This is a genomic window from Enterococcus sp. NPDC086594 (assembly GCF_044746145.1).
Taxonomy (GTDB): domain Bacteria; phylum Bacillota; class Bacilli; order Lactobacillales; family Enterococcaceae; genus Enterococcus_D; species Enterococcus_D entomosocium.
Map to the genome: position 1 here is coordinate 230,346 of NZ_JBIVBP010000002.1, position 115,343 is coordinate 345,688.

The 115,343-nt window shown below is 43.2% G+C and carries 97 protein-coding genes, 1 tRNA gene, 2 pseudogenes, 3 riboswitches and 1 other annotated feature (3 of these 104 running past the window's edge); of the genes and pseudogenes, 78 read left to right on the forward strand and 22 right to left on the reverse strand.

Annotated elements, in window-relative coordinates:
- Positions 1 to 67: the 5' end (the start) of an energy-coupling factor transporter transmembrane component T gene (locus ACIPK1_RS05525; RefSeq protein WP_086372801.1), read on the reverse strand. Its footprint begins 614 nt before the window's first position; the window shows 67 of its 681 coding nt (coding positions 1–67); the start codon lies at positions 65 to 67; its stop codon lies beyond the left edge, outside the window.
- A protein-coding gene (locus ACIPK1_RS05530; RefSeq protein ID WP_400450167.1) for an ABC transporter ATP-binding protein crosses the window boundary here: on the reverse strand, positions 1 to 1,406 show its 5' portion. Its footprint begins 7 nt before the window's first position; 1,406 of the gene's 1,413 nt are visible here — the first part of the coding sequence; it begins with the start codon at positions 1,404 to 1,406; its stop codon lies off the left edge, out of view. The genes ACIPK1_RS05525 and ACIPK1_RS05530 overlap by 74 nt, the downstream gene beginning before the upstream one ends.
- Complete coding sequence (locus tag ACIPK1_RS05535) at positions 1,403 to 2,005, reverse strand: ECF transporter S component (protein WP_005236560.1); 603 nt, start codon at positions 2,003 to 2,005, stop codon at positions 1,403 to 1,405. Before ACIPK1_RS05535 ends, ACIPK1_RS05530 begins: the two co-directional genes overlap by 4 nt.
- Positions 1,998 to 2,621: a YkoF family thiamine/hydroxymethylpyrimidine-binding protein gene (locus ACIPK1_RS05540; RefSeq protein ID WP_005236559.1), complete on the reverse strand. Its 624-nt coding sequence runs from the start codon at positions 2,619 to 2,621 to the stop codon at positions 1,998 to 2,000. Before ACIPK1_RS05540 ends, ACIPK1_RS05535 begins: the two co-directional genes overlap by 8 nt.
- A gap of 94 nt (positions 2,622 to 2,715) precedes the next feature.
- Positions 2,716 to 2,815: riboswitch (TPP riboswitch) on the reverse strand.
- Between the two features lie 323 nt (positions 2,816 to 3,138).
- Between ACIPK1_RS05540 and ACIPK1_RS05545 the strand changes: the two genes are divergently transcribed.
- Both ACIPK1_RS05545 and ACIPK1_RS05550 read left to right on the forward strand, forming a co-directional pair.
- On the forward strand, positions 3,139 to 4,683 hold the full coding sequence (locus tag ACIPK1_RS05545) for a metal ABC transporter solute-binding protein, Zn/Mn family (protein ID WP_400450170.1): 1,545 nt from the start codon (positions 3,139 to 3,141) through the stop codon (positions 4,681 to 4,683).
- Between the two features lie 65 nt (positions 4,684 to 4,748).
- Entirely contained in the window at positions 4,749 to 5,759 is a 1,011-nt protein-coding gene (locus tag ACIPK1_RS05550) for a plasmid pRiA4b ORF-3 family protein (RefSeq protein WP_008381564.1), read from the forward strand.
- A 93-nt stretch (positions 5,760 to 5,852) separates the two neighbouring features.
- Here ACIPK1_RS05550 and ACIPK1_RS05555 read toward each other — a convergent pair whose 3' ends face one another.
- Entirely contained in the window at positions 5,853 to 6,968 is a 1,116-nt protein-coding gene (locus ACIPK1_RS05555; RefSeq protein ID WP_400450172.1) for an NAD(P)/FAD-dependent oxidoreductase, read from the reverse strand.
- A 118-nt stretch (positions 6,969 to 7,086) separates the two neighbouring features.
- On the opposite strand from ACIPK1_RS05555, the gene recQ reads away from it, so the two are divergent.
- From recQ to ACIPK1_RS05630, 15 genes are all read left to right on the forward strand, one after another.
- Positions 7,087 to 8,853, forward strand: a complete 1,767-nt coding sequence (gene recQ, locus ACIPK1_RS05560) for a DNA helicase RecQ (protein ID WP_005236551.1) — start codon at positions 7,087 to 7,089, stop codon at positions 8,851 to 8,853.
- Positions 8,854 to 8,909: 56 nt separating this feature from the next.
- Positions 8,910 to 9,329, forward strand: a complete 420-nt coding sequence (locus ACIPK1_RS05565) for a GNAT family N-acetyltransferase (protein ID WP_005236549.1) — start codon at positions 8,910 to 8,912, stop codon at positions 9,327 to 9,329.
- Between the two features lie 57 nt (positions 9,330 to 9,386).
- A complete protein-coding gene (locus tag ACIPK1_RS05570; protein ID WP_400450174.1) occupies positions 9,387 to 10,127 on the forward strand; it encodes a MurR/RpiR family transcriptional regulator in 741 nt (246 codons plus the stop codon).
- Between the two features lie 545 nt (positions 10,128 to 10,672).
- Entirely contained in the window at positions 10,673 to 11,038 is a 366-nt protein-coding gene (locus tag ACIPK1_RS05575; protein WP_008381556.1) for a hypothetical protein, read from the forward strand.
- Positions 11,039 to 11,083: 45 nt separating this feature from the next.
- The gene (locus ACIPK1_RS05580) at positions 11,084 to 13,432 is read left to right on the forward strand and encodes a WxL domain-containing protein (protein ID WP_400450176.1); all 2,349 of its coding nucleotides are present in this window, start codon (positions 11,084 to 11,086) and stop codon (positions 13,430 to 13,432) included.
- Positions 13,433 to 13,735: 303 nt separating this feature from the next.
- Positions 13,736 to 15,880, forward strand: coding sequence for a glycoside hydrolase family 3 N-terminal domain-containing protein (locus ACIPK1_RS05585; protein WP_400450177.1), 2,145 nt, complete (start codon positions 13,736 to 13,738; stop codon positions 15,878 to 15,880).
- A 223-nt stretch (positions 15,881 to 16,103) separates the two neighbouring features.
- Positions 16,104 to 17,105, forward strand: coding sequence for a LacI family DNA-binding transcriptional regulator (locus ACIPK1_RS05590; protein WP_008381553.1), 1,002 nt, complete (start codon positions 16,104 to 16,106; stop codon positions 17,103 to 17,105).
- Between the two features lie 13 nt (positions 17,106 to 17,118).
- Positions 17,119 to 18,036 (forward strand): ROK family protein, encoded by a 918-nt coding sequence (locus tag ACIPK1_RS05595; RefSeq protein ID WP_400450179.1) that lies wholly within the window; start codon positions 17,119 to 17,121, stop codon positions 18,034 to 18,036.
- 57 nt (positions 18,037 to 18,093) lie between these two features.
- Positions 18,094 to 19,041: a sugar ABC transporter permease gene (locus tag ACIPK1_RS05600; protein ID WP_005236531.1), complete on the forward strand. Its 948-nt coding sequence runs from the start codon at positions 18,094 to 18,096 to the stop codon at positions 19,039 to 19,041.
- A gap of 12 nt (positions 19,042 to 19,053) precedes the next feature.
- Entirely contained in the window at positions 19,054 to 19,929 is an 876-nt protein-coding gene (locus tag ACIPK1_RS05605; protein WP_400450180.1) for a carbohydrate ABC transporter permease, read from the forward strand.
- Between the two features lie 18 nt (positions 19,930 to 19,947).
- Positions 19,948 to 21,591, forward strand: coding sequence for a hypothetical protein (locus ACIPK1_RS05610; RefSeq protein ID WP_005236527.1), 1,644 nt, complete (start codon positions 19,948 to 19,950; stop codon positions 21,589 to 21,591).
- 15 nt (positions 21,592 to 21,606) lie between these two features.
- Complete coding sequence (locus ACIPK1_RS05615) at positions 21,607 to 22,185, forward strand: hypothetical protein (RefSeq protein ID WP_005236526.1); 579 nt, start codon at positions 21,607 to 21,609, stop codon at positions 22,183 to 22,185.
- 164 nt (positions 22,186 to 22,349) lie between these two features.
- On the forward strand, positions 22,350 to 23,978 hold the full coding sequence (locus ACIPK1_RS05620) for a PTS transporter subunit EIIC (RefSeq protein WP_008381549.1): 1,629 nt from the start codon (positions 22,350 to 22,352) through the stop codon (positions 23,976 to 23,978).
- The gene (locus ACIPK1_RS05625) at positions 23,978 to 25,309 is read left to right on the forward strand and encodes a 6-phospho-alpha-glucosidase (RefSeq protein ID WP_034878889.1); all 1,332 of its coding nucleotides are present in this window, start codon (positions 23,978 to 23,980) and stop codon (positions 25,307 to 25,309) included. The genes ACIPK1_RS05620 and ACIPK1_RS05625 overlap by 1 nt, the downstream gene beginning before the upstream one ends.
- Before the next feature lie 220 nt (positions 25,310 to 25,529).
- The gene (locus ACIPK1_RS05630; protein ID WP_400450183.1) at positions 25,530 to 26,903 is read left to right on the forward strand and encodes a gluconokinase; all 1,374 of its coding nucleotides are present in this window, start codon (positions 25,530 to 25,532) and stop codon (positions 26,901 to 26,903) included.
- An 18-nt stretch (positions 26,904 to 26,921) separates the two neighbouring features.
- On the opposite strand, the gene ACIPK1_RS05635 is transcribed toward ACIPK1_RS05630, so the two are convergent.
- A complete protein-coding gene (locus ACIPK1_RS05635; RefSeq protein WP_008381545.1) occupies positions 26,922 to 27,662 on the reverse strand; it encodes a MurR/RpiR family transcriptional regulator in 741 nt (246 codons plus the stop codon).
- A 150-nt stretch (positions 27,663 to 27,812) separates the two neighbouring features.
- Between ACIPK1_RS05635 and ACIPK1_RS05640 the strand changes: the two genes are divergently transcribed.
- The 5 genes from ACIPK1_RS05640 to ACIPK1_RS05660 all read left to right on the forward strand — a co-directional run bounded on the left by ACIPK1_RS05640 (position 27,813) and on the right by ACIPK1_RS05660 (position 32,007).
- Positions 27,813 to 28,565: an IclR family transcriptional regulator gene (locus ACIPK1_RS05640; RefSeq protein ID WP_016613298.1), complete on the forward strand. Its 753-nt coding sequence runs from the start codon at positions 27,813 to 27,815 to the stop codon at positions 28,563 to 28,565.
- 110 nt (positions 28,566 to 28,675) lie between these two features.
- Positions 28,676 to 29,323, forward strand: coding sequence for a bifunctional 4-hydroxy-2-oxoglutarate aldolase/2-dehydro-3-deoxy-phosphogluconate aldolase (locus ACIPK1_RS05645; protein WP_008381543.1), 648 nt, complete (start codon positions 28,676 to 28,678; stop codon positions 29,321 to 29,323).
- 1 nt (position 29,324) lies between these two features.
- Positions 29,325 to 30,323: a PfkB family carbohydrate kinase gene (locus tag ACIPK1_RS05650; protein WP_400450185.1), complete on the forward strand. Its 999-nt coding sequence runs from the start codon at positions 29,325 to 29,327 to the stop codon at positions 30,321 to 30,323.
- A gap of 12 nt (positions 30,324 to 30,335) precedes the next feature.
- A complete protein-coding gene (kduI, locus tag ACIPK1_RS05655) occupies positions 30,336 to 31,178 on the forward strand; it encodes a 5-dehydro-4-deoxy-D-glucuronate isomerase (RefSeq protein WP_005229915.1) in 843 nt (280 codons plus the stop codon).
- A 22-nt stretch (positions 31,179 to 31,200) separates the two neighbouring features.
- Entirely contained in the window at positions 31,201 to 32,007 is an 807-nt protein-coding gene (locus ACIPK1_RS05660) for a gluconate 5-dehydrogenase (RefSeq protein ID WP_005229917.1), read from the forward strand.
- A gap of 258 nt (positions 32,008 to 32,265) precedes the next feature.
- On the opposite strand, the gene ACIPK1_RS05665 is transcribed toward ACIPK1_RS05660, so the two are convergent.
- From ACIPK1_RS05665 to ACIPK1_RS05685, 5 genes are all read right to left on the reverse strand, one after another.
- Positions 32,266 to 32,937 (reverse strand): rhamnogalacturonan acetylesterase, encoded by a 672-nt coding sequence (locus ACIPK1_RS05665; RefSeq protein WP_016621185.1) that lies wholly within the window; start codon positions 32,935 to 32,937, stop codon positions 32,266 to 32,268.
- A complete protein-coding gene (gene uxaC, locus ACIPK1_RS05670) occupies positions 32,912 to 34,336 on the reverse strand; it encodes a glucuronate isomerase (protein ID WP_400450188.1) in 1,425 nt (474 codons plus the stop codon). The genes ACIPK1_RS05665 and uxaC overlap by 26 nt, the downstream gene beginning before the upstream one ends.
- 20 nt (positions 34,337 to 34,356) lie before the next feature.
- The gene (locus ACIPK1_RS05675) at positions 34,357 to 35,868 is read right to left on the reverse strand and encodes a UxaA family hydrolase (protein WP_400450190.1); all 1,512 of its coding nucleotides are present in this window, start codon (positions 35,866 to 35,868) and stop codon (positions 34,357 to 34,359) included.
- 12 nt (positions 35,869 to 35,880) lie between these two features.
- Entirely contained in the window at positions 35,881 to 37,284 is a 1,404-nt protein-coding gene (locus ACIPK1_RS05680; protein WP_400450191.1) for a tagaturonate reductase, read from the reverse strand.
- Between the two features lie 72 nt (positions 37,285 to 37,356).
- Positions 37,357 to 38,337 (reverse strand): LacI family DNA-binding transcriptional regulator, encoded by a 981-nt coding sequence (locus tag ACIPK1_RS05685; RefSeq protein WP_400450192.1) that lies wholly within the window; start codon positions 38,335 to 38,337, stop codon positions 37,357 to 37,359.
- Between the two features lie 162 nt (positions 38,338 to 38,499).
- Here ACIPK1_RS05685 and ACIPK1_RS05690 point away from each other — a divergent pair, with 162 nt between their 5' ends.
- Positions 38,500 to 40,713 (forward strand): helix-turn-helix domain-containing protein, encoded by a 2,214-nt coding sequence (locus ACIPK1_RS05690; protein ID WP_400450194.1) that lies wholly within the window; start codon positions 38,500 to 38,502, stop codon positions 40,711 to 40,713.
- Positions 40,714 to 40,775: 62 nt separating this feature from the next.
- Here the strand turns inward: ACIPK1_RS05690 and ACIPK1_RS05695 are convergent, their stop codons facing one another.
- On the reverse strand, positions 40,776 to 41,663 hold the full coding sequence (locus tag ACIPK1_RS05695; protein WP_008381527.1) for a carbohydrate ABC transporter permease: 888 nt from the start codon (positions 41,661 to 41,663) through the stop codon (positions 40,776 to 40,778).
- A gap of 259 nt (positions 41,664 to 41,922) precedes the next feature.
- Here ACIPK1_RS05695 and ACIPK1_RS05700 point away from each other — a divergent pair, with 259 nt between their 5' ends.
- The 12 genes and pseudogenes from ACIPK1_RS05700 (at position 41,923) to ACIPK1_RS05755 (ending at position 53,792) form a co-directional block, all read left to right on the forward strand.
- Positions 41,923 to 42,891: a sugar ABC transporter permease gene (locus tag ACIPK1_RS05700; protein ID WP_008381525.1), complete on the forward strand. Its 969-nt coding sequence runs from the start codon at positions 41,923 to 41,925 to the stop codon at positions 42,889 to 42,891.
- A gap of 15 nt (positions 42,892 to 42,906) precedes the next feature.
- Entirely contained in the window at positions 42,907 to 43,584 is a 678-nt protein-coding gene (locus ACIPK1_RS05705) for a YesL family protein (RefSeq protein ID WP_005236490.1), read from the forward strand.
- A gap of 166 nt (positions 43,585 to 43,750) precedes the next feature.
- A complete protein-coding gene (locus ACIPK1_RS05710) occupies positions 43,751 to 44,872 on the forward strand; it encodes a glycoside hydrolase family 105 protein (protein ID WP_400450196.1) in 1,122 nt (373 codons plus the stop codon).
- Positions 44,869 to 46,185 (forward strand): annotated as a pseudogene (locus ACIPK1_RS05715) (glycoside hydrolase family 28 protein). Before ACIPK1_RS05710 ends, ACIPK1_RS05715 begins: the two are co-directional and overlap by 4 nt.
- Positions 46,182 to 47,072 carry a dienelactone hydrolase family protein gene (locus ACIPK1_RS05720; protein WP_400450198.1) on the forward strand — a complete coding sequence of 297 codons (891 nt, stop codon included), beginning with the start codon at positions 46,182 to 46,184 and terminating at the stop codon, positions 47,070 to 47,072. The pseudogene ACIPK1_RS05715 and the gene ACIPK1_RS05720 overlap by 4 nt, the downstream one beginning before the upstream one ends.
- A complete protein-coding gene (locus ACIPK1_RS05725; RefSeq protein WP_400450199.1) occupies positions 47,033 to 47,950 on the forward strand; it encodes a pectinesterase family protein in 918 nt (305 codons plus the stop codon). The genes ACIPK1_RS05720 and ACIPK1_RS05725 overlap by 40 nt, the downstream gene beginning before the upstream one ends.
- Positions 47,947 to 48,393 carry a DUF4064 domain-containing protein gene (locus ACIPK1_RS05730; protein ID WP_086338125.1) on the forward strand — a complete coding sequence of 149 codons (447 nt, stop codon included), beginning with the start codon at positions 47,947 to 47,949 and terminating at the stop codon, positions 48,391 to 48,393. Before ACIPK1_RS05725 ends, ACIPK1_RS05730 begins: the two co-directional genes overlap by 4 nt.
- Positions 48,390 to 49,982: pseudogene (locus tag ACIPK1_RS05735) on the forward strand (glycoside hydrolase family 43 protein). The gene ACIPK1_RS05730 and the pseudogene ACIPK1_RS05735 overlap by 4 nt, the downstream one beginning before the upstream one ends.
- Positions 49,983 to 49,985: 3 nt before the next feature.
- On the forward strand, positions 49,986 to 51,479 hold the full coding sequence (locus ACIPK1_RS05740) for an extracellular solute-binding protein (protein ID WP_086317253.1): 1,494 nt from the start codon (positions 49,986 to 49,988) through the stop codon (positions 51,477 to 51,479).
- Between the two features lie 149 nt (positions 51,480 to 51,628).
- Positions 51,629 to 52,462 (forward strand): sugar phosphate isomerase/epimerase family protein, encoded by an 834-nt coding sequence (locus ACIPK1_RS05745; protein WP_400450201.1) that lies wholly within the window; start codon positions 51,629 to 51,631, stop codon positions 52,460 to 52,462.
- Positions 52,463 to 52,627: 165 nt separating this feature from the next.
- Positions 52,628 to 53,500, forward strand: coding sequence for a VOC family protein (locus ACIPK1_RS05750; protein WP_400450203.1), 873 nt, complete (start codon positions 52,628 to 52,630; stop codon positions 53,498 to 53,500).
- Positions 53,501 to 53,564: 64 nt separating this feature from the next.
- Positions 53,565 to 53,792 (forward strand): hypothetical protein, encoded by a 228-nt coding sequence (locus ACIPK1_RS05755; RefSeq protein WP_005229963.1) that lies wholly within the window; start codon positions 53,565 to 53,567, stop codon positions 53,790 to 53,792.
- 92 nt (positions 53,793 to 53,884) lie between these two features.
- Here ACIPK1_RS05755 and ACIPK1_RS05760 read toward each other — a convergent pair whose 3' ends face one another.
- From ACIPK1_RS05760 to ACIPK1_RS05770, 3 genes are all read right to left on the reverse strand, one after another.
- Positions 53,885 to 55,156, reverse strand: a complete 1,272-nt coding sequence (locus tag ACIPK1_RS05760) for a hypothetical protein (RefSeq protein ID WP_400450205.1) — start codon at positions 55,154 to 55,156, stop codon at positions 53,885 to 53,887.
- Between the two features lie 199 nt (positions 55,157 to 55,355).
- Complete coding sequence (locus tag ACIPK1_RS05765) at positions 55,356 to 56,591, reverse strand: Ltp family lipoprotein (protein ID WP_400450207.1); 1,236 nt, start codon at positions 56,589 to 56,591, stop codon at positions 55,356 to 55,358.
- Between the two features lie 404 nt (positions 56,592 to 56,995).
- Positions 56,996 to 57,078 (reverse strand) — tRNA-Leu (locus ACIPK1_RS05770).
- A gap of 196 nt (positions 57,079 to 57,274) precedes the next feature.
- Here ACIPK1_RS05770 and ACIPK1_RS05775 point away from each other — a divergent pair.
- The 4 genes from ACIPK1_RS05775 (at position 57,275) to ACIPK1_RS05790 (ending at position 61,869) form a co-directional block, all read left to right on the forward strand.
- The gene (locus ACIPK1_RS05775; RefSeq protein WP_016621170.1) at positions 57,275 to 58,387 is read left to right on the forward strand and encodes a hypothetical protein; all 1,113 of its coding nucleotides are present in this window, start codon (positions 57,275 to 57,277) and stop codon (positions 58,385 to 58,387) included.
- Positions 58,384 to 59,598, forward strand: a complete 1,215-nt coding sequence (locus ACIPK1_RS05780) for an ABC transporter permease subunit (RefSeq protein ID WP_005236453.1) — start codon at positions 58,384 to 58,386, stop codon at positions 59,596 to 59,598. Before ACIPK1_RS05775 ends, ACIPK1_RS05780 begins: the two co-directional genes overlap by 4 nt.
- Positions 59,599 to 59,608: 10 nt before the next feature.
- Positions 59,609 to 60,484, forward strand: a complete 876-nt coding sequence (locus tag ACIPK1_RS05785; RefSeq protein WP_194187991.1) for an ABC transporter ATP-binding protein — start codon at positions 59,609 to 59,611, stop codon at positions 60,482 to 60,484.
- Positions 60,485 to 60,651: 167 nt separating this feature from the next.
- The gene (locus ACIPK1_RS05790; protein ID WP_016621168.1) at positions 60,652 to 61,869 is read left to right on the forward strand and encodes a pyridoxal phosphate-dependent aminotransferase; all 1,218 of its coding nucleotides are present in this window, start codon (positions 60,652 to 60,654) and stop codon (positions 61,867 to 61,869) included.
- 55 nt (positions 61,870 to 61,924) lie between these two features.
- On the opposite strand, the gene ACIPK1_RS05795 is transcribed toward ACIPK1_RS05790, so the two are convergent.
- The gene (locus tag ACIPK1_RS05795) at positions 61,925 to 62,104 is read right to left on the reverse strand and encodes a hypothetical protein (protein ID WP_005236448.1); all 180 of its coding nucleotides are present in this window, start codon (positions 62,102 to 62,104) and stop codon (positions 61,925 to 61,927) included.
- Positions 62,105 to 62,264: 160 nt separating this feature from the next.
- Here ACIPK1_RS05795 and ACIPK1_RS05800 point away from each other — a divergent pair, with 160 nt between their 5' ends.
- From ACIPK1_RS05800 to ACIPK1_RS05820, 5 genes are all read left to right on the forward strand, one after another.
- A complete protein-coding gene (locus tag ACIPK1_RS05800) occupies positions 62,265 to 63,110 on the forward strand; it encodes a helix-turn-helix transcriptional regulator (RefSeq protein WP_008381491.1) in 846 nt (281 codons plus the stop codon).
- Between the two features lie 68 nt (positions 63,111 to 63,178).
- Positions 63,179 to 64,324 (forward strand): N-acetylglucosamine-6-phosphate deacetylase, encoded by a 1,146-nt coding sequence (nagA, locus tag ACIPK1_RS05805; protein ID WP_005236444.1) that lies wholly within the window; start codon positions 63,179 to 63,181, stop codon positions 64,322 to 64,324.
- A 122-nt stretch (positions 64,325 to 64,446) separates the two neighbouring features.
- Positions 64,447 to 65,286, forward strand: coding sequence for an SDR family oxidoreductase (locus ACIPK1_RS05810; RefSeq protein ID WP_400450211.1), 840 nt, complete (start codon positions 64,447 to 64,449; stop codon positions 65,284 to 65,286).
- Between the two features lie 160 nt (positions 65,287 to 65,446).
- Positions 65,447 to 66,148, forward strand: a complete 702-nt coding sequence (locus tag ACIPK1_RS05815) for an ABC transporter ATP-binding protein (protein ID WP_008381485.1) — start codon at positions 65,447 to 65,449, stop codon at positions 66,146 to 66,148.
- Positions 66,149 to 69,571: an FtsX-like permease family protein gene (locus ACIPK1_RS05820; protein WP_400450212.1), complete on the forward strand. Its 3,423-nt coding sequence runs from the start codon at positions 66,149 to 66,151 to the stop codon at positions 69,569 to 69,571.
- Between the two features lie 44 nt (positions 69,572 to 69,615).
- Here ACIPK1_RS05820 and ACIPK1_RS05825 read toward each other — a convergent pair whose 3' ends face one another.
- The gene (locus ACIPK1_RS05825) at positions 69,616 to 70,215 is read right to left on the reverse strand and encodes an aromatic acid exporter family protein (protein WP_005231932.1); all 600 of its coding nucleotides are present in this window, start codon (positions 70,213 to 70,215) and stop codon (positions 69,616 to 69,618) included.
- 98 nt (positions 70,216 to 70,313) lie between these two features.
- On the opposite strand from ACIPK1_RS05825, the gene ACIPK1_RS05830 reads away from it, so the two are divergent.
- Positions 70,314 to 71,276: an aromatic acid exporter family protein gene (locus ACIPK1_RS05830; RefSeq protein WP_086332307.1), complete on the forward strand. Its 963-nt coding sequence runs from the start codon at positions 70,314 to 70,316 to the stop codon at positions 71,274 to 71,276.
- A 32-nt stretch (positions 71,277 to 71,308) separates the two neighbouring features.
- Here ACIPK1_RS05830 and ACIPK1_RS05835 read toward each other — a convergent pair whose 3' ends face one another.
- A complete protein-coding gene (locus ACIPK1_RS05835) occupies positions 71,309 to 72,265 on the reverse strand; it encodes a Gfo/Idh/MocA family protein (protein WP_016613320.1) in 957 nt (318 codons plus the stop codon).
- A 123-nt stretch (positions 72,266 to 72,388) separates the two neighbouring features.
- Between ACIPK1_RS05835 and ACIPK1_RS05840 the strand changes: the two genes are divergently transcribed.
- The 9 genes from ACIPK1_RS05840 to purB all read left to right on the forward strand — a co-directional run bounded on the left by ACIPK1_RS05840 (position 72,389) and on the right by purB (position 80,621).
- On the forward strand, positions 72,389 to 72,892 hold the full coding sequence (locus ACIPK1_RS05840; protein WP_061054010.1) for a hypothetical protein: 504 nt from the start codon (positions 72,389 to 72,391) through the stop codon (positions 72,890 to 72,892).
- 32 nt (positions 72,893 to 72,924) lie between these two features.
- On the forward strand, positions 72,925 to 73,935 hold the full coding sequence (locus ACIPK1_RS05845) for a M15 family metallopeptidase (protein ID WP_400450291.1): 1,011 nt from the start codon (positions 72,925 to 72,927) through the stop codon (positions 73,933 to 73,935).
- A complete protein-coding gene (locus tag ACIPK1_RS05850) occupies positions 73,932 to 74,537 on the forward strand; it encodes a glycoside hydrolase family 73 protein (protein ID WP_005236425.1) in 606 nt (201 codons plus the stop codon). The genes ACIPK1_RS05845 and ACIPK1_RS05850 overlap by 4 nt, the downstream gene beginning before the upstream one ends.
- Positions 74,538 to 74,557: 20 nt before the next feature.
- Positions 74,558 to 75,235 carry a hydrolase gene (locus tag ACIPK1_RS05855; protein WP_008381475.1) on the forward strand — a complete coding sequence of 226 codons (678 nt, stop codon included), beginning with the start codon at positions 74,558 to 74,560 and terminating at the stop codon, positions 75,233 to 75,235.
- 82 nt (positions 75,236 to 75,317) lie between these two features.
- Positions 75,318 to 75,415: riboswitch (purine riboswitch) on the forward strand.
- A 77-nt stretch (positions 75,416 to 75,492) separates the two neighbouring features.
- Positions 75,493 to 76,074 (forward strand): xanthine phosphoribosyltransferase, encoded by a 582-nt coding sequence (locus ACIPK1_RS05860; RefSeq protein WP_016613323.1) that lies wholly within the window; start codon positions 75,493 to 75,495, stop codon positions 76,072 to 76,074.
- Positions 76,074 to 77,378 (forward strand): nucleobase:cation symporter-2 family protein, encoded by a 1,305-nt coding sequence (locus ACIPK1_RS05865; protein ID WP_400450218.1) that lies wholly within the window; start codon positions 76,074 to 76,076, stop codon positions 77,376 to 77,378. The genes ACIPK1_RS05860 and ACIPK1_RS05865 overlap by 1 nt, the downstream gene beginning before the upstream one ends.
- A gap of 331 nt (positions 77,379 to 77,709) precedes the next feature.
- Complete coding sequence (gene purE, locus ACIPK1_RS05870; protein ID WP_139960191.1) at positions 77,710 to 78,198, forward strand: 5-(carboxyamino)imidazole ribonucleotide mutase; 489 nt, start codon at positions 77,710 to 77,712, stop codon at positions 78,196 to 78,198.
- Positions 78,191 to 79,309 (forward strand): 5-(carboxyamino)imidazole ribonucleotide synthase, encoded by a 1,119-nt coding sequence (gene purK, locus ACIPK1_RS05875; RefSeq protein ID WP_172634721.1) that lies wholly within the window; start codon positions 78,191 to 78,193, stop codon positions 79,307 to 79,309. The genes purE and purK overlap by 8 nt, the downstream gene beginning before the upstream one ends.
- Before the next feature lie 13 nt (positions 79,310 to 79,322).
- A complete protein-coding gene (purB, locus tag ACIPK1_RS05880) occupies positions 79,323 to 80,621 on the forward strand; it encodes an adenylosuccinate lyase (RefSeq protein ID WP_275626160.1) in 1,299 nt (432 codons plus the stop codon).
- Between the two features lie 45 nt (positions 80,622 to 80,666).
- On the opposite strand, the gene ACIPK1_RS05885 is transcribed toward purB, so the two are convergent.
- From ACIPK1_RS05885 to ACIPK1_RS05895, 3 genes are all read right to left on the reverse strand, one after another.
- Positions 80,667 to 82,715, reverse strand: coding sequence for a penicillin-binding transpeptidase domain-containing protein (locus ACIPK1_RS05885; RefSeq protein ID WP_400450221.1), 2,049 nt, complete (start codon positions 82,713 to 82,715; stop codon positions 80,667 to 80,669).
- 1 nt (position 82,716) lies between these two features.
- On the reverse strand, positions 82,717 to 83,322 hold the full coding sequence (locus ACIPK1_RS05890; protein ID WP_005236410.1) for a DUF1054 domain-containing protein: 606 nt from the start codon (positions 83,320 to 83,322) through the stop codon (positions 82,717 to 82,719).
- Positions 83,323 to 83,423: 101 nt separating this feature from the next.
- A complete protein-coding gene (locus tag ACIPK1_RS05895) occupies positions 83,424 to 83,858 on the reverse strand; it encodes a hypothetical protein (RefSeq protein ID WP_005236409.1) in 435 nt (144 codons plus the stop codon).
- Positions 83,859 to 84,072: 214 nt separating this feature from the next.
- On the opposite strand from ACIPK1_RS05895, the gene purC reads away from it, so the two are divergent.
- The 19 genes from purC to ACIPK1_RS05990 all read left to right on the forward strand — a co-directional run bounded on the left by purC (position 84,073) and on the right by ACIPK1_RS05990 (position 109,441).
- Positions 84,073 to 84,798 carry a phosphoribosylaminoimidazolesuccinocarboxamide synthase gene (purC, locus tag ACIPK1_RS05900; protein WP_005236408.1) on the forward strand — a complete coding sequence of 242 codons (726 nt, stop codon included), beginning with the start codon at positions 84,073 to 84,075 and terminating at the stop codon, positions 84,796 to 84,798.
- On the forward strand, positions 84,789 to 85,061 hold the full coding sequence (gene purS, locus ACIPK1_RS05905; protein WP_005230018.1) for a phosphoribosylformylglycinamidine synthase subunit PurS: 273 nt from the start codon (positions 84,789 to 84,791) through the stop codon (positions 85,059 to 85,061). The genes purC and purS overlap by 10 nt, the downstream gene beginning before the upstream one ends.
- A complete protein-coding gene (gene purQ, locus ACIPK1_RS05910) occupies positions 85,058 to 85,735 on the forward strand; it encodes a phosphoribosylformylglycinamidine synthase subunit PurQ (RefSeq protein WP_005236399.1) in 678 nt (225 codons plus the stop codon). The genes purS and purQ overlap by 4 nt, the downstream gene beginning before the upstream one ends.
- The gene (gene purL, locus ACIPK1_RS05915) at positions 85,728 to 87,956 is read left to right on the forward strand and encodes a phosphoribosylformylglycinamidine synthase subunit PurL (RefSeq protein ID WP_005236395.1); all 2,229 of its coding nucleotides are present in this window, start codon (positions 85,728 to 85,730) and stop codon (positions 87,954 to 87,956) included. The genes purQ and purL overlap by 8 nt, the downstream gene beginning before the upstream one ends.
- On the forward strand, positions 87,941 to 89,365 hold the full coding sequence (purF, locus tag ACIPK1_RS05920; protein ID WP_005236394.1) for an amidophosphoribosyltransferase: 1,425 nt from the start codon (positions 87,941 to 87,943) through the stop codon (positions 89,363 to 89,365). The genes purL and purF overlap by 16 nt, the downstream gene beginning before the upstream one ends.
- Before the next feature lie 115 nt (positions 89,366 to 89,480).
- Positions 89,481 to 90,527: a phosphoribosylformylglycinamidine cyclo-ligase gene (gene purM, locus ACIPK1_RS05925; protein ID WP_005236392.1), complete on the forward strand. Its 1,047-nt coding sequence runs from the start codon at positions 89,481 to 89,483 to the stop codon at positions 90,525 to 90,527.
- Positions 90,524 to 91,108 (forward strand): phosphoribosylglycinamide formyltransferase, encoded by a 585-nt coding sequence (purN, locus tag ACIPK1_RS05930; RefSeq protein WP_008381461.1) that lies wholly within the window; start codon positions 90,524 to 90,526, stop codon positions 91,106 to 91,108. Before purM ends, purN begins: the two co-directional genes overlap by 4 nt.
- A complete protein-coding gene (gene purH, locus ACIPK1_RS05935; protein WP_008381459.1) occupies positions 91,101 to 92,636 on the forward strand; it encodes a bifunctional phosphoribosylaminoimidazolecarboxamide formyltransferase/IMP cyclohydrolase in 1,536 nt (511 codons plus the stop codon). The genes purN and purH overlap by 8 nt, the downstream gene beginning before the upstream one ends.
- A gap of 16 nt (positions 92,637 to 92,652) precedes the next feature.
- Positions 92,653 to 93,909: a phosphoribosylamine--glycine ligase gene (gene purD / locus ACIPK1_RS05940; RefSeq protein WP_244733540.1), complete on the forward strand. Its 1,257-nt coding sequence runs from the start codon at positions 92,653 to 92,655 to the stop codon at positions 93,907 to 93,909.
- Positions 93,910 to 94,108: 199 nt separating this feature from the next.
- The gene (locus ACIPK1_RS05945) at positions 94,109 to 95,023 is read left to right on the forward strand and encodes an aldo/keto reductase family oxidoreductase (protein ID WP_008381441.1); all 915 of its coding nucleotides are present in this window, start codon (positions 94,109 to 94,111) and stop codon (positions 95,021 to 95,023) included.
- A 210-nt stretch (positions 95,024 to 95,233) separates the two neighbouring features.
- A complete protein-coding gene (gene guaC / locus ACIPK1_RS05950) occupies positions 95,234 to 96,211 on the forward strand; it encodes a GMP reductase (RefSeq protein ID WP_080555199.1) in 978 nt (325 codons plus the stop codon).
- A gap of 122 nt (positions 96,212 to 96,333) precedes the next feature.
- Positions 96,334 to 97,434 (forward strand): non-hydrolyzing UDP-N-acetylglucosamine 2-epimerase, encoded by a 1,101-nt coding sequence (gene wecB, locus ACIPK1_RS05955; protein ID WP_400450225.1) that lies wholly within the window; start codon positions 96,334 to 96,336, stop codon positions 97,432 to 97,434.
- Between the two features lie 398 nt (positions 97,435 to 97,832).
- Positions 97,833 to 98,004: riboswitch (M-box (ykoK) riboswitch) on the forward strand.
- Positions 98,005 to 98,191: 187 nt separating this feature from the next.
- A complete protein-coding gene (gene mgtA / locus ACIPK1_RS05960) occupies positions 98,192 to 100,783 on the forward strand; it encodes a magnesium-translocating P-type ATPase (protein ID WP_005236382.1) in 2,592 nt (863 codons plus the stop codon).
- Between the two features lie 434 nt (positions 100,784 to 101,217).
- A complete protein-coding gene (gene pdhA, locus ACIPK1_RS05965) occupies positions 101,218 to 102,327 on the forward strand; it encodes a pyruvate dehydrogenase (acetyl-transferring) E1 component subunit alpha (protein WP_005231936.1) in 1,110 nt (369 codons plus the stop codon).
- 2 nt (positions 102,328 to 102,329) lie between these two features.
- Positions 102,330 to 103,307 carry an alpha-ketoacid dehydrogenase subunit beta gene (locus tag ACIPK1_RS05970; protein WP_005230047.1) on the forward strand — a complete coding sequence of 326 codons (978 nt, stop codon included), beginning with the start codon at positions 102,330 to 102,332 and terminating at the stop codon, positions 103,305 to 103,307.
- A 25-nt stretch (positions 103,308 to 103,332) separates the two neighbouring features.
- A complete protein-coding gene (locus ACIPK1_RS05975; protein WP_005236379.1) occupies positions 103,333 to 104,979 on the forward strand; it encodes a dihydrolipoyllysine-residue acetyltransferase in 1,647 nt (548 codons plus the stop codon).
- 7 nt (positions 104,980 to 104,986) lie between these two features.
- A complete protein-coding gene (gene lpdA, locus ACIPK1_RS05980; protein ID WP_005230052.1) occupies positions 104,987 to 106,393 on the forward strand; it encodes a dihydrolipoyl dehydrogenase in 1,407 nt (468 codons plus the stop codon).
- A gap of 110 nt (positions 106,394 to 106,503) precedes the next feature.
- Positions 106,504 to 106,757: a binding site (T-box leader), on the forward strand.
- Positions 106,758 to 106,807: 50 nt separating this feature from the next.
- The gene (locus tag ACIPK1_RS05985) at positions 106,808 to 108,079 is read left to right on the forward strand and encodes an O-acetylhomoserine aminocarboxypropyltransferase/cysteine synthase family protein (RefSeq protein ID WP_400450228.1); all 1,272 of its coding nucleotides are present in this window, start codon (positions 106,808 to 106,810) and stop codon (positions 108,077 to 108,079) included.
- Positions 108,080 to 108,241: 162 nt separating this feature from the next.
- Positions 108,242 to 109,441: an MFS transporter gene (locus ACIPK1_RS05990; RefSeq protein ID WP_400450229.1), complete on the forward strand. Its 1,200-nt coding sequence runs from the start codon at positions 108,242 to 108,244 to the stop codon at positions 109,439 to 109,441.
- Positions 109,442 to 109,513: 72 nt separating this feature from the next.
- Here the strand turns inward: ACIPK1_RS05990 and ACIPK1_RS05995 are convergent, their stop codons facing one another.
- Positions 109,514 to 110,038: a type 1 glutamine amidotransferase domain-containing protein gene (locus tag ACIPK1_RS05995; RefSeq protein ID WP_005236373.1), complete on the reverse strand. Its 525-nt coding sequence runs from the start codon at positions 110,036 to 110,038 to the stop codon at positions 109,514 to 109,516.
- A gap of 188 nt (positions 110,039 to 110,226) precedes the next feature.
- On the opposite strand from ACIPK1_RS05995, the gene ACIPK1_RS06000 reads away from it, so the two are divergent.
- From ACIPK1_RS06000 to rlmD, 5 genes are all read left to right on the forward strand, one after another.
- A complete protein-coding gene (locus tag ACIPK1_RS06000) occupies positions 110,227 to 111,132 on the forward strand; it encodes a hypothetical protein (protein WP_005236371.1) in 906 nt (301 codons plus the stop codon).
- A gap of 207 nt (positions 111,133 to 111,339) precedes the next feature.
- Entirely contained in the window at positions 111,340 to 111,612 is a 273-nt protein-coding gene (locus tag ACIPK1_RS06005) for a UPF0223 family protein (RefSeq protein WP_008381425.1), read from the forward strand.
- Between the two features lie 8 nt (positions 111,613 to 111,620).
- Entirely contained in the window at positions 111,621 to 112,388 is a 768-nt protein-coding gene (locus tag ACIPK1_RS06010) for an inositol monophosphatase family protein (protein ID WP_400450232.1), read from the forward strand.
- Positions 112,389 to 112,518: 130 nt separating this feature from the next.
- The gene (gene typA, locus ACIPK1_RS06015) at positions 112,519 to 114,348 is read left to right on the forward strand and encodes a translational GTPase TypA (protein ID WP_005236363.1); all 1,830 of its coding nucleotides are present in this window, start codon (positions 112,519 to 112,521) and stop codon (positions 114,346 to 114,348) included.
- 244 nt (positions 114,349 to 114,592) lie between these two features.
- A protein-coding gene (gene rlmD / locus ACIPK1_RS06020; protein ID WP_008381419.1) for a 23S rRNA (uracil(1939)-C(5))-methyltransferase RlmD crosses the window boundary here: on the forward strand, positions 114,593 to 115,343 show its 5' portion. 617 nt of this gene lie beyond the right edge of the window; the window shows 751 of its 1,368 coding nt (coding positions 1–751); the start codon lies at positions 114,593 to 114,595; its stop codon lies off the right edge, out of view.

The window sequence follows — 115,343 nt, forward strand, 5'->3', positions numbered from 1 at the left end:
GAAAAGAAACCACTAAGGCGAGTCCTAAAATGGCGAATAACTTGACTGTGGGATTGAGTGTACGCATCTGCGACCTCCTTTTGATAGCAATTGAAATCAATGATTTGCGAGCAAAACTGTTGCAACAATAAGACATCGTGACTAACGATCAAAACTAACGTGCCAGTGGTTGCTTTAGCAGCTAATAGTTCCATGATCTGCCAAGCTTGTGTGACATCTTGACCATATGTCGGCTCGTCTACTAGCAGTAGGTCGACCGGGCGCTGCAGTAAGGAGGCAACAGCCAAGCGCCGTTGCTGTCCTTGACTCAGTAGAAAAGGCGACAGGGCACTCTTGTTTTGCAGACGCAATTTTTCGAGTAGTTTGTCGCTCTCGGTCGGGGCGCTTCCTTGGCTAAGCTCTTGCGCAACGGTAGCTGCCAAAAATTGGTCTTGCGGATTTTGCATGATCCAACTGATGGAGCGAAAAGGTGACGGATACTTCTTGATTGGTTTACCTGCCAAAAGAATATCCCCTTTATAGGCCTGCTGCTGTAAAATAGCTTTTAAAAACGAAGACTTGCCGCTGCCGCTACGTCCAGTGATTCCAATCAGTGAGCCCTTATCAAAGGCAAGATCTGGGAAAACAATTTCATGGTTTCGGATGGGTAATCGGAAATTTTGAAATGAAAGCCGTTTTTCGTTAGAAGTCGATTTAATGTTCACAAGCGGCAGCGACTTGCGTAGGTGCTGATCAAGTTGGCGGAGCGCTGCTTGATTGATCGTTCTGAATTCCTCTTCAATCAGCAGCCACTCATCGACCCAGTTAGCGGTCTCTTTGATTTGATGATCGATCAATAAAATACCAAGAGCATTTTTGTGTTGGATTTGCTGCAGTTTTCGTATGACTTTTTGACTTGTGTCCGAATCCAAATTGGCAAAGGGTTCGTCCAAAAGCAAGTAACGACTTTTTAATATCAGACAACAAGCCAATGCGGCTAGCTGTTTTTCACCACCAGACAAGGTCGTGAAAGGTTGATCAGCAAGGTGGGTAATCTCGCAAAATGCCAAAGCTTCAGCCACTTTGTTTGGCATGTCTTTTTGGGGAATACATTGATTCTCTAAACAGAAAAGCAACTCTTCTCGAGGTGTTGCCATGCAAAATTGCATATCAGGATTTTGAAACAATAAGCTGACGGACGTGCTTCTTTCCCGGATGGAAAGCTGGTTCATCGTTTGGCCGTCAATCGTATACGTCCCTCCATCAAACCCCTTCTCATTTAGTCCCGCTAAGAGATGGAAAAGGGTGCTTTTTCCTGTTCCTGAAGCACCATAAATCCCTTTTGTTTCACCAGGGGCCAAAGACAGAGTCAATTCAAGTCGCTTTTGATCCACCAAAAAACTGCCGTTTTTTACCGACAGGCTCATGCGGTTTTCCGTTTGACGATGACCGTTTGATCTTCAGCAATGGGGTAACTGTTGAGGACCCCCATCCGTGTCAAGTGGTCACAGACGATCTTCACTAAAAAGGCTGAAAAGAATAACGAAGAAAGCAAGCGAATAAGAAAGATCGCCAACAGCAACTGCCATTGTAGGTTAATGAAATTTGACCGAATGATTCCCCAAAGAAAACTCGTGATCGTGGCGCCCACGGCTCCAGTAACTAAAGGGAACCACCCGTAGCGTCGGTAGCGGCCTAATGCAAAGCCGGCTTCTGTTCCGATCCCCTGTACAAAACCGCTAATAAAAATGATAGGTCCATAAAAATTTCCCATAAACACTTCTAAAAGAGCCGCAATCATTTCAGTGATCGTAGCTGCTCCCGGCTTACGTAGCACATATCCGGCAAAAGCTGCCGCCATGAACCAAACACCAAAGATAAACTCATTGGCTAAGACAGATAAACCAAAGGGCGTTAGAAGCGTACCTAACAACAATCCGAAATGGACAGCCCCAAGATAGATCACGCCAAAAATCAACGAAGCAATTCCTACCATGATGACATCTTTCAAAGCCCACTTAGTCATGTGGCATCGCCTCCTTTTTTGAAGGGCTATTGACCGAAACAGTCGCTTCCAGAACATAGTGGGGGAGATGGTCATGGGCATAAGCTAATGCGGCTTCAAAATAAGCAAAGAGTTGGCTTGCTGATCCGGTCAGCATCGTCACATAGTGAGCGGAACGAGGGCTCAAGCCATGAGTCTCTGCCAGTTGGACGATCGTGGCGATTTCTTCCATATAATGATTTTCGCCAAATACGTAAAACGAATATTTGCAATCAACCAAAAAGTCACCATTCGCTAGGTTCTTTCCTTTATTGGGTTGCGCCTGTTCACCATTCAAGAATGTGTCACCCGCAGTGTCTCCGGGACAGCCTTTGGAAAAAGTAAACTCACCCACGAGGTGTGTCTTTGATTCGTAGGCGTTGATAAATAGCGCCTCTGCTGCGTCTATCACACTAGGCGCTTCCCCTCGAAAAAGGGTACTGAACAGATCGGTCTGCTGCCAAACAGCGCTCGTATTCGTTTTTTCGATACTTGTTAAAATTTGTTGCGCGAAATGGTCTTTCATTGGGTACAAGCTAACTCGGCACCCCGTGATATCGATCCCATCTGCCGCACAGGCGATTGGTTCATTTGTCATTTTTCTCTTCTCCTCTCGATGGTTTTTCTGTCTACAAAAAAAGCGTTCCTCCTTTTTCTATCCACACGTAGACAGAAAAAATGGGAACGCGAAAAATCATGCGCTGCCACTTCCCTACGTTGGTACTAACCAAATCAGGTTCTAAGGGACCAGACATACGTCTATCTCAGCATAAAGCGCCCCTAGTGGATAATCTTGTATTCAATTACCCCTCGAGTGTAGCACAGGAGGCGACAAAGGACAATAGATAGCAATTTTCGTCATTTGCCAATTGTTGCCGAATCAACCGATCCATTCAGTAAGTTAATAATGATATCAGCAGTGGTACATATGAAAGTTTTTACATATAAAAAAACATCTTGAAAAGCTGTTGACAAGGAGTAAATAGTTGTGTAAAGTAGAAAACCGATGGTAAAACGTAAACGTTACGTTTTGTTTTTGTAAATCGTAATTGATTTATCAGTGTTTTGCCGAGGAAAAGGAAATATGGAAAAATAAAAAGGAGTGTATTTTGAAAATGAAGAAGTTTTTTAAAATAACGATGTTATCAACAGTAGCCCTAGCTTTGGCGGCCTGTGGACAAGGAGGCTCTGATGCAACTGAACAATCAGGCAACGCTGCTTCTGATAATGAACAAATCCAGGTCATGGCTACGTTTTATCCGATGTATGATTTTGCTCGTCAAGTTGTAGGGGATGAAGGGGAGGTTGAATTATTGATGCCCGCAGGCACTGATTCCCACGATTATGAACCTTCTGCAAAGGATATGGCAAAGATCCAAGATGCGGATGTTTTCGTCTACAACAACGAGAACATGGAAATGTGGGTTCCTTCGATTGAAGCCACGTTAAATGACGGGGATGTGACAGTGGTTAAAGCCACAGAAGGAATGGTCCTGTTACCCGGTGACGATGACCACGACCACGATCACGATCATGACCACGACGATGATGGTCATTCTCATGAATTAGATCCCCATGTCTGGTTAGCCCCAAGCTTAGCCATGAAACAAGTAGAGGCGATTCGTGACCAGCTGAGTGAGGCTTATCCGGCGAAAGCGACAGCCTTTGCTGAAAATGCTGCAAATTATTTAGCACAGTTACAAGATCTTCATGAATCGTATGAAGAAGCATTTAGCAATCCGGCGCAAAATCATTTTGTAACGCAGCACGCCGCTTTTGGTTATTTAGCTTTAGAATACGGATTGACTCAAGTTCCGATCTCCGGTCTTTCACCAAGTGAAGAGCCTTCCGCTTCACGGATCGCAGAACTAAAAGAGTTCGTTCAAGAAACAGGCATTCAGACGATCTATTTTGAAGAAAATGCCAAAGACAGCATTGCCCGGACGTTAGCGTCAGAAGCAGGAGTCGAACTGGCTGTTTTGAATCCATTAGAAGGCTTGACCCAAGAGCAGATGGATAACGGGGAAGACTACATTTCAATTATGGAGCAAAACCGCGATGCCTTGAGAAAAACCACCGATGTAGCAAATGACAAAGAAATGGCTGAAGCCGAAAAAGAAAAAACAGTTTATAACGGCTACTTTGAGGATGCCGATGTACAAGACCGTCCTTTATCTGACTGGGCAGGAGACTGGCAATCCGTTTACCCATTTTTACAAGACGGAACATTGGATCAAGTGTTTGATTATAAAGCAAAAATGGACAAGAAAATGACGGCTGACGAATACAAAGAGTATTATACGACAGGGTATCAAACGGATGTTGCTCAGATCAAGATCACAGACAATACAATGACATTTATTTTTGATGATGGTACAGAGAAAGAAGCTAAGTATGTGTATACTGGCAAAGAGGTTTTGAACTACTCAGCTGGTAATCGTGGCGTACGCTTCTTATTTGAAAGCACCGATGAAGATGCGGCGTTCAAATATATCCAATTTAGCGACCATATGATCGCACCAGGTGCTTCACATCATTTCCATATCTACTTTGGCAACGAGAGTCATGAAGCGTTACTAGAGGAAATGGAGCATTGGCCGACCTATTACCCAACGGGGATGAGCGGATTAGAAATTGCACAGGAAATGCTCTCCCATTAAAAAAAAGATTGACAATCCTCGCTCTTTTCGTCAAAGTAAACTTGATAGGAAGGAGCGAGATTTTTTTGGAAAAAACATTGAAGAAATTAGCGAAAGTGATTGACCGGATGATGGATCACGTTGATTTGTATGGCGGACCCAGTGTGGTTAGTGACGACGATCTTGAGCATTACTTAGATCCTGTTTTTTACTTGATCTTTTGCGCGGAAACAGATGGCGGCATGACCAAACTAAAAGACAAAGTCTTTGTTGAATGGGTATATACTGAAATGCTGCCTCAAGAAGTACCGTACAGTCTAAATTTTCTTCCGTTTGCCAAAACAGCCATTGAAGACTTTTATTACTGCATGTATAAAGAAAAGCATATTACCAAATCGCAATACCTAGAAATTGCCTTTGTATTGGCTGAAAAACAACCTATCTTTTTCGCTCGGATGTCCAAACCACAGTTTTGGTCAGCTGAAAAGAAAGAAGCGATGTTAGCAATGATTAAAGACACCGATCCCGAAGAACATGATCTATTGCCCGTTGATGACCCACGGATTGCTGCAATCTCGCCAAAAATCGTCCCATTTCCAACAAAACATACGGCCTTTGATGACGCAGCAGATACGCCGGTTGCCTATCAGGTCCGTATTGATTTAGAAGGATACCGTCCGCCAATTTGGCGTCGTTTGATTATTCCTGCAGGGCTGACCTATGAACAGCTACATATTTTGATCCAGATTGCCTTTGAGTGGATGAATCAACATTTGTATTTGTTTATTGCCGGCTCGAAATCGATCGGCTTAGGCAATTCCGTTCCAACGGATGCGTCCGCTATTGACCAAGATTTTCAGTATTGTAAGTCCATGACCTATATTTATGATATGGGGGCAGATTGGACACATAAGATCAAGATTGAAAAAGTGTTGACAGCAGAGGATCATCCGAATCCGGTCGTCCCGGTTTGTATCAAAGCTGTGGGCGATGTCCCGATCGAAGATGCCTTTGATGATGATATCCGTGAACCACTGGATCGTGAGATCATCAATGAAGTTTTACTCGATTATTGGGAAACAGGAGAATATGTTTAACTAGTAGTTAGGAAATTGTCCGTAATTTTACAAGAATCAAACAGCACAACCACCAGACCGTAACGGTTCTGGTGGTTTTTTAGTGGTCTCCTATCAAAGGCACTTTTTGATATACTCTATCATCGGTTTGGTGTAGCACGAGAAGTCTGTTGGTTGCGCATGTACCTCATTGATCCGATTTGCTAGAAGATAACCGATGTAAGGTCCCGTCGTTAAACCGGAAGAACCTAGCCCGCTGGCGGCGAACAGATTCGTTTCATCAGGCACTTCCCCAAAGAAAGGCGCAAAATCAGAGGTATAAGCGCGTGTGCCGACTCGCATAGTCATTGGGGCAGCAAAGAGTGCTTCGGGGTCTTCAAGAAAAGCACCGATTCCTGTCATCAATTGCTGTTGGGCTGCTTCAGTAGGTGTCAAATCCCAACCAGCATCATTTTCATGAGTAGCGCCAAATAAAATTTGACCATTAGAGAAGGGAATCAAGTCGCCTTCGCCTTCTAGCATGGCGACCGGCCAACTGTTTGTCGGCAGGTTGGTGGCAAAAGAGAGCAACTGGCCTTTTTGCGGACGGATATCAACCTGATACCCTAAAGGTGATAACAAGTCTAGTAATCCCGGTCCAGCTGTCAGGCAAAGAATCTCGGTTTCAAGAAAGTGATCCTTGGTTTTGATTTGCCAATGGTTGTCGGTTCTGACGATCTCAGCTTTTTCTTCAATAAAAGTCACTTGCTGCTGCTGAGCGTTTGCTTTTAAGTGGGCAAGATAAGCCTGACCATCTAAGCGGCCACCGCCTGTGATTCGTAAAGAGGGCATTTCTTTTAGTAATGGCAATACCTCTTTGGTTTGTGAGCCCGTCAGTAAGTCGATTTCGCCGATTCCTGGTGCCTCCTTACGTCGATTTTCAGCTAATTCTGCCAATTCTTGAAGCGCCTTTTCTGGTCGCACTACTAAAGTGCCACATGGGGCATAGATGGATTCATCTAAAGCAAAATCCCGTACCAATTTCGGGAAGAAAGCGGCTCCGTCTTGTGCTAACTGGTACCATTTTTTATTGCGGCGTTTGGATAACCAAGGGGAAATGATGCCAGCGCTGGCAGATGTTGCTTGACCGATGAGGGAATCAATGACAGTCACGTCAAATTTGGTTTTATCAAGATAATTGGCGAGGGTCAAACCGATGATCCCACCGCCGATAATCATAACTTTTTTCATAGTAGAAGACTCCTTTGTTTGATTTCATTGAAAAGCGAATAAAAAGCGAAAGTTCTCTTAATGCCGTTTTCTTTGCGTACTTAATTGCGTATAATAAGGAAATGGAAAAGAGGGTATTATGCAAACTATTCAAACAGTCTTAAAAGAACATTTTGGCTATTCACAGTTTCGTGAAGGTCAAGAGACGATTATTCAATCTATTTTAACACAACAAAATGTTTTGGGAATCATGCCCACAGGTGGAGGGAAATCCATTTGTTATCAATTGCCAGCGCTCTTGCTGGATGGAGTGACCTTGGTCATCTCCCCTTTGATTTCATTAATGAAAGACCAAGTAGATAGCCTCGTTGATATGGGGATCCCAGCAGCGTATATCAATTCTTCCTTGACAGGAGCACAGATCAATCAACGCTTGCAAGAAGCACGCCAAGGGCGAATCAAACTGCTGTATGTTTCGCCAGAACGCTTAGACTCAGAATCTTTCCGCTACTCATTGCGGCAGATGCCGATCGCTTTATTGGCCGTTGATGAAGCCCACTGTATTTCCCAATGGGGACATGATTTTCGCCCGAGCTATCTGCGACTCGCCGAAACGATCGAAAACTGGGAGCAGAAGCCAACGATCGTTGCCCTTACCGCGACAGCTACACCCAAAGTTGCTGAAGACATCGAAAACTTACTTTCAATTCCGGCAGAAAATCAAGTCAAAACCGGGTTTGCTCGGGAAAATTTGGCTTTTCAAGTCGTCAAGGATCAAAAAGATACCTACATCACAACGTATTTGAAAATGAACCAAGGACAATCAGGTATCATTTACGCCAGTACCCGCAAGGAAGTGGAACGGATCTATCACCTGTTGAAACATGAACGCGTGTCCGTCGGGTATTACCATGGCGGACTTTCAGAAGAAGAGCGCTCATTTTTCCAAGAAGAATTTCTTTATGACCGCCTGCAAGTGATGGTAGCGACCAATGCATTCGGGATGGGAATCAACAAAAGCAATGTCCGTTTCGTGATCCATGCCCAGATACCTGGAAATTTGGAGTCTTATTATCAGGAAGCCGGGCGTGCCGGACGAGACGGCGAACCCAGTGATGCGATCTTACTTTATGCTCCACAAGACATGCAGATTCAGCAATTCTTTATCGATCAATCCGAATCAGATATTCTTTATCGCCAAAACGAATACTTGAAATTGCGGGAGATGAGCCAATACGGACATACCCAACTGTGCTTACAGCGCTATATTTTGCGTTATTTTGGAGAAGATGGACCCGATTGCGGTCGTTGCAGCAATTGCCTTGATGAAAGAGAACAAGTGGATATCACAGTGGATACACAAAAAGTGTTGTCATGTGTGAAACGAATGGGCGAACGCTTCGGGAAAGCCTTGGTGGGGAAAGTGCTAACGGGCTCTGGCGACCAAAAAGTCAAACAGTGGGGCTTTGAAAAGTTACCAACTTATGGATTAATGAAAGATTGGTCTCAAAAGGAAGTCAATCAGCTGATCGATTATTTAACAGCATCAGGGTATCTTTTGCCGTCAGAAGGGCAATACCCTTTGTTAAGTGTGACCAATGCGGGGATTGATGTGTTGCTTGGAAAAGCAAAAGTTTATAGAAAACAAACCAAAGTCAAACAGTTAGTGGTTGATGATGAACTGTTCGATCAACTGCGCACCTTACGATTGAATCTCGCACAAGAACAAAATTTGCCGCCGTATGTCGTTTTTTCTGATAAAACACTGCGAGAATTGGCGGAAGTTCAGCCAAAAACGCCGATCGATTTTTTACAGATCAAAGGGGTTGGCCAAAACAAATTGGATAAGTATGGCGATGCCTTTTTAGCATTGCTTTCTGAATACGAAAAGACGGAAAGTGATTAAAAAAGACCATTTTCTCTACGATAAGACAAAAAACAGCAGGAAGGGACGAAAAATCAGTGATTACGATTCGACCGGCAATAGCTGCAGATCAAGCGTTTTGGTTTTCTTTGGATACTCACTTACCAAAGGAAGTCTTCGCCAAAAAGATAATGGAAAAAACTGCTTATGTGATAGTTGCAGACGAACAGCCAGTAGGGTTACTGCGCTACAATTTTTTCTGGGACACGATTCCTTTTTGTACCATGTTAGTGATCGCAGAAGCGCATCAAGGCAAGGGACTTGGGAAACGGTTGGTTACTTATTGGGAACAACAGCAAAAAGCAGCCGGCCATGCTCTTTGTTTGACTTCCACGCAAGTCGACGAGCAGGCACAGCATTTCTATCGCAACCTTGGTTACCAAGATGCCGGTGGGTTACTTTTGACAAGTCCTGGATTTGAACAGCCGATGGAATTATTTCTTATCAAACAGTTGTGATGTTTTTGCTAGCTTGTGGTACATTGATAGGAGAATGAGAAAATAGGAGCGTTTACTATGTCTTTTTTTAGAAAAATCGATTTCAATGAGTTATCAGAGACCGATCGTGCGATTTATCATTATATGTCGAGCCAAAGTGATAAGATTCCCTATATGCGGGTCCGTGAGATCGCGCTTGAATCCCACACCTCAGCTTCTTCTGTTATGCGCTTTATCCGTAAATTAGGGTATGAGAGCTTTACAGAATTTCGTACCCAGTTCAAAGCACCTGAGTTAGATGCTGTCAGTTTTTTTAGCAGTATGACCGTTTTGGATCCGGAACGCTTCCCGCGAGACATCGAAGGAAAAATCCGGCGAATCGCTGAACGAATGCTGGAATGTGAGAATATTATTTTTTATGGCATCGGTGCGTCAGGTTCAATGTGTGAATATGCTGCCCGCCGTTTTGCCACGATCGGATTTAACAGTTATGCTTTGGTGGATAATACCTATCCAATCTTTGCGAAGCTGAAGCATACGTCAGACAATATGATCGTGGTCCTTTCAATCACCGGAACGACCACCGAGATCATTGAAGTGGTCAATGGCTTTCGTAATAATCCTGACTTCACCACTGTAGCAATCACCAGTGACGCCAACAGCACACTGGGGCGAATGTCCGATTATGTCTTAGACTATTCAGTTGATGTGAAACGCATCAACAAGTATGAAGATTTGACGACGCAAATTCCTTGCCTTTTCTTAGTCGAAGCGTTGTCGGAGACGGTTCGTCAGTTTTCTTTATCCGCAGGGGAATAAGCTACATTTTTCCTTTAATAAATGAAAAAAACAAACAGGTTTAATGGATCAAGAGACTTTTCTTTTGATGACTTTTGGACCTGTTTGTTTTTTTGCATTTTAGCAAGCTAATTACGGTTCAGTCATGTTGATAGAAAATGAGAGGGACGCCTGACATGAAGCGTCGATTCAAGGTGTCGAGGATTAAAGGAATAACGTAATCTAAGATCATTGAGCTTTTTGTTGTATAAAAGGGAGATGGCAAGTTTCTAAAATAGTTGCAACAATAACATATGAATGAAACGTATGTTTTTTTTAACTTCATGCAGGATATTCATCGATCGAGGAATATCGTGAATTTTATTCTAAGTAGAACATCGATATAATTAGTATGACATGTTTGAAAACCATGGTTTTTGAGATATCAAGTACGACTACGATCAAGATAGAATGAATTCCATATAAACAGTACTATTTAGGCTTTTGTAAAGAGATTGGCTTTAATAAAATAACACGTCTCAAAAACGATCGTTTTCGAAATGAACAACTCACAAGGAGGAGGGAGAATGGATATCAACGGTGCATCTATTAGAGGAAGGGCTTTGAAAGTATGTTTGGTCTTATTGTTCGCTTTCGGGTTTACAAGAACGAGTTTTGGCGAGGAGAGACGTTCAACGGAAACGGAGGGGACAGTGGGGTTTACCGGGATTTATGAGCCTTTGGATCAACCAGAACCATCTCCACCAACCGGTCCTGTTCCGCGTCCACCGCAAGACACGGGTAAACCCGGCGGGCAGCTGCCCCAGACAAACTTCATTCAACGGTTGGATTGGGTGATTCTTGGAAGTCTCTTGCTGATCACCGCACTTAACATATACGTAGTAAAACAACTTATCAAAAAAGGGAAATCAACATTCCCTAAGTGGGGCTAGATCCCATGGGGAAAATAAGAGAAATGACATTTAGGAGTGAATGCGATGAACTCATTTTTTCGCAAAAAAAATAAGTGGTTGCTGGTTCTACTTGCCTTACTCCCACTGATTACAACATTAACAATCATGAATGCCGAGACGATTTTTTCGTGGACACCAGAGGAAGAACACGAGGAGAAGGCCGACGATGAAGTGAGTGGAGAAATCTCCTTTGCGGAGGAACTGATCCAAGGCGAGGTCGAGCACGTAATAGATTTTATTTTCTACTCAGAAGTTGCCCTCGAAACGGTGGACATCGCGTTGCCTCAGGAAATAAGCATTGATCAGGAAGCTTTGAACGATGAACTAACGGTGGTAGCAACAGACCACGAAGGTGTGTGGCAGCTGAACAGCGAGACCCCACAAACGACTTTTGTCTTACCGATTCTTGTGGATACGATCGGAGAATATGAGATCATCGTTGCCGAGACTGCTACGCAGCGCCTGCTGATCTTAGATCATACGGAGGCCGAAGACACTGATTCGACGGAAGAAGAGAATGACTCTGCGGAAGCAGATCAAGCAGATCAAGCAGATGAGGCTGCGGATGAAGTAGGAAGAGAGGCAGAAGTAGATGATAGAAGTGATACTACAGCTAAAATTCGAATTGAGCGAGCAGATTTCTTAGATCATTTTGATTTGCAAGGACACCCTATCGATGCTACTTATAACGAGCAAACAGGAGAAGTGCTGTTAACGCCCAATCTATCAGATCACGTTGGTAATGTTACTTTAAAAGAAAGGCTCAGTTTGGATCGTCCATTTACGCTAAAAGGCAAAGCAAATATCGGAACGAGATTAGACGGAGCCGATGGCATTGCTTTTGGCTTTCACAATTCGGCTACAGATGAAGTCGGGTATCCAGGAAATGCGTTTGGTATTGGCGGTTTGATCGATGGCTTTGGGTTTAAATTGGACAATAATTATAACACTACACCTAGTGTTTTTGAAGAATTCACGAATCGATTTGAGGTGATTAGAGATCCAATGTCTGTTGGCGGTGCGCCATTCGCTGGATTCATCTATCATACAGGTCCGCGAACGATGGCGACCTATACCGGCAATGATGCATTACCGCAAAGAGCTGGAAATCGCTTGGGACATGATTTGGATGTACTTATTCAATATCAGCCGGATGAAAATGGGAGATGGTTTCAAGTCGATTATGACAATCGGACATGGCGTAGAGATATTAGTGATTGGCAACCTGAGGATGTTTCTGCGATGGCTTTTCTTATTACTGGAAGTACAGGTGCAAGGAGTGATCGCCATACCTTTACTTTTGATTGGATGGAATATCACATTGGTACTGGAACCGTCCATGTAAACTATCTGGATCGAGAGACAGGGGAGGATATTCTACCAACTGAAACATTAGAACTACCATTACGTTTCCTTCATACCCTTGACCCCAAGAACCGAGAGAGCGATGAACCCTATCAGTTAGGGTATGACTATTACGGGGTTGAGTTTAACACAGAACACTTTGACCCAAGTACATTTGCTATTATGCCGCAGCCTTTCCATCAGAATGTTACTTTTTTATTTGATCGCGTGCCATCGAACATCAAGATCAATCACATAGATGAAGAAGGGGTAGCATTGAGGGAACCAACCTATCAAGGAGAATTCGTAAATGAATCGGTTGATATCTTGCCTTTGACAATTCCTTATTATCAATATCTTTACGAGCGGGACGGTCAGCCGCTGGAAACAAGAGTCACCCGAGATGAACAAGAATACTGGCTGGTTTATGGTTTGGAAAGTACTCCGCAACCAGTAGACCCTCTTGATCCGGATACGCAAGTAAATCCTGAGAATCCGCCTGAGATTGATGCAGAACAAGGGTTTGTCAGCTTGGATTTTGTTTCCCAATTCCAGTTTGGGACAGTTGGCATTCGGTCAGAAACGACGACCTACGATGCCCTGCCGCAAAAACTCCTTCAGCCGGCTGATCCAAATGATAATCTACGCCCTAATTATGTGCAGGTTTCAGATCGGAGGCGGGAAAATTCCGGTTGGACCCTCCGTGCAACCTTACGAGAGCCTTTTGAAAGTGATGAAGGGCATCAACTGACTGGTGCTAGAATTTTATTAGACAATATCGATGTAGTAACGACTAGAGAAAACGTGTCTGAGCCACCTACTCATAAAAAGCAAGCAGCACTGACTGTTGGAAATGCGGAGATAATCGCACAAGCAGGTGCCAACCAAGGCAGAGGCACTTGGGTCCAGCGCTTTGGCGATCGAGAAACAATGGATCAAAGTGTCAAACTTGAGGTGCCAATTAGTGCGACTCCTCAAGCCACGAGATATTCAGCAACCATTCTTTGGGAACTTTCATTTGTTCCTTAACAATAAACAAAAAGAAGCTGCAGCGAATTGCAGCTTCTTTTTGTTAGCATCGGAGAAGACACAATGTCGGATGTATCAGGGGATTTGGTGTTATCCATTATTTATGGTACACCTTGTACCATGATGAAGATTTTTCCTTTTTGCCATGAGTTGCACCAAAGTATGAAGACCGTCTTTTTTTGAAAACGTTTTTAATTATACTGAATGAAAGGAATCGGCAACATGTTGCTTCTGCTAAGAAGGAGCAAATGCCGAAAGTTCGATAAGCAAAAGAAGAGAGCCTAATGATTGGAGAGAATAATAGTGGAAACCGTAAAACTAAAAGAACTGATTGACCAAATGACTGTAGCTGAAAAAGTGGGCCAGTTGGTCCAATTGACGCCAGATTTTTTTGCGCAAGGAGGAGAAATCACCGGTCCGATGCAACAATGGCACATGAGTGAAGACCAATTATTTTCGATTGGTTCTGTGTTGGGCACTCATACCGCTGAACAAGTGTATGCCATCCAAACGTCTTATCTTGAGAATAGTCGCTTAAAGATTCCTCTTGTTTTTATGGCAGATGTTATCCATGGGTATGAAACGATTTTCCCAATTCCACTGGCATTAGCATCTTCCTTTGATGCGCAGTTAGTGGAAGAGGTTGCTAAAGCTTCAGCAAAAGAAGCGGCAGAAGCTGGTGTCCATGTCACGTTTTCACCGATGGCGGATCATGTTAAAGACGCGCGCTGGGGGAGGGTCTTGGAAAGTAATGGGGAAGATCCGACCTTATCTGCGGTGTTGACGGCTGCTTATGTACGAGGGTATCAAGGAACTGCTTCCCTTGCAGAAAATAAACAGCGAATTGCTGCTTGTGTCAAACACTTTATCGGCTATGGCGCTGCAGAAGGCGGCCGGGATTACCATACTGTCGATTTGTCTGATCTGGAGCTCTACCAAAATTATCTGCCCGCGTTTCAGGCGGCGATTGAAGCTGGTGCAGAATTGGTCATGACTTCTTTTAATACGATCCATGGTGTGCCGGCCACAGCCAATCAACCATTGTTGCAGGAAGTATTGCGAGAAAAGCTTGGGTTTGATGGCTTGATCATCTCAGATTGGGCAGCGGTGGCGGAATTGATGGCGCATCGTGTAGCTGCTGATCGAAAGGAAGCCGCACAGAAAGCTTTTACTGCAGGTGTCGAAATGGATATGATGAGTGATTGCTATTTGAACGCACTAGAGCAAATCATTCAGGCAGATCTTGCTATGAAAGAGCAGTTGAATAAGGCGGTTTTTCATGTGCTACATTTAAAGAAAAAGCTAGGCCTTTTTGAAGACCCTTATAGAGGGTTAGCACCGGAAAACTTAACGCCTAGACTCCTAAAGGAAACCCGTCTTCTTTCAAGAGAAGCAGCAAAGCAAACAACGGTTCTTCTGAAAAACCAGGCACTGTTGCCTTTGCAGAAAAAACAAAAGGTCGCGCTGATCGGTCCCAAAGCAGATTCAAAGGATCTTTTGGGGGCTTGGTCGTGGATCGGCAAACCAGAGGCTGCGGTCTCCTTAGCGGAAGGTCTTTCTCAAAAAGAAATTGACTTAACTGTCTTATCGTACCCTGATGGGGAAATGTTGACGAGCGCCTTTCTTGATGAGGCGTGTAAAGTCGCTAAAGGAGCTGAGGTCGTTTTATTGGCTCTGGGGGAAACCAGCGAGGAAGCGGGAGAAGCGGCAAGTCTGACCAAACTTTCTTTATCAAGAAAGCAAGAAGCATTGATTGAAGCAGTAAGTCAGGTCAATCCTAGGATCGCAACGATTCTTTTCTGTGGCAGACCAATGGTTTTGACCGCCATCGAGCCTCTTTGTCAAGCCATCATGATTGCCTGGTTCCCTGGATCAGAAGGCGGTAATGCATTGGCAGATTTGTTGATGGGCGAATCTGAACCGCAAGGACGTTTAGCTATGAGTTTTCCAAGGGCAGAAGGACAGTTGCCGTTGACTTATGCTCAACTCTCTACAGGTCGGCCACTGACAGAAGAGAATAGTGATCAAAAATATATTTCGCGCTATATGGATGAAAAAAATGAGCCGTTGTTTTCTTTTGGCTCGGGGATAGGCTATAGTAAATGCACGATTACCCACACCCAAATCATTATTCCTCAGGAAAAGGGAGCGCCATTTGAGATCAGTTGCACACTGAAAAATGAGGGCGATGTGCCGCATACAACGACATTGCAACTCTATAGCAGAGACGATGTTACGGAAGTAGCACGACCGATGAGGGAATTGAAACAATGGCAAAAAATCCATCTTGCTGCAGCCGAAGAAAGGCAGCATTCATTCTATGTTACACCAGAGGATTTTGCTTACGTTCATTCTGATTTCTCGACAAAAAGTGATCCTGGTACGATTTCCTTATACCTTGGCTTTGCTGCTGCCTCAGCGAAGTTGATTGGTACGCTCACGATTTAAAAGCCTTTCGAGGCTTTTTTTTTTGGGTACAACTTGTACCAAAGTGGCACAGGTTTCAAGGTGCTGGTACATGCGCCAATTAGTCCTAGAACCATTGTGGGTGAAAACGTTTTTATATATAGTTGGTTTATCGGATGGCCAACCTTAGAGTGGTCGTTGATTTTTTCAGCAAAATAAAAACGTTTTTATTTTTGGGAAGAATCCTTCAGGAGGGGAGAATCATTTGACAAATCGAATCACGATTCGGGAAGTGGCAAAGGAGGCAAACGTGTCGATTGCGACCGTGTCTAAAGCATTAAACGGTGTCGATGTTGTTCGGCCCGCAACGAAAGAACGTGTGATGGCTGCCGCGCAGCGGTTGCATTATGTCCCAAATTTGATGGGCAAACAATTAAAAAACACGAAAACCAAGATGCTTGGTTTTTACACCACCAGCATTAAGGGCCCCTACTTTAGCGTACTAGTTGAAGCCATTGCCAGAGAGGCAGAAAAACATGGGTATGCAGTCAACGTGTTTTTATCTGCAGATAAGCGCGTTGTCCTCAATAGTATTTTAGGTGGTGTTGTTGATGGCATTATTGGATTTGAAGATTTTTTAACGAAGCAGGATTTGGCTGCGATGGAACGAGAACAAATCAAAGCCGTCTTTATCGATCGAAACATTCAAGAGAAGAACTTCGGCAGTGTAGTCTTTGATTCTTTCGAAAAAGGGAAAGCAGCCACCGAGTATCTTTTGTCACTTGGCCACAAAAAAATTGCCTTTATCAGTGGTATTACTGGTGTTTATGATAGTGATGAGCGTTTAAGAGGGTATTTAGAAGCATTAAACGAGGCAGGGGTTTCTAAACGGTCGGACTATCAATTGCAGGGGTTCTTTGAAGAAGAACGAACGAGAGTCCGCGTGCAACAGTTTTTGCTAGAGCAGAAAGATTTACCCACAGCGTTTCTGGCGGGAAATGATCTTAGTGCGATCGGAACGGTCAAGGCGATCCATGAGACCAAGTGGCGGGTGCCGGATGATTTCAGCGTAATTGGCTTTGATGGCATCGATCTCTTGGACTATTTCATGCCTCGGTTGACGACTGTGAAAAATCCAATCCAATTGCAAGGGGTCACGGCAGTAAACCACTTGATCGAAATGATTGAGGAAAATGCATGTGGTGTCTCCTACGTTTTACCAGGAGAATTGAGTATTAATCAATCGACAAAACAAGTAAATGAATAATGAGGGTGAAGCAATGTTTATTGGAATTGATGTTGGAGGAACGGCTATCAAATATGGTGTGATTTTGAGAACGGGTGAAATTGTGAAGAAAGGACAGATGCCAACCATTCATGAAAAAGAAAAATTTTTGCAATCCATCACAGCATTGATCGAATCGCTGCAGCAAGACGCAATGATCGAAGGTGTCGGTATTAGCGCACCGGGCATCATCCAAAAAGATGGCACGATGATCACGGCAGGATCAATCAAACCGCTTTATGGAATCAACCTAAAGTTGGAATTAGAGAAACGTGTCAAGCTGCCAGTCCTTGTTGAAAATGATGCCAATGCTGCAGCGATTGCTGAAAAATGGCTTGGGCATGCACAGGCTTGTGAGAACTATCTTTGTCTTGTTGTGGGAACTGGTATTGGTGGCGGGATCATCGTCAACAATCAGCTCTATCGAGGCAGTCATGGCATGGCAGGTGAATTTGGGTGGATGCTGATCGACACATTGCCTGAACAGGGAAATCTAGAGTCAGTTTCCTTGAATCAACGAGCAGCCATCGTGGGTGGTCTTTGCCATCAGTATCAACTGGCACTTCAGCAACAAGGGCGAAGTGATCTGCCTCAAGATGCAGTCGAGATCTTCCAGAGAGGAGAACAAGGAGAAGTAGTAGCGAACCAAGTGATTGCTCAATTTTTCCAAGATTTATCAGTGGGCTTACTGAATTTGATCAGTACATTTGATCCCGAGCTGATTTTGGTTGGTGGTGGGGTCAGTGAAAATGATGGTTTCATGACAAGGCTTGAAGAGACCATGAGCCAGCTAAAAGCTTGCCATGAAAGTATTGGTTATTTAGAAGGTCGCACGATTGCACCGATTCAACGAGCAAAATTAAAAAATGATGCTGGTATGATTGGTGCGGTCTATCAATTGATGAACCAATAAAGGAAAGCATGTATTTCCTTTGGGTGAAAAAGTAAGCGTTTTAGAAAGGGTGGAAAAATGGAATCAAAAGGTGTCATGCTAAAAGCAACCCCACAGAAAAGGTCATTTTTGCAAAAACTAAAAAGCCAAAGCTTTTATCAAGCGATGGTTTGGCCAGGTATTATCTTGATGATTATTTTTAATTTTATCCCATTGTATGGGATCGTTATCGCGTTTAAAGATTACTCAGTTCTTGATTCGATCGCAAATGCGGAGTGGGTCGGTACTCAATATTTTCAAGAATTTTTTAGTGATTCAATGTTTTGGACGGTGATGAGTAATACATTGGGCATCAGCTTTTTTAAACTACTGATTGGCTTTCCAGCGGCGATTGGTTTAGCGGTATTGATCAATGAAATCGTTCATGTGCGCTTGAAGAAGGTCGTTCAAACGGTGTCTTATTTGCCGCACTTTCTTTCTTGGGTCATCTTAGGTGGCATGTTTATTACGTGGTTGTCTGATACCGGTCTGGTCAATAATTTACTGTTAGGTTTTGGGTTGATCGATGAACCGATCCGCTTCTTGACCGATCCCGAAAAATATTGGGCGATTGCAGTCATTTCCGATATTTGGAAAGAAGTTGGCTGGAATACGATTTTATACATCGCTGCTATGACGGGGATCAATCCAGCTCTTTATGAAGCAGCTAGAATGGATGGCGCCACGAAGTTCCAGCAGATCACGCGGATCACGATTCCTTCGATCCGTCATATTATCGCCTTGACATTTGTTTTGTCAGTGGGTGGGTTATTGGGTTCAAACCTCGATCAGACACTCGTCTTACAAAACCCTGTCAATTATCAGTCCAGTGAAGTCATTAATTCATTTGTCTATAAAATGGGGATCCAACAAGGAGACTTCTCCTATGCGACCGCCGTTGGCCTGTTTGTGTCGGTTGTTTCTTTGATCCTCGTAGTAGGAAGTCATCTTTTGACCAAAAAAATCAGTGATGAATCAGTCTTTTAGAGGAGGAAAAGTATGAAGCAAACATTTTCAAAAGATGAGAAGATCTTCAATACCGCCAATGTGATTTTCATGGTATTCTTTTTAGCCATCATTGCGTTGCCATTATGGAATATCGTCGCTTTGTCGTTCAATGATGCAACCGATGCCGCAAGAGGGGGGATCTATTTCTGGCAACGGGAATTTTCACTAGAAAGTTACTACACCGTTTTTGAAGATTCTGCGATCTATAAAGCTTTTGTTATCTCAGTTGCAAAAACAGTGATTGGCGTTGTTTTGCATACGGCATTAACGGCGATGGTCGCCTATGGGATGAGTCGCAGAAACTTAATGGGACGGAAAATCTACATGAACATGGGGATTTTAACGATGTTCGTTTCCGGAGGAATGATCCCAACCTTTCTCTTATTCAAAGAATTAGGATTGTTAAATAATTTTTGGGTTTACATCATTCCTGTCTTATTTTCTTTTTACGATATGGTGATTTTGATGAATTTTTTCCGGAGCATTCCATTTTCGCTGGAAGAATCTGCCATGATGGATGGCGCCAATCCTTTTATTATTTTCGTGAAAATCATTTTGCCATTGTCCCTTCCAGTTTTGGCAACCATTGCATTATTCCACGGCGTCTTTCAGTGGAACGACTACATGACCGCCAATATCTATGTGGATGATCGTAGTTTATATCCTTTACAAATGCTACTATTTCGGATCGTTTCGGAAAATCTATCGCCCGCAGTGGCGACCGGAACCAATGTTGTCAGAAATACAACTTCACAGTCATTGCAATTAGCAACCATGGTGGTAACGACGGTTCCTGTCGTCGTGATCTACCCATTTTTACAAAAGTACTTTATTCAAGGGATGACTCTTGGATCAGTAAAAGAATAGACAAAAGGAGAGAAAAAAATGAAAGCAAGCAAATTATTTTTAGGGATCGGTCTCGTATGTACATCAGTCATGGTATTAGGTGCCTGTGGTAATTCCAGCAGCGAGTCAAAAGGAGCTGCTGAGGTAGAAGATCTGCCAGAAGCTCGCTTTGAAGCAGACAAAGATACACCAAGCTGGCAAAAAGACACCGACCATGAAGCTACCTTAAAATGGTATGTCAATTTTGATTGGTATGCTCAGCCGGGGTGGGGCAAAGACACTGTGACGCGAAAAATCAAAGAAGACATGAATATCAATGTCGAATTTATTTCAGGAAATGACGAGAACCTTAATACGATGCTAGCTGGTGGCGATCTTCCAGATATCATGACCTTCGATAAAAACCTGTCTGCTGCAAATGAAGCGACAAAATTTGCCTTGCCTTTGAATCTTTTGGCAGAAAAATATGACCCTTACTTCTTAGAACATGCAGCGAAACCGGAATCTGTTCAATGGTTTACTTTAGAAGATGGCAACATTTATGGATACCCGAGCTTTTCCACGACTGCACAAGATTATGAGGACGGCAATGTAGTGGGAGACCAAGTTTTCATTGTCCGCAAAGATATTTACGAAGCGTTAGGTGAACCCGATATGTCGACGCCAGAAGGATTTTTAGATGCGTTAAAACGGGCAAAAGAAGCATTTCCGACAGCAGATGATGGTGCAGCTCTAGTCCCATTTGCTTCGACTGCACTAGATATTTCCAATGGTGGGGATGGCGCCTATGGTGGTACTTTGCAAGACTTTCTCAGTATCGCACCAAGTGTAGACGGTCAATTCAATGATCGTGACGCTGATGAGGAGTACATCACTTGGATCGAGACATTTAGAAAAGCGTACAATGAGGGATACATCAACAATGACCAGTTTTCAGACAATGACAACACGATGAAGGAAAAACTAGGACAAGGGCGTTATTTTGCTTACCTGCATACGAATACGAAGGGACTCAATGAGTTTATGTCCGATAATAATGCCCGTAATCCTGAGCAAACCTATATTGCCGTCGATGGTCCGAAAAATTCGAATGGCGATGATTCCACTTTTACTGGCGGAAATATTGGTGGATGGACACAAACCTTCATCACGACGTCGACAAAAGAACCCCAAAAAGCCATGGAACTTTTGACGTATTTAGCAAGTGAGTATGGCACGATGGTCACTACCTTTGGTATCGAAGGGGAAACATACAATCTTGTGGATGGCGTGGTTGAGTACTCAGAAGAAACAGAAGCGTTACGAAATTCTGATATTGCTCGCTTTGATAAGGAAATTGGTTTAGGTTCTTATTGGTTTGTTGGCAATGACAATTACGCCATTCAAATGGGACAAAAACCAGCAACATCGATTCGGCAGATGGTGGAATGGTCGCAAGACAAATTGGCGCCGCGTTTTGAGATCGAAGACATTGATCCTCGCACCGGTTCTGAAGCAAGAAACCTCACTTCCATCAACACAGCAAGAGTGCAAGCGTTGGTCAACTTTATTCAAGCAGACTCGGAAGAAGCGGGCCGTCAGATTTGGGAAGACTACCTAAAAGAACGAGAAAACAATGGATGGTCAGCAATCGTTGATTACCGAAATGAGAAAATCGCTGAAAATATTGAAAAATTAAACTAAAGGTGTGTGAGTGTGATGTTTGCTTTAGAGAGTCGTTTTTATCGTCTTTGCGAAATCGTTTTTCGTATGCTGGTATTGAATCTCTTGTTTTTAGTGGTATCGTTTCCGATCATCACGTTTCCAGCCGCTTTGCGAGCAGTGGTCGATGCTTACGAACATCCTGAAGCAAAACTGCTAAAACCCTTTTTGAAAAATAGCAAAAGCGCGTTATTGAAGACTCTGCCACTAGGGGTCTTCAATCTCTTCTCATTTTTATGCGGACTCAGCTTGTGGCGTTCTGCTACTTTGACGAATTCATTGTTTTTCTCTTTTTTGACCATCATTTTTCTTACTTTTTTGTTGTCCTACAACATTAACCTGTATGTGATGCAATCAAAAATGCAAGATCGGCAAAACTTGTTTGACCTTTTTCGTAGTAGTTTTTTCTTTACGATGATGCACTACCATAAAGGGATCGGAATCTTAGTCCTAGCAGCGATCGGCTATTTCTTCACATGGCAATCAGCACCAGGTATCTTCTATCTATTTTGTCTGTCTGGGCCCTTGTATTTCTATCAAAAAGTGTTGCATCTAAACAGAGTGGATCAATCTTGATTCACTCTTTTTTTGTTGCTTGTAATCGCCACTAGCTAGGAAGTAGACAGGATGAAACACATTCCAATCTTTGAAACGCATTGAATTGAAAACGTTTGCTATTCTATTAGTAACAAATGTTTCCTATAATGAACCTACAAATCAACTACAAAGGAGTTTCCTCAATGAAAGAAAAAGTGATGGATGCGATGCAGAAATTCTCCAAGGCAATGTTTGTGCCCGTTTTGATTTTGCCGATCGCAGGGATATTGATTGCCGTTGGGAATGTGTTTACAAATGTCCGCTTGCTTGAGCAGTTTCCCTTTTTGGATAATCCGATAACCACCGGTTTTGGTAGTATCTTGTCCGCTTCCTTATTACCGATTTTAACCAATTTGGGCATTATTTTTTGTGTCGGGATTGCTCTAGGGTTAGCTAATAAGAAAAAAGCTGAAGCGGGATTTACCGCGTTGTTAGGTTATTTCGTCTTCTTGAATGCCATGAATAAATTCATGGAACTTCGGGGGATGTTGGTTCCAGCCGATGCCCTTCAAGGTTCAGGACAAGCGATCGTTTTAGGAATCCAAGTGTTGGATATGGGGGTCTTTCTGGGGATCATTTTAGGGATCGTCGTAGCATTGATCCATAATCGTTTTATCGATACGACCTTTAACAACGCCTTTCAAGTTTATGGCGGCGCGCGCTTCGTCTTTATTGTCTTGATTCCGGTCGTCGTGTTATTAGCCATCGTTTTCACGTTTATATGGCCAGTAATACAAACTGGCATCGACGGTTTAGGCGGCATCATTCAACAAACGGGCAACTTTGGCATCTTCTTGTACGGTATGTTGGAACGCTTATTGATTCCAACTGGCTTGCATCACTTGATCTACACGCCGTTTTTGTATACTTCATTAGGCGGTGTCGCAGAAGTTGGCGGTCAAGTCTTTGAAGGGGCACGAAACATTTATTTTGCGGAAATTGCTGACCCAGCAGTCCGCGTATTATCGCAAAGTGTCATTTGGGACGCTCGTGGGATCTCAAAAATGTTTGGACTGATCGGTGCCTGTTTGGCGATGTATCAAACGGCAAAACCAGAAAATAAAGTCAAAGTCAAAGCCATTTTGATTCCAGCTGTCGTCACTTCCTTTATTGCAGGTGTGACTGAACCAATCGAATTTTCTTTTATGTTCGTGGCACCTGTTTTGTTCGTCATTCATTCTGCACTTAGCGGCTTGAGCATGGTGGCGTTAAATCTCTTTGGTTCTCGCGCCATCGGACCGAATGGCTTCATCGACTTTCTTTTGTACAACTTGCCCTTAGGGATCGAGAAAACTCGCTGGCCAGTGTACTTGATCGTCGGAGTCGTCTTCTTCTTTCTTTATTACTTCTTGTTCCGCTTTTTGATCACGAAACTGAATTTGAAAACGGTCGGGCGTGAAGAAGATGGGACAGAGACCAAACTGTATTCGAAGAAAGAGTACAAAGAAAAACAACTTGCTGGAGCAGGTGTCGGGGTCATGGCGAGTGACCAAGCCGCCATTAGTCCGACTGGTGAAACAAGTATCTCAGCAATCATCACCAAAGCGCTAGGTGGCGATGACAATATCAAAACTATCGACAACTGCTATACCCGCTTACGTTTAAAACTAAAGGATCCTGAACTCGTGGATGAAGCGCTACTAAAAGACGAAACACAAGCCAAAGGCGTGATCAAAAATGGTGAAAATGTCCATGTCGTTTACGGGTTGACTGTGCCGAAAGTGCGGGAAGAATTAGAAAATTATCTTGGAAGAGAAGGAGAGATTGAATGATGAAAAATTTTTCAGTAGTGATCGCAGGGGGCGGCAGTACCTTTACCCCGGGAATCGTTATGATGCTACTTGACAATCAAGAACGCTTTCCTTTAAGAAAGCTGAAACTATACGACAATGATGAAGCACGCCAAGCGATCCTCGGCGAAGCCCTGGCGATTTTATTAAAAGAACAAGCACCGCAAATCGAATTTTCATTTACGACGGATCCTGAAGAAGCCTTCAGCGATGTCGATTTCTGTATGGCGCATATCCGAGTAGGAAAGTATGATATGCGGGAAAAAGATGAAAAAGTCCCCTTGCGTCATGGCGTCTTTGGTCAAGAAACCTGTGGTCCAGGAGGGATCGCTTATGGGATGCGCAGCATCACTGGTATGCTGGAGATCATTGATTACATGGAACAGTATTCCCCCGATTGTTGGATGCTGAATTATTCCAATCCAGCTGCAATCGTAGCTGAAGCATGTCGGGTCTTGCGTCCTGAGTCAAAGGTTCTGAATATCTGTGACATGCCCGTGGGCACGTTGCGGCGCATGTCGCAAATCATTGGCAAGCAGCCAGAAGAGTTAGAAGTTCGCTACTTTGGCTTGAATCATTTTGGCTGGTGGACTAGTGTCAAAGACAAAGAAGGCACGGAGTACATTCAAACCATACGTGACTATGTTGCAGAACATGGCTATTTGACGCAGATCGAAGTGGATACCCAACATACAGACCCAAGTTGGCAAGACACCCACAAAAAAGCCAAAGACCTCTTGGCTCTCACACCAGAATATCTGCCAAATACGTACTTGAAGTATTATTTATACCCAGATTACGTCTACGAACACATGAAAGAACACCCAGAGTATACGCGTTCCAATGAAGTGATGGAAGGACGGGAAAGACGAGTGTTCGATCATGCCAAAAAGATCACTGCACAAGGATCTGCTGAAGGGATCGCTTTTGAGATTGATGCCCATGCAACTTTTATCGTTGATTTGGCACGCGCCATCGCTTTTAATACTCATGAGCGAATGGTCATGATTGTGGAAAACAACGGCGCGATTGCGAACTTCCCGGATGATGCCATGGTGGAAGTGCCATGTATCGTCGGTTCTGATGGACCAGAAGCCCTCGCTCAAGGAAAAATTCCTGCCTTCCAACAAGCGCTCATGTTCCAACAGGTGACTGTGGAAAAATTAGTGGTCGAAGCATATGTGGAAAAGAGCTATCAAAAAATGTGGCAAGCGTTAAGCCTTTCCAAAACGATTCCTAGCGCAAAAGTAGCCAAAGAGTTACTCGATGATTTGGTCTCGGAAAATGGTGATTACTGGCCAGGATTGTCTTGATTTGTTTCACATTTGCGAAACATTTTCTGATGGGATAACTGGAAAGAGGAAGATTCTCCAAGAATCTTTCTTTTTTTGATTTTTGCTGTGGAAGAATACTTCTCTGAAGAAAATCATCACTAAACGTCTTCTCAACAAAACGATCAGACAGGTATGCTAGAATATGCCACTAACTATGGTAGAATAAAGCTAATTGAATCAGATGAGAGGGAGCAATGCGATGTTTTTAGGGATTGATATCGGCACAACAGCCATAAAATTTGGGGTCATTGAAGATCGGAAAATCATTTACTCACAGTCATTACCAATCAAAACCCATAGCCACGGGTTAAAACAGACCCAATCAGCGACCCAGATCAGTAGCCAATTAATCAGTGGTGTCACAACGATTCCCGCTCAATTAAAAGCGGCAATCACAGTGATCGGGTTCAGTACCGCCATGCACAGTTTGATGCCAGTGGCTGGTGAGACAGCAGAAGAGATTTACATTTGGTCAGACAATCAAGCGAATCAAACGATGACGGCCTTTCGTCAAACGGATCTGGCAGCAACGTTTTATGAAGAGACAGGGACACCGATCCATGCGATGTCTCCCTTTGCGAAACTGGCTTATTTTCAAACAAGTGGTTCATATTCCAAAGAGACGAAATGGTTAGGCTTAAAAGAACTAGCAATGGCGTTGTTTACTGGACAAGCACGGATCGATTATAGTACCGCATCAGCGACCGGTCTTTTTTCTTTGAAAGAAAAGCAATGGAGTCAAAAGATTCTCAACTATTTATCCCTTTCAAAAGCCCAATTAGCGCCTTTATGTGCACCGACTGATCGTTTTTTGATTACCAAGGAGATGGCGCAGCGGTGTGGCTTGAAGCCTGAGGTAGAAGTGATGTGTGGGGCTAGCGATGGGTGTTTGGCAGCATATGCTGGCTATATTTCTACAGGGATCCGCAACAGCTTGACGATCGGAACCAGTGCGGCGGTTCGTAAAGTAAGTGAGACCACGGTCTTTGATCGCCAAAAACAAATTTTTTGCTACTATCTGCAAGAAGACCTCTATGTCGTAGGGGCACCTTCGAATAATGGCGGTTGTGTGCTTGCTTGGGCAAAAGAGACCTTATCAGAAGATCCTGATGGGTTTTATCATTATCTGCCGCAAGTCATGGAGGAATCACCGATCGGCAGCAACGGTTTACGTTTTTTCCCCTATTTAAATGGCGAGCGGGCACCCTTTTGGACGAATGAAATCACAGGTGGCTTTTCTGGCTTGACCCTGAAACACAATCGCTCAGATATGTTACGGGCAGTCCTCGAAGGCATGCTGATGAACATCGATTTATTAAAGCAAATGGCGCAGTTGGAAGGGGCAGTCACTGTAAGTGGTGGTTTCTTTCAAACAAAACTATTAGGTCAAATGACCGCGGATGTGTTGGGGCTAACCTGTTATCTTTCCGATGAAAATGAACCGATATTCGGCTTGTATGATTTGTACAAAAGCTCTGTTGTGCGGCAAGATCAGCCAGATGAAAAATTTGTTCCTGATCTGCAGAACCACGCGCTTTATCAAGAACTGGCAAAAACGTATTTTCATGCATAAGCAAAAACCAGCAATCCACTAGGGTTGCTGGTTTTCTTTTTCAACACACGTGAAAGCGTCAACGATATATTCCATCAATAAGAGCAGTTTGCCAAAGAAACTGGTGTACTGGATGTTTTGGGTGTCGTAGGGACGTTCATCTGTCACTTCAAAGGAAAAGGTCGCTAGTTGATTGGCGCGATGCTCACCGTTACCACAAAACAAAACAGTTGGTATGTGATGTTCATTGGCTAATGCCATCTTTTCCAGCACTTTTTGTGTTTCGCCAGATTTAGAAATGGTGATCAACATACTGATGTTCTCAATGTTGTTACTAATGATCCCACCTGAGTCAGAAGCACTGACTAATAAGGTTTTGATGCCGTTGACAAGCATTTTTTTGTGGAGGTATTCTGCCACGATCCCCGAAAAACCTGTGGCATAAATCGTAATAAACTTGTTCTTGTTTTGTCCATAGATTTCTTTGATCGCTTCGATCGTATCTGCAATACTGGCAGCGTCAATTTGGTAATCGATGGCGGCTTCAGTGATCGTCTGATTTTTCAAGCGATTCTTTAAGAAGTAAAGCAGCTCTAGATAGCCAGAAAAACCTAGTTTTTGCGCAAGCCGCACGATGGTTGCTGGGGAAGTGTAGATCGTTTTAGCGATTTCTCTTAAGGGCAGTCCATCGATCGCAGCGGTATTTGCAAGCAAATAATCAAGAATTTGCAGCTCATTGTCAGTCAATTTTTTTCCTTTGATCAATACATTTAAGTCCATTGTTCGGCACTCCTTTGTCTTGCCTTCATCATACAATGAATAACGACAGAAAGTAAAATAGGAATCGCGTCATGCTTTTATAGAGGAAAAAGATTGTGCATTTCCTAAAAAGATATTATAATTTCTTATATAGAAAATAAAGGTGGAGAAATGATGACACAAAAACCATATGGAACCGTACTACTAAAAGCAGCAACCATTTTAGATTACCTCGCAGAAGCGCCAAGTAAACCATTGCAAGAAATTTCAGAAGCAACGAAACTGACCCCATCCACAGCTTTGAAAATATTGGAAACGCTACAAATGATCGGCTATGTCAAACGCGACAAAGAGAAGAATTATCGCTTAGGGTCTAAGCTGATCAAGTATGCGAATCAAAACATTCAAGAGCTTGATTTAGTGGAAATCAGCTTGCCATACTTGGAAGCATTGCAGAAAACGGCGGATGAAACGATCCACTTAGGGGTCTTGACCGCCAATGAGATTCTTTATGTCAATAAATTGGAGCCTCAGAATCAAACGATCCGCATGTCTTCAAAAGTAGGAATCACAAGACCGTTGTATAGCTCTGCCATGGGGAAAGCCGTTTTAGCGGAGTTTGATGCCCCTCAAGTAGAGGAGTACTTGGCAGCAACGCCTTTAACCGCTTATACCGAAAATACCATTACAAATCAGTTGAAGTTGAAGAAAGAATTGGAACAGGCAAAAGCGAACCAAGTAGCCTTTGATGATGAAGAAATGGAACAAGAAATCTATTGCATCGGCGCCTCACTGACAAAAGATCAGGAGATCGTTGGGGCGTTTTCTATCAGCCTACCGAAATACCGCTTGACCCCAAAATACAAAACGACATTGATCGATGCGATTATTGCGACAAAACAACAAATTGAGCAAGCGTTGTAAACTTTTTAATGGAAAGCCCTTGCAAATAAAAACGAGAACGGTATAATGAACGTGTAAGTTTCTTTATAATAAATACCATTTTCCAAATAGGAAATAAGTGGAGGGTCTTAATGAAAAAAGTAGCGAATTTAATGAAACTAAAGGAAAGCGGTGTGATCGCTGTTGTACGTGGCGCTTCAAAAGAAGAAGCACTACAAGCAAGTAAAGCGATCGTTGCAGGGGGGATCACCGGCATTGAGTTGACTTTTACAGTGCCTCAAGCGGCGGATGTAATCGCTGAATTAGTAGCAATCTTCAAAGAGAATCCAGAGGTAGTTGTTGGTGCGGGGACCGTTCTTGATGCAGTGACCGCCCGCTTAGCGATCATGGCAGGAGCAGAATATGTCGTCAGCCCAACCTTTGATCAAGAAACGGCTGAATTATGTAATTTATATCAAATCCCGTATCTGCCTGGTTGCATGACCATTTCAGAAATGAAGGACGCCTTAAAAGCAGGCGCAGATATCATTAAACTATTCCCGGGTAGTGCGTATGGACCAAGTATCATCTCGGCCTTCAAAGCGCCATTGCCACAATTAAACATTATGCCGACCGGTGGTGTCAGCTTAGACAACATGCAAGAATGGTTTGCAGCGGGTGTTGTAGCCGTTGGTGTAGGGGGGAATTTGTTAGCGCCAGCAGCAAGTGGGGATTTTGACAAAGTAACAGAAGTAGCGAAACAATATGCGGCAAAATTAAAAGAGATTCGAGGAAAGTAAGATGGCAAACATTCTGACACTAGGAGAAATCATGTTGCGTCTATCGACAACGTTAGGCGAACGAATCGCCCATAGTTCGATGTTTGCTGCCCATTATGGCGGTGGAGAAGCCAATGTTGCGATCTCCTTAGCGAATTTTGGTCATCGCGTTTCTTTTGCTAGTAAAGTGCCTGAGAATGCTTTAGGAGATGCCGTTTTTCATCATTTACGAAGCTATGGCGTCGATTGTCGCCACGTGCTTCGTGGCGGTTCCCGACTAGGTACTTACTATATTGAAACCGGTATCGGGGAACGAGCAGCGCGAGTGGTTTATGATCGCGCAGGCTCTAGCTTTGCTCAAATTAAAGAAAATGAGTGGCAATCTGACCTTTTTGATGGGGTTGATATTGTTCACCTTTCAGGGATCACGCCCGCTCTTTCAACGACTTGGAAGACACTTTTGCTGACGTTGATCAAAGAAGCGAAAGCAGCTGGTTGTAAAATCAGTTTCGATATCAATTATCGTGGAAAGCTGTGGACGACCGCTGAAGCACGCGTCTTTTTGCAAGAAGTGCTCCCCTATGTCGATTATTGCTCGGCAGGACAGTTAGATGCCCAAGTCTTTATGGATGTATCAGCTCCAACAGAGGAAGTCGAAGATGACTACTATTATCAAGAAATGCATCGGAAATACCCAAATATCCAGCTCTTTTATTCAACTAGTCGTCAGGTGCTCTCAGCAAGTCACAATCAATTGACAGGAAGCCTATGGCATAACGGCAATTATGTCGTTTCTGCTACCCATGAGATCAATCCAATCGTTGATCGCGTCGGAGGCGGCGATGCCTTTTCAGCTGGTATCCTACATGGTGTTGTCACGAAGAAACAAGACCAAGAAATCGTTGATTTTGCCACAGCCGCATCTGCTTTGAAACATACGATCCATGGCGACTGTAATCAGTTTAGCGCCAATGAGATACAAGAATTTATTGCAACAGGTTCAGGAAAAATTATCCGATAGGAGGAATAAAACATGCAACACATGGAAACACGCTATACCCATAGTCCACTTGATATTCGTCACTATAGTACCGAGGAATTACGCAGAGAATTTTTGGTAGAGAAAATTTTCACACCAGGACAAATCATGCTGACCTATACCCACAATGATCGGATGATCTTTGGCGGAGTGACACCGACGGAAGAAGCGTTAGAAGTGCAATTAAGCAGCGAATTAGGGGTGGAATACTTCTTAGAACGTCGCGAATTGGGCGTCATCAATATTGGAGGACCTGGTGCGATCACGATCGATGGCCAAAAAGAACCAATGAAAAAACAAGACGGCTACTATATCGGCAAGGAAACCAAACAAGTCTTGTTCCACTCAGATGATCCAGCAAATCCAGCGAAATTCTATCTATCTTGCGTGCCAGCACATAAGAAATACCCAAATGTAAAAATCAGTATCGATCAAGTCACACCAATGGAGACAGGCGAGGGCTTGACATTAAATGAACGGAAAATTTATCAATACATTCACCCAAATGTTTGTGAAAGCTGTCAATTACAAATGGGGTACACGATCTTAGAACCAGGCAGTGCTTGGAATACGATGCCAAGTCATACCCATGAACGTCGGATGGAAGCATATGTGTATTTTGATTTTGCCAACGAAGACACAAAAGTGTTCCATATGATGGGCAAACCAGATGAAACGAAGCATTTAGTCGTTAGTGAAGAACAAGCAGTTATTTCTCCAAGCTGGTCGATCCATTCGGGGGTTGGAACCAGTAACTACTCCTTTATCTGGGCAATGTGTGGCGAAAATATCACCTATACCGACATGGATATGGTGGCAATGGACGACTTAAAATAAAAAGAAAGAGGGTTTATCAATTATGGATTTTTCAATGGATCAATTTCGTTTAGATGGTAAGATCGCATTAGTGACTGGAGCTGTCTATGGGATCGGTTTTACGATCGCTCGTTCATTAGCAGCAGCAGGAGCAACGATCGTTTTTAACAACTTGGATCAAGAATCAGTGGATAAAGGATTAGCAAACTATCGTGAAGCAGGGATCGAAGCCCACGGCTATGTCTGTGATGTAACGGATGAAAAAGCAGTCAACGAAATGGTCAAGCAGATCGAAGAAGAAGTTGGCGTGATTGATATCTTAGTCAATAATGCTGGGATCATCAAACGAATCCCGATGTTGGAGATGTCTGCTGAAGACTTCCGCCAAGTCGTTGACGTGGACTTGAACGCTCCATTTATCGTTTCAAAAGCAGTCTTACCGTCAATGATCAAAAAAGGACATGGAAAAATCATTAACATTTGCTCAATGATGAGTGAATTGGGAAGAGAAACAGTGGCTGGTTACGCAGCGGCTAAAGGCGGCTTGAAAATGTTGACGAAAAACATTTGTGCTGAATTTGGTTCAGCTAACATTCAATGTAATGGGATCGGACCTGGTTATATTGCAACACCGCAAACCGCACCATTACGAGAGATCCAACCAGACGGTTCTCGTCACCCATTTGATCAATTTATCGTAGCGAAAACACCTGCTGCCCGTTGGGGTGAGCCAGAAGATTTAGCAGGACCAACGGTTTTCTTAGCTTCTGAGGCATCAAACTTTGTCAATGGCCATGTCTTATATGTAGACGGCGGTATCTTGGCGTATATCGGGAAACAACCTGAATAAAACAATCAGTAGTAAGGATGGGGACGATTGCAATCGTTCCCATTTTTATGGTGCAACACCTAAGAAATGCAAGTTTTTAAAAGGTAGCTTGGCGATAAATGGGTTGAAGCAAAGGAATGGCAAACAAATCTTTTAGAAAGAGTGAAAAGCAAAACGCTGTGAAGGAAAATGGTCTTCGCAGCGTTTTGCTTGAGTAGCTCTTTTTCAAATCAGGTAGCGTATTTATGTTAGGGGAAGATTCAACACGAACAATGAGTTTCAATCTAACAAAACTTGTTGTGCAAGCGGTAATGGAGCATTTGTCAAACATTTGGCAACTAATTTGGCGACGGCTGTAGCACCTTGGTTATTCAAATGCGTGTTATCCGTAATGCCGGCTGGATAATTGGGGTGCTGGTTTTTTTCTAAATGAAGAAAATAGGTTTTCGCCTGTTGTGGTTCCAGCGCTGAAAAGAACCGTTGTGTTGCGGCAAAAAGATCCAGACAGACCACATCCAAGGAGGTAGCCAAAGCACGCATTGCTTCTGGGTAAGGACCGACTGCCAAAGGATCAAGTTGCTGTTGGTCCACGTAATGCAAACGAGTGATCGAGGTCAATAGGATCGGTGTCGCTTGCTGCTGGCGTGCCGTTTGCACGAAGGTTGCTAAATTATGCTGATATTCTACAGGTGTCGTACCACGACTATCTGTTTTTTGATCGTTGTGTCCAAATTGAATCAAGAGATAATCACCAGCATATAGTTCTTTTTTTGCCTGCAACAAGCGTCCTTCTTCAATGAAGCTTTTGGAGGAACGCCCATTTTTTGCCAAGTTGACGATTTGATGCTGGGGGAGATAGCGTGAGATCTTTTCACCCCAGCCCGTTTCTGGACGAGCGCTAGGCTCTTTGATCGATGCGGTGGAATCACCGACGATGACGATTTTTTCCATTGTCTTTCTCCTGAAATTTGAAGTAGTTTTTGGCGTTTTGATAACAGACATTTTCTACTAATGGTTTTAGCTGACGAAGATCAGCAGGTGCTTCACCACGTACAACGATCTCAGCAAGCCATTCACAAAAGACGCGTCGGAAATATTCATGACGGGTGTAAGACAGAAAGCTTCTTGAATCCGTCAGCATGCCGACAAAGTTAAAGATCACACTGCCGTCTGCGAATTTCGTCAATTGGTGACGCATGCCTGCGCGGGTGTCGTTATACCACCAACCAGATCCTAACTGCAATTTATTATTGCCTTCTTGCTGGAAGCACCCCATCAAAGCGACGAGTGCATCATAGTCATTGGGATTTAAGGAGTAGAGAATCGTTTGAGGCAAATGGTCTTGCGCATCAGCAGCGTTCAATAATTTCTGCAAGTTTTGAGTCAGTGGTTGATCATTGATGCCATCGTAGCCCGTATCTGGTCCCAAGCGCTCAAACATTCGTTGGTTGCAGTTACGGTACGCATGGACATGCAGTTGCATCGTCCAACCATGTTCGTGATACAGCTTCATCAGTTCAACTAGAACATTGGTTTTGAAGAACGAGACTTCGTTTTCCTCCAAAGATTCCCCAGCTAATGCTTTAGCAAAAATTGCTTCAAGGGATAACTGTTCGTCTGCAGCATACACTAAAGTATCCAGCGCATGGTCAGACAAGCGGCAGTGATGCTGGTGAAAGTAGGTTACACGGTCCCGCAAGGCTGTCAAGAAAGCATCGTAGGTAGTGATCGCGCTCTCGACACTCTTTTCGAGTTTGGTAACATAGGTAAGAAAATTCGGATGGTCGATTTGTAACGCTTTGTCAGGTCGAAAGGTCGGCAAGACCCGAAAACGTTGTTCTGTTTGGCTTAATTGGTGATGATAGTGAAGATCATCGACTGGATCATCTGTGGTGCAAACGATCTCGACGTTACTGTGAGCAATCAAAGCTCTTCGGGTAAAGTCTTTTTGCTGCAATTTTTCGTTGCATAGCCTCCACAAAGTTTCGGCATTTTCTTCAGTAACGGGAAGATAGATCTCAAAAAATCGCTTTAATTCTAAATGGGTCCAACTGTAAAGGGGATTTCCCACCAATTTTGGCACTGTTTGACACCATGCCAAAAATTTTTCATAATCACTGGCATTGCCCGTAATCGCTTCTTCGGGTACGCCACAAGCGCGCATCAATCGCCATTTGTAATGATCACCACTTAGCCAAGCCTCGGTGATAGTTTTAAAGGGACGATCCTCATAGATTTCTTTTGGGTCTAAGTGGCAGTGGTAATCAATGATCGGCAGTTCTTTGGCATATTCATGGTAAAGGGTTTGAGCAATTTCATTTGGCAGTAAATAGTTTTCATTTAAAAACATGTCGAACCTCTTTTCTTTGGTTATAGTGTCACACCATTTTTAAAGATGGCGATCTCACGAACGTTGTTGGCTTCATTACGCGTCGGTTTTCCACTGGCAGTATCGATGATCGCTTGAATAAAGTCTTCCAGCACGACCTCCATCGGCTCTTCCAACAAGCGACCGGCGTTGAAATCCATCCAGTGGGGTTTCTTATGATAAATCTCTTGATTCGTGGCAACTTTCATGGTCGGCACATAGGCACCAAATGGCGTGCCGCGACCAGTAGTAAATAAGACGAGTTGGCAATCGGCAGAAGCCAGTGCAGAAGCGGCAACAAGGTCGTTTCCTGGACCTTCCAGCAGGCTTAAGCCTGGCTTACGGAGTTTTTCCCCATATTTTAAGACATCGACGACAGCGGAAGTCCCAGATTTTTGGGTACAGCCTAATGACTTATCTTCTAGCGTAGTGATGCCGCCTGCCTTATTGCCAGGAGAAGGATTTTCATAGACTGGTTCACCGTAAGCAAGAAAATAATCTTTAAAGTCGTTGATTAGATGGAGGATTTTTTCAAAGGTTGCTTCATCTTGTGCACGCGCCATCAAGACTTGTTCAGCGCCAAACATTTCGGGTACTTCCGTCAAGACCGTGCTGCCACCTTGAGAAACTAAAAAGTCAGAAAATGCCCCCAACAAAGGGTTGGCGGTGATCCCAGAAAACCCGTCAGAACCCCCACATTTTAACCCGATCTTTAGCTCACTCAAGGGAACGGCTTCTCGTTGATCCTCTTTTGCTGCTTCCAGTAATTCTTCTAATAAGCTTTCGCCGACCGCAATTTCATCGTCGCTTTCCTGTGCCACCATAAATTTGACGCGCTTTGGATCGTAGTCACCCAGGTTTTTCTTAAACTCGGGAACGGTGTTGTTCTCACAACCTAAGCCAAAGACCAAGACGCCACCGGCATTTGGATGATGCACCGCATCAATTAAAATTTGACGGGTGTTTTGATGATCTTGGCCTAACTGGGAGCAGCCGTAGGGATGTTTAAGGATCGTAATATGATCAAAGGTGCCAAGATCTGGATGATTCTTCTTGAAGTTTTCAACAATGATCTCAGCGATACCATTGATACAACCAACTGTTGGCACGATCAGTAAATCATTACGAATTCCAACTTTGCCGTTTGCTCGACGGTACCCTTGGAACGTCGCAGCCCTTTTTGGATAACGGACGGGATGCAAATCGGGGGCATAGGTGTATGCTAAGGTACCAGAAAGGTTGGTTTTGACATTGTGGGTATGCAACCATTGGCCAGTTTTAACATCAGTTAAGAGATGTCCAATGGGGTAGCCATATTTGATCACGTCTTGTGATTGAGCTAGGTCTTTGAGGGCGATTTTGTGTCCTTGCGGAATATCCTCAAAAAGGGTGATCGTTTGGTCTTCAAATGAAAGGGTCGTTTTAGCAGCTAGTGGTTTTAATGCGACTGCGACATTATCATTAGGGTGCAATTTCAATAGTTGCGCGGGTGTTTCTGTTAATGTGCTGGACATAAAGATTCTCCTTTATTTCAAACTTGGCTCAGGGGTGTCAATCGACGCAAGTAACTGGCGGGGTCCGTCTTGTTTTAGACATGCGCACATTTCATTGATTGTCGCTGTCATAAAGCTCAGGTCTGCATGCCAGAGTTGCTCATTTTTTAATAGAGTGGCGATCTGTTCTTCTGCTGGTAATTGTTTCACTTGCTGAAATATGGTTGTCACTAGGTCATCTTCTTGAAAAGGTCGAGTGAGATAGAAAGTCAGCAACCCTGCCAGTGCGGCAGTGATTCGTTTTGGTAACTGCTGGTTTTGTTGGACATAACGAGTTAAGACTGGTTGAAGACGCGCACGGAATTTTGAGACGCTGTTTAAAGCGATCGATTGCAGCTGATGCTTCACATAAGGATTTCTGAAGCGCTCTTTGATTTGTTCCGCATAAGCTGCAAGCTGCGCTTTAGGCAAATCAAGCATTGGAATCAACTCTTCCAGAAAAAGACCATCCAAAAAGGCTGCAAAATCACGGTCGTTCATTACTTCTTCAACGGTTTCTAAACCAGCTAAAAGACCGAGTGGAACCATCGCCGTATGAGGACCATTTAATAAATGTACTTTTTGTTCACGGTAAGGGGTCATATCTTCTGTCACGATCACATTCAACCCAGCTTCTTGCAAGGGAAGCTTTTCGGCTACGCCGCTTCCTTCGATCACCCAGAGCATAAAGGGTTCCGCAGTGACCATTACGGCATCCTCATAGCCAAGAATCTCTTGGTATTGTGCCACTTTATCGCGAGGATATCCTGGAACGATCCGATCGACTAAGCTGCAGCAGAAGGTGTTTTCTTTTTCTAACCAGTTGACGAAGTCTGACTCCAAAGACCATAATGCGGCATATTGTAAGACGATCTCTTTTAGTTTTTCCCCATTCCGATCGATCAATTCACAAGGAATGATCAAAAATCCCTTTTTTCGTAGTTGAAAACGACGATACAAAAGAGCGGTCAGTTTTGCGGGAAAACTGTGGGGAGGGGTATCGTGTAAGGTATCCTCTGGGTGAAACGCAATACCTGCTTCCGTCGTATTAGAAACGATGATCTCAAGTTGCTCGTCTTCGGCTAAAGCAAGATAGTCTTCCCATTGCTGATAAGGATTCAGCACTTGATCAATGGTGGAGACGACTTCAAATGTTTGAGATAAAGCGCCATCGACAAGTCCTTCTAAGATAACGGTGTAGAGATTTTCTTGTTGTGCCAACAGCTCTTTCAAGCCGTGATCAATCGGCTGTACCACAACGGCACTGCCATTAAAAAGCCCTTGTTTGTTCATTTGCTGCAGCTGCCAGTTAAAAAAGCCCCGCATAAAATTGCCTTCCCCGAATTGAATCACTCGGGCTGGATAGGTTTGATGGGGTTGTTCGGTAATTTTTTTCATAGAATCCTCCTTAAAAAATAGTTATGCACACGTTAACATTTTTTTGCGTAAGCGCTCTTGAAAACAAGAGGCTTACAACGATTGACGAATGATTAACGAGGTATCAAAGAAATGTTGTTGCTCAACTACTTGATTGGCAAATGCTTGCAACAGCAGGGTTGCTGCCAATTGACTCATTTCATAGACTGGTTTGCGGATCGTTGTTAATGGGGGATACGTATAGGGAGAAAAAGAACTATCATCAAAACCGATGATACCGATCTCCTCAGGGATCTTTCGTCCTGCTTGATGACAGGCATTGATCGCACCGATCGCCATGTCATCATTGGCGCAAAAAATCACTTCAGGTGGTTCAGGTAAAGCGAGTAGTTGCTGGGCACCCAGCTGACCGCTTTCCAACGAGTAGTCGCCAGCTACGAAGTATTCTTTCGGGCAGACAAGCTGCTTTTCTTGAATCGCTTTCATAAATCCTTTGCGGCGCTCTCTAGCGGAACCAAAGGAAGCGATCCCTTCGATCATGGCGATCTTTCGAAAGCCTTGTTCAAGCACATAGGTGATCATTTGATAGACCCCTTGGGCATCATTACTAGTGACATTCATCAAGGTTGCATCCTGCAATTGACGATTCAAAACGACGATGGGAATGTTTTTCTTTGAAAGAGCAGCGATAAAACCGTCATCACGATCGCTTTGACTCATCACGATCGCTCCATCGAGGCGATTCGGCTCTTCATCAAATGTATCGGATTGCAATAATTCATGAACCGCCAAAGTATATTCGGATGGTAGGGTATCACTGATTCCTTTGATCACTTCGACTAAAAAGCTATCGGAAGTACCAATGGATAGATGAGAAAAATAAAGACCAATGATATAGGATTTTTGATTCACCAGACTTTTGGCATTGACATTGGGCACATAGTGTAAAGATTCAGCGATGGCTGCGATCTTCTTTTTTGTTTCTGGCTTGATTAATGGGCTATCGTTTAACGCACGAGAAACAGTTGTATGTGAAACACCAGCGACTTTGGCGATATCTTTGATCGTGACCATAGAAAACCTTCTTCCTTTTTGCTTGATTCAAGCATAGCTTGTTCCCACGAGAATGTCAATACACCAAGGATGCACACGTGAAACATTTTTCAAAATAACATAGGAACTTTTTCTGGGATGTGCTAGTATAAAAGAAGATAGTTAGGTAATGGGAGGGAGTCTATGAAATTCTTTTTAAGCTATCATCAAACATCCAACTTGTTTTATAAAATATTTATTTTGATTTTTCTAATTGGTAGCGCTTTAATCATTGGGTTTAGTGGGGTCATTTATCATCGAACGTATCAAAACATTCAAGAAACGTTTTTGCAAAGTCAACATAATTTGGTCAACCAAGTCAAAGAAAATCTGGATCAAAAAATTCAGATGGTGGAGTATGCCTTTTCTACATATAGCAGTACTCAAAGCTTTTCCGATACGATGGAACAGCCATTTTCCGTGACGAATTATCGACAAGTGCGAGAGATCAATTCGCAACTTGCTTACATTGGTGTGATGGGGATCGAAAACGCCAGCTACCAATTGGTGAATTTGAATCAGCATTGGAAAATCGAAGAAGGCTCCTTAAAACAGATCGAGGATACTGAATTCGCTGCTTTTCAAGCGTTGATCGACAACCAACGCTACTTGTATTGGTTGCCAGAAGATGGCTATTTAAAAATGGTGATGACGCTGCCTGTGTTTCGACAGGAAACCACTGCTTTGGGGATCGCTGAAAACCAAGACCATACCATTGCGCAGTTGGTGGCAGATCATGACGATTCCTTTTTGAATATTTTTCATGCGGACGGACAACTGCTTTTCGATAATGGTGAAGTGATCGATTCTGACTTACACGAAACAATGATCGCAGCTGCCCACGACGATGGTATCTTCACTGACAAAGAAAACAATAAGTATGTGGTCACACAATCGGATTACAATCAGTGGTATCATGTGATCCGTCTGGCACCTGCCAGTGTTTCGCAAGCAATCCGTGAATTAAGAAGCGGTTTGATCGTGATTGGCAGTCTTTTGATCATCCTCTTTTTATTAGTATCCTATCGCATTGCGATCGTGGCTACCTCACCCATCAATCGGATCGGTGAGCTTTTAAAGCCCAAAAAACAAGGTCAGAAATTAGAAGTCAATCAGTTGATTTCCGATATCGACCAGGTCTTACATCAAAACCACGATCTCGCCGTCAAAGTTGAACACCAAAAGCCCGAGTTAGAATCCTTGTTTTTATTAAACTTGTTTCGCGGCTGTATCTCAGAAGCAGATAGTCACTTAAAACTGTCACAATTTGGGTATGAAGTATCCGAAACGGAACACTATGCCGTATTACTGATTCAAATCGATGATTTGTGTGGACGAGAAACAGCGACTATTGATATATTCTTGCTTGCCATCGAGAATCTCGTTTCTGAAATCATTCCGGCGAATTTGCGTTTTCAGCCAATCATCTCCAGTCAAGAAACCCAAGGAACAATTTTAAAGCTTCCTGAATCAGTTGACCAAAAACAAGTATTGACCTATTGTCAAAAGATCCATCAAGCGGCAAAAGATTACTTGAAAATCAAAATAAGTTGTGGGGTCTCACAATCCTACGACCGCCTCGTAGAAACCAAATTAGCGGTTGATAACGCCAAAGAAGCCTTGCACTATCGAATGAATTTAGGGGAAGAAGTCATTATCTTTTTTGACGACATTGCGGCACAATTAGACAATAACGCGATCGTTCAGTACCCTAGAGAAGCAGAAAGCACCTTTTTGGATGCAATGCGTAGTGGGGATCTAGCGACCATCAAAACGAGTTACACAGAAGTCGTACGGGAAATCATTCATGAAAACAAAAATCCGTTGACGATTGAAAGTGCCTTGTTTAAGTTGATCAACAGTATCGTTCAGCTAGGGCAACTCCTAGGAGCAGATCATACTAGCTTGCAGAATAGTCGTAAAGTCTATCAATCCGTGCTCAACCAAACCAGTTTGTTCAAAGTTGAGCAAATCATCTATCAAGAGTTAGTTTTACCTATCGTTGAAACGACACAAGCCAAAACAGATCGAGAAATTCGCTCCTTGTCTGAAAAGATGGTCTTGATCGTACACCAACAATACGACCAAGATCTCTCCTTAGATAGCATTGCTGAACAGTTGCATTATAATGCCAATTACTTAAGTAATGTGTTTAAAAAGGAATTATCCATCAATTTTGCCGATTACTTACAAAACTATCGATTGCAAGTCGCGAAAAAGTGGTTAAGAGAAACCGATTTGACCATCAAAGAAATCGCCGCCAACCTACAATATACCAACTCTCAAAACTTCATCCGCTTTTTCAAAAAGAAAGAACAGATGACACCCGGAGAGTATCGCAAACGATCCAAAGATTAAAAGAAAAAAAGCGTTTTTTGATCAACGATCAAAAAACGCTTTTTTTCTTTGCTGCCTGTTGGCTACCCTTTGACGGAACCAACCATGGCACCTTTCACGAAATACTTCTGGACAAATGGATAGGCGATCAACATTGGCAAAGTCGCAACGACGATCACGGCCATTTTCACGGATTGTGCTGGGGGGACAACATCGACACTAGCGGCATCGGCGTTCATCCCGCTGGAGACAATCACGATTTGTCGAAGGAGCACTTGGATCGGCCATTTCGCTGAATCATTGATGTACAAAATCGCTGATTGATAAGTATTCCAATAACTAACAGCGTAGAACAAAGAGATCGTCGCAATCGATGGTAAGGAAAGAGGTAAGATGATACGGAAAAAGACGCCCCAATCAGAGCAACCATCCATTTTTGCTGATTCCTCTAAACTATCAGGAATCCCTTGGAAAAAGTTTCTCATAATGATCATATTATATGCACTGATGGCACTCGGTAAGATCAGTGCCCAGAGAGAATCGATCAAGCCGAGGCTTTGTACCAAAATAAAACTTGGGATCATCCCTCCGCTAAACAACATCGTAAATACGACAATAAAATTGAAGATGCCACGTCCATGCAAATATTTTCTTGAAAGAGCATAGGCCATAAAAGAGGTCAAGATCATTGAAAGAACCGTTCCGACGATGGTCACAAAAAGGGAAACACCAATACTCGTAAAAATCGTTGGAGTCGAGAGAATATACCGGTAAGCATTTAAGCTAAATTCACGTGGGATAATGATAAATGTTCGTGTCGCAATCTCAGAAGAAGAAGCAAAGGAGCTTCCGAGAATGTTCAGAAAAGGCAAGAGACACATTAAGGTAAAGAGTAGTAGAAAACCGATAATAAATCCTTGAACAACCCGTTCACTCTTCGGGCGGTTCGTTTTTTTTAGGGTTTGTTGCATAGGAAAAACCTCCATCTTTTTTTACTTAAATAGGTATTTCCAACGTATCATGAGGCGGGGACAACGTATATAATCACTTTTACATGTTAAAAAAATCACAATCATGACAAACGTTGATAAATCAATGGTTTTCCAATTCGACCGAGAAATAATCCTAAAAAATGTATGCCTTACCAATGCTGAGAAAATGATTATATACGTTATCTTTCTTACACGCTACCATGGGACTATCAAATCAAAAAAACTCGGAGGAACAAGTATGGAAACAAAAGTTGATAATTACTTCTCACCACTTACTGAAGAAGAACAGCGACTGCGGTTGAAAAAGAAAAAATGGGCGCAAATCAGAAAAAATCGTGCGCTCTATATTATGGTATTGCCAGGTATTTTATATTTTATTATCTTTCGTTACATTCCAATGGGCGGTTTAGTCATCGCTTTTCAAGACTACCAGCCATTCTTAGGGATCTTAGGCAGTCCCTTTGTTGGGTTTACTCATTTTATTCGGCTCTTTACTGAAGATACTTTTGTGATGTTGATGCGCAACACGCTGATCATGTTTTTCTTAAATATCACGATTTCCTTCCCTTTTCCTATTTTATTGGCGCTTATGTTAAATGAAGTAAATAACCGTCGCTTGAAAAAAAGTATCCAGACGATTATTTATTTGCCTCATTTTATGTCGTGGGTGATCGTAGTTTCAATCTTCTACGTCCTGTTGACGACTGAAGGCGGTGTGATCAATAACATGATCGAAAGTCTTGGTGGGGAACGTATCCCATTCTTAACTAGCCGTACTTGGCTACGTCCAATGTACATTTTCCAAGATCTTTGGAAAGGTGCCGGTTGGGGGACGATCGTCTATCTAGCCGCTATTACCAATGTTGATGAACAGCTTTATGAAGCTGCGGATATGGATGGGGCTGGCAAACTACGTAAAATGTGGCACATCACGTTGCCGTGTATTCGTCCGACGATTGTGACCTTAATGATTTTAAAAATCGGTTCGATCTTAGATATGGGCTTTGAGCATATGTTCCTATTAATGAACTCAATGAACCGTGAGGTTGCCCAAATCTTTGATACCTTTGTCTATACCGCCGGGATTCAAAATGGTCAATTGAGTTACTCGACAGCTGTTGGGCTGTTTAAAGGTCTTGTAGGTTTGATCCTCGTTGTCTTTGCGAATCGTTTGGCGAAAAAAATTGGGGAAGATGGTATCTATTAAGAAAGAGGGGATCATATGACGATTGAGAAAATCACGAAAATCAACGATGGGCTAACCGCGTTTTTGACCCTGATCGCCCTTCATTTTCTTTGGCTAAGTGTGACACTTCTGGGGGGAATCTTTTTGGGAATCGGACCAGCCTCGTATGCCATGATGAAATATTATGATCGCTGGCTTCGTCTTCACGAACGACCGCCTTTGATCAAAAGTTTTTTCTACTATAGTAAAGAACGGTTCCGACAATCGGTGCTGATCAGTTGGTTGTTTCTCATCATCGCAGCAATCGTGATCACCAATATATTTGCGCCATTTCCATGGTTTATCCAAGTAGCGAATGTCCTCTTTTTGATTGCGTTTCTCTTTCTATTCATGCACGTGTATACCGTCATGGCAGCCACTAACTTTGTGACCGTGTTTGAGATCCTGCGAGGGAGTGCGTTGTTAGGTTTAGGCTATCTGCATTATTCGATCATTAGTTGGTCGATTTTGATCGTTGGCTATTTAGTTCTTGGCAGCTATTTCTTGATCGGCCTCATTTTGATGGGGAGCAGCTTAGTTGGTGGTGTTTTTGCCCTTGCTGGTAAAAAAATTCTTCAAGATATCCACCCAATTGAAACAGATCAGGTGGTTTCAAAAACGGCATCGACTACGGAGCAAACCGTTGCCAGTAAAGGAGATGAGGTAATTATCTAAAGAAAACGGCTCAAAGACTTTTACTGGTCCGTGAACAAAACGGTCACTAGAGAACACCTGAAAAATAGCAGAACAAGCTGAACCCTCATGAAATACAGCCAGTAAAACGGATTCATTGAAACAGCTCTATGAATTGAGGAGACTACAATAAAAGGAAGTATCGCACATGAAGAACTATTCGGAAATTGCTTTGAACACATTATTTGAGCGCTATGACTACTTATGCAAAGAAAAAATTTATCACGGAAAATGGTCCTATGACATCGGGGTCGTTTTGCAAGGCGTGAAAGAAGCCTATGAACAGACTGGTGACAAACGCTATTTGGACTATATCCAAAACACGATGGATGTTTATATTGACGAAGACGGTCGTATCAAAAACTATCAGATGGATGCGATGAATATCGATTACATCAATAATGGCAAATGTTTATTCTTGCTATACAAAGAAACAGGAGCGTCAAAATACAAGATCGCCTTGGACACGCTGTATCAACAATTACAGCAGATGCCAAGAACGAGCGAAGGCGGGTTCTGGCATAAAAAAATCTATCCGTATCAAATGTGGTTAGATGGCTTATATATGGGGGCCCCATTTTTGACAGAATACGCACTGACATTTGAGAAAGAAGAAGCATTGGCAGATGTAATCAAGCAATTCACCTTATGCTTTACGCATACCCTAGATCCAAAAACGGGTCTTTTGTATCACGCGTGGGATGAACAAAAAGTCCAGCCGTGGGCAGATCCCAAGACCGGTTGTTCAAAAAATTTCTGGGGACGATCAATGGGATGGTTCATGATGGCTCTCGCCGATACGATGGTGCTATTAGGGGAATCAGAGCAGAAGAATCCATTAGAAAACATGTTTGTCTCCTGTCTAGAAGCTCTTGCTAAAGTAAGAGATCCCCAGAAAAAAGTGTGGTATCAAGTCTTAGATAAAGGCAGGGAGCGTGGGAATTATTTAGAAGCATCCGCTTCTTCAATGATTTGTTACGCAACAGCGAAAGCGGTCAAAGCAGGGATCATCGATCAAAAATGGCAAGTGTTTGCCCAAGAGACCTATCAAGGATTGCTGGATGAGTTTGTCTTTTTAACAAAAGAAGGTTGGTTGAATCTGATCAGAAACTGTGAAGTTGCTGGTCTTGGTGGACCAGATAATCGGGATGGTACGTTTGTTTACTATATCAGTGAACCCGTTATCACGAATGATTTCAAAGGATACGGTGCCTTTTTACAAGCGAGTTTACTGCTGCAACCATTAACGGAGGAAGGAAGCAAGAAATGAATATCCAATTGACTACAGCTGATTTACAAGGAAAAGAAGGTCTGTTGACAGAAGCGATTCAAGAAAAAATTGATGAATTGCATCAACAAGGAGGAGGCAGAATCACTTTTTCAGCAGGACACTATCCGACGGGTGCGCTCTTTTTAAAAAGTAACATTGAACTGCACCTACTATTGGGGGCGACCTTAGTATTTTCTGATGATCCCAAAGACTATCCCGTCGTCGTGTCTCGCTGGGAAGGGGTCAAACGGGAAGTTTATGCCTCTTGTTTATATGCCGAGAATGCGGAAAATATCGCTGTCACAGGACTAGGAATGCTTGATGGACAAGGGCAAAGATGGTGGAAGACCTTTCGGGAAAATCGTGAACAGCTTGCTTATCCACGACCAAAATTAATCAGTTTTGACTCTTGCTAGCAAATTACGTTGAAAGATATCCGTCTTGTCGATTCACCCAGTTGGACCGTCAATCCGATTCTTTGTCAAAATCTAACGATCGATAATCTTCGCATCAAAAATCCAGCGGATTCGCCAAATACAGATGGGATCGATCCTGAATCTTGTAAAAATGTCCGCATCAGTAACTGTCATATCGATGTTGGCGATGATTGTATCGCCATCAAATCAGGAACGGAGGACACTAAAGAACGGATCGCTTGTGAGAATATCACGATCGTAAATTGCCATATGCTTCATGGGCATGGGGCCGTCGTTCTAGGGAGTGAGATGAGCGGCGATATTCGTAATGTCACTATTAGTAATTGTATTTTTCAAGATACCGATCGTGGGATTCGTTTGAAATCACGTCGTGGACGTGGCGGAACGATCGAAGATATTCGAGTGAATAACATTGTGATGGATAATGTCATCTGTCCATTCACTTTAAATCTTTACTATTTCTGTGGACCGAAAGGCAAAGAAAAGTATGTTTGGGATAAAAATCCTTACCCGATCACCGAGGAAACCCCTCATTTCCGGAGAATTCATTTTGCAAATATCTCGGCTCGGAATGTCCATGCGGCCGCTGGGTTTGTTTATGGCTTGGCTGAACAATTTATTTCAGATATCACTTTCCAAGATATTGCCGTCTCTATGGCTGAGCACCCAATTCCAGGAAAGCCTGCGATGATGACAGGTATCGAAGAGATGACAAAACAAGGTTTTTATATTGGCTGTGGACGGAATATTCAGTTTGATCGTATCAATTTGGAAGGCGTAACTGAAGCGTTCCATATCGAGAATAGCCAGGAAATCACCGTCACACAGTCATTTGAGAATCGTCAGCCTCTGGCATTTCAAGGAGATTTTTTGTGAGAAATCCTCAGTTACTTCAGCTGCTAGGTCCTGATATGAAAGTTGCACCACAAGTGGTTCAGCAAACAAAAGAGCAGGTGCAAAATTATACCTTGGAACATTTACTTCTACGATTAAATCAAGAAGAGGATGTCCCTGCATACTTTGCTTATCCCAGCTCTCAGCAACCTGCTCCACTCGTTTTGTTCAATCATTCTCATGGCGGCGACTTCACGATGGGGAAAGAAGAACTGCGACAAAGTCCGCCGTATATGCAAAAAGAAAGCCTATTCGCTGCATTTATGAAGCTGGGCGTCGCCGTTGGAGTGATCGACATGTGGGGCTTTGGCGAACGAAAAAACGGTGAGAATGATAGCTACAAGCGGTTTCTGTTGCAAGGCAAAACATTATGGGGACAACGAATCTATGACAATCAACAGTTTTTAACCTATCTTGCTTCCCGAAAAGAAGTGAAACATTCCGCTATCGCCACATTGGGACTTTCTATGGGGGGCTTGATGAGCTGGTGGTTGGCAGCACTAGATGAACGGATATCAGTGGTGGTGGACATGGCAGCACAAGTGGACTATCAAGCATTGATCGAAGAGGACCGTCTAAGCAAACATGGGTTTTACTATTATGTTCCTAATGTGTTGAAAGACTTTACGACTGCGGCGATCCAAAAACAGATCGCACCACGCCCGCGTTTGAGTTTGGTTGGCAAAGAGGATCGTGGCTGCCCCTCAAGCGGCGTCGCTCGTTTGGATCAGCAGGTCGGGCAGCATTATGAAGCAATAGGCTACAAGGAGCATTGGCAGGCGTGTTGCTTGCCAGGTGGTCATGAAGAAACCAAGGAGATGAGAGCGCAGTGGATCGAATTTCTAAAACAACACCTCCTATCAAGCTAAAGGTTAGTAAAGAGCCGCAAAAGGGTGATTTTATGAGTATCCAAGCAGCCGTGTTGGCTGCTGAAGCCTTAAACGCACCTTGTGAGATCACGATCGCCTCTGGCGTGTATCAAGAACAGGTGAAAATCTATAAAAACCAGCTTACGTTGATCGGGGAAACTAACACGTTCTTATGCTACCACTTGGCTGCCGAGCAAACCGATGAAAATGGGCAAAAAAGAGGAACCTTTCAAACAGCGACGCTCTTTATCAATAGCCGAGAAGTCTTTGTAAAAAACCTGACCATCATCAATGACGCATGGTATGGGCAAGCAGTCGGGCAAGCAGTTGCCGTCTATATCGAAGGGGATGACATTCGCTTCGAACGCTGTCATCTCGATGCTTTTCAAGATACCTTGTGTCTGGGTCCATTGCCAAAATATACCAAAGAAGGCGAACCAATGATCAGTCCTTGGCGAAAAACAATCTTTGACCAACAACAGAGTTTGTTTTTGCATTGCAGGATCAGTGGAACAGTCGATTTTATTTTTGGCGGTGGGTCCGCCACCTTTGAAGAGTGTCGCTTGCATTGTAAAAATACACCACAAACGAACTACGTTACTGCTGCCTCAACTAGCAAACAAGCAAGCGGGTTAACCTTCGATCGGTGTCGGGTGACAGGGGACAAAGCCTATTATCTAGGCCGCCCTTGGCGCAATGAAGCCAAAGTCACCTTTTTATCCTGCTGCTTTAATCAACAGCTCGCCCCTTGCGGATGGTCTGATTGGGGAAAAACAGCAAGCCACCAAACGGTCGCGTTCACGGAGCGAATGTGTTGTTACCAAACAAGCCCCAAACGTCCTGAATGGGTGACTATCGAAGGAGTGATAGAAAAATGAGCAAGGCAAAATGGTCTGGCTGGATCGGGATGGTTCTCGCTCTGGTGTTGATGGGCGGCTTTTCCTTGGCGATCAATCAAATGACTGTCCAGCAGTTCGAAGAGATCTTTCAACGTGCGTTTCCCACTGTACTGAAGCAAATGACGGCAGAAGCAGCATTGGCGCAATTTCAAACACTCGGTGCTTGGTTTGGCTTCACGCTGTTGGCACTCCTGATATTGGTTTCAGTGGCGACGATGCTGGTTCGCTATCGTAATTATCGAAAACAAGCGTGTGTTCTTTATTTTTTGACTGGTGTTGTGACATTGATTGGTAGTCAAATGATCGCTTTTCCGATTGCCTTTTGTTTCTTTTTAGCGGCGGGTTTTTGTTTTCTCCATCGTGATGACCGACACAACAAAAAAACAACGGACACAGTCAGCAAACAAGGAGGGGTTGCATGAAGGCAATGATCAATAATCCGATTTTAAGAGGGTTTCATCCTGATCCGAGTATTTTAAAAGTCGAGGATACTTATTATTTAGCGGTTTCTTCCTTTGAGTGGTTGCCAGGAATTCGGGTCTACTGTTCTCGAGATCTAGTCAATTGGTCCCATGAAACAGATATTCTGACCAATCAGGTGGATTTATTAGGTAACACAGCAAATTGCAGCATTTGGGCACCGCAAATCAGTTACGCAAACGGACAATACTATTGTGTCTATACAAATGTTCGCAACACGACACGTCCCTTCAAAGACTGTCGAAACTATCTCATCACGGCTCCTACGATTCATGGGCCATGGAGTGAGCCCATTTACTTAAATGGTAGTGGCTTTGATCCGTCCTTGTTTCATGATCAAGAGGGGCGTATCTGGTTATTGAATGCGCTTTGGGATTATCGTAAGGATACACCAAATAAATCGGTGGGGATCGTGCTCCAAGAATACTCTGAAGTACAAGGCCGCTTGATCGGTGACAGAGTGCCAATTTTTTCTGGAACCCAGCTGGCGAAGACTGAAGCACCGCATCTTTATTACCACAATGAGTGTTATTACTTACTGACGGCAGAAGGAGGAACGGGTGCAGGTCATGCGGTAACGGTTTGTCGTAGTAAAACCATCACTGGGCCTTATGAAGTAGATCCGCATTTTCCCATGATGCGTGCCTATCAGCGCGAAGATTCCCCTTTTCAATGTACAGGTCATGGCAGTTTGACGATTGCACCATCAGGAGAATGGGTCATGAGCTATTTGATGACTCGGCCAGTAGAAGAGGCAGCGATCCTTGGACGAGAGACGGCACTCCAAACCGTCTATTGGGATCACGAAGGATGGCTGCGTCTTAGCAATGATGATACGATCCCAGATCAAACCATCAGACTCGCTAGCAACGCTCAGAAGCAAAGGGCATCACCTGCTGTTTTTATGGATGATTTTAAAGGATCGTTGCAAAAAGCATGGAACGGTAGGCGATTGCTGCCCAATGAAGAGTGGTGCAATCTGAGTAAGCGACCAGGGTATTTGCGATTGATCGGCGGAGAATCGATGCAATCGAACTTTCATAAGCACTTATTGGCGATTCGTCAACAAGACTTTTGTTTTGAAGCTGAAACAGCGATGGAATACCACCCCCAATAGTTTAATCAGATGGCTGGATTGTCGCTGTTCTTAAACGAAGAAAACTATTTGTTTTTCTATGTGACTTATGATGAAAAAGACGGCAAGATCTTTCGTCTGATTCGGTGTTGTGAAGGAGAATTTCACTTGTTCCCAGATAAATTGCCCCTCGCTGCTTCAAGTGAGCCGATCGGATTGAAAGTAGTCGGTTCTTATCTAGAAGCAGAATGGTTCTATCGGTAATCACAAACGTGGCATCCCTTTAAAAAGCAAAACATCCAGTTCTTGTCTGGTGGTTTTACAGGGAATTTCATTGGAATCAGTGCCCATGATCTAGATCACTTTGCTGGAAGCTATGCCGATTTTACGTACTTTAAGTATCAAGGGAAAGATCCGCTCGATGATGATTCCCTAAAAATAGAGAAAGAAGGGTAACGAATGAAAAAGTTGAAAGTAGCAAGTTTATTATTATGTGCAGGACTGTTTTTAGCAGGCTGCGGCGATGGCGGAGGTTCATCTGATGGACCAGAAAGTGATGAAAAAACAAGTATTTCTTGGATGGCAATGCTGCATACCGCTTCACCTCCGTCTGGGGATGTAACACAACAGTTAGAAGAATATACAGGGGTCGAGATCGACTTTACATGGGTGCCGGACGCATCAAAAACAGAACGTTTGAATGCAGCATTAGCGTCAAATTCTTTAGCAGATATCGTAAGTTTGACAGAAATCAATAACACAACCGTCCGTAGTTCGCTAGCATCTGGAATGTTCTGGGATGTGGAACCCTATTTAGAAGAGTTTCCGAATCTGGCAGAAATTTCTGAGGATCGCTTAGAATCTTCTCGGATCGATGGTCATATCTATGGTGTACCGTTTCTAAAACCGATCGCTCGTTATGGTGTCCTCGTAAGAAAAGATTGGTTAGACAATTTAGGGTTGGACGTGCCATCGACTTTAGAAGAATTATCAGCTGTGGCACAAGCCTTTACAGAAGGAGACCCAGATGGCAATGGGGTAGATGACACGGTCGGATTCGTTGAACGTGATGAGTCCTTTAATGTTGGGTTCCGTTCACTTTCAGGTTACTTTGGTGCAGACAATTGGTTTACGATCACGGATGATGATGAAGTGATGCCATCCTTTATGCAACCAGAATACAAAGAAGCAATGGAATGGTTCCGTAATATCTATGATAACGGCTGGATGAATTCTGATTTTGCGGTAATGGCGAAAAATGATCAGAAGAACTATATCGTTCAAGGTCGTGGTGGGATTGTATTGAGTGGTTTGCAAGAAGTACGTAACTACATTGATGATGCAGCTGGTACTGATGAAGAGCATATGGAATGGGTCTTGATCAATGATATCGTCCATGAAAATGTGGAACGTCGTATCCTTTCTGATACCAATGGTGGAATGGGTGGTTGGTTAGCCATTCCGAAAAACAATGTTGAAACCGAAGAAGACTTACGTGTTGTTTTGAAATTTATCAACGATTTGATGGACGAAGAGCCGTTTACCTTGATGACGCAAGGGATCGAAGGGGTCCATTATGAAATTGATGATGAGGGTGTCTATGTCCGTTTAGATGATACGAAGTGGCAACAAGAAGTACAACCATTTTCTTCGTCTCGTCCATCAGAATTAGTAACAGTTTTCCCTTCAAGCAACCCATATGTCAACTTAGCCAATGAAAAGATTCGGGAAAATGAAGAGTTTGCGGTGATCAATCCTGCACAATCGCTGACCTCTGAAACCTATGATCGTTCATGGTCAAGCTTGATTGAAGGAATCTCAGACGCTTACTACCAATATATGACTGGGGAAATCGAGATCGATGGGTTTGATACAGCGATCGAAACCTTCTTAAGAAATGGTGGACAGCAAATCATTGATGAGTTCACGGAAGATTATCGTTCACAACAATAAAGGTCACAAAAGGTTCTGATCATCTGTTGAGAAGGAATGGATGAAGTGAGGAGCCGCTACTGCTGAATGATTGGAAGACCAAGACCAGTTGAAGTGATTCGCTGCTTGGTCTTCTTTTTGCTTCAAAAGCAGTGAAGAAAGGAGAAGCTATGTTTCAACTAACTGTTCGGGGGCATGATTTAAAGAATTATGGGTCCCCAGAAGAATTAGCGCAAAAAATTGCCGCCAAAAACATTCATAACATTCAATTTGCATTAAATAAATCCTTCCCGCAATGGGCAGAGCCAGAGCAATTAAGCCCTGGTTTAGGCCGCTTTTTCAAACGTGTTTTTGGTCAATCTTATGTTCAGGTCGCTTTATTGAGTTGTTATAGTAATCTGATCCATCCTGATCTGGAAAAACGGGAAGCGATTTTATCCAGATTCGAGACCTATCTCGCACATGCCAAATACTTTGATGCAGCTATGGTTGCAAGTGAAACTGGTTCGGTTTTGCCAAATATGGGGTATACCGAGGAAAATTTCAGTGACATCGTTTTCGATGATTTGGTTCAGGTGATCAAGCGTTTGGTCCAAGTGGCTAAGAGACATCAAGTGATGCTAGGGATTGAAGCGGGCTTGAATCATCCACTATCATCGATCAATCGAATCGAAGAATTGCTGGAACGAGTACCGTCTGACTATTTAGGGATCATCTTTGATCCAACCAATCTGATTACGGCGAAGAACTATCAAGAGCAAGTCGCTTTGACAAGGGAAGCTTTTTCCCGCTTTGGTGATGCCATCGTTTGCTTGCACTTGAAGGACTATCAAGTAATCGATGGTAAAATCAAGGTAGTGCCATTGGGAGAAGGAAGGATTGATTATCAACAACTATTGGCCATCACCGCTGAATACAAGCCATTTTGTTATGTTGTGTTAGAAGGGACGACCGAAGAAGCGATGCAGCCGACCATTTCACTGATTGAAGCATTGCAAAAGTGAGCGAGCTGTCTTTGATTGTGACTGATGAGGAAAAGCTTTGTTACAAGGAGTCACGGGATATCACGGAATCCTTTCCTCAACAAGCAGATTTATTTACTTACTAAAAGTTAGTGTTATACTTAAAGGTACAAGTGAATTTAACTGTTTAGAAAAGAGGAAATAGCGATGACAATGATTCAATCAACCTATCAAATCGATGCAACAGCCGCAATTGGCAAAGTCGTTTTAAAAGTAGCGAATATGGAAAAAATGAGCCGGTTTTATTCGGACGTGATTGGCCTAACTTTATTGGAGCAAAGTGTAGATCACGCGCGATTGGGCGTGGGGACACAAGAGCTTTTAGTCCTAGAGAAGGTAAGTGATCCGTTGCCTTTGACACGGAAAACAGGCCTTTTCCATACGGCGTTTCTTTTGCCTAGCCGTAAAGACCTAGGAAATATGCTGATTCATTATTTGGAGGCAAAAGCCCCTCTGGATGGTGCTAGCGATCATGGGTATAGTGAAGCGTTATACCTGACCGATCCAGAAGGAAACGGGATCGAAGTGTATCGTGACAAACCGAAGAGTGAATGGGATATTCGAGCAGACGGTGAGATCGTAGGCGTTACTATCGAAATGGACGCGCAAGGCGTGCTGGGAGCCGCTGACCGATCACAAACGACTTTTCCAGTTGGCACCACGGTGGGGCATGTCCATTTGAAAGTGGCGGATCTGGCAAAAACAGAAGAATTCTACACCGAAGTTTTAGGCATGCGTTTGACTTCAGATTTTGGTAGCCAAGCAAAGTTTTTTGCTGCTGGTTCGTATCATCACCATATCGGATCGAATATTTGGATGGGAAGAAATGTTCCAGCTATGGAGGAAAAGGATCTAGGCTTAGCGTACTTTACGATCGTTTTGCCAGCTTTGGCTTTTTCTACGATACGAAGTCATCTAAAGGCAAGTGGCGTTTCTTATGAGTTAGAAACAGACAGCCGCTTGCATTTGACTGATCCGAATGGGATCAATCTGATCATCGAAAGAAAGAATCAGCCTTAAGATGGAGGTTTTTTCATTCATGAAATGAGAGAATAACCTATAATCAAGTAAAAGGAGAGCAAGCATGAAAAAAAACGGGGCGGGACAATCACTATTTCTAGCATTATTGATCAGCATGGGCTTATTTTTCTTTGTCCAAGGGAAACAATTAATAGAAAGTGGGGCGTCTCCTGTGATTTTTATTGCTTTTTCGGCTTTTGCAGGAATTATCGGAGTTGGTGTCTATGGTCTTCAAGCAATAATGAAACAGCATCGGCGCAAAGCCATGGTACCAATCAAAACCAAAAAATAAAGAAACCGGCCAATCTTAAACAGGAAGATTGGTCGGTTTTTTGTTTACGCTAAGAAAAAATGGGGAATGGGATCTGTCTCGTCCACTACATACTAATTTTCCATGTTTTCAATCGCAAATTCGATCTCATCAGGTAAGAAGCCGTTCCCTTCAAGATGAGCGGCCATATTTCTTTGACGAATCCCTAACACCCGGCGGGATTGATTGGCGCGCCCTAAAGCATGGCGATACCAATCTACGTCAAGGGTCTCTAGTGCCCATTGTGTTTCCTCCGCAGTGAAACCTTCTGTTTCTAACAGTTCTGCCATCTCTTGTTTTGAATAAAAGCGACGATTTCCTTGCGCTCTAACGAGGAAAAAGGCTTCACGTTCTCGTTCTGTCGCATTGTTTTCGCGCTCATAGCGTGCTGCTACAGTCGGGGCGAAATGAAACCCTGCTAAAATCGTTTCCTCGGTCACTTCGTTATCAAACACGTAGGTTCTAAATTGAAAACGATTGTCGTTTTCCAGTTCAAGCCATAGGGATTCAACCAGAAATCGATAACCGACTGGAATCGTTTCATAAACTGCATCGGCAATTTCGTAAAAATAAGCGGAAACGGCTTCGTAAGGAGTCATTATCTCGGGAACGATTTCCGTCGTTTGCCCATTAAACAAAGTGATTGCGGCAGGGTATTGTTCGCCAGCATTCGTAAATGTGAGAATCTCCACTGGCTCATGTTTTGTTGAAAAGACATTCATGGTCACACCGTTCGCCAAATCAATAGCACTCTGCCACTCGATTTCTTGGTCATCGCTTTGTTGGAGTAAGTGTTCAAGTGTATCAGGTGTCAAACCAAGCTTTTCTCGTGTATCTTCATTGATTCCTTCTTCATCGGCAAGAGGATTGTTTGCTCCAGCGGTCACTAGTGCTAAATCCTCTTCGTATTCGTTGAATAATTCTTGCAATTTTGCTCGTCTACTGACGATGATCGGGCTCTCTTCATGGATGGCAAGTAAGGCTTCGATACGGCCGTTGCGAGCGGCAACCCAACTGGGCATATCCAGATAGCGAGCTTCGATCGCTTCTTGAGCGAGTGCGATCATTGTTTCCGTGTTTTCAATGAATGCCGCCTTGTGTTTTGAGTTGCTATTGACCTGGTCTAGAAAGGCCAATTCTGCTTCTTTGCCTCGAATCATCAGTTCGAGATTTTCAATACTTAACTCATAAGTCAGATTTTCTGCATGATAGGTATGTTCCCAACCAGCATCTAAAGCTGCACCGATGCGCTCAGAAAGTTCCTCAGGGCTTGCTAAATTTATCGTCCCACATCCTGAAATCAGGGATAGTATCAGTAATAATGGCAACAAAACTTGTTTTTTCATTTTTCTCCTCCTCGTGAGACTCTAGTAAACCTCGCCAATTTGTACGAATGAACGCATCAGAACGAGCACTTTCTTGGGTATAAACATAGTCACAGTATAAGGGACATCAACTGACCCCCAAAGTTAGACCAAAAAACCAAATTTTTTGGGGTCACTACAACAGCATATGGCATCGCGATGCCCTTTTCTTCGCTAGTTTTTAGTTACCCATGTTTGTCATCGCGTAGTCGATTTGTTCTTCTGAAAAGTCTTCGGAAGCCAATAACCGGCGAATGTTGTCTGGAGGAAGACTCATCAAGGAATGGTAACTATTTGCTTTCTTCAACGCCTGCTCGTTCCAATCAATCGTGAGCTGATCAACTGCCCATTGCGCATCATTATGGGTAAACCCTTCAAATTCTAATTGTTGGATCAATCGTGCACGTGAGAAAGCCATGAGGTTCGTATAGGATTCGGCAAGTGCGATCGCTCGTCTTTGTTCTGAAGCTCCTTCATTCTCGGTCTGAGTTTGTTCGTCCTGGTTTTGCTGGCTTTGCTCTTGCTGCAAAGCCGTAGCTGCTTCTTGTTTTGCGTTTGCTTCTTGAAGCTGTTGATACACGGTAGTGACCATGTCTTGATCAATGTCATGATCAAAGCCATAGGTCATCACCGCCAGCTGATGTTCATCTGAAGATTGATCGAATCGATTCATAAACATTAACGATTCACGAGGAATATTTACGACCAGCCCTCGTAAAATCGTTTCATAGAATGCAGCTTTTTGCTCGTCGGCAGTTTCCCGATTAAGAACAGTAAATCCAGATGCGTACTCCTCTTCGGGCTTCGAAAAAACGAAGACGTCAACATTCGTTTCACTTGTGTGGTAGACAGTGGCGGTGAGTTCGTCGTCAAGTTTGATTCTGCGATGAAGAGTTAGCTCATCTTCGGTGAGCTGCTGAAGCTGCGCAATATCGTCTGCCAAAAGCCCCAGCTTTTGACGCGGGTCGGCTTCAGGAATCGTTTCGTTTGCTACCTCCAGTAGACGGTTGAGGTTGTCTTGATTACTGAGAATGATAGGGCTCCGTTCATGAATCGCAGCCAGAGCCTCGCTATAACCAATGCGGGCAGCAAACCAAGCAGGGACATCGATCCGACGCTCCACTAACGCTCGTTCAGCGGTTGCCATCAAATCAATTGTGTGGCTGATTAACTGATAAAGATCTTCGTCGGAAGAATCAAGCTCTTCCAAAATAGCCAATTCGGCTTGACTGCCGGCAATCAACAACTCTAAGGTTGCTGGGTGATAATAGGCCCAGCCCGTTCCGGATTGGTTTGTATATTCCAGTCGTGCGTCGATGCCAAGTGCAACGGTCTCTGACAGTTCTTCATCTGCCTTTGCGCAACCGATAAGCAAAATAACGAATGACAATAGGGTGATCAGTACTCTTTTTTTCATTAGGCTCCTTCTTTCTATCGAAAGTAACTGAGAAAACGGTCGGAAGAGGTTTGTTTATCTGGGGGAAGGAGGAGAGAAGGTGAATGGGAAAAATGCTGAAAAGATTTTTCATCACCAGTAAATTCAGGCAACTGTTTCTGATCCGCCAATAAGAAAAAGCGGAGCATCGAACCAGCTTTCGAGAAAAATTGTTATATTATTCATTTTATATGAAAAATAGTGTGAAATGCAATGATAAAAGAGTTTTTATCGATTTTTACATTTGGGAAAGGAAGCTTCGTATCAACTTTCTAGGAGTAGACGCTCAAGATCAAAGCGATCGAAAGAATTCATCGAAGGATCGCCATGGGGAATCTTTTGAGCAAACAAAAAAACAGCTTCCCATAATAGGGAAGCTGTAAGGATGCGGAAAATGGGATTTGAACCCACACGAGCGATTGCTCACAAGACCCTCAATCTTGCACGTCTGCCATTCCGTCATTTCCGCAAATACTATAGAAGGAAACGCAGGCTGAGGTAGTTCTGTCACGCCGCGTCTAGAAAATATCTTACCTGATTTTCAACAGGTTTGTCAATAACTTTTCCTAATGCTATTTGAAAGAATTTTCAGACTTTAGATTGCATTTTCTCCCATAAAAGGTATGCTAAAAGAATGAATAATTATTTTTTTGAGAGGAGAGCAAATGAACTACTTTAAAAACCAGTTAGCTAAATCTGTCAAACAGAAAACGTTCCTCTTCCTGCTCATTGGTGCCTTTAGTTTAGGTTGCTGTTTTTCCATTTATTTGAAGCTGATGGAACCCATCAACTTACCCGCCACGATCACTGCAGAAAAAGCGGAAGCCTCACGGCTTGTTGATCGCTACCAAGCCAATCAGTCGGGTTCACCTGCTGAACAAGAGGTGTATCAACTTTTGCTTGAAAACAATACACTGACTTCGCGACAGTTATCCAACTTGATTATGGAAGAATACGAACGATTTAATCAAACGAGTATTCAAATTGCAGAACTAAAAAAGCAGATTTGGGCGTCAGAAGTTGATGACAAAGGATTTTTGCCACCTTTATGGGCAATCGAACAAGATCAGAAGGTCTATCAAGCTTTAGTCGAGCAAGAAAAAGAGCCGGTCCTCACTGCTGCCAATGCCCAGACCGCTGTCGCTTTGGCAATAACGTTTTTGCTGAATTTTGGCTTCTTCTTTTGGGCTTTTTTTGCCAGTGACAATTTGATAGAAGAAAGAGAACACTTCTCTTTGATTCGCTCGTACCCGCAGATTTTTCCGATTCGGATGTTAAGTAAAATTGTGGTTAAAGGGATTACAAATTTAGGCGTTTTGATTGTGTTCTTCTTAGGCGTCTTTCTTTCAATGAGCCTTCTGGGGGAGTTCGGGGATTGGCAGTATCCAGTAGCCGTCTATCTCAATGGGGATTGGGTAGCCTTACCTTTTTGGCAGAGCGTTTTATATAGCCTGGTTTCTTTTGGCTTGCTGATTGGTTTGATCGAATGCTTAGGTTTTGTCATGAACATGATCGCAGCCAATCGATACGTCTCTTTCTTTTTGCTGGTGCTTTTTTATGGGCTCGGCTTGATTCCGATGCTGCAAAAGATCCCACTGTTACCAGTTCATATAGCTGCTATGGATAAATTTTATTCGGGCGCCTTTGCATCGGGTTCTGGTACTTCTTGGGGAGTCTATGCTAGTTGGCTGCTGACGGTGGTGTGGATCTTCCTTTGTATAGCTTTGATGCTCGTTGCGGATAAACAGAATCGCTTGTTGAGAGGAGGCAAAGGATGAAAGACTATTTTTTATTTGAATTACGACAACTCTTAAAGAGCAAGAAAACTATTGGTCTTTTTTGCTTGCTTCTTATCTATAGCGGCGTTTACAGTTTTTGGCAAAAAGATTTTCGCCCGATTGAACGAGTAGATAAAACAGAAATGCAACAACGCTATACTGTGCGACAAGATTTTCTTGATCAACAAGCAGCCAATCCTTCTGACCATTGGTCGGCAAGCTTAGCAGTTGAAATGTTTACCCCATGGAACGAAGCGGAAAAACAACGATTAGATGCACTAGCTGATGAAAACTGGCAAGCTTATGCACGAGGAACAACTACGTGGTACCAGTTGGCGTTGCAGTTTACCGATGAACGAAATGTTTTTTATACACCGGATTATTATACGTTTCAAAATTACTACGCTGCCTATGACGGTCGCTTTGGTTATGCTTCAACCGCTAAGCTTATGGAAGCCTTCAGCCAGTTGCCGAATAAGAAACTCTCGCAAGCAGTCATGGAGCAAAAAACGGGGATACAGGCATTGCAGCGAAGTTTTACTGGATATTTACCGATTCTATTGCTTGCTGTTTCTTTATTTTTGGCGATCGATTGCTTACCAAAAGAACGAAGACATAAATCCCTATTTCTTTCACTGCCATTATCGGCAGAAGAGATCCTTTGGAGCAAAACGGCAGTATTGATGGTCGGTTCTGCAATTGCAACGCTTGGGACCATGTTCTTTCTCTGGTTGGGTTCTGGTATTCAATTCGGCTTTGGTTCCCTGGAACTACCGGTCACGATTTTATCACCGACCTTTGATGCCCGCTACCCGATCACAGATTTCAACGCTTTTGAAACACAAGCCATCGGTCTTTTTATAGGCCAATGTTTTCTTGCGACGCTTTTTTTGCAGTTTATTTATTGTCGCGGCATCTTGTTGTTCAGTGCCCTGTTTCGCTCAGAACTGGTTAATTTGCTTTTGGCTGGTTTTTGCTTGCTTTCACCCTATATTTTCCAAAGACGTTGGTTCAGTGCTTACCTTGATAAAACGCTGTATGTCTATCTGTATCAAAATGTGGGACAAGTCCTTTCAGGCTGGACACGTTTTTATTTTGGTTCTGCAGGGTTTACGATGGAAAAAGGGTTGCTTTTATTAGGAGGCGTTTGGCTTCTGATCGAAATGTGTTTCTTCGTGACGATCCAACGCAAAAAATTTCATTTGGCATAGGAGGAACGATATGTTAGAACTGAAAAATGTGACGGTCACGTATACGAGAAAAGTATTGGATCAGCTTTCCATTGCCTTTTCTCCCGGGGAAATCGTCGGGTTAGTCGCCCCTAACGGCACCGGGAAATCCACGCTATTGAATGTGGCGATGAATTTCATCCAGCCGAATGAAGGCGCAGTATTTTTGAATGGCAGTCAAGTATATGTGACCAAAAAATCAGAAGTGGCAGCGCATCAACAAATTTCGTTTTTTCCTGACCAAAATGATTTGTACAATGATTTGAGTGGTTTCGAGCATCTCAAGCTGTATCAGCGAATGTGGCGTTCAGAGGAACACTTAGTGGAAGAAACGATTGATCGTTTGCGGATGAGTGACTATATCAAACGTCCTGTGGGTACCTATTCGCTGGGCATGCGGCAACGTCTTTGTTTTGCGATGCAGATCGTGACGGATACGCCTTATATGCTGATGGATGAAGTCATGAATGGCTTGGATCCGACCAATGTGGAATTGATCTCTAACGTATTAAAAGCCTTGCGAGCGCAAAAGAAAGCGATCGTGATTGCTTCGCATATTTTGACGAATTTGGATTCCTACGCGGATCGGGTCTTGTTTTTAAAAGACGGCAAGATCATTCACGAATACTTTGGTCGCAAGTCGTTAGTCAATCAACCGTTGTACTTAAAAACGGACTCGGCAGATTTTTTGGTGGCTTTTCCAGAATTAACGACGGTGACCATCGATCTGCAAGGACGGATCTATCTGGTAGAAATCAGCGATCCGCAGTTGCCGCAACGTTTTATCGCAGCAGGAATCACTGATTTTTCGGTGGGGCATTTGGCGTTAAATGAATTGTACTTGAAGTATTTTCCTGAAAATTCCTGAATGAACCAAATTCAGTGGATGAACGCAGGGCAAGCGCTCTCGACCGAGAGGCGAAAAATTTTCGCCACAGTTAAAATTTTTTTGCTATAATAGGTTCAATCTGAAAAGAGATCAACGACGAGAACCAATAACCTGACGTTGACCTATGGTTAAAGGAGAAATGGAATATGAAGAAATTTTCGAAGTCGTCAAAACTTGAAGGGGTCAGTTATGATGTACGCGGCCCGGTTTTAGAAGAAGCTGATCGGATGCAAGAAGAAGGCATCAGTATCTTAAAATTAAATACTGGGAATCCCGCGCCTTTTGGCTTTGAAGCCCCAAATGAAATCGTTAGAGATTTGATTATGAATGTGCGAGAGTCGGAAGGCTATTCTGATTCAAAAGGGATTTTCTCGGCACGTAAAGCGATCGAGCAATATTATCAATTACAAAAATTTCCTGATGTGACCATCAATGATATTTACACAGGTAATGGTGTTTCCGAGCTGATCACGATGTGTATGCAAGGGTTATGTAACAATGGGGACGAAGTGCTCGTGCCGATGCCAGACTATCCTTTGTGGACTGCTTCGATCTCATTAGCTGGCGGAAAACCCGTCCATTATATTTGTGATGAACAAGCAGATTGGAATCCTGATATCGAGGATATCAAAGCCAAAGTAACCAGCAAGACGAAGGCCATCGTCATTATTAATCCAAATAATCCCACCGGCGCCGTTTATCCGAAAGAAGTTTTACAACAAATCGTCGAGGTTGCTCGTGAGCATGACTTGATCATTTTCTCTGATGAGATCTATGACCGATTAGTCATGGATGATTATGTCCATGTGCCGATTGCTACATTAGCGCCAGATCGATTCGTTGTGACGCTAGGTGGCTTGTCTAAGTCTCATCGAGTGGCAGGTTTCCGTGTGGGCTGGATGGTCCTCAGTGGCGACAAGTCCCATGTGAAAGACTATATCGAAGGCTTGAATATGCTATCTTCGATGCGACTGTGTTCGAATGTCTTATCGCAACAAATCGTTCAGACCGCATTAGGAGGCTATCAAAGTTCTGATGAGTTACTATTACCAGGTGGTCGTATTTATGAACAAAGAGCGTTTATCCACAAGGCAATCAATGACATTCCGGGATTGTCAGCGGTGAAACCGAAAGCCGCCTTTTATATTTTCCCTAAAATTGATATTCAACGCTTTAATATCACCAATGATGAACAATTTGTTTTAGACTTTTTACACGAGCACCACATTTTGCTGGTTCACGGCGGTGGGTTCAACTGGCAACAGCCAGATCATTTCCGAATCGTTTATCTTCCTAATATGGAAGACTTAAAAACGACTGCTGAAAAAATGACAGAATTTTTGGCGTCCTATCGTCAGAAATAAGAATATAAAAAAGCACCGCTCCTTCAACAACCGTGAGGGAGTGGTGCTTATGTTTTTATTCGGCAACTGGTTGACAAATTTTTTTGCTCACAATCATTCGATTGGTAAATTTATCCAGCATTTCAGCACTAGGATCGGTGACTTGAACCAGAACAGAGTTCTCATATTCTCGTTCGATGATCCCTTGATACTTCTTGCCATCCCATGTAAAAAAGATCGTACTGTCGATCGTCATCTTAACACCTCATTTGAAATTGTGGAAAAATAACAAGACATTCTTGAAATTGCTTTCCTTTTTGTCATTATGTGCTAAAATAAAGAAAATTAAAAATGCGAATTCGCATTTTTGACAAGAAACGTTCGGTTTTTATAAGAATTCCCCCTGGAGGACGATTATGAAGAAAAAAGAAGAATCTTTTGGTCAAAATATCCGTTCGATTCGGTTGAAACGAAAGATGACACAGAAGATGTTAGCGGAAGATATTTGTTCACAAAGTGTTTTAAGCCGTATTGAAAACAACGAAGAGTTGCCGAATGTCTGGGTGATGTACCAAATCTGCCAACGCTTAGGAGTCACCTTAGATCAAGTAATGATGCTTCATTCGGAAGAGATCAACAAAACCAATCAAATCTTTGCCGAAATCGAATCACATTTTGTCCATAAGCAGTTTCAAGAAATGCGGGAAAAAATGGAAGATAAGGCGATCAAGGATTATTTGTATCTGGATTCAGATATGCAAATGTATTACTACTATCTAGGCAGCTGTGATTATTTCCTCGATCAAAACTATGATGCCGCCCTTGAGGCGCTGAAAAAAGGATTGGCCTACTCCTATCAACAGGATAAGACCAATGTGTCGGTGATGGAAATTCGTATCCTGAGCTGCATGGGTCGCGTCTATAGTGATTTGCTGCAACTGGGTGAGGCTCGTTTTTACTTAGAAAAAGCTTACGATGCCATGCACGCACTGCCGCCGGAACGTCTCTCCACATCATTGACCAAAATTTACTACAATTATGCGGTCTTTTTAAAGGAGCAACAAGAAGATTGCCTCGCGCTAAAGGTAACGAACGAAGGCATTTCCTTAGCCAGAGAAAAAAACAGTTTGTATTTTCTAGAAGAATTGTTTGAACTGAAGGGACACTTACTTTATAGACTGAAAGAAGAAAATGCAGCCGAAAAAAGTTTTCAGCTGTATCGTGCTGTCATGGATATTCGCCAATCTGACAAAGTGGTGTAGACCTTTCTTGACTTCTTCCCTAAATAAGAGTACTTTTAAGGAAGAAAAGAAATAGAGGAGCGATCAAGATGAATAAATATATTTACGCAGACAAATTCTTTCTAAAATCAGCGGTTCATGGCCCTGGTTACCTGGAGGTCAAAGAGGGGAAATTCGGAGCGATCGTCGATGAAGTCCCTTCTGGTGCAGACGTAGAAGATTATTCAGGCAAATGGGTAGCACCGGGTCTTGTGGATACTCATATCCACGGATTTATGAACCATGATGTGATGGACAACGATGCAGAAGGCATTAAAGCCATGTCGGAAGGCCTTTTATCATGTGGTGTGACTTCCTTCTTGCCAACAACCTTAACATCCAGCAAAGAACGGTTGCGGGATGTTGCTGAAACCGTTGGGAAAGTCAAAGACGAAGTTACAGGAGCAAAAATCCAAGGGATCTATTTTGAAGGCCCATTCTTTACTGAAGAACATAAAGGTGCACAAAATCCAATTTATTTTGGTGATCCTGATATCGATACCTTCCATGAATGGCAAGAAGCTTCTGGTGGAATTATCAAAAAAATCGCCTTGGCTCCTGAGCGAGAAGGTGTGAGTGAGTTTGTTTCGCAAGTGACGGAAGAAGGCGTAGTTGTTGCTCTAGGCCATAGTAACGGTACATTACAAGAAGCGCAAACAGCAGTTGAAGCTGGTGCTAGCGTTTTTGTTCATGCATTCAACGGTATGCGCGGATTAAACCATCGTGAGCCTGGAATGGTTGGTGCCCTACTTTCATTAAAAGAAGTTTTTTCAGAGTTGATTTGTGATGGCCACCATGTGCATCCTCAAGCAGCTGAGATTTTGATGGAAAAAGCTGGTCACGACCATGTTGCCTTGATCACTGACTGTATGATGGCTGGCGGCATGCCAGATGGTGATTATATTTTAGGTGAATTTCCAGTAGTGGTGAAAGACGGAACGGCTCGAATGGAAACTGGCAATCTTGCTGGTAGTATTTTGAAACTAAAAGAAGCTGTGAAAAATGTAGTAGACTGGGGAATCGCTACCCCTCAAGAAGCGGTCATGATGGCCAGCTTGATTCCAGCAATCAGCTGTAAAATTGACCATGCTTGCGGCATGATCAAACAAGGTCGCCCAGCTGACTTTATTGTTTTGGATCAAGAAATGAATGTAACAGCCACCTATTTAGATGGCGTCTGCCGCTACCAGGCGTAAAATAAAACAATCTGCTTAAAGAAACAAGAAGAGAGCTTCTCTTGATCTGTTTTTTGAGCAGATTTTTTTGTTTTCAGTTATGATGAAAGAAAACGACATCCTATGAAGGAGATGATGGGGATTTGAAGACGATTTTAGTTACCGGCGCCAATGCCGGTATGGGCTTTGCAACAGCCAAACAATTGGCAGAATTGGGGATGCATGTGATTTTGTATTGCCGTTCTGCCGAACGAGGGCAGGCAGCACAGCAACGTTTGAAGGAAGAGACAGGCAATCTAAGCATCGATCTAGTGATCGGTGATTTGGGGTCGTTGGCTAGCGTACGCAAGTCAGCCGCTGAAATCAACGCCCGCTTTGAGAAATTGGATGTACTGATCAATAATGCGGGCATCGTCAATTTAAAAAAAGAGCGAACAGCCGATGGATTTGAACAAATGCTGGGCGTAAACTACGTGGGGCATTTTGAACTGACCCGTCAGTTATTGCCGCTAATAAAACGTGCCGATGCCGGCAGGATCGTCAATGTGTCATCCGGCGCCTACAAATTTGTAAAGAAAAAGGATCAGCGCTTTTTCGATGTACCGGATTTTTTCCCTTGGCGGGAATATGGCCGCTCAAAAAAAGCCCTGATTTTATTTACGGATGCGCTTGCGTTCCAGCTACGCAATACGACCGTTACTGCTAATTCCTTGCATCCGGGAGCTGTGGCGACCAGCTTAGGGGTCAGTCGACAAACAGGATTTGGTCAATCTATTTATAAAATGTTGACGCCTTTTTTTAAAACAGCCGAAGAAGGGGCAGATACAGCGATTTACTTAGCGCTAAGTCCAGACGTTGCGGGTATCAGTGGCCGCTACTTTGTTGATCGTCAAGCAGTCCTAACCGAGATCCCGAAGGAGCAGCAACAAGCACAGAAACTATGGCAAGAAACGCAACAAAGAATTGCGGACCACACAAAATGATTTGTTTTGCTTTTGCCAATCTGGATCACTTTGAATAAATGACTTGTTTTTTAGCAGCACGACCTTGTGCTGCTTTTTTGCGGTTTCTTTCAAGGGAAAAAGTGTGATACACTGTTAAGCGAGAAAGCGCATGCGGCGCTGGAATTCTTGGAGGAATAAAATGAGTTATATTGAAGTAGTGAAAGAAGTGAAGAAATACACAATGGGCGATACGGTGATTGCTGCCAATGATGGCGTCTCTTTTTCCGTAGAGAAAGGCGAGATCGCGCTGATCCTTGGTCCTAGTGGCGCCGGTAAGTCCACCGTTTTGAACATACTAGGCGGGATGGATCAATGTGACAGCGGCCAAGTGATTGTCGATGGAACGGATATTGCTGGTTTTGATGCTAAACAACTAACGACCTATCGTCGCAAAGACGTCGGATTTGTCTTTCAATTTTACAATTTGGTGCCGAACTTGACGGCTAGAGAAAATGTGGAACTGTCGGCACAAATCGTACCCGAAGCACTTGATGCAGCTGAGATTTTGACCCAAGTTGGATTAGGTGATCGCTTGGATCACTTTCCTGCACAATTGTCTGGCGGTGAACAGCAAAGGGTCACGATTGCTCGTGCCATAGCCAAGAAGCCCAAACTGCTGCTTTGTGATGAACCAACTGGGGCACTTGACTATGAAACGGGAAAACAGATTTTGGCTATTTTAGAAAAAACAGCTCGCGAGACTGGGACGACCGTTTTGATCATTACACACAACAGTGCCTTGGCTCCCATGGCGGATCGCGTGATCCATATCAATGACGCAAAGGTTCGCAAGATGGAAAAAAATACTCATCCGATTCCAATTGCCTCTATTTCTTGGTAAATGCCTATGAAAAAAACATTATTACGTTCCAGTTTACGTGAAATTAGGCAAGCACCCGGGCGGTTTTTGTCCATTTTAGGCATTATCTTTTTAGGAGTCGCTTTTTTTGTCGGGATCAGCGCCACCGGCCCTAATATGAAACAAGCTGCTGAAGATTACTTTTCCCGCCAACAATTAGCCGACCTTACAATTGCTTCAACTTTGGGGTTGTCGGATACCGATCGGCAAATCATTGAGGAAATGCCTGGTGTCACAGCGGTTGAGACGGAGCAGATCGCTGATATCAATGCCGAAAATCATCGTGCTGTGATTCGTGTCTTCTCTCTTTCAACTGATCGATCTGTCAATCAATATGAGGTGACTTCTGGTCGATTGCCGCAAAAATCAGGGGAAATCGCCTTAGATCAAGCGGCACAAAATAGTGGTGGTTTCGAATTAGATGAATCCTTTGAGTTGCCAGAAAGTGGCGAAAATCAATTAAAAACCCATACCTTCACGATCGTGGGCTTTGTCAATAGTCCTGAATATATTGAGAACTTTCATCGGGGGAACAGTACCGTTGGTAATGGGACAGTGGATTACTTTGCGGTGATTCCTGAGGAGGATTTTAAAGAAAGTGCATATGCCCGATTTTTAGTTCGCTTTGATGACTTATCTCAAATGGAAAGCTATTCAGTGGCGTATCAGACGAAAAGAGATCAAATAAGTGCTGAAGTTGAGAAAAAGTTGGCTCCTCGGGCGCAAGGACGCAGACAAGAGCTGATCGATGAAGCACAACCAGCCATTGACGAAGCCAAAGAACAGATCCGCAACGGAGAAACGGCTCTGCAAGAAGCACAAAGGGAACTCGACGACGCACAAGAAAAATTAGCGCAGGCGCACCGGGAACTGACGGAACAAGAAGCAGCATTCCAAACAGAAATTCAAGCTGCCCAAGAGCAGTTGAATAGTGAAGCACAAAAAATAGCTGAGGGTAAGCAATCGTTGGCGGAAAACCAACGACTGCTGGATCAAAGCGAACAAGCGTTGCTTCAGCAAGAAGCCCAAGTAAAATCAGCCCAAGCCCAGTTAGCGCCCATTTCGGCACAAAAGTCAGAACTACAAAGTGGCATCCAACAAGTGGAGGAGCAACTTGCGCTGGCATACCAAGGCATGGATCAAATCAGAAGTGTGGGTCAACTTTCTGCAGAGGAGCAAATGGCCCAGCTGCCTACCGTCTATGCACAAGTAACAGCCGCTCTGGCACAGTTGAACCTACCGACAGATGTCCTTGGTCCGATTCCTGATCTGGAGGAAATCGATGAAACGATGATTGCTACTATGCTGACGGCAGCTGAAGATACATTGAATCCACTCATTGCTGAAGGTGAGCAACAACGTGCCCAATTAAGCGGACAACTGGCTGCAATCAATGAACAAGAAGTGCAACTTCAACGGGCGCAACAGCAAGTCAACGCTGGCTGGAGCCAGGTCAGTGCCGGACGCCAAGAATTGGCACAGGCTCAGACCCAGATCACTCAAGGAGAATCGCAGCTGAGTGTTGCTCGTGAGACTTTAGCTTCTGAGCAAGCTAATGGTCAGTCTTTGCTAGACAAGGGCTGGCTGGAATACCGAGAAAACGAAGCAACCCTTCAAGAAAAGCTAGCCGAATTTAAAGAAAGAGCACCAAAAGAACGCGAAAAGCTTGAAGATGTCAAAAAAGAAGTTGCGGAAAAAGAGCAGGAATTGTTGGAGCTAAAACCGGCAGTTTATCGTGTCGCGAACCGCGATGCGAATCCTGGTTATTCAGAATACCAAGACAATGCGGAACGCGTTTCTTCGTTAGCGACGATTTTTCCAGTCATTTTCTTTTTGATCGCAGCCTTAGTGAGTCTAACCACTATGACGCGGATGATCGATGAAAAACGCAGTGAGATCGGAACGTTGAAAGCACTAGGCTATCGCAACTGGGAGATTGGACAGAAATTTTTGCTTTATTCCTCTGCAGCAGGCATCACAGGTGCTGTATTGGGCCTAGCAGTCGGCTTTTCCTTTTTTCCAGCAATCATCATTCAAGCTTATGGACCGCTTTACAATCTCACGAAGTATGACACCCCATGGTATTTGCGGCTTTCATTGATTGCTGTGGGAGTCAGCTTGCTTTGCACCATCGGTATCGCGTTGCTGGTTTTACGTTTTGATTTAAGACAGTCATCGGCTTCATTGTTACGACCAAAGGCACCCAAAACAGGAAAACGAATTCTCTTAGAAAGAATCACCGTTATATGGCGGCACTTAAGTTTTATTCAAAAAGTTACAATGCGAAACCTGTTTCGCTACAAGTCCAGAATGCTCATGACCATCTTAGGGATCGCGGGATGTACCTCCATGATCTTGACTGGATTTGGTCTAAGAGATTCTATCAGCAATATCATTCCTTTACAGTTTGAGAAAATCTGGCAGTATCAGGCGGTGATCACCTTTGATGATGAGGATTCGGAAGCAATGAGTGAAACAAAAGCCGCCGCAGAAGATATTGAAGGCTTTGAAGCAGGGTTATTCTTGCATACGGAAAGTCTGACGTTGGCTCAATCGGGGGTCACGCAGCAAGAAGTAACCGTCACCGTGCCAGAAGATCCTGCGGCTTTATCGAGATTTGTCCACTTGAATGATCGGGTTTCAGGAGAAGCTTACGAGCTAGAAGGAGAGGGTGCCATCATCAATGAAAAGCTTGCTAAGTTGTTTGGATTATCGGTGGGTGATACGATAACGTTGACGAATGAAAGCGGCGAGGAATTTCAACTGAAGGTAGCTGCCATCGCAGAAAACTACACGGGCCATTTTGCTTATTTGACACCTGAAACGTACGAAAAGATCTTTCAGGAAACGCCTGCTTACAATAGTGAGTTATTGAAATTCAATCAGTGCTTAAGCAAAACAGATGAAGAAGCGATCGCAGCTGACCTGATGGCACAAGATAATGTCATCAATGTTTCCTTCCTCTCAGCTTCAGCGGATGCCTTAGATGACACGACAGCAACCTTGAACATCGTCATTTGGATCTTGATCACGTCAGCAGGGGCATTAGCCTTTATCGTGTTGTACAACTTGAACAATATCAATATAGCGGAACGGATCCGCGAGTTGTCGACTATCAAAGTATTAGGCTTTTATGATCGAGAAGTGACGATGTACGTCTTTCGTGAGAATATCTTTTTAACGATTTTCGGTATTGGTTTTGGCTTGTTATTAGGGGTGCTTCAGCATCAATTTGTCTTACAGACCATCGAAGTTGATATCGCCATGTTTTCACCGACAGTCGAACCAATGAGCTATGTGTATGCAGCGGGATTGACCTGCTTGTTTTCAGGCGTGGTAGGGATCGCGATGTATTTCAAGTTGAAACATGTCAATATGATCGATGCCTTGAAAGCCAATGAGTAACAAAAACAGCCTTTTTTCAGAAGCATTCTGGAAAAAGGCTGTTTTTATTTTTCTTGTTTTTCTTGCTCAGAGATTTCCCCTTGGACTTCTTCTAGCATGGCTTTTAGTTCAAGCTCTTTTTGCCTTAGCACGACCAAATCTTCTTGAATCTCATCTTTTTTCTCTTCCTCAGGTGGTCGAATAACAAAATTGATTGACAGGGCAACTAAGGTACCGATAAAGGTATCAAGCACACGGTCCAATGCAAAGATGATCGATTCCCCTTGTGGGACACTGGAAGTGATCAACAGCATCGTCGCAATGGCAGAGATGATGCCAGAATTGTTATTGATGCCATCTGAAAAAACGATGACAAAGATGACCAGAGCGGGCAGGACAAACAATTCGATCAGAAAATCATTTTGAAAATATTGCTTCGTCAAAAAATAAAAAATGGCTGTACCGCCGCCGATCGTATTTCCTAACACCCGTGATTTCCCAAAAGAGATTGTTGTTGTCAGGTCTTGTCGCAATGAAAAGACAGCAGACAAGGCAGCAATCAAAGGCTGGCCGCGATCAAGGAAATGAAAGAGCAGAATACAAAGCATGACAGCGATGGCTGTTTTTATCGTTCGCATACCTAAGCGAAAACGCCCCAGTTTCATGGTAGAATGCCCCCTTTACTTAATCATACCCAATGCTGTTGAGAAATTCTAGTCTTATTCCTCACAATTTAGTATACTTTTCAAAGGAGGTGACAAAAATGAAAATTGGATTGAGAACAGTGAAGACAGCAGTTGCTTCCGGTTTGTCCATGTTTCTTGCTCAGCAGATCGGTCTATTGTATGCACCAGCCGCAGGGATCATCGCAATTTTGAGTGTTGGGAATACAAAGAAAACCTCTCTCTTTACAGGAATCGGTCGCTTGGTTTCCTTGGCGATCGCGACGCTCCTAGCTTTTGTCAGCTTTCATCTTTTAGGCTTTGGTCCGCTGGGCTTTGTTCTTTTTCTCTTCCTATTTATTCCGACGGCAGTCTATTTCAAATTAACCGATGGGATCGTGGTCAATTCGGTCTTGGTGACCCATTATATGATGGAACGTTCTTTTGCTTGGCCATTGATTGGAAATGCTTTTTTGTTGATGAGTATTGGCATCGGCTTTGCACTTTTATTTAACTTGTATATGCCAGACGGCGAACGGGCATTGAAAGAAAAACAGCAGTTGGTGGAAGAAACGTTTAAAAGTCTTTTAAAAGACATGTCGATCGCGTTAACAGAAAAAGAAAAGGCAACGCTCCCTCATGTTTGCCAAGCATTGTTAGGAGAAATCAAGCAAGGCAAACAGCAAGCGATGGTTCATAGTGAAAACCAGTGGCGAGGAGAAGCCTCTTATTATGAAGAGTATTTCACCATGCGGCAAAGTCAAGCGCGCTTACTCTTGGAAATGGTTGATCTATTACAATTGTTTTGGGTAGAAGAAGCCTATACAAATGCGTTTCAAGAGCTGCTATCCTTTACCGCCCAGTCCTTTCATGAAAATAACGATGGAAAAGAGATCTTGGCAAAAATTGCAGCTTTATACGAAGATTATCGACAAAAACCATTGCCGCAAACAAGAGCAGAATTTGAAAATCGGGCCCAGCTGTTTCAGTTTCTGCAAACCTTTAAAAGTTTTATTGAAATCAAAGCCGACTTTTCTGAACAGATTCAGACGATGGAGCGCTAAAAAAAGACTCCTGCAAAGGAGTCTTTTCACTTTTACTGTTGTTCCCAAAAAGCTTGCATTTGATCAAGAACGTCAATGACATCGGTGGTCAAGTGGATTGATCCTTCGATATCGCCATTGATGGCTTTGATCATATTGGCAATTTCATAATTAAGGGCTTGATTACTGTCACCAGCTTCAATGACCTCATTTGACCCATCGCGGAAATGAATCATGGCTTTGTCCGCACGAGGATACTCATCCACCGTAATGTACCCTTCTTCAAAAGCAACGATACCTGTTTTAGGCATTTTCGCTTGGAAAGTCAGCGTGACACTAGCCATTTCATCAGCTGGATTTTGGAGGATCGTTACAGATTGTTCGTCTACACCAGTAGAGAAGGGCTTCATGCTGCTAAACGCCACTTCTGGCGTATCCGTCATGAAAAAGCGAGCAAATGAAACGGCATATGTGCCAATATCCAGTAACGCACCGCCACCTAAATCTGGGTTGAAGAAACGATTGGTGGGATCAGGATCTTTATAGCTGCCAAATGGTGCTTGGATCATTTTTAATTTTCCTAAGCGTCCAGCATCGATCTCTTCTTTCAAACGTGCATAAACCGGCATATTGAAGATCGTCATAGCTTCTTCTAAGATCAGATTTTTTTCTTTGGCTAAGGTCAATTCTTCAGCTAATTCATCGGCACTGGTCGTAATGGCTTTTTCACAGAGGACATGTTTTCCGGCCATTAGAGCTTTCATAATAAATTCGTGATGAAGATCATTAGGTACTGCAATGTACACAATATCAATTTGCGGATCTTCCAGCATAGCATCTGTGCTTTCATAAGCATGGGGGATAGCGTATTTTTCGGCAAAGGCCTGGACTTTTGGCAAACTGCGGGCGCTGACTCCATACAGTTCACTTGCTTCATTGGAAAAACCAGCGGCAAATTGCGTCGCGATGTCTCCAAGTCCAATCATTCCCCAACGGTATTTTTTCATCATTGATCATCTCCTTCATATTTAGTATAACAAAAGAAATGAATTCTTTAAAATAATCAAAAACAATCGCAAAAAGTTTCCATTACGGCTGACTTTCAGTAAAATATAGAAGAGGAGGGATAACATATGCATAATGTATCAATAGCCATTATTTTAAATACGATTATCGAGCAATACACATCAGAAAAACAGTTTTATGAGACACATTTAGGAATCACTGAGGAGCAATGGGAAGCTTGGAAAAACGGCACAATGAGTTTATCGCCTGCTGAAAATCAGAAAGTGAAACTGCTGTTTTCGGATTATGAATGGATGCTGATCCAAAAAATCATTCGCCAGACCGTCATTTATCCAGAAAAACGCAATCAAGCGGTCGTCGAGTTCAAAAAAATGAAAACCCAAATCGCCAGAACGTGGCTAGCTAGCGATTTAGCAAAAGTCGAATTGTTAACAGAATCTGAAGAAACAGCCCAATACCTTGATTTGAGAGTCAGTATTACGTATGATGAGTGGGGTTATGATGATATATTAAACTTCCGATTGCCCGCTGTTGTTCAGCAGCAGATCCGCAATGAAAAAATCGAGTTGTTAGAGTGGGTTAAAGAAAATCTGGAAGAAACTTATAATTAAAGGTAGGGTATTTTTTGAAAAAGTATTATGGAATGGCTGCGGCAGCAGGATTCTTGTTTTTGGTTCTCCTAACCATACAAGTGAATCGAGTGACCGCAGTCACCCCAATAAAGAATCTAAGTATCGCTCGTTCTACTACTCAAACAGTGACGAGCGCAACAACTGAATCCAGCAGTCAAACTTCGACGGAATACTCAGAGGATGCGCAAGAACAAGCAGCTGTTAGTGATGAAGTGAACGAAGATGATTTCCCAACTGTCTCATTGAATGATTGGTCGTTGGCTCTGGTAGGACCAAAAAATAAAATCGTCAGCGAAATCGCGCAAGAAGATTTGGGGAAATTATCAAATGGCTACCTTGTGGACAAGCGAATCGTTTCGGCATACGAAGAACTAGCTGAGGCAGCAAAGGTGGCTGGACATCCTTTAGTCATGGTCTCTGCTTACCGTTCGGTAGAGTATCAACAGGAAATATTCGATGCCAATGTCAATAGCTTGATCCGCCAAGGGAATACAAAAGAAGAAGCAATTCGTATCACGAAACTGACCTTTACTGAACCGGGATATAGTGAGCACCATACCGGTCTTGCGATTGACGTAATCGATGAAGAATGGTATCAAAATCATACAGGCGAACTTCTCAATGAGGGGTTCGGCGTTACAGACGGTGGAAAATGGCTACAAGCCCATGCGAGAGAGTATGGGTTCATCATCCGTTATCCGAAAGGAAAACATGACATTACCCAAATCGATTATGAACCATGGCATTTACGCTATGTAGGCGTCGAAGTGGCGACATATATTGAAGAACATGAGGTAACATTCGAAGAGTTTCTTGATGAGGCAAAAGAACACATCACTCGTAAAGAAGCAGAACTGTCGTATCACGAATTGGCAGATCCTTTGCAGGAGGACTGGATCTTTACTAATTCTCTTACTAGAAATCAAGAAAATAGTCAACGAGCACAAGAAGAGTTGTTGATGAGTGGAGGCGATTTGTTCGCTAAGAACGTGTTTAGTCAGACAAAGGAAGTGAAAAAATGAGTGCAAGACGAAAAAAACAGAAGACTCGTTTCCCATTAGTCTTTCTAGGGTTATTCTTAATTGGGATTGCTTTTATTTTTTCCTTAAATAGTTTGGCGGATCCTCTTCCGAAAGAGGAAGAAACAAATACTGAAGCGATCTCTCATGAAGAATTTATCGATCGCATTGCTCCTTACGCGCAAGAACTGCAAAAAGGCTATGGGATTTTACCAAGTATCATTATAGGTCAGGCGATTCTTGAATCAGATTGGGGCCAGAGTTCTCTAGCCAGCAAATACAATAATTTATTTGGCATCAAGTCATTTGGTCATTCAAAAAAGGTGACATTAGATACCCAAGAGTTTTATAATGGAGAATGGGTCACGATTCAAGGAGATTTTCGTGTCTATGATACTTGGGAAGAATCAATGGATGATCATACGATGTTGTTTGTAAATGGTGTTGATTGGAATCCTGCGCTTTATGTAGATGTCTTGACAGCAAACGACTACCGCAGTGCCGCACAAGCCTTACAAGATGCAGGGTATGCAACGGATCCAGATTATGCCAGCAAAATCATTCAAGTCATTGAAACCTACCAATTGAATCGATTTGATCAATAAGAAAAGAGAGTTGGCTGCTTATGGAAGAAAAATATATGCCAAAAATCACCACTGATTTACGCAAAGATATCGTCAAAGTGCCTAAAGTTATTCGAGAGGCTAGCGGCATTCAAATATTTGGGAAACAAATCCGCTCCATTATTTTTACTACGGATATTGCGATCATCCGTAATACAAATGCGGACGCTGTGATAGCGGTCTATCCTTTTACACCGCACCCAGCAATTACGAAAGCAATTATCGAAGCAGCAGATATTCCAGTGTTTTCTGGTGTCGGCGGCGGCTTGACCCAAGGATTCCGCTCTTCTTATATGAGCATGTTTGCTGAAGCTCAGGGATCGATCGGGGTCGTCTTAAACGGACCCACGCCATTGAAAACTGTGGAGCAAGTCTGTAAAGTCGTGGATATTCCCGTTATCAGTACCGTAACGAGTAAGTATACTGAAATTGATGCCAAACTTGAAGCTGGTGTGAAGGTCATCAATATCAGTGCCGGCAAGGACACAGCGGATACCGTGGCTTTCTTCCGTAAAAAATATCCGAAGCTGCCGATCATTGCAACGGGTGGTCCAACTGAGGAGAGCATCTTAGAAACGATTGAAGCAGGTGCGAATGCGATCACTTACACGCCGCCTTCCAACGGGGAGCTTTTCAGTAAAAAGATGGAGCACTATCGTGATATGGAGAAACCAGAGTAGCAAATGATCCACAAATGAGAATATTTTTATTTATAAAGGGCATTCCATGCTTGTGTTTTTAATCAAAGACAGGCATAATCGAATCTATCATTTAAAAATTACTTGTATATCGTCGAAATATGGTCGACAGTCTCTACCCGATACCGTAAATATCGGACTATAAGTAAAAATCGTGCCTGTTAGACACTTTTTTTGCTTTGGCAAAAAGAGTGTCTTTTTTTTTCAGGATGGAATAGAAAGGAACGAGGAGAGCTAGGATGGATAAATTAGTTGAGCGCATCAAAACACACGGGAACGTCTTGGGTGAAGGGGTTCTCAAAGTGGACCAGTTTTTGACCCACCAAGTGGATTATGAGTTGATGAGAGAAATCGGTACAGTTTTTGCAGAACGATTTCAAGAAAGTGGGATCACCAAAGTAGTGACCATCGAAGCTTCAGGGATCGCACCAGCACTTTATACTGCAGAAAAGTTGCAGGTACCAATGATCTTTGCTCGAAAAGCAAAGAGTCTGACGATGGATGAAGAGTTGTTGACCGCATCGGTCTATTCCTTTACTAAGCAAGTGACCAGCCAAGTATCGATTTCTAAGAAATTCTTATCTTCAGATGATACGGTATTAATAATTGATGATTTCTTAGCAAACGGACAAGCTGCAAAAGGATTGATCGAATTGTGTCAGCAAGCAGGCGCAAAAGTCGTTGGCATTGGGATCGTCATTGAAAAATCATTCCAAACTGGTCGACAATTGCTTGAAGAAATGGGAATCCCCGTTGTTTCCTTAGCACGAATCGCCTCATTGTCGGAAGGCCAAGTTAGCTTTTTGGAAGGAGATGCCTAATGAAAGAGACGAATAGCCGTTCAGCAGTTTTGGGCTTGCAGCATTTGCTAGCGATGTATGCAGGAGCTGTTGCCGTCCCTTTGTTGATTGGAACAGGCCTCGGCTTTAATGAAGCGCAGATGACGTATTTGATCTCGATCGATATTTTCATGTGCGGAATCGCTACGCTTTTGCAATTAGTCGTCACCCGCTTTTTTGGGATCGGCCTACCAGTCGTTTTAGGTTGTGCCATCCAAGCTGTCTCCCCATTGATTTTGATTGGCACCAAATCAGGAATCAGTGCGATTTACGGAGCGATCATTGCCGCTGGGATTTTCATTGTCTTGATCGCCGGCATTTTTTCGAAAATCAAAGTTTTGTTTCCCCCATTGGTGACGGGAACGGTGATTACCGTCATCGGTTTGACCTTGATTCCAGTCGCCATCACCAAAATCGGTGGAGGGGATGCCGCAGCTGCTAACTTTGGTGATCCAACGAATTTATTGTTAGGCTTTGTGACGATTGCGCTGATCATTGGCGTGCAAGTGTTTGGCAAAGGCTTTATTCGCTCGATTGCCGTACTGATCGGTTTGATCGGTGGGACTATTTTAGCAGCATTATTAGGCTTGGTTAATCTTTCTGCCATCACTCATGCACCTGTGTTTCATTTGCCTCAGCCTTTTTATTTCGGTTTACCAACCTTTGATCTGTGGTCGATCGTCTTGATGATCATTATTTCCATCGTTAGTTTGGTAGAATCCACAGGCGTTTATTTTGCACTGGGAGACATTACTGAAAAACCGATTACAGGCAATGACTTAAAGCGCGGCTATCGTGCGGAGGGCTTGGCGGTGATCCTTGGTGGGATCTTCAATACGTTTCCTTATACTGGATTTTCACAAAACGTAGGTTTGGTTCAACTTTCAGGCATTAAGACGCGCCGTCCGATTTTCTTTTCAGCAATCTTTTTGATCGTATTAGGGTTGTTTCCAAAAGTCGGTGCCATCGCACAGATCATTCCAGAGGCAGTGCTTGGCGGCGGCATGTTAGTGATGTTTGGCATGGTGGCTGTTCAAGGGATGAGAATGCTGAGCAAAGTTGATTTTATGAATGACAAGAACTTGTTAGTGATTGCAGTATCAATCGGTTTTGGTTTAGGGTTCAATATGATGCCCACTTTATTCAGTCAAATGCCTGAAACCGTTCAAATGTTTACAGGCAATGGGATCGTCATGAGTAGTTTGACTGCCATTGTTTTGAATCTGTTCTTTAATGGACTGCCGAAAGAAACAGACGAAGTGACGGAATTGCGCTTGCAACAGTAAGTTTATTTGATCCAGACGAGGATTCGTCTGGATTTTTTGTATTGTTCCTTTATTTGTCTTATTATCGGATATCTGACGTGTTGAATACATATCTTTGAGATAAAAGCGAACAATGAAAAGTAAAATTTGTTAATAGTTCGAAAATATTTTGACATTGCTCGGGCTACTCGTTACTATTTAGAGGTGAAAGTGATTGTTAGCAGAGCCATGTGACTTCGGGATATCTCAGGCGTAGCGATAAAAGGTTGCTAACAAAATGATTTTCGTAAGAAAAATACTTCTGAGGTTTATTCAGAAGAGAATCGTAAAAAATCGTTGGAGGGAAAATCAAATGAAACCAGCAGTTGCAGTGATTATGGGGAGCAAGTCAGATTGGGAAACAATGAAGGAGTGCTGCTTGATTTTAGATGAGTTAGCGATACCTTATCAGAAAAAAGTCGTTTCGGCACATCGTACACCAGATTTGATGTTCGAATTTGCAGAAACAGCCCGAGAAAAAGGGATTAAAGTCATTGTTGCAGGAGCGGGTGGCGCTGCTCATTTGCCTGGAATGGTGGCAGCTAAAACAACATTGCCGGTCATTGGTGTTCCCGTCCAATCCCGCGCATTAAACGGTTTGGATTCCCTTTTATCGATCGTGCAAATGCCGGGTGGTGTACCAGTAGCAACAACGGCGATCGGAAAAGCTGGCGCAACTAACGCAGGACTACTTGCAGCCCAGATGCTTTCCATGTATGATTTAGAGATAGCGGAGAAATTAGACGCACGAAGAAATACATTAAAAGAAATCGTATTGGAAAGTAGTGATCAACTTGATTAAACCTTTAATGCCCAACGCAACGATCGGAATCGTTGGCGGAGGACAGCTAGGTCGTATGATGGCAATGAGTGCCAAAGAAATGGGCTTTCGGGTTGGCGTTTTAGACCCTACTGCCAATTGTCCAACAGCCCAAGTCGCTGATTGGCATATTGTTGCTGCCTATGATGATGTGTTTGCTTTAGAAGAAATGGCTCGACGTGCCGATGTAATCACCTATGAATTTGAAAATGTCAGTGTTGAAGCATTGAACTCTATTTTGCCTTACTCACATATCCCTCAAGGCACCGATCTGTTAGCAATCACTCAAGATCGTTTGTTAGAGAAGTCATTTTTAGAGGCAAACAATATCGTGATTGCACCTTATGCCACGATCATCAGCCCGACAGACATCCAAGATGCCATCGATAGCATTGGTTACCCTTGTGTATTAAAAACCACCAGAGGCGGCTATGACGGAAAAGGACAGCACGTGCTTTACAGTACGGCTGATTTGGCGCCTTCCATGAATTTACTTCGCGAAGGAACTTGCGAATTAGAAGCATGGATTCCTTTTGAAAAAGAATTATCGATTTTAGTTGCCGGTAATGGAGAAACCTTTACCACTTTCCCAGTGGTAGAAAATATCCACCGTAACAATATTTTGCATCAAACGATCGCTCCTGCGCACATTGATCCAGAAGTTGCCGAAGAAGCCAAACGGATCGCTCACATTATTGCAAAAGCTTTGGATCTGCAAGGCGTTTTAGCCATCGAAATGTTCCTGACCAAAAGCGGCGGCTTGTATGTCAATGAATTGGCGCCACGTCCGCATAATTCGGGTCACTATTCGATCGAAGCTTGCTCCATGAGTCAGTTTGACGCTCATATCCGCGGCATCTGTGGCTGGCCGTTGCCGGAAGTTTCTTTGCTTTCACCAGCAGTCATGGTCAATGTCTTAGGAGATGAATTGACAGAAACCTATGATCTGATTGCCACAAAACCTGCTTGGCAATTTCATTACTATGGCAAAGAAGAAGCAAAAACCGGTCGCAAAATGGGACATATCACTATTTTGACGGAAGACATTGCAGAAACCACTGAAGAAATCTATCAAACCAATATTTGGGATTAAAGGAGCTAAAAACATGTTAGAGCGTTATACAAGACCAGAAATGGGTGCTATTTGGACCGATCAAAATCGCTACCAAGCGTGGCTAGAAGTCGAGATTTTAGCTGACGAAGCTTGGGCGGAATTAGGAGAGATACCGAAAGAGGATGTTGCATTGATTCGTGAAAAAGCATCCTTTGATATCGACCGTATCTTAGAGATCGAAGCGCAAACGCGACATGATGTGGTTGCTTTTACCCGAGCAGTCTCTGAATCTTTGGGTGATGAAAGTAAATGGGTCCACTACGGCTTGACGTCGACGGATGTTGTTGATACGGCGTATGGTTACTTGATGAAACAGGCCAACGATTTGATTCGGGAAGATTTGAACCGTTTCGTGACGATCATTGGCGAAAAAGCCAAAGAATACAAGCATACCGTGATGATGGGACGTACCCATGGTGTTCATGCGGAACCAACGACCTTTGGCTTGAAATTAGCCTTGTGGTATTCAGAAATGAAACGCAATGTTGAACGTTTTGAGCGGGCAGCAAAAGGGGTCGAAGCTGGAAAGATCAGTGGTGCTGTTGGAACCTTTGCAAATATCCCTCCATTTGTCGAAGAGTATGTCTGTGAAAAACTAGGGATTCGTGCGCAAGATATTTCCACGCAAGTATTGCCTCGTGACCTACATGCAGAATATTTCTCAGCAATGGCGTTGATCGCAACGAGCATTGAGAAATTTGCCACCGAGATCCGTGGACTACAAAAATCAGAAACGCGGGAAGTTGAAGAATTCTTCGCCAAAGGACAAAAAGGTTCTTCTGCCATGCCCCATAAGCGTAACCCAATCGGTTCTGAAAATATGGCCGGACTTGCAAGAGTCGTTCGCGGTCATATGGTGACGGCTTATGAAAATGTCTCCCTTTGGCATGAACGGGATATCTCACATTCATCGGCAGAACGGATCATTATTCCGGATACGACGATTTTGATCGATTACATGCTGAATCGCTTTGGCAATATCGTCAAAAATCTGACCGTTTTCCCAGAGAATATGAAGCGCAATATGAATGCGACCTTTGGATTGATCTACAGCCAACGGGTGATGTTGAAATTGATCGATCACGGAATGACCAGAGAGCAAGCCTATGACTTGGTTCAGCCGAAAACAGCGCAAGCTTGGGATGAACAAACGGATTTCCGCCCATTGTTAGAAGCTGATCCAGCAATCACGGATGTTTTGACCAACGCTGATTTGGACGATGCCTTTGATTACAACCATCATTTAAAACAAGTTGACACGATCTTTGAACGTGTCGGTTTAGCCGAATAAAAAAAGCTGCAACCTTGAGACCTCCGTCTTAAGGTTGCGGCTTTTTTAATAATTTTCAGCTAAGTAGGTCAATAGATCAGGTGCTAAACCAGTTGCTGATTGGTTTTCCTGGCGATCTTCTAACATGGAAACTATCAGAAATCCTTGATCTTGCGAATCGAAGGTGAATAAGAAGCTGTTTTCTTGGCCTTTTTCATCTTGCTTTTCTTTGATTTCAGCAGTTCCTGTTTTGGCAGCTAGCGGAATGTTCAGCGCTGCCAAAGAGTGTGCCGTTCCGTTGGCATCTGAGACAACAGCTGTCAAATCTTGATTGATTTGCTCAATCGTCTCTGGTTTAAAGACTTCTTTGTCTTTTTGCTCAGCCTCTTTCACTAAACGGGGATAGACCAGCTTCCCTTGATTGGCAAAGACCGAGTAAGCAGCAGCTTGTTGAATGGGATTCAGTAACAGTTCTCCTTGCCCATAGCCGGTATCTGCCAGTAAAATCTCTGAGTTGAAGGACTCTTCATTGGAAATTTGAGCAGGATTCATCGCAATCGGTAAATCAAACGTTTCGCCAAAAATCAATTTCGACAAGCCATTACGAAAAGCATCTTCACCCATAGCTAAGGTTTGTTGTGCCATATAGATGTTATCAGAGTAAACCAGTGCATCTTTTAGATTGACAGAAGCTACATCGCTGACTCTGGTGACAAAGTAGTCTCCCCACGAGCTGTCTTTTTGCCACTTCAATCCATCGATCGCAATACTTTGGGTAGGGTCGATCGTACCGTTTTCTAAGCCAATCGCTGCCGTGATGGTCTTAAAGGTCGAACCTGGCGCATAGGCCGTAGCAAAGCGGCTGATGAAAGGCAAGTATTCATTTTGTTCATATGCATCATAGTCTTCTTGTGAGATTCCTTGGGTCATTTTATTGGGATCATAACTTGGTGAGCTGGCTAATACTAGCAGATCACCGGTTTTTGGTTCTGTGACGACCGTGGAGCCCGCCTGATTTTGTAAGGCGTCAAAAGCTGTCTTTTGGGCTTGTGCGTCAATGGTCAGTTGGATATCTTTACCATCTGCCCGTTCTTTTTCTAAAAGAACCGATTTTTCAGCACCGTCTTCATCAGTGATGGCGATTTTTCCGCCATTTTCGCCCCGCAACTCTTTGTCAAAGGCAGCTTCCAGACCACTACGACCAATTTGTCCGTTACTTGCTAGTGTTTCATCTTTTTCTATATCTTCTGCAGTCACGTTCCCTAGATAACCAATCAACTGGGCAGCGGCTTCTCCAAGAGGATAAGTCCGTCCCGTCGTTTCTTTTAAACTTGTTCCAGTTGGCATTTCATCGGTTGGTTCGATAATCTTCAAGGGAACGAACAACTCATTTTGGACCCACGATTGAGCCAATGCTTGATCGATCGCATCTTCTGTTAGGTCAAAACGCTCCGCGATTGCTTTGATATTGGCGGTTTTTTCGTCTCCCGTACCCAGCTGTCCTGGAATGACGCCTAGTTGATAGAGCGTGCCATTTTCTGCTAGCGGTTCGTTGTTTCGGTCTAAGATTTCTCCACGTGTGGCATTATCTACAGAGATACTAACTTTGTCTTGTCCTTCCATTCCCGGAAAAATCAATTGAGGCGACCAATCGATCTTGGCTTGGTCATCAGCCAGAGTAATCGTGCCACTATAAGACAGCTCGGTTAATTCACCTAACGAGGTGGTTAAGGAACCGTTGTATTGGAAATTGAATTGATCGGAATCCTTATCATCGGGCGTTACCTCAATTCCTGAAGCTTTAAATGATTCGGCACCGATACCAGTGAAAATCGCTTCGTATTTTGCTGAGACTTCGTCTGCGGTAAAGCCGTTTGATTCCAAACTTTCTTCGGTCAGTAAAGCAGATAGATCGCTGTACTTCTGATCAGATATAGCATCGATAAAGGAATTGAGGACTTTTTTTGCTGCTGCTTCTTCTTGCCGATTTTGATAGACCGTATAGCCATAATAACCGCCACCAAGTACTAATAAGGCGGCAGGTAGTGCCAGCCAGACGAAACGCTTAGGTTTTTTCGCTGGTTTTTCGTTGCGAGACCGCCGATTTTCTGACATATTATTGTTCCTCCTTTAGTGCCGACAAACGGGCGTGATAAAGCGGCAACAGCGTTTGATAAACTGCTAAAATATCCGCCATCTCAACTTCTTCGATCATTTTTTCCGGAAAAATCTTGCCAATTTGAAGTTCACTTTTTTTAACTTTCTGTAATCGTTCTAAGTAGGTTGGCCATTTAGCGATTGGAGAGTGGTCATACTTGGTATGATCAGGAGATAGCGTAAAGTCTGCTGGCAATTGATCAAATAATTCTTTTTGAGCCAGCCAAGATTCCGCGATCGTTGCTTGATTTTTCGGTTGATCGATCACACTGAGCCAAACAAAGACATACTCTTGATTGATTCCAATTTGAAAGTGGGCATCCATTTTATAACCACGCTTGTTAGGGCCGATCCCCGCCCACGTTTCGGCAGGAGGGTAGACGGTTCTACGCCGATGCTGTGCGATATGCAAATAAAAAGGGTCTTGACAGCTTTCTTCAAATAATGGGATCGCTGCCTCGCCGATGGTTTGGAAAACCGGCTGGATTTCTGAACGGATTTTTTCCATTCTTTCTTCTAATGTTTCTAAAGCAAAAGCATCAAATGACTGTTTTGTAAATAGCATAATCGTGTCCTTTCTTTTGTCTGAAAACAGTATAACAAAAAAAGCCCGTAAAATTTCGGGCTTTTGTTTTTTTTATCTTATTTTTATTTAGTGATCACCCGTCAGTGCGTAGCGTGACTTAAGTTAAAGGTAGGGGCTTGACTTTGTTCCTTCAAAAGATGCAAAAGATCGTCTAAAAAAGAAAAGTCCATTTCTTCTAAATTAAAATAAATACGGAAAGAATACGTATGTTTAAATAAGCTTTGACGATGTATCTGGTGAATGATCAATTCGTCATTGCGGCCATTTTGAAATTGCAGAACTCTTTTTTGTTCTTCTGCATAGTGAGGACGTGCCCCTTTTTTGAAGGGACTGAATACATAGAAACTCGTTTGTTGGTTAATGGAAAGGATTTGCTGCACGGCCAATAATTCGTTATGGAGCTGTTGTTTTTCTTTGTCTGTTAGATGAGCTAAAAAAAGTTCAGCACGATTCTTTAGCGACCACATATAGTACTCCTCCTTGAATGTAGCTACAATACGACCTAAATATAGCATGAAAATAGAATGTTGTAAACGCTTTATAAAACCCTTCGCCAGTCAAACGGGAGAGGTAAACTTGCTTGATGGGATAAAAGGCGAACATTCGTGTTTATTAATGTGTAAATGTACAGATAATCGTTGACCCGCTTTTTCAGCGTTGTTAGAATAATAAACAAATAAAGATGTGTGTCATCGCTATGTGAAAAATAATACTTAACTGAGGTGGAATATGGAATCAGAAGTGCTTCTTTATGAAGGAAAAGCCAAGAAATTGTTTAAAACCAACGAAGAAGATGTGTTGAGAGTCCTTTATCTGGACCAAGCAACTGCGCTGAACGGTTTAAAGAAAGATGCAGTCGCAGGGAAGGGTGCCCTAAACAATCAGATCACTGCGCATCTTTTTCAGCGTTTAGCTGATAAAAATGTCCCAAGTCACTTTCTTCAATTAGTGTCTAAACACGAACAATTAATTCGAGCTGTCACCATGATTCCTTTAGAAGTCGTTGTTCGCAATACGGCTGCTGGTAGTTTTTCAAAGCGCTTGGGCATCGAAGAAGGAACCAAACTGCCAAAGCCGATCGTGGAGTTTTACTACAAAGAGGATCGCTTAGATGATCCGTTTATCAATGACGATCATGTGTTCTATTTGGGTCTTGCCACAAAAGAGGAACTGGACCTGATCAAAAAACTGGCACTACAAGTCAACGCTGCGTTACTGGAAATCTTTGCAAGTATCCAGATTCAACTGATCGATTTTAAAATCGAGATCGGCAAAACCAAGAAGGGCGAGTTGCTCCTGGCTGATGAGATCTCACCAGATACTTGCCGCTTATGGGATATGGGTACAAATGAACATCTTGATAAAGATGTCTATCGTCGTGATTTAGGGGACATCGTTCCTGTTTATGAAGAAGTTTTAAATCGTTTAGAAAAGGAGAATTCAACATGTATTTAGTCAAAGTTTACGTCACTTATAAGGAATCTGTTTTGGACCCTCAAGGAGAAGCCGTCAAAGGAGCTGTTCATCGCTTAGGATATCAAGATGTCAGTGATATTCGCATCGGGAAATACTTTGAAATCAAAGTGACACCTTCCAACAATCAAACACAAGCAGCAGTAGCAGAGGAGATTGAAGCGATCTGTGACAAACTTTTAGCAAACGTCAATATGGAAACCTACCGTTATGAAATAGTTCAAATGGAGGAAGCAGCCCTATGAAATTTGCAGTGATCGTCTTTCCTGGATCAAATTGTGATGTTGATTTGATGTGGGCAATCAAAGATATCATGGGGGCAGAAGCAGAATATGTGCGCCATGATGCAGAAAGCTTAGCCGGTTTTGACGGTGTTTTGCTTCCAGGAGGATTTTCTTATGGTGATTACTTAAGATGCGGAGCGATTGCCCGTTTTTCTACGATCATGTCAGAGGTCATTCGTTTGGCAAATGAAGGCAAACCTGTCTTTGGTACCTGCAATGGGTTTCAAATTTTAACGGAAGCGGGCTTGTTACCAGGGGTTTTACAAAGAAATGAATCATTGCATTTTATTTGCAAGCCGGTCCGTCTGCAAGTGAATAATCAAACAGCTTTTACTTCTGAATATGAAACGGATCAAGTCATTACGCTTCCTGTCGCTCATGGTGAGGGCAATTATTATTGTGATGAAACGACTTATCAGGAATTGGTTGCCAACAATCAAATCGTTTTCCGTTATGAAGATAACGTCAACGGCAGTCTACACAATATCGCTGGTATCTGCAACAAAGCAGGCAATGTCCTAGGCATGATGCCCCATCCAGAACGAGCGATGGAAAGTTTATTAGGCTCAGAAGATGGCAAGAAGTTTTTTGCTTCATTATTGAAAAATTTTGGGAAGGTGCCGGTAAATGGATAAAATGATCGTAAAAGAACCTACACCACAAGAAATCAAAGACACGAAATTATACGAGCAATGGGGATTGACCCAAGAAGAATATCGGATGATCTCAGAAGATATTTTGGGACGTTTACCAAACTATACCGAAACTGGACTCTTTTCAGTGATGTGGAGTGAACATTGTTCTTACAAAAATTCCAAACCTGTTTTGCGGAAATTCCCGACAGATGGGCCGCAAGTACTGCAAGGTCCGGGAGAAGGTGCGGGTATCGTGGATATCGGCGATGATCTAGCCGTCGTTTTCAAAGCGGAAAGCCATAATCATCCTTCTGCGGTGGAACCTTATGAAGGAGCAGCAACTGGTGTTGGTGGAATCATCCGCGACATCTTTAGTATGGGAGCAAGACCGATTGCTGTTTTAGACTCCTTACGATTTGGTGAGTTAGATAATCCAAGAACGAAATATCTTTTGGAAGAAGTCGTTGCTGGGATCAGTGGCTATGGCAACTGTATCGGGATTCCGACCGTTGGTGGTGAAGTGGCATTTGATCCTTGTTATGAAGGCAATCCGTTAGTCAATGCGATGTGTGTAGGGATCATTGCCCACAAGGATATTCAAAAAGGGCAGGCCAAAGGTGTTGGGAACACCATCATGTATGTCGGCGCAAAAACAGGACGCGACGGGATACATGGGGCGACTTTTGCATCGGAAGAATTTGTCGAAGGAGAAGAACAACAACGTTCCGCCGTACAAGTCGGTGATCCTTTTATGGAAAAACTTTTGTTGGAAGCTTGTTTGGAATTGATCGTGGATCATTCGGACATTTTAGTCGGAATTCAAGATATGGGTGCTGCTGGATTGGTTTCTTCTAGTGCCGAGATGGCATCAAAAGCCGGATCAGGTTTGCGCTTAACATTAGATGATGTTCCACAACGAGAAACCAATATGACGCCTTATGAAATGATGTTGTCAGAATCCCAAGAGCGGATGCTGATCTGTGTCAAAAAAGGGCATGAAGCTGAAGTGGAAGCCCTCTTTAAGAAATACGATCTAGAAGCAGTCGTGATCGGTGAAGTGACGGATGATGGCAACTATCGTTTGTTCCATCATGGACAGGAAGTCGCTAATTTACCAGTGGATGCTTTAGCTGAAGATGCACCGACTTACTACAAAGAGATGGCAGAACCAGCACGGATCAAAGTGTTTAAGGAAACACCGGACTTTGTTCCAGTGATTCATTCAGCAACGTCTGTATTTGCGGACCTGCTGCAGCAGCCGACGATCGCTTCGAAACGCTCGATTTTTGAAACCTACGATTCGCAAGTTCGTACCAATACCGTGGTAGGACCCGGCAGTGATGCGGCCGTTTTACGAATCAAGGGAACCAATAAAGCCTTGGCGATGACGACTGACTGTAATGCTCGTTACCTTTACTTAGATCCTGAAGTCGGCGGACAGATCGCAGTTGCAGAAGCTGCTCGAAATATCGTCGCTTCCGGTGGGCGTCCATTGGCGATCACTGACTGCCTTAACTTCGGCTCGCCAGATAAACCAGAAGGATTCTGGGAGTTATCTACGGCTGCTGACGGGATCTCAGAAGCTTGTCGTGTACTAGAGACACCAGTAATCTCTGGGAACGTCTCCTTATACAACGAAACGGACGGACAATCGGTCTATCCAACGCCTGTAATTGGGATGGTCGGATTGATCGAAGAGCTGGCGCATATCACGACGCAGCATTTCCAAGCAGCAGGGGATGTGATCTATGTCCTAGGGGAAACCCATGCTGATTTCAATGGGTCTGAATTGCAAAAACTGCAGACAGGAAAGATCGCTGGGCGTTTAATGTCCTTTGATCTTGAAACAGAAAAAACGAACCAACATTTGGTTACCGCAGCGATCCAAGCAGGTCTTGTTCAAAGTGCCCACGACTGTGCCGAAGGTGGTTTAGCGATCGCTTTAGCCGAATCCGCTTTTGACAAGGGCTTTGGTCTAAATGTGACCGTGTCATTGCCAGCAGCACAATTGTTTTCAGAAACCCAATCCCGTTTTGTGCTTTCAGTCGCACCTGATAAGCAAACAGCTTTTGAAGCACTGGTAGGTGCTGCTGCAATAGCGATCGGGGAAGTGACTGCTGATGGCCAGATTCGCATGCAAGCACAAGATGATACGATCGAGATGCCCCTTACTGAGGCGAAATTGAAATGGGAGGAAACCATTCCATGTTTAATGAAGTAAAGAGCCTCAACGAGGAATGTGGGGTTTTTGGTGTTTGGGGTCATCCAGATGCCGCTCGTGTCACCTACTTCGGACTACACAGTTTGCAACATCGCGGCCAAGAAGGTGCTGGGATCGTCACGAATGATGCGGGAAAACTCAATGGTCACCGTGATTTAGGGTTGCTAGCGGAAGTGTTTTCGGATGAACGTGTCCTCCAGCGTCTGACAGGAGATGCTGCCATTGGTCACGTTCGTTACGCAACTGCTGGTAATGGTAGCGTTGATAATATTCAACCATTTTTATTCAAATTTTTTGATCAGCAGATTGGCTTAGCACATAACGGCAACTTGACGAATGCGAAAAGTCTACGGAAATCATTAGAAGAGGCTGGTGCGATTTTCCACTCGAATTCCGATACAGAGATTCTCATGCACTTGATCCGTCGCAGCGAAGAACCGCTTTTTATGGATCGGGTCAAGGAGGCATTAAATCAAGTTAAAGGTGGATTTGCGTACCTTTTACTGACGGAAAATGCCATGATCGCAGCACTAGACCCCAATGGCTTTCGGCCATTGTCAATCGGGAAAATGGTCAATGGTGCTTATGTGGTGGCTTCAGAAACCTGTGCGTTGGAAGTCATCGGTGCGGAATTTATTCGTGATGTCCGACCGGGCGAAGTCGTGATCATTGATGATGCAGGCATTCAAATCGAGCAGTATACCCAAGAAGTACAACCGGCGATTTGTTCGATGGAGTTTATTTATTTTGCCCGTCCTGATTCCAACATCGCTGGCGTCAATGTTCATCGTGCCCGTAAAAATATGGGCCGTCGCTTGGCACAAGAGGCGCCGATCGAAGCGGATATGGTCATTGGTGTACCGAATTCATCCTTATCTGCTGCCAGCGGGTACGCAGAAGCTTCAGGTATTCCTTATGAATTGGGCTTAGTAAAAAATCAATACATTGCACGAACGTTTATTCAACCGACACAGGAGTTAAGAGAGCAAGGCGTGCGAATGAAGCTCTCAGCTGTTCGTGGCGTAGTCGAAGGCAAACGAGTGATTCTAGTCGACGATTCGATCGTCCGAGGAACCACCAGCCGCCGTATCGTGCAACTGCTAAAAGAGGCAGGTGCCAAAGAAGTTCATGTGCGTATCGGTTCGCCGCCTTTGCGCTATCCATGTTTTTACGGGATCGACATTCAAACGAGAAAAGAATTGATCGCAGCCAAATATACGGAAGCTGAGATTTGTGAAAAAATCGAAGCAGATTCTTTGGCCTTTTTAAGTGAAGACGGGTTGATCGAAGCGATCGGTTTAGATTTTGACGCACCATACTCAGGTTTGTGTATGGCCTATTTCAATGGCGATTATCCAACCCCTTTGTATGATTATGAAGAAAACTATCTCGCGTCTTTAGCTGAATAAATTGTAGGCAAAAATGGTTTTTCAAACGAAGCAGTGAAGAACCGCTGGTTTACTTGCGTTAACGACGAATGAGCTGAATGAAGAAAAGCGGATGAATGATTGAGGAGGAACGAACGTGGCAAATGCATATGCAAAAGCCGGTGTCGATGTCGAAGCCGGTTATGAAGTAGTCGAACGGATCAAAAAGCATGTGAAACGAACAGAACGACTAGGCGTGATGGGGGCAATCGGGGGCTTTGGCGGCTGTTTTGACTTATCATCGTACCAATTGAAAGAACCGGTACTCGTTTCTGGTACTGATGGTGTAGGAACCAAGCTTTTGTTGGCGATCCAACAAGAACAGCACACAACGATCGGCATTGATTGCGTCGCGATGTGCGTGAATGATATCGTCGCTCAAGGGGCAGAACCTATCTACTTCCTTGACTATGTTGCAGTTGGTAAAAACGATCCGGCAAAGATCGAACAAATCATTGCTGGTGTCGCAGAGGGCTGTGTGCAAGCGGGTGCTGCCTTAATTGGTGGAGAAACCGCTGAGATGCCGGGGATGTATCAGCCGGAAGAATATGATCTTGCTGGTTTCGCCGTAGGGATCGTCGAAAAAAGTCGCTTGATCACTGGAGAAACCATTAAAGAAGGCGATGAGCTGATTGGTTTGCCTTCTTCAGGCATTCATTCCAATGGGTACTCTTTAGTCAGAAAAATCTTTTTTGAACAGCATGGCTATACAGGAGCAGAAACGTTTGCGGAACTTGGCAACCAAACGCTTGCAGAAAGTTTATTGACGCCAACGAGAATTTACGTTGATGCACTGAAACCTTTATTGACAGAAGGATTGTTAGCTGGAATTTCTCATATCACAGGTGGCGGCTTTGTTGAAAATATTCCACGGATGCTGCCTGAAGGACTTGCGGCAGAAATCGCCTTAGACACTTGGCCGCAGTTGCCAATATTTGATATGATCGCTACTCATGGCGCGATTCCTCATCAAGAAATGTTCGAGATTTTCAATATGGGTATCGGTATGGTCTTAGCCGTTGCGCCAGAAAATGTTGCGGCTGTGATGGCACTTCTATCCGCCAATGAAGAACAAGCATACCGGATCGGTAAAGTGACCAAACGTAACAACGAAGCCGTTTGCTTCAAAGAGGCAGTCCGATGAGGATCGCCGTCTTTGCTTCTGGAACGGGCAGCAATTTTACAGCAATCGCCGATGCGATCCAAGCAAATAAAATCAAAGGAGCGCAGATCGGGTTGGTCTTTTCCGATAAACCTACAGCGCCAGTAATAGAAAAAGCCCGCGCGAGAGACTATGAAACGCTTGTCATAGAGCCAGCGGCATTTGCATCAAAAGCAGCCTTTGAAAATAAATTGATCGAAGAATTGCAGGATCATGCCATCGATTTTATTGTTTTAGCAGGGTATATGCGAATCATCGGCAACACTCTATTATCCGCTTATGAAGGCAGAGTCATCAATATCCATCCCTCCTTGTTGCCGAGTTTCCCAGGTAAATCTGGGATCGCCGATGCCTTCGCTTACGGCGTGAAAGTGACGGGAGTGACGGTTCATTATGTCGATGCCGGCATTGACTCAGGGCCAATCATTGCCCAAGAAATCGTTCGGATCGACACCGACGATACATTAGCAAATGTGACAGAAAAAATTCATCAAGTAGAACATCAAATCTATCCAGCTGTTTTAGCTGAAATCGTGGAAAAGGGGCTATCGAATCGTGAATAAACGTGCATTAATCAGTGTGTCTGACAAAGAAGGACTCGTACCATTTGTCCAAGAATTGACCAATTTAGGATTTGAGATTATCTCAACTGGCGGGACAAAAACGGCCTTGGAACAAGCGGGGCTTCAACCGATCGGCATCGAATCGGTCACAGAATTTCCTGAAATGATGGATGGTAGGGTCAAGACGCTACATCCACGGGTGCATGGTGGTCTGTTAGGACGGCGTGATCTGCCTTCTCATATGGAGGCAATGGCTGAGCATGGCATTTTACCGATCGACCTTGTTGTCGTCAATCTTTATCCATTTAAAGAAACCATCAGTAAGCTTGACGTCACAGAAGCCGACGCAATCGAAAATATCGACATCGGCGGACCAAGCATGCTACGTTCTGCGGCGAAAAATCATGCCTCAGTAACTGTTGTCGTTGATCCCGAGGATTACGACTGGGTTTTAACTGAGCTGAAGGAAGGCAATACGACGTTGGCATCAAGAAAGAAATTAGCTGCCAAAGTCTTCCGCCATACCGCCGCTTACGATGCCTTGATTGGTGAATACTTGACCAAAGCGGTGGCTGAAACAGAAACAGAGACCTTGACGAAAACCTATGTTTTGAAACAAACATTGCGTTATGGTGAAAATAGTCATCAGAAAGCTTCCTTCTATCAAGATGCATTACCCGTGCCCTATTCGATTGCCAGCGCAAAACAAATCCACGGCAAAGAATTGTCTTACAACAACATTAAAGATGCTGACGCTGCCTTGCGGATCGCAGAAGAATTTACAGAGCCAACTGCAGTAGCCCTCAAGCACATGAATCCCTGTGGAATCGGAAGTGGAGAAACGATTGCTGAAGCTTTCCAAGAAGCTTACGAAGCAGACCCAGTGTCGATTTTTGGCGGGATCATTGTTTTGAATCGTCCAGTTGATGTGGCAACTGCGGAGCAACTGCAGCGGATTTTTCTTGAGATCATTATTGCACCTGCATTTGAAGAAGAAGCACTAGAAATCTTAACGAAGAAAAAAAATCTTCGCCTGCTGGTTGTTGATTTCGAAAAAGCAGCCAAACAGCCAGAAGTTGTCTCTGTCCTTGGAGGCTTATTGGTGCAAGAACCAGATGATCAAATGGAAACACCAGAAGATTGGACCGTGGTGACAAAGAGAAAGCCAACAACAGAAGAAAGCGCAGCTTTGGCTTTTGCTTGGAAAGCGGTGAAACACGTGAAATCTAATGCCATCGTTTTAGCCAATCAACAGCAAACCGTCGGGATCGGCGCTGGTCAAATGAACCGCGTGGGTTCGGTGAAAATCGCCGTCGAACAAGCCCGTGAAAACAATAAACTGGCTGGTTCAGTGCTGGCAAGCGACGCCTTTTTCCCAATGGATGACAGTGTTGAATATGCAGCGCAACAAGGAATCAAAGCGATTATTCAACCTGGTGGCAGTATCAAAGATCAAGAGTCGATCGACATGGCAGATAAATACGGTGTGGCGATGGTCTTTACTGGTGTTCGTCATTTTAAACACTAAGAAATAGGAGAAGACGATGAAAATACTTGTTATTGGTAGTGGCGGTAGAGAGCATGCCGTCGCAAAAAAGTTTCTGCAGGATCCTCAAGTGGAAACAGTCTTTTGTGCGAAGGGCAATCCCGGTATGCGAAAAGACGGGATCAAGACAGTCGCAATTGAAGAGTCCGATCATGAAAGTCTAATTGCTTTTGCTCAAGAGCAGGAGGTTGATTGGACCTTCGTTGGTCCGGAAGTTCCGTTGCTAAATGGCATCGTAGATGATTTTCAGGGGGCGGGCTTGGAAATTTTTGGCCCCAATCGCCAAGCAGCGATGATTGAAGGATCAAAAGAGTTTGCCAAAGAATTGATGCGAACCAATCACATTCCAACAGCAGACTATCAAAGCTTTACAGATAGTGCCCAGGCAAAAGCCTATATCCAACGTAAAGGTGCGCCAATCGTCATCAAAGCAGATGGTTTAGCGGCGGGCAAAGGCGTGGTTGTCGCGGAAACCATTGAAGAAGCAAACGCAGCAGTCGAAGCAATGCTGGAGCAAAATGCTTTCGGTGAAAGTGGTGCAAAAGTGGTGATCGAAGAGTTTTTGGCTGGCGAGGAGTTTTCGCTATTGGCATTTGTGAAGGGCGAAGCCGTCTATCCAATGGTCATTGCCCAAGACCATAAACGTGCCTTCGATGGCGATTTAGGTCCGAATACAGGAGGTATGGGGGCTTATACGCCGGTACCGCAGATTCCGCAAGAAATGGTCGATCAAGCGGTAGCAGAAGTTTTACTTCCTGCAGCAAAAGGGATGATTCGCAACAATACACCGTTTACGGGGATTCTCTATGCAGGTCTGATTGCTACCAATGATGGACCGAAAGTCATCGAATTCAATGCGCGTTTCGGCGATCCAGAAACACAAGTCGTGTTAAGTCGTTTAGAAAGCAGTCTAGCCCAGATCATTGATGATCTCTTACAGGACCAAGTACCTACGATCCAATGGAATCAATCGGCTTCGATCGGTGTCGTGATTGCCTCTCAAGGATATCCAGGCAAGTATCAGCAAGGAATGCCTGTCCCAAGCCCTGAAGGAGAAGGAACGCAATTCTTTTATGCAGGAGTGGATGAAGCTGCCGACCAAGGTGGTTTGACGGCAGCTGGTGGGCGCGTTTTTCTTGTGGAAGCATCAGCTGAGAATTTAGCTGCTGCACAAAAGAACGTCTATGAAGCAATCAGCAGGTTGTCTTTATCTGGCTTATATTACCGAAACGATATCGGCGATAAAGCCTTGTAATATAGCAACTCATCAAAGGCGATGAAGTAAAGAATATTTCTGTGCATAACACAAACTGAAAAAAAAGGAGGGCTGCCAGTAGAACCAATCGGTTGTGCTGGTGGTTTTCATTTTATAGGAGGTTTTTTTGACGTTGGTGTAGCGTTTTCATCTTGTTGTGCTAAAATAAGAATGTAGTTTAAATAAGGAGGAACTTTACGTGAAAAAAATTAAATTCGGTCCCACTGATTTAGAAGTATCTAGCGTGATTTTAGGCTTGATGCGAATCAACAATGCCAAAGACCCAGTGAAAGTATTGACGACAGCGATTGAAAATGACATTACCTTTTTTGACCATGCCGATATCTATGGGCGTGGGGAGTGTGAAACGATTTTTGCGGAAGCGTTAGCAAAAACGGATGCCAAAAGAGAAGAGTTGTTCATTCAATCAAAATGTGGCATCGTTCCAGGTGAAATGTTTGATTTTTCGAAAGAGCATATCATTTCTTCCGTTGAAGGTAGTTTACAGCGTTTGAAAACCGATCATTTGGATGCGCTACTATTGCATCGCCCTGATACTTTGTTTGAACCAGAAGAAGTGGCAGCTGCCTTTGATCAATTAGAAAAAGACGGCAAAGTGAAATACTTCGGTGTCAGCAATCAAAAACCTGGTCAAATCGAGCTATTGAAAAAATATGTTTCGCAACCTTTAGTAGCGAATCAACTGCAATTCGGGATCATGCATACAGGGATGATCGATCAAGGGATTCATGTCAATATGACGGATGCTGGCAGTGTCGACCATGATGGAGAAATTTTGGAATATTCTCGTTTGCATGAGATGACGATCCAAGCTTGGTCTCCGTATCAGTATGGTTTCTTTGAAGGGGTCTTTATCGGTAACGAGAAATTCCCAGAGTTAAACGAAAAATTAACCGAACTAGCGAACAAGTATCAAACAACGCCGACTGGCATCGCATCTGCGTGGATCTTACGTCATCCAGCAAATATGCAAGTGATTGCCGGAACGATGACCCCACATCGAATTGAAGAAATTGCGCAAGCTTCTTCGATCGTATTGACCCGCCATGAATGGTATGAAGTGTATAAAGCAGCAGGGAACATATTGCCTTAATTTATACGTAAATTCCGTTTTATTCAGTTGTTATAAGGATGAATGTTCGCGAAAGACGAACATTCATCCTTTTTTTTCAAAAAGTATTTCTAAAAAGCTTGTATTTCATTTCCAGGTGGTTTAAATTGTTGTGGGCGTTAAAAATAGGCTGATGCCATTTGATGCTTGCTTCACTCTTAGTAAGATTTGGAGGATATTTTTATGTTTGACATGAAAGTTTTTGATTACGAAGATATACAACTGATTCCTAACAAGTGTATCGTGAACAGCCGTTCAGAATGTGATACCACGGTGACATTAGGCGGACACTCGTTTAAAATGCCTGTTGTTCCTGCAAATATGCAAACAATTATTGATGATTCAATCGCAGAATTTTTAGCTGAAAATGGCTATTTTTATATTATGCACCGCTTTGATGAAGAAGCACGGATTCCATTCATCAAAAAAATGAAAAGCCGCGGCTTGATTAGTTCAATCAGCGTGGGTGTCAAAGAAAATGAATATGCCTTTGTAGAAGAACTAGCTGAGAAAGAGCTTGTTCCTGATTTTATCACGATCGATATTGCCCATGGTCACTCAAACGCCGTGATCAATATGATTCAACACATCAAGAAGCATTTACCAGCAACGTTTGTGATCGCTGGAAATGTTGGAACGCCAGAAGCAGTTCGTGAATTGGAAAACGCTGGCGCAGATGCAACAAAAGTCGGTATTGGACCAGGGAAAGTTTGTATCACAAAAATCAAAACTGGTTTCGGGACTGGCGGATGGCAATTGGCAGCATTACGCTGGTGTGCCAAAGCTGCTCGCAAACCAATCATTGCAGATGGTGGCATTCGGACACACGGCGATATCGCTAAATCTGTCCGCTTTGGTGCAACCATGGTCATGATCGGTTCATTGTTTGCTGGGCATGAAGAATCACCAGGGGAAACCAAGGTAGAAAATGGCGTTGTAATGAAAGAATACTTTGGTTCTGCATCAGAATTTCAAAAAGGTGAAAAGAAAAACGTAGAAGGAAAGAAAATTTGGATTCAATACAAAGGTTCTTTAAAAGATACGTTAGTTGAAATGCAGCAAGACTTGCAGTCATCGATCTCTTATGCAGGTGGAAAAGATTTAGAATCGATTCGTAAAGTGGATTACGTAATCGTTAAAAATTCGATTTTCAATGGAGATACTATTTAAGCTGGATACTGAAGAAACGGCCTTTTAGCGGTCGTTTCTTTTTTTTGTTGGAACAACCATTTTGTTTTTCTGTTTTCTTCGTTATAATAGAAGCAATGAGAAGTAGAGGAGCGGGTGACCAAATGACAATCAAAGTGATGTCTGTGTTCGGTACCAGACCGGAAGCCATCAAAATGGCGCCACTAGTAAAGGAATTGGAAAACGACCCGCGTTTTGAATCGATCGTTGTGGTGACGGCGCAGCATCGAGAAATGTTGGATCAAGTTTTAACGGTTTTTGAAATCATACCAGATTATGATCTGGATATTATGACTTTAGGGCAAACTTTGACAGGAATCACTACCAAAGTTTTGCTGGATCTGGAACCTATCTTGCAAAAGGAAACCCCTGATATCGTACTCGTTCACGGGGATACGACCACAGCTTATGCAGCCGCGACGGCAGCTTTCTATCAGCAGATTCCTGTGGGGCATGTGGAAGCCGGTTTGCGTACATGGAACAAAAAATCTCCTTATCCGGAGGAAGCCAATCGTCAGCTGATCGATGTATTAGCGGATTTTTATTTTGCGCCAACTGTCCAAAGCAAAGAAAATTTATTAGCGGAAAATCGCAATAAAGTTGCAATTTTTGTAACGGGAAATACCGCCATTGATGCGATGCGTTATACGATCTCGGAGGACTATCAGCATCCAGAACTTTCTGCAGCAGATAAAACCATGATTCTTCTGACAATGCACCGTCGCGAGAACTTAGGTGTTCCGATGAAGCAAGTCTTCCGCGCTTTAGCGAAGATCGCTAAGGAGAAACCAACCATCAAAGTGGTTTTTCCTATGCATAAAAATCCTCAAGTCCGAGGGATTGCTATGGAGATACTTGGGGAACTAGAAAATGTCACGCTGATTGAGCCTTTAGATGTCATTGATTTTCACAATGTTGCCAATCAAAGCACATTGATTTTGACGGATTCTGGTGGTGTCCAAGAAGAAGCACCGTCGTTAGGCGTTCCTGTTTTGGTCTTGCGAGATACAACAGAGCGCCCAGAAGGAATTGCTGCAGGTACGTTAAAACTGATCGGTACGTCTGAAGCTGCGGTTTATCAAGAAACGAAGCGACTACTAGAGGATCCAGAAGCTTACAATGCCATGGCACATGCAGAAAATCCCTATGGCGATGGGAAAGCTAGTCGGCGAATCTTGAAAATTTTAGCAGATCATTTTTCGTGAGAGCTAGATCGAAAGAATACCGAAAAAATCATTTTTCAGAATCGGATGTGAAAGAGAAATAGGCAGCTGTTTATTTAAATGGCTGTCTATTTTTTATTCGAGTTCGGAAATTTATTACATTCTCTCCTTCAATGGGATAGCCGAAGTGACTTGATGAATTCTGGGTTTTGCCCTGAGAGGATTTCTCTCTATCTGTTCGTGTAAAAAAAGTTTTGTCACATATAAAATCACACCAGTTCTTTAACGTTGTTATTTTATTGTAAGACCTTTCATTTGAAAACCAACGAAAATCTATGAAAAAAGGGTGCTTTTTTCCATTGTTGCGGTTGACATTGGCTAGGATAGCAGTTATTATGTGGGTAGTTGGAAGATAGACTTCCGGCGAACTGACATTTTATACAAATAATTGTTAGGTGAGGCTCCTATATGGACACAAGCTGCTGCCGCAAAAGTATCGAGAGATACTTAGTTGGTAGGACAGGTCTAATCGTGAAGGTTAAACCCAAAGTAGCTGATAGCAGATTTGCTATCTACGCCCTATAGTGCTAAAGCTCTACAATGATCATGAGTTTTTTACGCATGCTTATTGGGAGCGTGCGTTTTTTTGTGTCTTTTACGCATGTTCCACAGTGACTTACCTAATAAAAAGAAAGGAAGATTCACATGGAATACCCCAGTCCCCAGATGAAACAGCGGAGTAATTATCGAATCGCTAGGGGTGGCGTAAGCAACTCCTAAGTGCTAGGAGGAAAAAAAGATGTTAAAAAAACTATCGAAAGATCAAGAACTAAAATTACTGGCAAAATTGACCGAAAGAGAACTGCTGATGGAAATGCGGACATCCTTCCAAGGGTTATCGGAAGAAGATGCTGCAGAACGTTTGGCAGAGTACGGTCCAAACAAAGTGGATGCGCAAAAACCAACACCTGCTTGGTTGATGATCCTAGGTGCTTTCAAAGATCCTTTTGTGTTAGTTTTGGCATTATTAATGGTTATTTCTTTTGTAACAGGCGATATTGAAGCAGTGATCGTGATGGGAATCATGATTTTAGCCAGTGTCATGATTACTTTCGTCCAAGAATACCGTTCCCAAAAAGCAAGCTTAGCGTTAAAAGAACTTATTGAAAATACTTGTTCCGTAACCCGAGATGGAATCACGAGAGAAATTCCGATGGATGAAGTCGTTCCAGGAGACATCGTCACCTTAGCAACCGGCGACATGATTCCTGCGGATGCGATCTTGATTTGGACCAAAGATTTATTTATCAATCAATCTTCATTAACAGGCGAATCAATGCCAGTTGAAAAATTTGTCGATGCTGGGATCAAAGAAAGCGATGAACAAATTTCTGCACTAGATATGCAAGATCTTGTTTTCATGGGTACCGATGTCTTAAGTGGTCAAGGGAAAGCCATTATTTTGAAAACCGGTCAAAGTACTTTCTTCGGTGATATTGCCAAAAATGCGACCACGAAACGGGGCAAAACAACCTTTGAAGATGGCTTAACAAAAGTCAGCAAGCTATTGTTGCGAATGGTCATGGTTCTTTTCCCAATCGTTTTATTGATCAATGGTTTGACCAAGGGTGATTGGGGCGAAGCGTTGTTCTTCGCGATTGCAGTAGCAGTTGGTTTGACGCCAGAAATGCTACCAATGATCGTCACCAGTAACTTAGCCAAAGGGGCGATCTCTTTATCAAAAGAAAAAGTGATCGTCAAAGAATTGCCTTCGATTCAAAACTTAGGTGCAATGGATGTACTATGTACCGATAAAACGGGTACGATCACCGAAGATCGTGTTGTACTGGTACAGCATTTAAACCCATTTGGCGTAGAAGATAAACAAGTCCTTGATATGACGTATTTAAATTCTTACTATCAAACAGGGTGGAAAAACTTGATGGATATTGCTGTCTTAAACTACTATGAAGAAGAAGGCTTGGCAGCGCCATTTAACGATGTGACAAAAATCGATGAGATTCCGTTTGACTTCTCACGTCGCCGCTTGACGGTTGTTGTCAATGCAGATGGTCATCAACTGATGGTCACTAAAGGTGCCGCCGAGGAAATGGAACAAGTCTGCAAGTACGTAGAAGTTGATGGCAAAGTGATGGAATTGACTCCTCAATTGAGAAAACAATTGCGTCAAGTGAATTTGCGCTTGAATAAACAAGGAATGCGCGTGTTGACTGTTGCTGTAAAACGAGATGCCCACGCAGATGCCGTTTATTCTGTAGAAGATGAACAAGATATGATCATGATTGGCTTTATGGGCTTCTTAGATCCAGCAAAAGAAACAGCAAAAACAGCGATTGCTTCTTTACACGGTCATGGCATCAATGTCAAAGTGTTAACGGGAGATAATGCGATCGTTGCGCAAAAAGTTTGTCGAGATGTTGGTATTGATGCAGATGAATACTTGTTAGGAACCGATATAGATCATCTGTCAGATGAAGAGTTAGCAGAGAAAGCTGCAAAAACTAATCTGTTTGCAAAATTAAATCCAATGCAAAAATCCCGAATCATTGAAACCATTCAAGCGGCAGGCCATACGGTTGGCTTTATGGGAGATGGCATCAACGACGCGCCTGCTTTACGTACGGCAGATGTTGGTATCTCGGTTGATACCGCAGCAGATATCACCAAAGATGCCAGCTCGATCATTTTATTAGAAAAAAGTTTGAATGTCCTTGATAAAGGGGTCATCGAAGGCCGCAAAGTATTTACCAATATGATGAAGTACATCAAAATGACGTTGAGTTCGAATTTCGGGAATGTGTTCTCGATCTTAGTTGCTAGTGCCTTTTTACCTTTCTTACCAATGTTGTCCATTCAACTGTTGGTTCAAAACTTGGTGTACGATATGGCCCAATTGACGATCCCATGGGACAACGTAGATAAAGAAGAGTTAGAAAAACCAGTTAAATGGCAAGTGGGTGGACTATTGAAGTTTACCGTCGGCATTGGACCTGTCAGCAGCATCTTCGATATTTTGACTTTCTTTATGATGTGGCATGTCTTTAGTGCAAATACCATCCAAGAGCAAGCCTTGTTCCAAGCAGGATGGTTTATGATTGGCTTGACGACACAAACCTTAGTCGTTCACATGATCAGAACGAGAAAATTACCATTTATCAAAAGTATCGCATCACCTGCAGTTTTGATTTCAAGTGTTCTAGCGATTGCAGTTGGCTTCTTGGTCATCTTGACGCCATTGCATACCGTCTTTGATTTTGCAGCACTGCCATCAAGTTACTGGCCATGGTATGTCGGTATCAATCTAGCTTATTTAGTAACAGTTGAGTTTGCGAAACGCATTTACATTCATGTCACGAGAGAATGGATTTAAAAAAACAGGTCGGCGTTCTTCCTAACATGGGGAGAATCGCCGATCTGTTTCTTTTTATCCGTTCTCTGTATTATTTTTTTCTCATATTAAGAAATTTCTCTTTGATTCAAGTCGAATCCTTCACAAGTGATAAAAGGAGGTTAATGATAAATCTGTTTAGCGGAATGGTGGATGCTGTACTATTCTTAAATAAAAAAAAGAATCTGAAAAGAAAAAATTGAAGAAAGCGATTGCTTTAATGTGATTAATTTCACTAATGTTTTCTTAAGAGTTGCTACAGTGGGAATTCTTTTATTAAAAAAAATACCCTTTTCACTTGTCATTTTCGAAGTTAAATGATAATTTATAAGAGTAAATGAAATTTCGATAGTACAGATTTAAACCCTGTTACATACGAAAGTGAATTTTTATATCAGAGAGGAAAGTGTGTCAAGATGGCAAAAAAACAAAAAGCACTTGATTTCCAAGCGATTTTGGAGCAAGTCAATGCGGATTTTCCAACTTACCAAGCTTTGGACAAAGACGGGAAAATTGTAAATCAAGAGTTAGTACCAGATTTAAGTGACGACGAATTAGTTGAATTGATGACTCGTATGGTATGGTCTCGTGTATTAGACCAACGCTCAACTGCGTTAAACCGTCAAGGTCGTCTAGGTTTCTTCGCGCCAACTGCTGGACAAGAAGCAAGCCAATTAGCAAGTCAATTTGCTTTTGAAAAAGAAGACGTTTTATTACCTGGTTACCGTGATGTACCACAATTGATCCAACACGGTCTGCCATTGAAAGAAGCTTTCTTATGGTCACGTGGCCACGTTGCTGGGAACCTTTATCCAGAAGATTTAAAAGCATTGCCACCACAAATCATTATTGGTGCACAATACGTCCAAGCAGCCGGCGTTGCTTTAGGATTGAAAAAACGCAACAAGAAAAATGTTGTATTCACTTATACAGGTGATGGCGGTTCTTCACAAGGGGACTTCTATGAAGCAATCAACTTTGCAGGGGCTTACCATGCAAACGCTGTATTCTATATCCAAAACAATGGTTTTGCGATCTCTACACCTCGTGAAGTACAAAGTGCGGCACCAACATTGGCACAAAAAGCTGCAGCAGCTGGGATCCCTGGTATCCAAGTTGACGGTATGGATCCATTGGCAGTGTACTATGTTTCTAAAGCAGCTCGTGAATGGGCAGCAAACGGCAACGGTCCTGTATTGATTGAAACCTTGACTTACCGTTACGGTCCACATACATTGTCTGGTGATGATCCAACCCGTTACCGTTCAAAAGACATGGACAGCGAATGGCAACAAAAAGATCCATTGGTACGTTTCCGTACTTACCTAACTGAAAAAGGACTTTGGTCTGAAGAAAAAGAAGAACAAGTCATTGAACAAACAAAAGAAGAAATCAAAGCAGCGATCGCTGAAGCGGACCGCGTGCCAAAACAAAAAGTTTCAGATTTCTTGAAAAACATGTTTGAAGTACAACCACAAAACATTAAAGAACAAATTGCAACTTACGAAGCGAAGGAGTCGAAATAGTCATGGCACAAAAAACAATGATTCAAGCAATTACAGATGCCTTAGCTGTTGAAATGGAAAATGACAAAGAGATTTTAGTCTTTGGTGAAGATGTCGGTAAAAACGGCGGGGTTTTCCGTGCAACAGAAGGTTTACAAGAAAAATTCGGCGAAGATCGTGTCTTCGATACCCCTCTTGCTGAATCTGGTATCGGCGGCTTGGCTTTCGGTTTAGCATTAGAAGGTTTCCGTCCAGTTCCAGAAATCCAATTCTTTGGTTTCGTATTTGAAACATTTGACGAAATCGTTGGTCAAATGGCGCGTACTCGTTACCGTATGGGTGGTACACGTAATTTACCAATCACTATTCGTTCACCATTTGGTGGCGGTGTGCACACACCAGAATTGCACTCAGATAACTTGGAAGGATTGATCGCTCAATCACCTGGTATCCGTGTCGTTATTCCATCAAACCCATATGATGCAAAAGGATTATTGATTGCTTCTATCCGCAGCAATGACCCAGTTGTTTTCTTAGAGCACATGAAACTTTACCGTTCATTCCGTGAAGAAGTGCCAGAAGAAGCATACGAAGTTCCTTTAGACAAAGCAGCAGTAACTCGTGAAGGTTCTGATGTTTCAATCATCACTTATGGTGCAATGGTTCGTGAAGCAATCAAAGCTGCTGACAACTTAGCGAAAGAAAACATCAACGCTGAAATTATCGACTTGCGTACAGTTGCTCCTCTTGATGTTGAAACGATCATCAAATCAGTTGAAAAAACTGGTCGTGTGGTTGTCGTTCAAGAAGCACAAAAACAAGCAGGTGTTGGCGCTCAAGTCGTTTCTGAAATTTCTGAACGTGCGGTTCTATCACTAGAAGCTCCAATCGGACGCGTGTCTGCACCAGATACGATCTTCCCATTCGGTCAAGCTGAAAACATTTGGTTGCCAAATGCAAAAGACATCGAAGACAAAGTGAAAGAAATCGTGAACTTTTAATAGTTGAAGAAGGGAAGAATAGAAAATGGCATTTCAATTTAAATTACCGGATATCGGTGAAGGAATTGCAGAAGGCGAAATCGTAAAATGGTTCGTCAAAGCAGGGGATACCATCAATGAAGATGATACCTTACTAGAAGTTCAAAATGATAAATCAGTGGAAGAAATTCCATCTCCAGTAACAGGAACAGTGAAAAACATCGTTGTCCCTGAAGGTACAGTCGCAAACGTTGGAGATGTCCTTGTTGAGATCGATGCACCAGGACATGAAGACAACGAAGGCGATGCAGGTGTAGCAGCAGAGTCTCAAACACCAGCAAAACCAGCAGCAGAACCTACAACGGAAACCGCTGAAGCATCAGCTGGTTCTTCTGAAGGCGCAGGCGTTTTCCAATTCAAATTACCAGATATCGGTGAAGGAATTGCAGAAGGCGAAATCGTAAAATGGTTCGTTAAAGCAGGAGATACCATCAATGAAGACGATACGTTGCTTGAAGTTCAAAACGACAAATCAGTCGAAGAAATCCCATCTCCAGTAACAGGAACAGTGAAAAACATCGTTGTTGCTGAAGGAACAGTTGCAAATGTTGGTGATGTTTTAGTTGAAATCGACGCACCTGGTCACAACAGTGCGCCTGCTTCATCAAGCGCACCTGCAGAAGCACCAAAAGAAAAAGTGGAAACTTCTGGTTCAGCAAGTGTTGTTGAAGCAGCAGATCCTAACAAACGTGTCTTGGCTATGCCTTCTGTCCGTCAATTCGCTCGCGAAAAAGATGTGGATATTTCCCAAGTATCAGCAACAGGTAAAGGCGGACGTGTAACAAAAGAAGACATCGAAAACTTCCTATCAGGTGGCGGACAAGCTGCAAAAGCTGAAACTCAAGCTCCTGCGAAAGAAGAAACAAAAGCTGCAGCAACTGAAAGCAAACCAGCAGCTCCAGCAAAAGCCTTCAAATCAAACTTAGGTGATTTAGAAGAACGTGTTGCCTTAACACCTACACGTAAAGCAATCGCTAAAGCGATGGTAAACAGCAAACAAACAGCACCTCATGTAACCTTGCATGATGAAGTTGAAGTAACAAACCTTTGGGATAACCGTAAGAAATTCAAAGAAGTTGCTGCTGCAAACGGCACAAAACTTACTTTCTTACCATATGTTGTGAAAGCATTGACTGCAACAGTGAAAAAATTCCCTATCTTGAATGCGTCGATCGATGATGCAAAACAAGAGATCGTATACAAAAACTATTACAACATCGGTATCGCAACAGATACTGACCATGGGTTGTATGTACCAAACGTAAAAGATGCAGATCGTAAAGGCATGTTTGCTATCGCTGATGAAATCAACGAAAAAGCAAAACTTGCTCATGACGGCAAATTGGCTGCAGATGATATGCGTAATGGTACCATCACAATCAGTAACATCGGTTCAGTTGGTGGCGGCTGGTTCACTCCAGTAATCAACTACCCTGAAGTAGCTATTTTGGGTGTAGGTACAATCGCGCAACAACCAATCGTAAACGCTGAAGGCGAAATCGTTGTCGGACGTGTGATGAAACTTTCATTAAGCTTCGACCACCGTATCGTTGATGGCGCAACAGCGCAACAAGCAATGAATAATATCAAACGTCTATTAGCTGATCCAGAGCTATTAATGATGGAAGGATGATTAACAAATGGTAGTTGGAGATTTTGCTGTTGAATTAGATACAGTTGTAATCGGTGCGGGACCTGGCGGCTATGTAGCTGCCATCCGCGCTGCTGAAATGGGACAAAAAGTAGCAATCATTGAAAGAGAATACATCGGCGGCGTTTGTTTGAACGTTGGTTGTATCCCTTCAAAAGCCTTGATCGCTGCAGGTCATCATTATCAAGAATCTTTGGATTCAACAATGTTTGGTGTAACAAGTGAAAATGTTTCCCTTGATTTTACCAAAACACAAGAATGGAAAGACAACAAAGTCGTTAAAACATTAACTTCAGGTGTTGGTTTCCTATTGAAAAAACACAAAGTAGAAACGATTGAAGGAGAAGCTTTCTTCGTTGATGATCACACATTGCGTGTCATCCACCCAGATTCAGCACAAACATACTCTTTCAACAATGCAATCATCGCAACAGGTTCTCGCCCAATTGAAATCCCTGGTTTCAAATTCGGCGGACGTGTTCTTGATTCAACTGGCGGATTGGCATTAAAAGAAGTTCCTAAAAAATTCGTTGTTATCGGTGGCGGTGTCATCGGTTCTGAACTAGGTGCAGCTTATGCAAACCTAGGGGCAGAAGTAACGATCCTTGAAGGCTCTCCTCAAATCTTGCCAACCTATGAAAAAGACATGGTCAAATTGGTTGAAGAAGACTTTGCGAAAAAAGGTGTAACAGTCGTTACCAACGCAATGGCGAAAGAAGCAATTGACAATGGCGATAGCGTAACTGTCAAATATGCCGTAGATGGTAAAGAAGAATCAGTTACTGCTGATTACGTGATGGTTACTGTTGGTCGTCGTCCAAATACTGATGACATGGGCTTAGAACAAGCAGGTGTTGAAGTAGGCGAACGCGGATTGATCACGGTTGACAAACAAGGCCGTACCAACGTATCAAACATCTACGCAATTGGTGATATCGTACCTGGTGCTGCATTAGCACATAAAGCCAGCTACGAAGCAAAAATCGCTGCTGAAGCAATCTCTGGTAAAAAAGTTGCCGTTGATTACAAAGCAATGCCAGCAGTTGCCTTTACTGACCCAGAATTGGCTTCTGTCGGTATGACGATCAAAGATGCCAAAGATGCTGGAATTGAAGCAAAAGCATTCAAATTTCCATTCTCAGGTAACGGTCGTGCGTTATCTCTAGGAAAAACTGAAGGATTCATCCGCTTAGTAACAACGGTTGAAGACAATGTGATCATCGGTGCGCAAATTGCTGGTCTAGGAGCAAGCGATATGGTTTCAGAACTTGCTCTTGCTATTGAATCTGGCATGAACGCAGAAGATATCGCGTTAACGATCCATCCACATCCATCTCTAGGTGAGATCACAATGGATGCTGCTGAGTTAGCTCTAGGATTACCAATCCACATTTAAGCTTTGTGAAACTCGTTCATCATTTGGTGAACGAGTTTTTTTATCACCAGAAATAAAGCGATCCTATGCTATTGACAGAATCTTCTGGAAATGATACGATGCTCTTAATATTTCAACCGTTGATGAGGAAAGTAAATTGATTTGGCAAGCCTAGAGAGTCTTCGTAAGGTGCAAGAAGAACTTGTAGGATCAATCGAAAATGGCCTCTAAGGTGATCTTCTGAACTTGTACGAAAGATAAGGAGATCCGGGTGCGCCCGCTATCGCGTCAGAGTATAACGACGTTTATTTGTCGCGTACTTGCTGAGAAGCATGCTGGAAAGTCTGCTTGAATAAAGGTGGTAACACGTAAACACGTCCTTTGATATCTCGATATCAGAGGGCTTTTTTATTTGCATTATTAAGGAGGAATAGTATGACAGAAAGATTTGAGACGATTCAATTACACGGAGGACAAATACCAGATCCTACCACAGGAAGTCGCGCCGTACCCATTTATCAAACCACATCCTATGTGTTTGATGATGCTGACCAAGCGGCAGCGAGATTTAGTCTTAGTGAGAGCGGCAATATCTATACCCGTATTACCAATCCGACGACCGCGGTTCTAGAAGAGCGATTAGCCCTATTAGAAGGTGGTGTCGGTGCGTTAGCTACGGCTTCTGGCTCAGCAGCGATCACCTATGCAATTTTAAATCTCGCGCAAGCAGGAGATCATATCGTTTCTGCTGCTTCAATTTATGGCGGTACCTATAATTTGTTCGCCCATACATTGCCAGATTTTGGCATCACCACAAGCTTTGTCGATAGTGAAGATCTACCAGCACTAAAAGCAGCCATCCAAGAAAATACCAAAGCAGTTTTTCTAGAGTCTTTAGGCAATCCAGATATTGATATTGCCGACTTTAAAAAGATTGCAGCGATTGCTCATGAAGCCGGGATTCCCCTCATCATTGACAACACCTTTGCGACTCCCTATCTGTTTCGAGGGTTTGAGCACGGGGCGGACATCATCGTTTATTCCACGACAAAATACCTCGGTGGTCACGGGGCTGCTTTAGGAGGAGCTATTATTGATAGTGGCAACTTTGATTGGACAAACGGCAAATTTCCCAAGCTGGTCGATCCCGATCATAGTTACCATGGAATCTCATGGGTAGAAGCCGCTGGTAACGCTGCCTATATCACTCGGGCCCGAACGATTCTTTTACGGGATACAGGTGCTGCGATTTCTCCCTTCAATTCATGGGTGTTGCTTTTAGGCATCGAGACCCTCTCGTTGCGGATGGAACGTCATGTAGAAAATGCGCAACAAGTTGCTGAATTTTTAGCCAAGCACCCGGAAGTTTCTTGGGTTCATTTCCCAACCCTGCCGGACAGTCCTTATTTTAAGCGGGCGCAGGAGTATTTCCCCAAAGGGACCAGTTCGGTCTTTTCCTTTGGATTAAAGGGTGGGGCAGAAGCAAGCAAAACCTTTTGTGGCGCAACCAAGCTCTTCTCTTTGCTGGCAAATGTCGGGGATGCAAAGTCCTTGATCATCCATCCAGCTTCGACGACCCATTCCCAGCTTAGCGTAGAAGAACTTGCAGCAGCCAAAATTCGTCCAGAGACGATTCGCCTATCCATTGGATTGGAAAACATCAACGATCTATTGGAAGATCTCACGCAAGCCTTCCAACAGCTCTAAATAGTTGAAGCAGTAGGAAAAGCGCAGGATACTATGCTGCGCTTTTTTGTTGCTAGTTAGTGTTTCAAATAAAACTGCGGTTTCTGTTGATAGAAGGATAGTAAATCCATCGGTTCTGTGCTATATTTAGTTGCTAAGGAATATGGATAAGGTGGGGGATGTATGGGTAATCATGCAAGTGACAAGAGGATTCGGTTTTACTACACAAGTTTGCAATTTCTTTATTGGATGATGTTTTGCTCAATCTATGGCTTTGCGACACTCTTTTTGATTTATTTCAAGGTCGATCCAGCAAAAATTGGCGGTATTTTAGCCCTAGTCAATATTGCGTCTACGATTTTGCAGCCCTTCATCAGTCAAGTCATTATCAAAAAAAGCAAAGTACCACTGATCGTTGTCTTGAAAACGATGACAATCGGCGTGGTCGCGGTGCTCTTAGCAGGTGTGATGGTCCCTGGATTATCAATACTGACCTATGTTTTAGGAGGGATTTTGCTCGTTTCCATGCAGTCCTTTCTCAACGCCTTGGCGTTTGAATACACAAATAGCGGCAACAAAATCAATTTTGGCTTTTCCCGTGCCGGTGGGTCACTAGGATTTGCGGGTACCTCCTTTTTACTGGGGCAGCTCTTAGAGGAGTTTTCGGCAGCCCTTTTACCAATGATCGCTATCGGGCAAGCCGTTTTGTTTCTCATTATTTTGCTTTTGCTGCCAGCGATCAAGAAGCCAGAAATGCCCGTGATGCTTACAGAACAAAGTCATTCAGGTGCTTTTTTGAAAAAATATCCTTTTTTGCTCTTTCTCTTTGTCGGATTTAGCTTTCTCTTCAGCTTCCACACGATGATCAACAGTTTTTTGGCACAAATTTTTGCCGATATTGGCGGTGGCAGTAAGGAAGTTGGCATCGCCCTGATGATTGCGGCGTTATGCGAATTGCCAGGCATGATTTTCTTTGAACAGTTAGTGAGGATACGGTCTAGCCGTTTTTGGCTGTTGCTGTCCAGTGTTGCCTTTGCCATTCGTGGGGTGCTGATTCTGTTGATCAGCTCCATCATCCTGATGGAAATGAGCCATTTGATGCAAGGGGTTAGTTTTGCCTTGTTTATTCCTGCTTCTGCTTATTTGTTCAACCATAGTTTGGCAGATGAAGACCGGGTTTTTGGACAAACGATCATCATTATCGCTACCACGATCGGTGGCGTGATCGGCAACCTTTTAGGGGGGATGCTGATCCAAAGCTTCGGTGTCTGGGAAATGCTTTTGATTGGGACTGGGTTTGCCGTTTTGGGTGCTGTATTGACCTTTATCGGTGTGAAAAAAATCCCTAAAAGCAACAAAAAATTAGCGATCATAAGCGAATGATCGATAGGTAGAAAAAAGAGTTGCGGCCGTATTTCCTTCGGTCGCAACTCTTTTGAATCTGATCAATGGGTACTATTTCTTTTCTAAAACAGCAATAAATTCCCGCATATAGTCTGGTAGATCTGGGGGACGGCGGCTGGAAACGATATGTCCATCCGTAACCACAGGTGTATCGACCCATGTGGCTCCAGCATTTGTCATATCATCTTTGATGCCTGGTGTACTGGTGACTGTCTTGCCTTGCAGGATATTCGCAGAAATCAAGACCCAGCCTGCATGACAGATTTGTCCAATGATTTTTTGGTCTTTGTCCATCGTTCGCACGAAAGAGATGACCTCTGGGAAACGCCGTAATTTATCAGGTGCCCAACCACCCGGAACTAAGATGGCATCGTAGTCATCGGCGTGAATATCAGAAAAAGCATAGGCTGATTCTGCGGGTACACCATATTTGCCAATATACGTTTTATGCGCTTCTTCACCGACTAAATCGACTTGTGCGCCTTCTTCCCGTAACCGATGGACCGGATACCAAAGTTCTAAATCTTCGAAATCATTGTCGACTAAGGCAATGATTTTTTTGTTTTCTAAACGCAAGAGAATTCCTCCTTTTTCTTGTTATTCTTACTGTAACATCATGCCAAGGGAAACACCAAAAGTATGCTTCCTGAAAAATGCCAAGAAGCTATTCTGAGAATGGTCGTTCAGAGAAATGATATTGATGTAAGCGTTGTAATCATTAGGGGAGTAAGCGATAATAAAAGAAAGCCAAAGGAGGCGAAGATATGGAAGCATTCGAAAAAGCACGAAAATTTATTTACAAAAACGCGCGCCCTTTAGACCTTGCTCGTTGGCAGTACCATTTTGAAAATGGATCTCGCGAGGCTGTATTACAGGCGTTACAAGTCTACCAAAATGAAGATGGTGGTTATGGGCATGGTTTGGAACCTGATTATTGGAATCCCAATAGTACACCGATTGCGGTGTGGGAGGCATGTCGAATTTTACGAGAGCTTGAATGCCTTCATTCGTCAAATCCACAAGTCCAAGGGATTCTAAGGTATTTAGCTAGTGGAAAAGAATTTTCTGAAGGGAAATGGCTCAACCAAGTGCCGTCAACGGTATCCTATCCGCATGCGATTTGGTGGGAGAGTCCTGTGGGCGTGCCAGCAGACAACCCAACGGTCAGTCTAGCTGGTACGATCTTAAGAACAGGGGAAACGACCCTCTATCAAAAAGCACAAGAAATCGCCGAAACAGCAGTTGCAAGTTTTCTTAAGGAGCCAACCAGTGAAATGCACACATTAGTCGTCTATCTAGAATTATTACAAGACTGTGAAGAAATCCAGTATCAGCCTGTTTTAGCAAATGAACGCTTTCGCGAGATCTTATTCTGGCAAATTCGCCATGCAGTCTCAAACGAGCCAGAAGAGTGGTTCACATCTTATGTCAGCAAACCTTCAAATTTTTTCTTTACAAGAGAGCAGCTGCTTGGGATTTTTAGTGAAGAAATATGTAAAAAAGAAGCCGAAGAAATTTTAGAACACCAACAAGCAGACGGATCATTTGTCATTCCATGGCAATGGGGAACAGATTACCCAGAGTTTTTCATTAGTAAACAGTGGTGGAAATCAATTGCTATCATTAAAAATTTTTTGTTTTTGCGGGCTTTTCTAGACGAACCTTTTTGAAATCGGTCATCTTTTAATCAGCGATCTCGTTGAAAGAACAAAGGAATTTCCTTCTTATTTGAGATTCATGGAGTTCAGCTTCTAGAAATCCAAATAGTTTGTAAACCAGAGGTACATTCATTGCCAGAATGTACCTTTTTTGCAGCGGAGGCTCTGACCTATTTTCAATTTTGTGGTACACTGAATAAGATGAATAGGAGTGGTAATATGCGGGATTATCAATATCCTCTGGACTTAGATTGGTCGACGGATGAAATGGTCGTCGTCATGAAGATGTGGGAACGGTTAGAACAAGCCTATGAAAAAGGCCTTCCTAGCAGCACGTTTCTTGAGGCGTATCAAGCCTTTAAGAAAGTCGTTCCCAGCATTGGCGAGGAACGCCGTTTAGGTAGAGAATTTGAAGAACTATCAGGCTATTCGTTATACCATGCCGTGCAGGCAGCGAAAAAGACTGAGGGAAAACTAAAAATGAAAGGGTAGATCAACGAATGCATGAAATCGTTAATGAAGTTCGCCAGTGGATGATCGCTGCAGGCGAAAGGATCAAAGGCAATTTAAATAAAGAAGACTTGGTGGTCGAGACAAAATCAGGACGGAAAGACTTAGTGACAGAATTGGATAAAGCCACGCAAGATTTTCTGATTGGTAAGATCCAATCCTATGATCCGGATGCCAAAATTTTAGGTGAAGAAAACGGACTGGACACACTTGCCGACATGAGTGGACGGGTCTTCATCATTGATCCGATCGATGGAACCATGAATTTCGTGTTGGAAAAAGAAAACTTTTGTATCATGATCGCGATCTACGAAGAGGGCAAAGGGCGCTTTGGCTTTGTCTATAATGTCATGAAAGATGAATTCTTATGGGGGGGTCCAGAGATTGGTGTTTATAACAATGGCAAGAAGATCGAACCGCCGAAAGATATTGCCTTATCCGAGGGTCTCGTTGGCTTGAATTCACCCATGTTGATCCATAACCGCCACCACGAAACTGAAGTCAGTGACAAAGCATTAGGCATTCGTATGACTGGATGTGCTGGGGTAGAGTTGATCGCCCTCGCTAAAGGACAAAGAGCAGGCTATCTTTCTCATCTTGCGCCATGGGATTATGCGCCAGGGGGTGTTTTGTTAGAAACCCTTGGATTAAAAATGGCAAACATCAAAGGAGAGCCACTATCCCTGAATGGACGGGAATTGTTTGTCGGCGGTACACCGAAAGCTTTTGAAGAATTATTGGCGATCATTAATCAATAAGAAAAAAACCAGATATTTTATTAATATCTGGTTTTTTCTGTAAAAATGAAAACTTTGCACTATATTTCAGAAAGAAATTCTGGTATAATGGCTTGTCGAGTGCAATGTCACCAAAAAAGGAGTTTATAAATTGAATATTAGAAATGATATCCGCAACGTCGCTATTATTGCCCACGTTGACCACGGAAAAACTACATTAGTTGATGAATTATTGAAACAATCCCAAACGTTAGATAGCCATACCCAATTACAAGAACGGGCGATGGATTCAAATGCGATCGAAAAAGAACGTGGCATCACGATCTTAGCGAAAAATACAGCGGTTGAATACAACGGTACAAAAATCAATATCATGGATACCCCAGGACACGCGGACTTTGGTGGTGAAGTAGAGCGGATCATGAAAATGGTCGATGGTGTTGTCTTGGTTGTTGATGCTTATGAAGGAACGATGCCTCAAACACGTTTCGTATTGAAAAAAGCGTTGGAACAACACTTAGTGCCAATCGTAGTTGTCAACAAAATCGACAAACCATCTGCTCGTCCTGAGCATGTTGTCGATGAAGTCTTAGAACTATTTATCGAATTAGGTGCCGACGATGACCAATTGGACTTCCCAGTGATCTACGCTTCTGCGATTAACGGAACTTCAAGTGAATCAGATGATCCTGCTGATCAACAAAAAACGATGGCACCATTGTTTGATACGATCATCGAACATATTCCAGCGCCAATCGACAACAGCGACGAACCATTGCAATTCCAAGTATCATTGCTTGATTACAATGACTACGTTGGACGTATCGGTATTGGCCGTGTCTTCCGCGGATCAATCAAAGTCGGCGACCAAGTTGCATTGATGAAATTAAACGGAGAAGTTAAAAAATTCCGTGTGACGAAACTTTTCGGTTTCTTCGGTTTGAAACGTTTGGAAATCCAAGAAGCCAAAGCCGGTGATTTGATTGCCGTTTCTGGGATGGAAGATATCTTCGTTGGTGAAACTGTTACACCAATCGATCATCAAGATTCATTACCTGTTTTACACATTGATGAACCAACTTTGCAAATGACCTTTATCGTGAACAATTCACCATTTGCGGGTCGCGAAGGAAAATTCGTAACAGCTCGTAAAATTGAAGAACGCTTAATGGCGCAATTGCAAACAGACGTTTCATTGCGTGTGGATCCAATCGGACCTGACTCATGGATCGTTTCTGGACGTGGCGAACTTCATTTGTCAATTTTGATCGAAAATATGCGTCGTGAAGGCTTTGAATTGCAAGTTTCTCGTCCAGAAGTTATCGAACGCGAAATCGATGGCGTGAAATGCGAACCATTTGAACGGGTGCAAATAGATACCCCAGAAGAATACATGGGATCAGTAATCGAATCATTGGGAATGCGTAAAGCAGAAATGCAAGATATGATCAATACAGGGAATGGACAAGTACGGATCATTTTCTTGGCACCAGCTCGTGGCTTGATCGGTTACACGACAGAATTCCTATCAATGACTCGCGGCTACGGCATCATGCACCACACCTTCGATCAATATTTGCCAATGATCCAAGGACAAATTGGTGGCCGTCATCAAGGCGCACTTGTATCGATCGATACAGGAAAAGCAACGACTTACTCGATCATGAGTATTGAAGAACGTGGAACGGTCTTCGTTGAACCAGGTACCGAAGTGTACGAAGGAATGATCATTGGTGAAAACTCTCGTGACAAAGACTTAACGGTCAATATCACGAAAGCAAAACAAATGACCAACGTCCGTTCTGCAAACAAAGACCAAACCTCAGTTATCAAGAAACCTCGTATTCTTTCTTTGGAAGAATCACTGGAATTCTTGAATGATGATGAATACTGTGAAGTAACACCAGAAAGCATTCGTTTAAGAAAACAAATCTTGAACAAGAGCGAACGGGAAAAATCACAGAAAAAGAAAAATAACTGATAACTAAAACAGTGATCAAAAGTTTTAAACACTTCTGATCTGTTCGATTTTCCGAAGGATGGAAAAGGGATTGCTCCTGTGTTGCAGCGGCTCTTCGCCGCAGGACCCAGAAAAAGCAATCAGCCGATTTCCCTCCTTCGGTTCTTTTTTGCTCGAAGTCAAGTTGAACCGTTAGAATAAGCACCGCTTGCAATTTCGGCCATTCCTTTTTAAAATGAAGAAAGCAAGCACAAAGGAGAAATCTATGAAAAATTATCCTGTTAAAAAGAATCAGGAACTTGAAGTTGATATTTTGGATCTTTCCCATGAAGGAAATGGGATCGCCAAAGTCGATGGGTACTTATTATTTATTGAAAACACCCTGCCAAATGAACGTGCCTTAGTCAAAGTGTTGAAAGTCGGCAACAAATTTGGTTTTGCCAAAGTGATGAAATTGTTGCAAGCAAGTCCTGATCGGCAAGAATTGCCGAATGAAGCATTGTTGCGCACCGGTATCGCTCCATTGAGTCATTTGAGCTATGACAAACAATTAGCCTTCAAACAGCAGCAAGTAGAGAATGTTTTGGCTAAAATCGCCAAATTGCCTGAAATCACAGTCAATGCGCCAATCGGAATGGAAAAACCATTTGGTTACCGCAACAAAGCGCAAATCCCTGTGCAAAAAATCCATGGGGAATTAACGACTGGATTTTACCGCAAAAACAGCCATACTCTGGTACCGATCGAAGACTTTTATATTCAAGATCCAAACATCGATCAAGCAATCATCAAAGTCAGAGATATTTTGCAGCGGTTCAATGTCAAAGCCTACAATGAAGAAGCCCATGAAGGGTTCTTACGCCACATTGTCGTTCGTCGTGGGCATCACTCAGGTGAAATGATGGTCGTATTAGTGACACGTAAACCGAAATTCTTCAAAGGAGAAGAAATCGCGGAAGTGATCCACGAAGAGATTCCAGAAGTTGTTTCTGTCATTCAAAACATCAATGAAGAAA

Coding starts and splice junctions, on each gene's coding strand:
- ACIPK1_RS05535 (WP_005236560.1), bottom strand. CDS start 2,005: ATGACTAAGTGGGCTTTGAAAGATGTCATCATGGTAGGAATTGCTTCG.
- ACIPK1_RS05540 (WP_005236559.1), bottom strand. CDS start 2,621: ATGACAAATGAACCAATCGCCTGTGCGGCAGATGGGATCGATATCACG.
- ACIPK1_RS05545 (WP_400450170.1), top strand. CDS start 3,139: ATGAAGAAGTTTTTTAAAATAACGATGTTATCAACAGTAGCCCTAGCT.
- ACIPK1_RS05555 (WP_400450172.1), bottom strand. CDS start 6,968: ATGAAAAAAGTTATGATTATCGGCGGTGGGATCATCGGTTTGACCCTC.
- recQ (WP_005236551.1), top strand. CDS start 7,087: ATGCAAACTATTCAAACAGTCTTAAAAGAACATTTTGGCTATTCACAG.
- ACIPK1_RS05570 (WP_400450174.1), top strand. CDS start 9,387: ATGTCTTTTTTTAGAAAAATCGATTTCAATGAGTTATCAGAGACCGAT.
- ACIPK1_RS05575 (WP_008381556.1), top strand. CDS start 10,673: ATGGATATCAACGGTGCATCTATTAGAGGAAGGGCTTTGAAAGTATGT.
- ACIPK1_RS05580 (WP_400450176.1), top strand. CDS start 11,084: ATGAACTCATTTTTTCGCAAAAAAAATAAGTGGTTGCTGGTTCTACTT.
- ACIPK1_RS05595 (WP_400450179.1), top strand. CDS start 17,119: ATGTTTATTGGAATTGATGTTGGAGGAACGGCTATCAAATATGGTGTG.
- ACIPK1_RS05600 (WP_005236531.1), top strand. CDS start 18,094: ATGGAATCAAAAGGTGTCATGCTAAAAGCAACCCCACAGAAAAGGTCA.
- ACIPK1_RS05605 (WP_400450180.1), top strand. CDS start 19,054: ATGAAGCAAACATTTTCAAAAGATGAGAAGATCTTCAATACCGCCAAT.
- ACIPK1_RS05610 (WP_005236527.1), top strand. CDS start 19,948: ATGAAAGCAAGCAAATTATTTTTAGGGATCGGTCTCGTATGTACATCA.
- ACIPK1_RS05615 (WP_005236526.1), top strand. CDS start 21,607: ATGTTTGCTTTAGAGAGTCGTTTTTATCGTCTTTGCGAAATCGTTTTT.
- ACIPK1_RS05620 (WP_008381549.1), top strand. CDS start 22,350: ATGAAAGAAAAAGTGATGGATGCGATGCAGAAATTCTCCAAGGCAATG.
- ACIPK1_RS05625 (WP_034878889.1), top strand. CDS start 23,978: ATGAAAAATTTTTCAGTAGTGATCGCAGGGGGCGGCAGTACCTTTACC.
- ACIPK1_RS05630 (WP_400450183.1), top strand. CDS start 25,530: ATGTTTTTAGGGATTGATATCGGCACAACAGCCATAAAATTTGGGGTC.
- ACIPK1_RS05635 (WP_008381545.1), bottom strand. CDS start 27,662: ATGGACTTAAATGTATTGATCAAAGGAAAAAAATTGACTGACAATGAG.
- ACIPK1_RS05640 (WP_016613298.1), top strand. CDS start 27,813: ATGATGACACAAAAACCATATGGAACCGTACTACTAAAAGCAGCAACC.
- ACIPK1_RS05645 (WP_008381543.1), top strand. CDS start 28,676: ATGAAAAAAGTAGCGAATTTAATGAAACTAAAGGAAAGCGGTGTGATC.
- ACIPK1_RS05650 (WP_400450185.1), top strand. CDS start 29,325: ATGGCAAACATTCTGACACTAGGAGAAATCATGTTGCGTCTATCGACA.
- kduI (WP_005229915.1), top strand. CDS start 30,336: ATGCAACACATGGAAACACGCTATACCCATAGTCCACTTGATATTCGT.
- ACIPK1_RS05660 (WP_005229917.1), top strand. CDS start 31,201: ATGGATTTTTCAATGGATCAATTTCGTTTAGATGGTAAGATCGCATTA.
- ACIPK1_RS05665 (WP_016621185.1), bottom strand. CDS start 32,937: ATGGAAAAAATCGTCATCGTCGGTGATTCCACCGCATCGATCAAAGAG.
- uxaC (WP_400450188.1), bottom strand. CDS start 34,336: ATGTTTTTAAATGAAAACTATTTACTGCCAAATGAAATTGCTCAAACC.
- ACIPK1_RS05675 (WP_400450190.1), bottom strand. CDS start 35,868: ATGTCCAGCACATTAACAGAAACACCCGCGCAACTATTGAAATTGCAC.
- ACIPK1_RS05680 (WP_400450191.1), bottom strand. CDS start 37,284: ATGAAAAAAATTACCGAACAACCCCATCAAACCTATCCAGCCCGAGTG.
- ACIPK1_RS05685 (WP_400450192.1), bottom strand. CDS start 38,337: ATGGTCACGATCAAAGATATCGCCAAAGTCGCTGGTGTTTCACATACA.
- ACIPK1_RS05690 (WP_400450194.1), top strand. CDS start 38,500: ATGAAATTCTTTTTAAGCTATCATCAAACATCCAACTTGTTTTATAAA.
- ACIPK1_RS05695 (WP_008381527.1), bottom strand. CDS start 41,663: ATGCAACAAACCCTAAAAAAAACGAACCGCCCGAAGAGTGAACGGGTT.
- ACIPK1_RS05700 (WP_008381525.1), top strand. CDS start 41,923: ATGGAAACAAAAGTTGATAATTACTTCTCACCACTTACTGAAGAAGAA.
- ACIPK1_RS05705 (WP_005236490.1), top strand. CDS start 42,907: ATGACGATTGAGAAAATCACGAAAATCAACGATGGGCTAACCGCGTTT.
- ACIPK1_RS05710 (WP_400450196.1), top strand. CDS start 43,751: ATGAAGAACTATTCGGAAATTGCTTTGAACACATTATTTGAGCGCTAT.
- ACIPK1_RS05730 (WP_086338125.1), top strand. CDS start 47,947: ATGAGCAAGGCAAAATGGTCTGGCTGGATCGGGATGGTTCTCGCTCTG.
- ACIPK1_RS05740 (WP_086317253.1), top strand. CDS start 49,986: ATGAAAAAGTTGAAAGTAGCAAGTTTATTATTATGTGCAGGACTGTTT.
- ACIPK1_RS05745 (WP_400450201.1), top strand. CDS start 51,629: ATGTTTCAACTAACTGTTCGGGGGCATGATTTAAAGAATTATGGGTCC.
- ACIPK1_RS05750 (WP_400450203.1), top strand. CDS start 52,628: ATGACAATGATTCAATCAACCTATCAAATCGATGCAACAGCCGCAATT.
- ACIPK1_RS05755 (WP_005229963.1), top strand. CDS start 53,565: ATGAAAAAAAACGGGGCGGGACAATCACTATTTCTAGCATTATTGATC.
- ACIPK1_RS05760 (WP_400450205.1), bottom strand. CDS start 55,156: ATGAAAAAACAAGTTTTGTTGCCATTATTACTGATACTATCCCTGATT.
- ACIPK1_RS05765 (WP_400450207.1), bottom strand. CDS start 56,591: ATGAAAAAAAGAGTACTGATCACCCTATTGTCATTCGTTATTTTGCTT.
- ACIPK1_RS05775 (WP_016621170.1), top strand. CDS start 57,275: ATGAACTACTTTAAAAACCAGTTAGCTAAATCTGTCAAACAGAAAACG.
- ACIPK1_RS05780 (WP_005236453.1), top strand. CDS start 58,384: ATGAAAGACTATTTTTTATTTGAATTACGACAACTCTTAAAGAGCAAG.
- ACIPK1_RS05785 (WP_194187991.1), top strand. CDS start 59,609: ATGTTAGAACTGAAAAATGTGACGGTCACGTATACGAGAAAAGTATTG.
- ACIPK1_RS05790 (WP_016621168.1), top strand. CDS start 60,652: ATGAAGAAATTTTCGAAGTCGTCAAAACTTGAAGGGGTCAGTTATGAT.
- ACIPK1_RS05795 (WP_005236448.1), bottom strand. CDS start 62,104: ATGACGATCGACAGTACGATCTTTTTTACATGGGATGGCAAGAAGTAT.
- ACIPK1_RS05800 (WP_008381491.1), top strand. CDS start 62,265: ATGAAGAAAAAAGAAGAATCTTTTGGTCAAAATATCCGTTCGATTCGG.
- nagA (WP_005236444.1), top strand. CDS start 63,179: ATGAATAAATATATTTACGCAGACAAATTCTTTCTAAAATCAGCGGTT.
- ACIPK1_RS05815 (WP_008381485.1), top strand. CDS start 65,447: ATGAGTTATATTGAAGTAGTGAAAGAAGTGAAGAAATACACAATGGGC.
- ACIPK1_RS05820 (WP_400450212.1), top strand. CDS start 66,149: ATGCCTATGAAAAAAACATTATTACGTTCCAGTTTACGTGAAATTAGG.
- ACIPK1_RS05825 (WP_005231932.1), bottom strand. CDS start 70,215: ATGAAACTGGGGCGTTTTCGCTTAGGTATGCGAACGATAAAAACAGCC.
- ACIPK1_RS05830 (WP_086332307.1), top strand. CDS start 70,314: ATGAAAATTGGATTGAGAACAGTGAAGACAGCAGTTGCTTCCGGTTTG.
- ACIPK1_RS05835 (WP_016613320.1), bottom strand. CDS start 72,265: ATGATGAAAAAATACCGTTGGGGAATGATTGGACTTGGAGACATCGCG.
- ACIPK1_RS05840 (WP_061054010.1), top strand. CDS start 72,389: ATGCATAATGTATCAATAGCCATTATTTTAAATACGATTATCGAGCAA.
- ACIPK1_RS05845 (WP_400450291.1), top strand. CDS start 72,925: ATGGCTGCGGCAGCAGGATTCTTGTTTTTGGTTCTCCTAACCATACAA.
- ACIPK1_RS05850 (WP_005236425.1), top strand. CDS start 73,932: ATGAGTGCAAGACGAAAAAAACAGAAGACTCGTTTCCCATTAGTCTTT.
- ACIPK1_RS05855 (WP_008381475.1), top strand. CDS start 74,558: ATGGAAGAAAAATATATGCCAAAAATCACCACTGATTTACGCAAAGAT.
- ACIPK1_RS05860 (WP_016613323.1), top strand. CDS start 75,493: ATGGATAAATTAGTTGAGCGCATCAAAACACACGGGAACGTCTTGGGT.
- ACIPK1_RS05865 (WP_400450218.1), top strand. CDS start 76,074: ATGAAAGAGACGAATAGCCGTTCAGCAGTTTTGGGCTTGCAGCATTTG.
- purE (WP_139960191.1), top strand. CDS start 77,710: ATGAAACCAGCAGTTGCAGTGATTATGGGGAGCAAGTCAGATTGGGAA.
- purB (WP_275626160.1), top strand. CDS start 79,323: ATGTTAGAGCGTTATACAAGACCAGAAATGGGTGCTATTTGGACCGAT.
- ACIPK1_RS05885 (WP_400450221.1), bottom strand. CDS start 82,715: ATGTCAGAAAATCGGCGGTCTCGCAACGAAAAACCAGCGAAAAAACCT.
- ACIPK1_RS05890 (WP_005236410.1), bottom strand. CDS start 83,322: ATGCTATTTACAAAACAGTCATTTGATGCTTTTGCTTTAGAAACATTA.
- ACIPK1_RS05895 (WP_005236409.1), bottom strand. CDS start 83,858: ATGCTATATTTAGGTCGTATTGTAGCTACATTCAAGGAGGAGTACTAT.
- purC (WP_005236408.1), top strand. CDS start 84,073: ATGGAATCAGAAGTGCTTCTTTATGAAGGAAAAGCCAAGAAATTGTTT.
- purS (WP_005230018.1), top strand. CDS start 84,789: ATGTATTTAGTCAAAGTTTACGTCACTTATAAGGAATCTGTTTTGGAC.
- purQ (WP_005236399.1), top strand. CDS start 85,058: ATGAAATTTGCAGTGATCGTCTTTCCTGGATCAAATTGTGATGTTGAT.
- purL (WP_005236395.1), top strand. CDS start 85,728: ATGGATAAAATGATCGTAAAAGAACCTACACCACAAGAAATCAAAGAC.
- purF (WP_005236394.1), top strand. CDS start 87,941: ATGTTTAATGAAGTAAAGAGCCTCAACGAGGAATGTGGGGTTTTTGGT.
- purN (WP_008381461.1), top strand. CDS start 90,524: ATGAGGATCGCCGTCTTTGCTTCTGGAACGGGCAGCAATTTTACAGCA.
- purD (WP_244733540.1), top strand. CDS start 92,653: ATGAAAATACTTGTTATTGGTAGTGGCGGTAGAGAGCATGCCGTCGCA.
- guaC (WP_080555199.1), top strand. CDS start 95,234: ATGAAAGTTTTTGATTACGAAGATATACAACTGATTCCTAACAAGTGT.
- wecB (WP_400450225.1), top strand. CDS start 96,334: ATGACAATCAAAGTGATGTCTGTGTTCGGTACCAGACCGGAAGCCATC.
- mgtA (WP_005236382.1), top strand. CDS start 98,192: ATGTTAAAAAAACTATCGAAAGATCAAGAACTAAAATTACTGGCAAAA.
- pdhA (WP_005231936.1), top strand. CDS start 101,218: ATGGCAAAAAAACAAAAAGCACTTGATTTCCAAGCGATTTTGGAGCAA.
- ACIPK1_RS05970 (WP_005230047.1), top strand. CDS start 102,330: ATGGCACAAAAAACAATGATTCAAGCAATTACAGATGCCTTAGCTGTT.
- ACIPK1_RS05975 (WP_005236379.1), top strand. CDS start 103,333: ATGGCATTTCAATTTAAATTACCGGATATCGGTGAAGGAATTGCAGAA.
- lpdA (WP_005230052.1), top strand. CDS start 104,987: ATGGTAGTTGGAGATTTTGCTGTTGAATTAGATACAGTTGTAATCGGT.
- ACIPK1_RS05985 (WP_400450228.1), top strand. CDS start 106,808: ATGACAGAAAGATTTGAGACGATTCAATTACACGGAGGACAAATACCA.
- ACIPK1_RS05990 (WP_400450229.1), top strand. CDS start 108,242: ATGGGTAATCATGCAAGTGACAAGAGGATTCGGTTTTACTACACAAGT.
- ACIPK1_RS06000 (WP_005236371.1), top strand. CDS start 110,227: ATGGAAGCATTCGAAAAAGCACGAAAATTTATTTACAAAAACGCGCGC.
- ACIPK1_RS06005 (WP_008381425.1), top strand. CDS start 111,340: ATGCGGGATTATCAATATCCTCTGGACTTAGATTGGTCGACGGATGAA.
- ACIPK1_RS06010 (WP_400450232.1), top strand. CDS start 111,621: ATGCATGAAATCGTTAATGAAGTTCGCCAGTGGATGATCGCTGCAGGC.